This is a genomic window from Tistlia sp. (genome assembly GCF_040905785.1).
Classification (GTDB): domain Bacteria; phylum Pseudomonadota; class Alphaproteobacteria; order Kiloniellales; family DSM-21159; genus Tistlia.
The window spans coordinates 1-110233 of sequence record NZ_JBBDQW010000029.1; the positions used below are offsets into that span (position 1 = coordinate 1).

The 110233-nt window shown below is 72.4% G+C and carries 101 protein-coding genes, 2 tRNA genes and 2 pseudogenes (1 of these 105 cut by a window edge); 56 read left to right on the forward strand and 49 right to left on the reverse strand.

The window, feature by feature from the left end; genetic code table 11:
- Positions 1–190: 190 nt before the first annotated feature.
- The 6 genes from WD341_RS07090 to WD341_RS07115 form a co-directional block, all read right to left on the reverse strand.
- Positions 191–1276 (reverse strand): PA0069 family radical SAM protein, encoded by a 1086-nt coding sequence (locus tag WD341_RS07090; RefSeq protein ID WP_368424739.1) that lies wholly within the window; start codon positions 1274–1276, stop codon positions 191–193.
- Between the two features lie 64 nt (positions 1277–1340).
- On the reverse strand, positions 1341–2261 hold the full coding sequence (locus WD341_RS07095) for a DUF305 domain-containing protein (protein WP_368424740.1): 921 nt from the start codon (positions 2259–2261) through the stop codon (positions 1341–1343).
- 214 nt (positions 2262–2475) lie between these two features.
- Positions 2476–4044 (reverse strand): hypothetical protein, encoded by a 1569-nt coding sequence (locus WD341_RS07100; RefSeq protein ID WP_368424741.1) that lies wholly within the window; start codon positions 4042–4044, stop codon positions 2476–2478.
- 81 nt (positions 4045–4125) lie between these two features.
- Positions 4126–4671, reverse strand: coding sequence for a molybdenum cofactor biosynthesis protein B (gene moaB / locus WD341_RS07105; RefSeq protein ID WP_368424742.1), 546 nt, complete (start codon positions 4669–4671; stop codon positions 4126–4128).
- 50 nt (positions 4672–4721) lie between these two features.
- A complete protein-coding gene (locus WD341_RS07110) occupies positions 4722–6530 on the reverse strand; it encodes a lytic transglycosylase domain-containing protein (RefSeq protein ID WP_368424743.1) in 1809 nt (602 codons plus the stop codon).
- Positions 6531–6680: 150 nt separating this feature from the next.
- Positions 6681–7541, reverse strand: a complete 861-nt coding sequence (locus tag WD341_RS07115; protein WP_368424744.1) for a uracil-DNA glycosylase — start codon at positions 7539–7541, stop codon at positions 6681–6683.
- A 197-nt stretch (positions 7542–7738) separates the two neighbouring features.
- Between WD341_RS07115 and WD341_RS07120 the strand changes: the two genes are divergently transcribed.
- From WD341_RS07120 to WD341_RS07160, 9 genes and pseudogenes are all read left to right on the forward strand, one after another.
- Positions 7739–9391, forward strand: a complete 1653-nt coding sequence (locus WD341_RS07120; RefSeq protein ID WP_368424745.1) for an electron transfer flavoprotein-ubiquinone oxidoreductase — start codon at positions 7739–7741, stop codon at positions 9389–9391.
- A 151-nt stretch (positions 9392–9542) separates the two neighbouring features.
- A complete protein-coding gene (locus WD341_RS07125; protein WP_368424746.1) occupies positions 9543–11276 on the forward strand; it encodes a tetratricopeptide repeat protein in 1734 nt (577 codons plus the stop codon).
- 40 nt (positions 11277–11316) lie between these two features.
- Complete coding sequence (locus WD341_RS07130) at positions 11317–12189, forward strand: 4-(cytidine 5'-diphospho)-2-C-methyl-D-erythritol kinase (RefSeq protein ID WP_368424747.1); 873 nt, start codon at positions 11317–11319, stop codon at positions 12187–12189.
- Positions 12176–12274 (forward strand): annotated as a pseudogene (locus WD341_RS07135) (IS5/IS1182 family transposase); the annotation flags it as partial. The gene WD341_RS07130 and the pseudogene WD341_RS07135, both read left to right, overlap by 14 nt.
- Before the next feature lie 22 nt (positions 12275–12296).
- A tRNA-Gln gene (locus WD341_RS07140) sits at positions 12297–12370 on the forward strand.
- Positions 12371–12616: 246 nt separating this feature from the next.
- Positions 12617–13858, forward strand: coding sequence for an acyl-CoA dehydrogenase family protein (locus tag WD341_RS07145; RefSeq protein ID WP_368424748.1), 1242 nt, complete (start codon positions 12617–12619; stop codon positions 13856–13858).
- 5 nt (positions 13859–13863) lie between these two features.
- Complete coding sequence (locus WD341_RS07150) at positions 13864–14619, forward strand: SDR family NAD(P)-dependent oxidoreductase (RefSeq protein WP_368424749.1); 756 nt, start codon at positions 13864–13866, stop codon at positions 14617–14619.
- 10 nt (positions 14620–14629) lie between these two features.
- Entirely contained in the window at positions 14630–15730 is a 1101-nt protein-coding gene (locus WD341_RS07155) for a phosphotransferase (RefSeq protein WP_368424750.1), read from the forward strand.
- A gap of 13 nt (positions 15731–15743) precedes the next feature.
- Entirely contained in the window at positions 15744–16925 is a 1182-nt protein-coding gene (locus WD341_RS07160; protein ID WP_368424751.1) for an acetyl-CoA C-acyltransferase, read from the forward strand.
- Between the two features lie 4 nt (positions 16926–16929).
- On the opposite strand, the gene WD341_RS07165 is transcribed toward WD341_RS07160, so the two are convergent.
- The 4 genes from WD341_RS07165 to dctP form a co-directional block, all read right to left on the reverse strand.
- The gene (locus WD341_RS07165) at positions 16930–17364 is read right to left on the reverse strand and encodes a PaaI family thioesterase (RefSeq protein WP_368424752.1); all 435 of its coding nucleotides are present in this window, start codon (positions 17362–17364) and stop codon (positions 16930–16932) included.
- Positions 17361–18671, reverse strand: coding sequence for a TRAP transporter large permease subunit (locus tag WD341_RS07170; protein ID WP_368424753.1), 1311 nt, complete (start codon positions 18669–18671; stop codon positions 17361–17363). Before WD341_RS07170 ends, WD341_RS07165 begins: the two co-directional genes overlap by 4 nt.
- Positions 18668–19219, reverse strand: coding sequence for a TRAP transporter small permease subunit (locus WD341_RS07175; protein WP_368424754.1), 552 nt, complete (start codon positions 19217–19219; stop codon positions 18668–18670). The genes WD341_RS07170 and WD341_RS07175 overlap by 4 nt, the downstream gene beginning before the upstream one ends.
- A gap of 118 nt (positions 19220–19337) precedes the next feature.
- On the reverse strand, positions 19338–20381 hold the full coding sequence (dctP, locus tag WD341_RS07180; RefSeq protein WP_368424755.1) for a TRAP transporter substrate-binding protein DctP: 1044 nt from the start codon (positions 20379–20381) through the stop codon (positions 19338–19340).
- Between the two features lie 327 nt (positions 20382–20708).
- On the opposite strand from dctP, the gene WD341_RS07185 reads away from it, so the two are divergent.
- Entirely contained in the window at positions 20709–22382 is a 1674-nt protein-coding gene (locus WD341_RS07185) for a long-chain-fatty-acid--CoA ligase (RefSeq protein ID WP_368424756.1), read from the forward strand.
- A gap of 118 nt (positions 22383–22500) precedes the next feature.
- Positions 22501–23340, forward strand: coding sequence for an IclR family transcriptional regulator (locus tag WD341_RS07190; RefSeq protein ID WP_368424757.1), 840 nt, complete (start codon positions 22501–22503; stop codon positions 23338–23340).
- A gap of 20 nt (positions 23341–23360) precedes the next feature.
- On the opposite strand, the gene WD341_RS07195 is transcribed toward WD341_RS07190, so the two are convergent.
- The 6 genes from WD341_RS07195 to WD341_RS07220 form a co-directional block, all read right to left on the reverse strand.
- Positions 23361–24422 (reverse strand): cyclase family protein, encoded by a 1062-nt coding sequence (locus tag WD341_RS07195; RefSeq protein WP_368424758.1) that lies wholly within the window; start codon positions 24420–24422, stop codon positions 23361–23363.
- Positions 24423–24443: 21 nt separating this feature from the next.
- Positions 24444–25787, reverse strand: a complete 1344-nt coding sequence (locus WD341_RS07200; protein ID WP_368424759.1) for a flavin-containing monooxygenase — start codon at positions 25785–25787, stop codon at positions 24444–24446.
- A gap of 1 nt (position 25788) precedes the next feature.
- A complete protein-coding gene (locus WD341_RS07205) occupies positions 25789–26748 on the reverse strand; it encodes an NAD-dependent epimerase/dehydratase family protein (RefSeq protein ID WP_368424760.1) in 960 nt (319 codons plus the stop codon).
- A 115-nt stretch (positions 26749–26863) separates the two neighbouring features.
- Positions 26864–27508, reverse strand: a complete 645-nt coding sequence (locus tag WD341_RS07210; protein WP_368424761.1) for a TetR/AcrR family transcriptional regulator — start codon at positions 27506–27508, stop codon at positions 26864–26866.
- A gap of 134 nt (positions 27509–27642) precedes the next feature.
- A complete protein-coding gene (locus tag WD341_RS07215; protein WP_368424762.1) occupies positions 27643–28260 on the reverse strand; it encodes a LysE family translocator in 618 nt (205 codons plus the stop codon).
- A gap of 35 nt (positions 28261–28295) precedes the next feature.
- Positions 28296–28772, reverse strand: a complete 477-nt coding sequence (locus WD341_RS07220) for a PAS domain-containing protein (protein WP_368424763.1) — start codon at positions 28770–28772, stop codon at positions 28296–28298.
- A gap of 140 nt (positions 28773–28912) precedes the next feature.
- Between WD341_RS07220 and WD341_RS07225 the strand changes: the two genes are divergently transcribed.
- Both WD341_RS07225 and eda read left to right on the forward strand, forming a co-directional pair.
- Positions 28913–29896 (forward strand): sugar kinase, encoded by a 984-nt coding sequence (locus tag WD341_RS07225; RefSeq protein WP_368424764.1) that lies wholly within the window; start codon positions 28913–28915, stop codon positions 29894–29896.
- Positions 29893–30546: a bifunctional 4-hydroxy-2-oxoglutarate aldolase/2-dehydro-3-deoxy-phosphogluconate aldolase gene (gene eda, locus WD341_RS07230; RefSeq protein ID WP_368424765.1), complete on the forward strand. Its 654-nt coding sequence runs from the start codon at positions 29893–29895 to the stop codon at positions 30544–30546. Before WD341_RS07225 ends, eda begins: the two co-directional genes overlap by 4 nt.
- 6 nt (positions 30547–30552) lie before the next feature.
- Here the strand turns inward: eda and WD341_RS07235 are convergent, their stop codons facing one another.
- Positions 30553–31221 carry a GntR family transcriptional regulator gene (locus WD341_RS07235; RefSeq protein WP_368424766.1) on the reverse strand — a complete coding sequence of 223 codons (669 nt, stop codon included), beginning with the start codon at positions 31219–31221 and terminating at the stop codon, positions 30553–30555.
- A 134-nt stretch (positions 31222–31355) separates the two neighbouring features.
- On the opposite strand from WD341_RS07235, the gene WD341_RS07240 reads away from it, so the two are divergent.
- Both WD341_RS07240 and WD341_RS07245 read left to right on the forward strand, forming a co-directional pair.
- Positions 31356–32150 carry an SDR family NAD(P)-dependent oxidoreductase gene (locus tag WD341_RS07240; RefSeq protein ID WP_368424767.1) on the forward strand — a complete coding sequence of 265 codons (795 nt, stop codon included), beginning with the start codon at positions 31356–31358 and terminating at the stop codon, positions 32148–32150.
- Between the two features lie 7 nt (positions 32151–32157).
- A complete protein-coding gene (locus WD341_RS07245; RefSeq protein ID WP_368424768.1) occupies positions 32158–33123 on the forward strand; it encodes a D-2-hydroxyacid dehydrogenase family protein in 966 nt (321 codons plus the stop codon).
- A 7-nt stretch (positions 33124–33130) separates the two neighbouring features.
- On the opposite strand, the gene WD341_RS07250 is transcribed toward WD341_RS07245, so the two are convergent.
- Positions 33131–33913 carry an MBL fold metallo-hydrolase RNA specificity domain-containing protein gene (locus WD341_RS07250; RefSeq protein WP_368424769.1) on the reverse strand — a complete coding sequence of 261 codons (783 nt, stop codon included), beginning with the start codon at positions 33911–33913 and terminating at the stop codon, positions 33131–33133.
- 604 nt (positions 33914–34517) lie between these two features.
- Positions 34518–34736: pseudogene (locus WD341_RS07255) on the reverse strand (MBL fold metallo-hydrolase); the annotation flags it as partial.
- Between the two features lie 103 nt (positions 34737–34839).
- Here WD341_RS07255 and WD341_RS07260 point away from each other — a divergent pair.
- Positions 34840–35766 carry an LOG family protein gene (locus WD341_RS07260; protein ID WP_368424770.1) on the forward strand — a complete coding sequence of 309 codons (927 nt, stop codon included), beginning with the start codon at positions 34840–34842 and terminating at the stop codon, positions 35764–35766.
- Positions 35767–35809: 43 nt separating this feature from the next.
- Here the strand turns inward: WD341_RS07260 and WD341_RS07265 are convergent, their stop codons facing one another.
- Positions 35810–36145, reverse strand: a complete 336-nt coding sequence (locus tag WD341_RS07265; protein ID WP_368424771.1) for a hypothetical protein — start codon at positions 36143–36145, stop codon at positions 35810–35812.
- Positions 36146–36467: 322 nt separating this feature from the next.
- Between WD341_RS07265 and WD341_RS07270 the strand changes: the two genes are divergently transcribed.
- The 4 genes from WD341_RS07270 to WD341_RS07285 all read left to right on the forward strand — a co-directional run bounded on the left by WD341_RS07270 (position 36468) and on the right by WD341_RS07285 (position 40254).
- On the forward strand, positions 36468–37241 hold the full coding sequence (locus tag WD341_RS07270) for a PRC-barrel domain-containing protein (RefSeq protein WP_368424772.1): 774 nt from the start codon (positions 36468–36470) through the stop codon (positions 37239–37241).
- Between the two features lie 186 nt (positions 37242–37427).
- On the forward strand, positions 37428–38609 hold the full coding sequence (locus WD341_RS07275) for a TIGR03364 family FAD-dependent oxidoreductase (protein WP_368424773.1): 1182 nt from the start codon (positions 37428–37430) through the stop codon (positions 38607–38609).
- Positions 38606–39418, forward strand: coding sequence for a phosphonoacetaldehyde hydrolase (gene phnX / locus WD341_RS07280; RefSeq protein WP_368424774.1), 813 nt, complete (start codon positions 38606–38608; stop codon positions 39416–39418). Before WD341_RS07275 ends, phnX begins: the two co-directional genes overlap by 4 nt.
- A 122-nt stretch (positions 39419–39540) precedes the next feature.
- Positions 39541–40254, forward strand: coding sequence for a DUF6134 family protein (locus WD341_RS07285; RefSeq protein ID WP_368424775.1), 714 nt, complete (start codon positions 39541–39543; stop codon positions 40252–40254).
- Between the two features lie 34 nt (positions 40255–40288).
- Here WD341_RS07285 and WD341_RS07290 read toward each other — a convergent pair whose 3' ends face one another.
- Both WD341_RS07290 and WD341_RS07295 read right to left on the reverse strand, forming a co-directional pair.
- A complete protein-coding gene (locus tag WD341_RS07290) occupies positions 40289–41422 on the reverse strand; it encodes a TauD/TfdA family dioxygenase (protein WP_368424776.1) in 1134 nt (377 codons plus the stop codon).
- A 213-nt stretch (positions 41423–41635) separates the two neighbouring features.
- Positions 41636–42952 (reverse strand): branched-chain amino acid ABC transporter permease, encoded by a 1317-nt coding sequence (locus tag WD341_RS07295; protein WP_368424777.1) that lies wholly within the window; start codon positions 42950–42952, stop codon positions 41636–41638.
- Positions 42953–43001: 49 nt separating this feature from the next.
- Here WD341_RS07295 and WD341_RS07300 point away from each other — a divergent pair, with 49 nt between their 5' ends.
- The 6 genes from WD341_RS07300 to WD341_RS07325 all read left to right on the forward strand — a co-directional run bounded on the left by WD341_RS07300 (position 43002) and on the right by WD341_RS07325 (position 48084).
- Positions 43002–43553: a DUF924 family protein gene (locus tag WD341_RS07300; RefSeq protein ID WP_368424778.1), complete on the forward strand. Its 552-nt coding sequence runs from the start codon at positions 43002–43004 to the stop codon at positions 43551–43553.
- A 38-nt stretch (positions 43554–43591) separates the two neighbouring features.
- Positions 43592–43957 (forward strand): hypothetical protein, encoded by a 366-nt coding sequence (locus WD341_RS07305; RefSeq protein ID WP_368424779.1) that lies wholly within the window; start codon positions 43592–43594, stop codon positions 43955–43957.
- Positions 43958–44009: 52 nt separating this feature from the next.
- Positions 44010–44918, forward strand: a complete 909-nt coding sequence (locus WD341_RS07310; protein ID WP_368424780.1) for an endonuclease/exonuclease/phosphatase family protein — start codon at positions 44010–44012, stop codon at positions 44916–44918.
- 100 nt (positions 44919–45018) lie between these two features.
- Positions 45019–46362 carry a TldD/PmbA family protein gene (locus tag WD341_RS07315; RefSeq protein ID WP_368424781.1) on the forward strand — a complete coding sequence of 448 codons (1344 nt, stop codon included), beginning with the start codon at positions 45019–45021 and terminating at the stop codon, positions 46360–46362.
- Between the two features lie 28 nt (positions 46363–46390).
- On the forward strand, positions 46391–47668 hold the full coding sequence (locus WD341_RS07320) for an aconitase X (protein ID WP_368424782.1): 1278 nt from the start codon (positions 46391–46393) through the stop codon (positions 47666–47668).
- Positions 47659–48084 (forward strand): DUF126 domain-containing protein, encoded by a 426-nt coding sequence (locus tag WD341_RS07325; RefSeq protein ID WP_368424783.1) that lies wholly within the window; start codon positions 47659–47661, stop codon positions 48082–48084. Before WD341_RS07320 ends, WD341_RS07325 begins: the two co-directional genes overlap by 10 nt.
- Before the next feature lie 214 nt (positions 48085–48298).
- Here the strand turns inward: WD341_RS07325 and WD341_RS07330 are convergent, their stop codons facing one another.
- Complete coding sequence (locus WD341_RS07330) at positions 48299–50293, reverse strand: acetoacetate--CoA ligase (protein ID WP_368424784.1); 1995 nt, start codon at positions 50291–50293, stop codon at positions 48299–48301.
- Positions 50294–50433: 140 nt separating this feature from the next.
- On the opposite strand from WD341_RS07330, the gene WD341_RS07335 reads away from it, so the two are divergent.
- The 3 genes from WD341_RS07335 to WD341_RS07345 are packed head-to-tail and all read left to right on the forward strand — an operon-like array spanning position 50434 to position 53030.
- Entirely contained in the window at positions 50434–51447 is a 1014-nt protein-coding gene (locus WD341_RS07335) for a DMT family transporter (protein WP_368424785.1), read from the forward strand.
- Between the two features lie 7 nt (positions 51448–51454).
- The gene (locus WD341_RS07340; RefSeq protein ID WP_368424786.1) at positions 51455–52366 is read left to right on the forward strand and encodes a DMT family transporter; all 912 of its coding nucleotides are present in this window, start codon (positions 51455–51457) and stop codon (positions 52364–52366) included.
- 25 nt (positions 52367–52391) lie between these two features.
- Positions 52392–53030, forward strand: a complete 639-nt coding sequence (locus tag WD341_RS07345; RefSeq protein WP_368424787.1) for a glutathione S-transferase family protein — start codon at positions 52392–52394, stop codon at positions 53028–53030.
- Here WD341_RS07345 and WD341_RS07350 read toward each other — a convergent pair.
- Entirely contained in the window at positions 53027–53668 is a 642-nt protein-coding gene (locus WD341_RS07350) for a TetR/AcrR family transcriptional regulator (protein ID WP_368424788.1), read from the reverse strand. The genes WD341_RS07345 and WD341_RS07350 overlap by 4 nt on opposite strands.
- A 145-nt stretch (positions 53669–53813) precedes the next feature.
- Between WD341_RS07350 and WD341_RS07355 the strand changes: the two genes are divergently transcribed.
- The 3 genes from WD341_RS07355 (at position 53814) to WD341_RS07365 (ending at position 59833) form a co-directional block, all read left to right on the forward strand.
- Entirely contained in the window at positions 53814–55043 is a 1230-nt protein-coding gene (locus WD341_RS07355; RefSeq protein WP_368424789.1) for an efflux RND transporter periplasmic adaptor subunit, read from the forward strand.
- Positions 55044–55118: 75 nt separating this feature from the next.
- Positions 55119–58283: an efflux RND transporter permease subunit gene (locus WD341_RS07360; protein ID WP_368424790.1), complete on the forward strand. Its 3165-nt coding sequence runs from the start codon at positions 55119–55121 to the stop codon at positions 58281–58283.
- Positions 58284–58345: 62 nt separating this feature from the next.
- Entirely contained in the window at positions 58346–59833 is a 1488-nt protein-coding gene (locus WD341_RS07365) for an efflux transporter outer membrane subunit (protein ID WP_368424791.1), read from the forward strand.
- A 31-nt stretch (positions 59834–59864) separates the two neighbouring features.
- Here WD341_RS07365 and WD341_RS07370 read toward each other — a convergent pair whose 3' ends face one another.
- Both WD341_RS07370 and WD341_RS07375 read right to left on the reverse strand, forming a co-directional pair.
- A complete protein-coding gene (locus WD341_RS07370; RefSeq protein ID WP_368424792.1) occupies positions 59865–61418 on the reverse strand; it encodes a 3-hydroxyacyl-CoA dehydrogenase in 1554 nt (517 codons plus the stop codon).
- Positions 61418–62188, reverse strand: coding sequence for an enoyl-CoA hydratase-related protein (locus WD341_RS07375; protein ID WP_368424793.1), 771 nt, complete (start codon positions 62186–62188; stop codon positions 61418–61420). The genes WD341_RS07370 and WD341_RS07375 overlap by 1 nt, the downstream gene beginning before the upstream one ends.
- 190 nt (positions 62189–62378) lie before the next feature.
- On the opposite strand from WD341_RS07375, the gene WD341_RS07380 reads away from it, so the two are divergent.
- Genes WD341_RS07380 through WD341_RS07390 form a run of 3 tightly spaced genes read left to right on the forward strand, consistent with a single transcriptional unit; the run spans position 62379 to position 65604 of the window.
- Positions 62379–63542, forward strand: a complete 1164-nt coding sequence (locus WD341_RS07380) for an acyl-CoA dehydrogenase family protein (RefSeq protein WP_368424794.1) — start codon at positions 62379–62381, stop codon at positions 63540–63542.
- Complete coding sequence (locus tag WD341_RS07385; RefSeq protein ID WP_368424795.1) at positions 63539–65221, forward strand: class I adenylate-forming enzyme family protein; 1683 nt, start codon at positions 63539–63541, stop codon at positions 65219–65221. Before WD341_RS07380 ends, WD341_RS07385 begins: the two co-directional genes overlap by 4 nt.
- Complete coding sequence (locus tag WD341_RS07390) at positions 65218–65604, forward strand: VOC family protein (RefSeq protein WP_368424796.1); 387 nt, start codon at positions 65218–65220, stop codon at positions 65602–65604. Before WD341_RS07385 ends, WD341_RS07390 begins: the two co-directional genes overlap by 4 nt.
- Positions 65605–65694: 90 nt before the next feature.
- Here the strand turns inward: WD341_RS07390 and WD341_RS07395 are convergent.
- Positions 65695–65771, reverse strand: a tRNA-Arg gene (locus WD341_RS07395).
- Between the two features lie 125 nt (positions 65772–65896).
- Positions 65897–66571: an outer membrane protein gene (locus WD341_RS07400; RefSeq protein ID WP_368424797.1), complete on the reverse strand. Its 675-nt coding sequence runs from the start codon at positions 66569–66571 to the stop codon at positions 65897–65899.
- Between the two features lie 376 nt (positions 66572–66947).
- Here WD341_RS07400 and WD341_RS07405 point away from each other — a divergent pair, with 376 nt between their 5' ends.
- From WD341_RS07405 to WD341_RS07415, 3 genes are all read left to right on the forward strand, one after another.
- A complete protein-coding gene (locus WD341_RS07405; RefSeq protein WP_368424798.1) occupies positions 66948–68291 on the forward strand; it encodes a DEAD/DEAH box helicase in 1344 nt (447 codons plus the stop codon).
- Between the two features lie 109 nt (positions 68292–68400).
- On the forward strand, positions 68401–68610 hold the full coding sequence (locus WD341_RS07410) for a cold-shock protein (protein ID WP_368424799.1): 210 nt from the start codon (positions 68401–68403) through the stop codon (positions 68608–68610).
- 97 nt (positions 68611–68707) lie between these two features.
- Complete coding sequence (locus tag WD341_RS07415) at positions 68708–68968, forward strand: hypothetical protein (RefSeq protein ID WP_368424800.1); 261 nt, start codon at positions 68708–68710, stop codon at positions 68966–68968.
- 250 nt (positions 68969–69218) lie between these two features.
- Here the strand turns inward: WD341_RS07415 and pip are convergent, their stop codons facing one another.
- Positions 69219–70166 (reverse strand): prolyl aminopeptidase, encoded by a 948-nt coding sequence (gene pip / locus WD341_RS07420; protein ID WP_368424801.1) that lies wholly within the window; start codon positions 70164–70166, stop codon positions 69219–69221.
- A 177-nt stretch (positions 70167–70343) separates the two neighbouring features.
- Between pip and WD341_RS07425 the strand changes: the two genes are divergently transcribed.
- Positions 70344–71141, forward strand: a complete 798-nt coding sequence (locus WD341_RS07425) for a thermonuclease family protein (RefSeq protein ID WP_368424802.1) — start codon at positions 70344–70346, stop codon at positions 71139–71141.
- Positions 71142–71192: 51 nt separating this feature from the next.
- Here the strand turns inward: WD341_RS07425 and WD341_RS07430 are convergent, their stop codons facing one another.
- From WD341_RS07430 to WD341_RS07455, 6 genes are all read right to left on the reverse strand, one after another.
- Complete coding sequence (locus WD341_RS07430) at positions 71193–72077, reverse strand: RNA polymerase factor sigma-32 (protein ID WP_368424803.1); 885 nt, start codon at positions 72075–72077, stop codon at positions 71193–71195.
- Positions 72078–72197: 120 nt separating this feature from the next.
- Positions 72198–72998: a hypothetical protein gene (locus WD341_RS07435; protein ID WP_368424804.1), complete on the reverse strand. Its 801-nt coding sequence runs from the start codon at positions 72996–72998 to the stop codon at positions 72198–72200.
- A 288-nt stretch (positions 72999–73286) separates the two neighbouring features.
- Positions 73287–73784, reverse strand: a complete 498-nt coding sequence (locus tag WD341_RS07440; protein WP_368424805.1) for a CarD family transcriptional regulator — start codon at positions 73782–73784, stop codon at positions 73287–73289.
- A 415-nt stretch (positions 73785–74199) separates the two neighbouring features.
- Positions 74200–74538, reverse strand: a complete 339-nt coding sequence (fdxA, locus tag WD341_RS07445) for a ferredoxin FdxA (RefSeq protein WP_368424806.1) — start codon at positions 74536–74538, stop codon at positions 74200–74202.
- 62 nt (positions 74539–74600) lie between these two features.
- Positions 74601–75074, reverse strand: coding sequence for a TerB family tellurite resistance protein (locus tag WD341_RS07450; protein ID WP_368424807.1), 474 nt, complete (start codon positions 75072–75074; stop codon positions 74601–74603).
- Between the two features lie 86 nt (positions 75075–75160).
- A complete protein-coding gene (locus tag WD341_RS07455; RefSeq protein WP_368424808.1) occupies positions 75161–76819 on the reverse strand; it encodes a lysine--tRNA ligase in 1659 nt (552 codons plus the stop codon).
- A gap of 226 nt (positions 76820–77045) precedes the next feature.
- Between WD341_RS07455 and WD341_RS07460 the strand changes: the two genes are divergently transcribed.
- A complete protein-coding gene (locus WD341_RS07460; protein WP_368424809.1) occupies positions 77046–79856 on the forward strand; it encodes an ATP-dependent DNA helicase in 2811 nt (936 codons plus the stop codon).
- Positions 79857–80032: 176 nt separating this feature from the next.
- A complete protein-coding gene (locus WD341_RS07465; RefSeq protein WP_368424810.1) occupies positions 80033–80578 on the forward strand; it encodes a PAS domain-containing protein in 546 nt (181 codons plus the stop codon).
- Positions 80579–80616: 38 nt separating this feature from the next.
- Here WD341_RS07465 and WD341_RS07470 read toward each other — a convergent pair whose 3' ends face one another.
- The 3 genes from WD341_RS07470 to WD341_RS07480 form a co-directional block, all read right to left on the reverse strand.
- The gene (locus WD341_RS07470; protein ID WP_368424811.1) at positions 80617–80886 is read right to left on the reverse strand and encodes a hypothetical protein; all 270 of its coding nucleotides are present in this window, start codon (positions 80884–80886) and stop codon (positions 80617–80619) included.
- Positions 80887–80984: 98 nt separating this feature from the next.
- Positions 80985–81638, reverse strand: coding sequence for a polymer-forming cytoskeletal protein (locus WD341_RS07475; protein WP_368424812.1), 654 nt, complete (start codon positions 81636–81638; stop codon positions 80985–80987).
- A gap of 91 nt (positions 81639–81729) precedes the next feature.
- Positions 81730–82443, reverse strand: coding sequence for an EI24 domain-containing protein (locus tag WD341_RS07480; RefSeq protein WP_368424813.1), 714 nt, complete (start codon positions 82441–82443; stop codon positions 81730–81732).
- Between the two features lie 104 nt (positions 82444–82547).
- On the opposite strand from WD341_RS07480, the gene WD341_RS07485 reads away from it, so the two are divergent.
- Both WD341_RS07485 and typA read left to right on the forward strand, forming a co-directional pair.
- A complete protein-coding gene (locus WD341_RS07485; protein ID WP_368424814.1) occupies positions 82548–83540 on the forward strand; it encodes an adenosine kinase in 993 nt (330 codons plus the stop codon).
- 32 nt (positions 83541–83572) lie between these two features.
- Positions 83573–85399: a translational GTPase TypA gene (typA, locus tag WD341_RS07490; RefSeq protein WP_368424815.1), complete on the forward strand. Its 1827-nt coding sequence runs from the start codon at positions 83573–83575 to the stop codon at positions 85397–85399.
- A 201-nt stretch (positions 85400–85600) separates the two neighbouring features.
- On the opposite strand, the gene purD is transcribed toward typA, so the two are convergent.
- The gene (purD, locus tag WD341_RS07495; RefSeq protein WP_368424816.1) at positions 85601–86878 is read right to left on the reverse strand and encodes a phosphoribosylamine--glycine ligase; all 1278 of its coding nucleotides are present in this window, start codon (positions 86876–86878) and stop codon (positions 85601–85603) included.
- 93 nt (positions 86879–86971) lie between these two features.
- Here purD and xseA point away from each other — a divergent pair, with 93 nt between their 5' ends.
- The 3 genes from xseA to WD341_RS07510 all read left to right on the forward strand — a co-directional run bounded on the left by xseA (position 86972) and on the right by WD341_RS07510 (position 90503).
- A complete protein-coding gene (gene xseA, locus WD341_RS07500; RefSeq protein ID WP_368424817.1) occupies positions 86972–88462 on the forward strand; it encodes an exodeoxyribonuclease VII large subunit in 1491 nt (496 codons plus the stop codon).
- Between the two features lie 198 nt (positions 88463–88660).
- Positions 88661–89917 (forward strand): hypothetical protein, encoded by a 1257-nt coding sequence (locus WD341_RS07505; protein WP_368424818.1) that lies wholly within the window; start codon positions 88661–88663, stop codon positions 89915–89917.
- 10 nt (positions 89918–89927) lie between these two features.
- On the forward strand, positions 89928–90503 hold the full coding sequence (locus WD341_RS07510) for a hemerythrin domain-containing protein (protein WP_368424819.1): 576 nt from the start codon (positions 89928–89930) through the stop codon (positions 90501–90503).
- A gap of 78 nt (positions 90504–90581) precedes the next feature.
- On the opposite strand, the gene WD341_RS07515 is transcribed toward WD341_RS07510, so the two are convergent.
- The 6 genes from WD341_RS07515 to WD341_RS07540 all read right to left on the reverse strand — a co-directional run bounded on the left by WD341_RS07515 (position 90582) and on the right by WD341_RS07540 (position 96375).
- On the reverse strand, positions 90582–91673 hold the full coding sequence (locus WD341_RS07515; RefSeq protein WP_368424820.1) for an ABC transporter ATP-binding protein: 1092 nt from the start codon (positions 91671–91673) through the stop codon (positions 90582–90584).
- 46 nt (positions 91674–91719) lie between these two features.
- Entirely contained in the window at positions 91720–92529 is an 810-nt protein-coding gene (locus WD341_RS07520; RefSeq protein ID WP_368424821.1) for an ABC transporter permease, read from the reverse strand.
- A 95-nt stretch (positions 92530–92624) separates the two neighbouring features.
- Positions 92625–93548 carry an ABC transporter permease gene (locus WD341_RS07525; protein WP_368424822.1) on the reverse strand — a complete coding sequence of 308 codons (924 nt, stop codon included), beginning with the start codon at positions 93546–93548 and terminating at the stop codon, positions 92625–92627.
- Positions 93549–93634: 86 nt separating this feature from the next.
- Positions 93635–94726, reverse strand: coding sequence for a PotD/PotF family extracellular solute-binding protein (locus WD341_RS07530; protein ID WP_368424823.1), 1092 nt, complete (start codon positions 94724–94726; stop codon positions 93635–93637).
- A gap of 162 nt (positions 94727–94888) precedes the next feature.
- Positions 94889–95554 (reverse strand): HAD-IIIA family hydrolase, encoded by a 666-nt coding sequence (locus tag WD341_RS07535; protein ID WP_368424824.1) that lies wholly within the window; start codon positions 95552–95554, stop codon positions 94889–94891.
- Positions 95555–95586: 32 nt separating this feature from the next.
- Positions 95587–96375 (reverse strand): 3-hydroxybutyrate dehydrogenase, encoded by a 789-nt coding sequence (locus WD341_RS07540; RefSeq protein ID WP_368424825.1) that lies wholly within the window; start codon positions 96373–96375, stop codon positions 95587–95589.
- Between the two features lie 109 nt (positions 96376–96484).
- On the opposite strand from WD341_RS07540, the gene WD341_RS07545 reads away from it, so the two are divergent.
- Entirely contained in the window at positions 96485–96688 is a 204-nt protein-coding gene (locus tag WD341_RS07545) for a hypothetical protein (protein WP_368424826.1), read from the forward strand.
- A 28-nt stretch (positions 96689–96716) separates the two neighbouring features.
- Here the strand turns inward: WD341_RS07545 and WD341_RS07550 are convergent, their stop codons facing one another.
- Complete coding sequence (locus tag WD341_RS07550) at positions 96717–96899, reverse strand: DUF1192 domain-containing protein (protein WP_368424827.1); 183 nt, start codon at positions 96897–96899, stop codon at positions 96717–96719.
- Between the two features lie 120 nt (positions 96900–97019).
- Here WD341_RS07550 and WD341_RS07555 point away from each other — a divergent pair, with 120 nt between their 5' ends.
- Positions 97020–97991, forward strand: a complete 972-nt coding sequence (locus WD341_RS07555) for an NAD(P)H-quinone oxidoreductase (protein ID WP_368424828.1) — start codon at positions 97020–97022, stop codon at positions 97989–97991.
- A gap of 54 nt (positions 97992–98045) precedes the next feature.
- Here WD341_RS07555 and WD341_RS07560 read toward each other — a convergent pair whose 3' ends face one another.
- A complete protein-coding gene (locus WD341_RS07560; protein ID WP_368424829.1) occupies positions 98046–98804 on the reverse strand; it encodes an SDR family NAD(P)-dependent oxidoreductase in 759 nt (252 codons plus the stop codon).
- A 97-nt stretch (positions 98805–98901) separates the two neighbouring features.
- On the reverse strand, positions 98902–99843 hold the full coding sequence (locus tag WD341_RS07565) for a diacylglycerol kinase family protein (RefSeq protein ID WP_368424830.1): 942 nt from the start codon (positions 99841–99843) through the stop codon (positions 98902–98904).
- A 179-nt stretch (positions 99844–100022) separates the two neighbouring features.
- Between WD341_RS07565 and WD341_RS07570 the strand changes: the two genes are divergently transcribed.
- The 6 genes from WD341_RS07570 (at position 100023) to WD341_RS07595 (ending at position 106495) form a co-directional block, all read left to right on the forward strand.
- Positions 100023–100856 carry a UDP-2,3-diacylglucosamine diphosphatase gene (locus tag WD341_RS07570; RefSeq protein WP_368424831.1) on the forward strand — a complete coding sequence of 278 codons (834 nt, stop codon included), beginning with the start codon at positions 100023–100025 and terminating at the stop codon, positions 100854–100856.
- Entirely contained in the window at positions 100856–101872 is a 1017-nt protein-coding gene (locus WD341_RS07575) for a glycosyltransferase family 4 protein (RefSeq protein ID WP_368424832.1), read from the forward strand. Before WD341_RS07570 ends, WD341_RS07575 begins: the two co-directional genes overlap by 1 nt.
- A gap of 113 nt (positions 101873–101985) precedes the next feature.
- Positions 101986–103830 (forward strand): ABC transporter ATP-binding protein, encoded by a 1845-nt coding sequence (locus WD341_RS07580; protein WP_368424833.1) that lies wholly within the window; start codon positions 101986–101988, stop codon positions 103828–103830.
- Between the two features lie 5 nt (positions 103831–103835).
- Positions 103836–104615, forward strand: a complete 780-nt coding sequence (locus WD341_RS07585) for a lysophospholipid acyltransferase family protein (RefSeq protein WP_368424834.1) — start codon at positions 103836–103838, stop codon at positions 104613–104615.
- Positions 104616–104619: 4 nt separating this feature from the next.
- Complete coding sequence (lpxK, locus tag WD341_RS07590; RefSeq protein WP_368424835.1) at positions 104620–105603, forward strand: tetraacyldisaccharide 4'-kinase; 984 nt, start codon at positions 104620–104622, stop codon at positions 105601–105603.
- The gene (locus tag WD341_RS07595) at positions 105584–106495 is read left to right on the forward strand and encodes a lysophospholipid acyltransferase family protein (RefSeq protein ID WP_368424836.1); all 912 of its coding nucleotides are present in this window, start codon (positions 105584–105586) and stop codon (positions 106493–106495) included. The genes lpxK and WD341_RS07595 overlap by 20 nt, the downstream gene beginning before the upstream one ends.
- 42 nt (positions 106496–106537) lie before the next feature.
- Here the strand turns inward: WD341_RS07595 and WD341_RS07600 are convergent, their stop codons facing one another.
- Complete coding sequence (locus tag WD341_RS07600; RefSeq protein ID WP_368424837.1) at positions 106538–108343, reverse strand: gamma-glutamyltransferase family protein; 1806 nt, start codon at positions 108341–108343, stop codon at positions 106538–106540.
- Positions 108344–108570: 227 nt separating this feature from the next.
- Between WD341_RS07600 and dgcN the strand changes: the two genes are divergently transcribed.
- Together dgcN and dgcA are read left to right on the forward strand one after the other, a co-directional pair.
- Entirely contained in the window at positions 108571–109569 is a 999-nt protein-coding gene (gene dgcN, locus WD341_RS07605) for an N-acetyltransferase DgcN (RefSeq protein WP_368424838.1), read from the forward strand.
- 4 nt (positions 109570–109573) lie between these two features.
- A protein-coding gene (gene dgcA, locus WD341_RS07610; RefSeq protein ID WP_368424839.1) for an N-acetyl-D-Glu racemase DgcA crosses the window boundary here: on the forward strand, positions 109574–110233 show its 5' portion. The gene runs 321 nt beyond the window's last position; only the first 660 of its 981 coding nucleotides appear in the window; its start codon is at positions 109574–109576; its stop codon lies beyond the right edge, outside the window.

Sequence of the window (110233 nt, forward strand, 5' to 3'; positions counted from 1 at the left end):
GACCACGAGGATGCTACCGCCTCGTCGCCAGCCCCATAGCTTCTGTCGAGGGGCGCACGGGCCCGGGCCGGAAGCGCCGCTCCTGGCACCGCCCCTCGCGTCCCTCGACTGCGCCCCTGCGGGCGCGCTCGGGATTAAGCGGGGTGGGTGCTGGCGGAAACAGCGAGACGCCGGGCAGGGAAGGGCGGCGCTACAGCAGGCTCATCTGCCGCGCGTCGCCGCCCGGGCGACGGAAACGGCTGGTGTCGAGGATCCAGCGCCGCTCGTCGAAGCCGAGGCGCCGCGCCGCCAGGCGGAAGCGGCGCGCCAGGGCCTCGGCGTGGGCGCCCTCGCCCCGCATGCGCTTGCCCCACGCGCTGTCGTAGAGGCGGCCGCCGCGGCTCTGGCGGATCAGCGAGAGCACCTTCGCCTTGCGCTCCGGGTAGTGCGCCTCCAGCCATTCCTCGAACAGCGGCGCGATCTCCAGGGGCAGGCGCACCATGATGTAGGAGGCGCTGGTTGCGCCGGCCTCGCGCGCCGCGGCCAGGATGCGCTCCAGCTCCATGTCGTTGATCGCCGGGATCAGCGGCGAGGCGAGCACGGCGACCGGCACGCCGGCGGCCGCCAGGCCGCGGATCGCCTCGAGCCGGCGCGACGGCGTCGCCGCGCGCGGCTCCAGGATGCGCGCCAGGTTGCGGTCCAGGGTCGTGACCGAGAGGCAGACCTTGGCCAGGCCGGCCTTGCCGAGCGGCCCGAGCAGGTCGAGGTCGCGCAGCACGCCGGCCGACTTGGTGACGATGGCGAAGGGGTGCTGCGCCTCGGCCAGCACCTCGATGATGCGCCGGGTGATCTTCAGCTCGCGCTCGGCCGGCTGATAGGGGTCCGTGACCGCGCCGATCGCCAGCGTCGTGGGCTCGTAGGAGCGCTTCGCGAGCTCCTGGCGCAGCAGCTCCGGCGCGTCGTGCTTGGCGAAGATCCGGGTCTCGAAGTCGAGCCCGGCGGACAGGCCAAGCCAGGCGTGGGTCGGGCGCGCGAAGCAGTAGATGCAGCCGTGCTCGCAGCCGCGGTAGGGGTTGATCGAGCGCTCGAAGGGCACGTCCGGCGAGTCGTTCTTCGCCAGGATCGTCCGGCTGCTGTCCGGCAGCACCTGGGTCTCGACCCGGCTCGCCGCGAGCAGCTCCTCCTCGGCGGTCCAGCCGTCGTCGACCGATTCGTGGCTCAACGGCTCGAAGCGCCCGGCCTGGTTGCTGACCGCGCCGCGGCCCTTGCGCACCCTGATCTGCGGCAGTTCGCTCATGGCGGCGAGGATAGTCGCACGTCAGGAACAAAACAAGAATATCCGGGAACAGGCCGGGCCGCCTTTACTGGCGCGCGGGCCTCATCGGCGGCTCGGCCAGGCAGTCGAGGTAGCCGCGGTAGCCGGCCTTCAGGCTGTCGCCGATCTCGAAGACCAGGCCGGCTTCCCGGCGCTCGGCACCCTCGATCTCCTCGGCAGGCTCCGTCGGGTCGGGGGTCGCGGTCGCCCGGATGGGACCTGCGCGCAGCAGGATCTCGCCGTCCCGCGCGCCATCCCCCGGCTCAAGCAGCACGAGATTCCCGTTGACCTTGACGACGCCGGACGCCGGCGTTCCGGCGCTCGCCATGCTCATCGCCAGCACCGGCCCGCCCGCCGCCGTGTAGCGGACCGCGCAGCGCGGTCCCGACCCGATCGCCTCCCGGATCTCCGATTCGTCCATCGTGGCGGGGTCGAGCGTCGCCACCTGTGCCCCGGCGATGGCTTCCTCGGCCGGCAGTATCCGCGCGACCTCGGGCGCGCGCACCGGCTGGACCTCGTCGTCGCGCACCTGGAGGTCGTTGACCAGGTACTTCATCTCCGCGATCTCGCGCTCCTGTGCCTCGATGATCTCGTCCGCGAGCTTGCGGACGCGCGGGTCGGTGATCCGCGCGCGCTCGCTCGTGAGGATCGCGATCGAATGGTGCGGGATCATCGCCTTCATGTAGTCGACGTCGTCTACCGTCGTCTGGCTGCGCACCAGCCAGAGCGCCAGGGCAAAGACGACAACGGAGCCGCCGAAGATGGCGAGGTTGAGGGCCCGCTTCCGGTACATGCCCAGCATGAAGCCGAGCATGACCACGGACATGGTCGCGCCCATGATCAGCGCCATCCAGGCCCGGGTCTGGCTCCAGAAGACGTGCTCCAGCGCGTAGGTGTTCAGGTACATCAGGCCGTACATGACCACCGTCGAGGTGCCGATCATCGCGGCAAAGCGCCAATAGGACATCTTCCCTCGCCATCCTTCCGTCAGTGCGTGTCGCCGTCCTCGGCCGCCCGGTTCGCGGGCGTCGTGCCCGGCCGCACCCTGACGAAGGCGGCGTACCGGACCCGATTCTCACTCGCCAAGGGTGCAGCGGCTGACTTTGCCAACTCCTGCCCCGGGTCGGGGTTCCAAAGAGGGTCGGCTTCCGGGGGCAGGTCGCCGGGCTCCGTCCGGAAAGCTAATCCACCTTGGCCAGCGGGTTGGCGTAGAGGAAGCCCCAGACGAAGTCGGTCTGGAGCGCCAGGACCGCGGGCGGCTGGCGGCTGGCCGTGAACCAGCCCTGCTCCGGCACGCCGTTGGCGCTCTGGCCGTAGCCGAGGATGCTGAGGTCGTTGGTGAAGACGCCGAGCACGTCCGGGACGCCCGCCGCGCCGACGTGGGCGCGCGCATGGCAGGTGATGCAGGAGGCGGTCTGCACGAAGCCGCCCTCGATCACCGAGTTGCCGTTCAGCGTGGGGCGGCCGGTGGCGTCGGTGAAGCCGGTCTGGGAGCCCTTGAGCCGGTAGCTGCGCCAGGCGCGGTCGGCGGGCTTCGGCATTGCCGGATCGCCGGACGCCTCGGTGGCGATGCCGAGGCCGGTGAAGGCGGCCTCCAGGCCTTCCGAGATCGTGCCGCCGGGGTAGCGCCGCCCGGTCAGGTAGACTTCTGAGTCGATCGGCAGCTCGTCCTGCGCCGTGTGAGGCCGGGTGAAGTTGGTGGCGGCGCCGGCCGGCAGCGCGTCGGGGGAGGCGAAGCCGTAGGAGTCGTTGCAGCCGAGCGTGTCGCAGCGGCCGGGATTGTCGACGTGCTCGAAGGTCGCCCAGAACCAGGCGGGCAGGTCCTTGGAAGAGACGTGCAGGGAGATCAGCCAGTAGTCGCCCGGCTCGAAGATCCGGGCGTTGTTGTCGACGACGCTCGATTCGATGCGCATGGCGACGAAGGGATGCTCCGGGTCCTCGACGACGCCCAGCGCCTCGGCCCGCTGGCGCAGGATCCAGTTGCTCTTGACCATCAGCGAGGCGATCGGGAAGTCGATGGCCGCGGGCCCGGCCGCGCCCTGCGGCCGACGGTAGGGTGCGTCGGCGAGCGCCGCATTGGCCGCCGCGAAGGCGCCGGCCAGGCCCTCTCGGTGGTAGTAGCCCTGCTCGAACAGGTAGTCGAACATCGCCTCGTTGCGGAACACCAGCTCGGCCATCGACTGGCGGATCTGCAGGCCGGGGTCGAGCCGGGCGAGGTCGCTCTCGGACAGCCGCGCCAGCTCGGCGTCGAAGTGGAGATCCTGCGCCTTCGACAGCGGCTGCGCGCGCGGCAGCGGCGGCTCGCGCCCGGCGTCCAGGTGCCGGCCCGGGAAATAGGGGCAGTGGCGCGCCGGGTTGCCGGCCTCGTCGTAGCCCGGGTTGTCCAGGCTGCCCGGCGTGCAGCAGTCGGGTCCGCTTGCGCCCTCTGGGCAGAGCGGCAGGGGCTCGAGCGGCCAGGCCTGGGGATCGGCCGGCCAGCGCCGCCAGAACTCCTGCCCGACCGCCTCCAGGAAGAGCTTCCAGGCCGTCATGTCCGGGCAGGTCATGGCCGGGTTGGTGATCGCCGGGTCGGCGACCAGGCGTCCCTGCTCGGCGCGCTGGGCGCAGGCCGGGTCGTCGCGCGGGTCGGCGAGGAAATAGAGGCCGTAGTCGACGGCCTGCGGCCCGGAACCGGCGGCCAGGGCCGCGGGAGCGCCGGCCGCCACCGCCAAGGCACCAAGCAGGAGTCCTGCGAACAGCGCTCTCACCATCCCCCGCTTCTCCCCCCGACCGCGCGCCGCAAGCTGCGGGGCGTTCCCGCAAGGCTTGCAGAAGCGGCGGGCGCCGGCAAGTCAGCCGGCGGCGACCAGGTGCTCCTTGAGGCGCGGCATCAGCTCGACGAGGTTGCAGGGCCGGTAGCGGCTGTCGAGCTGCCAGCGCAGGATGTCCTGCCAGCCGTCCTTGCAGGCGCCGGGCGAGCCCGGCAGCGCGAATAGGTAGGTGCCGCCGGCGACGCCGCCGAGCGCGCGCGACTGCATCGTCGAGGTGCCGATCTTCTGGAAGGACAGCCAACGGAACAGCTCGCCGAAGCCCTCGATGCGCTTCTCCAGGACCCCCTCGAAGGCCTCGGGCGTCACGTCCCGCCCGGTGAGGCCGGTGCCGCCGGTCGAGATCACGACGTCGATCGCCGGATCGGCGATGCAGTCCTTCAGGTAGGCCTGGATCGCCGGCACCTCGTCGCGCACGATCTGGCGCCGGACGACGCGGTGGCCGTCCTCGCCGATCATCTTCTCGAGGCTGTCGCCCGAGCGGTCGTCGGCGGCGCTGCGACTGTCGGAGACGGTCAGCAGGGCGATGTTGACCGGTAGGAAGGGCTTGCTTTCGTCGAGGCGCGACATGGCTTCTGCTCCGCGGGCGGGGAGCCGGAAGTCAAGCGCAGGGCGCCGGGCTAGTCCAGCGACTCGTAGCGCGGCCAATCGCCCTGGGCGAGCGCCTTCAGCGAGGGCGACGGCTGGCCGAGACGCTTGCGGTACATCCACAGGTTGGTCAGCACGCGCTCGATGAACAGCCGGGTCTCGCGACTCGGCAGCGCCTCGATGAACAGCAGCGGATCGTGGGCCGGGTAGCCGACCTTCTCGAGTCGCCGCTGCCACTTGCGCAGGTTGCCGGGGCCGCCGTTGTAGGCGGCGGCGAGCCGGAACAGGTCCTCCCCGGCCTCGGTGTCGGCCATCAGGCGCTGCACGTACCGCTGGGCCAGCTCCATGTTGAAGCCGGGGTTGAACAGCCGCGCCTCGGTGCCCTTCGGCAGCTCGCCCTGCTGGGCGACGTAGCGCGCGGTCGCCGGCATCAGTTGCATCAGGCCCATGGCGCCGTGGCCGCTGTGGGCGCGCGTGTCGAAGGCCGACTCCTGGCGCATCAGGGCGTAGAGCAGCGCCCGGTCGACGCGGAAGCCGCTCTCGGGCTCCCAGGGCGGCAGCGGGAACAGCATGGCGTCCGCGACCTCGGGACGGATCGCGAGGCCCGAGTCGTGGGTCAGGCGGTTGGCGAGTCGCAGCGTGAAGGCCGGCAGCTGCGCCCGCTCGGCCAGGATCAGGAGCGCCTCGGCGTGCTCCGGCTGGTCCCAGCCGCCGGCACGCATCAGCTCCTCCTGGGCCAGCTCGTTCCGGCCGACCTGGATCAGGGCGGCGGCGCGCGCCAGCCGCGGCTCCTTAAGCAGGTGGCCGTAGGCCTTGGCGTCGACCTGCGGCGGCGAGTCCTCCTCGGCCAGGCCGAGCGCCTGGCGCGCGAGCTGGCCGTAGAAGGTCCGACGCTCCTGCGCCGCGCGCACCAGCAGGATCGAGACCGTGCCCGGATTGCCGAGCCGCAGGTTCGCCCGCGCCGCCCAGTAGGCGCCCGCCGCGCGGTCCCAGCTGACCGCCCGGTCGGACTTGGCGACCGCCTCGAAGTGCTCGGCCGCCGCCTCCAGGTCGTCGAGCACCCAGGCGGCGAGGCCGGCCGTCCAGTGCGCCTCCGGCAGGTGCGCGCCCGAGCGCTTGGCGGCCCCGGCGGCGAGTCGGAAGGCCTGCTTGGCGCTGCCATGATGGAACCAGCCGCCGGCGACCTGGGCCAGGCCCTGGTCTATCTCCACGGGGTCGAACAGGCGGCGGACCTCGCCGCCGGCGAGCAGCCGCTCGGCGGCGCTCAGGCGGGTCTTCATGACGTCGCGGCGGATGCGCCGCTTGAGCTGCTCGACCAGCCGGCCCTGGCTGGCGCTGCGCTTCTTGTTGGAGTGGTAGAGGTAGACCGCCTCGCCGAGGCTGGCGAGGCGCGCCTTGCCGACCTTCTCGGGAGACCGCGGCGCGGTCGCGCCGGCCGGCTTGCGCTTCATCGCCAGGGCGTACATGCGGTCGGCGCCGGGATGGTCGGGATAGGTCGCCATCCAGCTCTTCAGCTCCCGGAACTCGGAGCGGTAGGCGGTCGGGTGCATGTAGCGCTGATAGAGCACGTGGCCCATGAGGCGCCGGTCGGTCAGGCGCCCGATCAGGCGGTCGGCCGAGGTCCAGTCACCGATCTTCTGGATGCGGAAGATTTCGCGGTAGAGCCTCTCGTCCTGGGCGGAGACGACGCGCGGCACGCCGCTGGGGCCGCTCGGCGCAAAGCGCGGAATGGCAGCGGTCTCGCGACCCTGGGCCTGCGCCGCGACGCCGTCAAAAAGCGGCAGCAGCCCGGCCAGCGCCGCGAAAGCCAGTGCGCAGGTCCCTCTGCGCAGCAGGCACAAGACTGTTCTCTCGGCCAGGATAGACACCGGGCCCCCTCATCTCTGTCCACTCATTCCCCGAAAAGATTTTAGATCGAAAGCGAGGCTTCGTCAGCTTTTTGGTAAGGATTTATGAAATCCCGTCGCGATTCAGACATTTATCCTGGCTTCTTAAGACGCCAAGGGATCGAAATCGCCGCGATTAACCATTTTGAAGGCAATTATGTCACGCCACGCCAGGCGCTTCTGGGCGGGCTGGCGCAGCAGGTAGGCCGGATGCAGGGTCGCCAGCGTCGGAATCGGCGCCGGCAGTCCCTCGTGGCGGTAGCCGAACCACTGGCCGCGGACCCGCGTGATGCCGCGCGGGTCGCCCAGCAGCGCCTTGGTCGAGACGCCGCCGAGCAGCAGGATGACGCGCGGCGCGACCAGCTCGATGTGGCGCTCGACGAAGGGCAGGCAGAGCTGCACCTCGGCCGGCTCCGGCGTTCGGTTGCCGGGGGGCCGCCAGAACAGCACGTTGGTGATGTAGGCCTGCCCGCGCTCGAAGCCGGCGTAGGCGAGCATCAGGTCGAGCAGGCGGCCGGCGGCGCCGACGAAGGGCTCGCCCTGGATGTCCTCGTCGCGCCCCGGCGCCTCGCCGATCAGCATCACCCGGCTCGCCGGATCGCCGCGATGGGTGACGGTCCGGCTCGCCGTCTTCTTCAGGCCGCAGCCCTCGAAGGCCTCGATGGCGCGGTAGAGCGACGGCAGGTCGGCCGCAGCGGCCGCCGCCGCGCGCGCCGCCGCCAGGGCCGAATCGAGCGACACCGGCGCCCGGCCGTCGGGCGTCCAGACCGCGGGCGCCGACGGTCGCTCCACGGCTCCCGGGCCCGCGGCCGCGGGAGGCGCGGCGGCGGGCGCCGGCGGCTCCGGGGCGGCGAGGTCCGGCAGGGCGAAGCGGTCGGGCGCGGACTTCTCGACGGCCTCGTCGGCGCCGGCCTCGACCAGCCAGCGCAGCGCCGCCTCCAGCTCCTCTCGCGTCGGTTCCGCCAACAAGCCCTGCTCCCGGTTCGGGCGGCGCTTCGGGCGGCCGCACCTATGCCATCTGGCCCCCGAAAGCGACTGCTTTTGCCCCCTCGAAGAGGCTTCACTATACCCTTACCTTGAAGCAGGGCCGACACAAGTGCGGTCGCGGGTCCACGGGCGGCGGACCGGTCCGGCACGACGGCGCGACGCCTGGGAGGGCGAGTATGGAACGCGAGTACATGGACTACGACGTCGTCATCGTCGGCGCCGGCCCGGCCGGCCTGTCGGCGGCGATCCGGCTGCGCCAGCTGGCCCAGGAGCAGGACCGCGAGATCACGGTCTGCGTCGTCGAGAAGGGCTCCGAGGTCGGCGCCCACATCCTCTCCGGCGCGGTGCTGGAGCCGCGCGCCCTCGACGAGCTGATCCCGGACTGGAAGGACAAGGGCGCGCCGCTCGACACGCCGGTCGGCAGCGAGCGCTTCCTGCTGCTGACCGAGAAGGGCTCGACCGAGGTGCCGCTGTGGCTGCTGCCGCCGCAGACCCACAACCAGGGCAACTACATCGTCTCGCTCGGCAACGTCTGCCGCTGGCTGGCCGAGCAGGCCGAGGCGCTGGGCGCCGAGATCTACCCCGGCTTCGCCGCCGCCGAGGTGCTCTACGACGAGTCCGGCGCCGTCGCCGGCGTGGCGACCGGCGACCTCGGCGTCGCCAGGGACGGCACCCACAAGGCGGCCTACGCGCCGGGCATGGAGCTGCGCGCCAAGTACACCTTCTTCGCCGAGGGCTGCCGCGGCTCCCTGACCAAGGGCCTGGAGCGCAAGTTCGACCTGCGCGAGGGCGCCGACCCCCAGACCTACGGCCTGGGCATCAAGGAGCTCTGGGAGCTCGACCCGGCCCAGCACCGCGAGGGCCTGGTGCTGCACACCGCCGGCTGGCCGATGGACGACAGGACCTGGGGCGGCTCCTTCGTCTATCACCTGGCCGGGAACCTCGCCTACGTCGGCTACGTCGTCGGCCTGGACTACGCCAATCCGCACCTCTCGCCCTTCGAGGAGTTCCAGCGCTTCAAGCAGCACCCGGCGATCCGGCCGATGCTGGAGGGCGGCAAGCGGGTCTCCTACGGCGCGCGCGCGCTCAACGAGGGCGGCTGGCAGTCGGTGCCGAAGCTGGCCTTCCCCGGCGGCTGCCTGATCGGCTGCAGCGCCGGCTTCCTGAACGTGCCGAAGATCAAGGGCAGCCACACCGCCATGAAGACCGGCATGCTGGCCGCCGAGGCGGCCTTCGCGGCGCTGGCCGGCGGCGACGCCGGCCACGGCACCCTCGCCGCCTATCCGGAAGCCTACGAGAAGTCCTGGGTCCACGAGGAGCTGCACCGGGCGCGCAACCTGCGTCCGGCGGCGGCGCGCTTCGGCATGCGCCTCGGCATGGCGATCGGCGGCTTCGACCTCAAGCTGCTCGGCGGCAAGGCGCCCTGGACCTTCCGGCACCGCCACGGCGACCACGAGACCCTGAAGCCGGCCGACAAGATGCCGAGGATCGACTACCCCAAGCCCGACGGCGTGGTCTCCTTCGACAAGCTGTCGAGCGTCTTCCTGTCGAACACCAACCACGAGGAGGACCAGCCGGTCCACCTGCGCCTCGAGGACCCCTCGATCCCGATCGAGTACAACCTGCCGACCTACGACGAGCCGGCGCAGCGCTACTGCCCGGCGGGCGTCTACGAGGTCCTGCGCGACGAGGCCGGCGGCAACCCGCGCTTCCAGATCAACGCCCAGAATTGCGTGCACTGCAAGACCTGCGACATCAAGGACCCGCGGCAGAACATCAATTGGACCGTGCCGGAAGGCGGCGGCGGCCCCAACTATCCGAACATGTAGGCGGGTTCGTCGGCCGGCGCACCTCCCCCGCCCCCCCCCCCCGCGAGGTGAGGCGGCCGGCGGGCCTCCGGCGTTGTTCCGGCCGGCCGCGCTTGACATGATCGCCCCTCGTCCGGCCGCGCCGGGCGACCCAACCACGGGAGCTCTTCAAGTGGCCGCACAGTCCTTACCGGTTCGCCGGGCCTTCCCGGTTCGCAGGGCCCTCCCGGTTCGCCGGGCCCTGGCGGCGCTCGGCGCCGCGGCCCTGGGCCTTGTCCTGCAGGCGGCGCCCCTGCGCGCCGACGACGACGCCTCGCCCTACGGCGACTTCCTCGCCGGCGTCGTCGCGGAGCAGCTGCGCGACAACGGCGCCGCCGCCGAGTTCTACCTGAGGAGCCTGCAGAGCGACGCCGGCAACGAGGCCCTGCTCGAGCGGGCCTTCCTGCTGCTCGCGGTCGAGGGCCGCTTCGCCGACGCCGAGCCGCTCGCCCGGCAGGTCGTCGCGCGGGCGCCGCAGCACCAGCTGGCGCAGCTCGTGCTGACCGCCGCCGCGCTCAGGCGCGGCGCCGTCGAGGAGGCGCGCAGCCAGCTCGAGGAGGTCGGCCAGCGCGGCCCGGCGCGCATCGCCGAGCCGCTGATGCGGGCCTGGCTGGCCGCCGAGGCCGGCGACGCCGCGGCGGTCGAGGCGGCGCTGGAGGGCCTGACCGGCCTCGAGCGGCTCGAGAGCCGGCTCGCCGTGCACCGCGGGCTGATCCACGAGAAGCTCGGCGACCAGGCAGCCGCCGAGGCCGCCATGACGGCGGCAGCCGAGGACACCTCGGTGACCTCCTTCTGGCTGCTGCGCCTGGTCAAGAACTACTACCTGCGCCACGGCGAGCGGGAGCGGGCCGAGGCGATCGCCGAGGGCTTCGCCGCCGAGAGCGACAGCGCCAGCCTGGTCGCGCTGATGCGCGAGGGGCTCGAGGCCGAGGCGCCGCCGGCGCCGCTGGTCGCGAGCACGACCCAGGGCATCGCCACCGTCCTGTTCGACCTGGCCCAGATCCTCAGCGGCGAGGAGTCAAGCGAGGGCCCACTGTTCTACGCCCATCTCGCACTCTGGCTGGAGCCCGGCCTCGACGAGGCGCGGGTGCTGGTCGGCGAGCTGCTGCAGCGCCAGGGCCGGCCCGACGGCGCCATCCTCGCCTACGAGCAGATCGCCGTGGCCAGCCCCTACCACTGGTCGGTCGGCCTGCGCATCGCCAGCGAGCTCGAGCACCTGGAGCGCGACGAGCCGGCGATCTCGCTGCTGGAGCGTCTCGCCGCCGACCGGCCGGAGCGCTTCGAGCCCTACTACGAGCTCGGCAACCTGCACCGGGCCGACCAGCGCTTCGAGGAGGCCGCGGCGGCCTACGAGAAGGCGGTCGAGCGCCTCGGCCCGGAGCGCACGCCCTGGACGCTTTTCTACTTCCGCGGCATCGCCTACGAGCGCACCGGCCAGTGGGACAAGGCCGAGGCCGACTTCCAGAGGGCGCTCGAGCTCGAGCCCGAGCAGCCCTACGTGCTGAACTACCTCGCCTACTCCTGGATCGAGCAGGATCTCAACCTGGAGGAGGCGCGCAAGATGCTGGAGCGCGCGGTCGCGGCCAAGCCGGACGACGGCTACATCGTCGATTCCCTGGGCTGGGTGCACTACCGGCTGCACGACTACGGCAAGGCGGTCGAGACCCTGGAGCAGGCGGTCGAGCTGAAGCCCCAGGACCCGGTGATCAACGACCACCTGGGCGACGCCTACTGGCGCACCGGCCGCAAGCGGGAGGCGCGGGTGCAGTGGCGCCGCGCGCTCAGCCTGGAGCCCGAGGCCGAGGAGATCCCGAAGATCGAGCTCAAGCTCGAAGAGGGGCTGCCGGCCGAGCCCCGCAACATCTGACGCCGGCCGTGAGCGGGTTGCGGCGCTTGGCGCCCTGCCGATGACGAGCGACGCCTACCCGGCGCCGGCCAAGGTCAACCTCTGGCTCGAGGTCGTCGGCCGGCGCGCCGACGGCTACCACCTGCTCGATTCCCTGGTCGTCTTCGCCGGCGTCGGCGACTGCCTGTGGGCCGAGCCGGCCGGCACCCTGAGCCTGGCGGTCCAGGGCCCCTTCGCCGAGGGCATCCCGGCCGACGGCGGCAACCTGGTGCTGCGCGCCGCGCACCTGCTGGCCGAGGCCGTGGGCCTGCCGGCGCGCGGGCGCCTGGTCCTCGACAAGCGCCTGCCGGTCGCCGCCGGCGTCGGCGGCGGCTCCGCCGACGCGGCCGCGGCGCTGCGCGCCCTCGCCGCGCTCTGGCGGCTGGAGGCCGGGGAGGAGCTGCTGCTCGGCCTGGGGGCGGCGCTCGGCGCCGACGTGCCGGTCTGCCTCTACGGCCGCCCGGCCCTGATGGGCGGCATCGGCGAGGTCCTGAGCCCGGCGCCGGCCCTGCCCGAGGCCTGGCTGGTGCTGGTCAATCCCGGCGTCGGGCTCTCGACCGCCGCCGTCTTCCAGGCGCGCACCGGCGCCTTCGCCCCGGCCGGCGCCCTCCCCGCGGCGGCGCCGCGCGACGCCGAGGCCCTGGCCGACCTGCTGGCCGGGCGGCGCAACGACCTGGAGGCGCCGGCGCGCCGGCTCTGCCCCGAGATCGACGCCGTGCTCGGCGCCCTGGCCGCGACCCCGGGCTGCCTGCTCGGGCGCATGAGCGGCAGCGGCGCGACCTGCTTCGGCCTCTACGCGACCGCCGCCGAGGCGCGCGAGGCCGCCGCCGCGATCGCCGCCGACCGGCCCGCCTGGTGGGCCGCCGCGGCGCCGATCCTGGGCACGGCGGAATAAGCGGCCGGCGCCGCCCGGTCGTCGGCGTGGCGCCCGCGCCGCCCCTGGCGGCCCTTGCCGGACGACCGGCCGGGGGCTAACGTCGCCGGCTTCCGGGCAGGCTCTGCTGGGGCGTAGCCAAGCGGTAAGGCATCGGGTTTTGGTCCCGTGATCCCAGGTTCGAATCCTGGCGCCCCAGCCACTCTTCGAGTGTCCGCCCCGGCACCCAGCCTCCCCTCGGCTTCACCGTGGCAAGCAGCCTCCGTCCTCCCGGGTTGGCGCAACATCCTTGGCTGCCGTTCTCCCGCAAATTCCTCTTTGCGGGATTAAATTCCATCTCACTTGACCGTCTCGCTCGCGCTGTGACAGCCTCGGGCCTTGCCGCTGTCGCCGCCGGCGTGCACTGGGCGCGGGCACCGGCCGCGGGCCGCCGCAGGAGAGGAGGGTCATGTTCCAGTTCTCGGACCGCGCCCAGGAGCTCCGCGAGCGGCTGCTGGCCTTCATGGACCGGCACGTCTACCCGGCCGAGAGCCTGTGGAAGGAGCAGCACCGCGCGCTGGCCTCGCCCTGGCAGTACCCGGCGATCATGGACGAGCTGAAGGCCGAGGCGCGCGCGCAGGGCCTGTGGAACCTCTTCCTGCCGCACGAGGCGGGCCGCGCCTATGGCGGCGCCGGGCTCTCGAACCTGGACTACGCGCCGCTCTGCGAGATCATGGGGCGCTCGCCGCTCGGCCCCGAGGTCTTCAACTGCAACGCGCCCGACACCGGCAACATGGAGATCCTGGCGCTCTACGGCAGCGAGGCGCAGAAGGAGACCTGGCTGCGGCCGCTGATGGAGGGCCGGATCCGCTCCTGCTTCTCCATGACCGAGCCCGACGTCGCCTCCTCCGACGCCACCAACATCCGCTGCACGATCGTGCGCGACGGCGACTCCTACGTGGTCAGCGGGCGCAAGTGGTGGTCGTCGGGCGGCAACTCCGAGCGCTGCCGCCTGGCCATCGTCATGGGCAAGAGCGATCCCGAGGCGCCGCCCCACAAGCAGCAGTCGATGATCCTGGTGCCGCTCGACGCGCCGGGCGTGCGCATCGAGCGCGGCCTCAGCGTCTTCGGCTACGACCACGCCCCCCACGGCCACGCCGAGATCCTCTACGAGGCGGTCCGCGTGCCGCTCGGCAACCTGCTGCTGGGCGAGGGCCGCGGCTTCGAGATCGCCCAGGGCCGCCTGGGGCCGGGGCGGATCCACCACTGCATGCGGCTGGTCGGCCTTGCCGAGCGCGCGCTCGAGGCGCTGTGCCGGCGGGCCCTGGCGCGCGAGGCCTTCGGCCGGCCGCTCGCCGAGCAGGGCACGGTGCGCCGCGACATCGCCCGCTCGCGCTGCGAGATCGAGCAGGCGCGCCTGCTGACGCTGAAGGCCGCGGCCCTGATGGACAGCCTCGGCAACAAGGCGGCGCGCGGCGAGATCGCCATGATCAAGGTCGTGGCGCCGGCCATGGCCTGCAGGGTCATCGACCGGGCGATCCAGGTCCACGGCGGCGCCGGGGTCAGCGAGGACTTCTTCCTGGCCTCCGCCTACGCCAAGGCGCGGAGCCTGCGCCTCGCCGACGGCCCGGACGAGGTCCACGAGGAGACGATCACCCGGCTGGAGCTGAAGGCCTACGGCGGCAACCGCCCGCCGGCCGCGGCGGGGTGAGGGCGATGTTCGACCTCCAGGACAGGGTCGCCGTGGTCACCGGCTCGAGCCGGGGCATCGGCCGCGCCATCGCCGAGGCCTTCGCGCGCGCCGGCGCCCGCGTCGTCGTCTCCAGCCGCACCCGGGAGGCCTGCGAGCCGGTCGTCGAGGCGATCCAGGCGGCCGGCGGCACGGCCCTGGCGGTGCCCTGCCACATCGGCCGCAAGGAGCAGCTGACGACGCTGGTCGAGGCGACCCTCGCGGCCTGGGGACGCCTCGACGTGCTGGTCTGCAACGCCGCGATCAACCCGGCCTACGGACCGCTCGCCGAGCTGAGCGACGAGGCCTTCGACAAGATCATGGGGACCAACGTCCGCTCGACCGTCCAGCTCTGCAATCTGGCGCTGCCGCACATCGCCAAGGCCGGCGGCGGCTCGGTCGTCATCGTCTCCAGCATCGCCGGCCTGCGCGGCACCGGCACGCTCGGCGCCTACGGCATGTCGAAGGCCGCGGAGGCGGCCCTGGCGCGCAACCTCGCGGTCGAGTGGGGGCCGCGGGGCGTGCGCGTCAATGCTATCGCGCCCGGCCTGGTCAAGACCGACTTCGCGCGGGCGCTCTGGGAGGATCCGGTCCGGCTCGAGCGGGCCGAGACGCGGACGCCGCTGCGCCGGCTCGGCGAGCCCGAGGACATCGCCGGGGTCGCCCTGTTCCTGGCCAGCGCCGCCGGCGCCTACGTCACCGGCCAGACCATCGTCGCCGACGGCGGCGAGACCATCGCCTGACGGCGGGCCGATGAGCCGGGCGCCTGAAAACGGGCCCAGGGAGGCGGGGCACCAGGCGCCCGAGACCCGGACCTGCCCGGTCCTGCCGGCGCACCGCTTCGACGAGGCGGCGCTGGCGCGCTGGCTCGGCGGGCGGCTGCCGGGCGCGGCCGAGGGCTTCGCCCTGCGGCAGTTCCAGGGCGGCCAGTCCAACCCGACCTTCCTGCTGACCTGCCGCGGCGGGCAGCGCTACGTGCTGCGCAAGAAGCCGCCGGGCGAGCTGCTGCCCAAGGCGCACCAGGTCGAGCGCGAGTACCGCGTGATGGCGGCGCTCGCCCCGACGCCGGTGCCGGTGCCGGGGATGCGGCTGCTCTGCGAGGACCCCGGCCCGATCGGCACGGCCTTCTACGTCATGGACTACGTCGAGGGCCGGATCGCGGCGGACCCCGCCGCACCGGACCTCTCGCCCGAGCAGCGTCGGCCCAGCCGCCTGGCGATGGTCGAGACCCTCGCCAGGCTCCACGCCGTCGACTGGCGCGCGGTCGGGCTCGCGGGCTTCGGGCGGCCGGAGGGCTACGTCGAGCGCCAGGTCAGCCGCTGGTCGCGGCAGTACGAGGCCTCGCGCCAGGGCGGCGGTCTGCCGGACATGGACCGCCTGGCCGCCTGGCTGAGCGCGCGGGTGCCGGCCGAGCAGGAGACCGCCATCGCCCACGGCGACTACCGCGTCGGCAACCTGGTCCTGCACGCCGAGGAGCCGCGCATCGTCGCCGTCCTCGACTGGGAGCTCGCGACCCTCGGCCACCCGGTCGCCGACCTCGCCTACTTCTGCATGCCCTACCACCTGCCGGCGGGCGTGCCGGGCGTGCGCGGCCTCCAGGGCCTGGACCTGGCGGCGCTCGGAATCCCGGGCGAGGAGGAGATTCTCGCCGCCTACTGCGAGCACAGCGGCCGCCCGGCCCTGCCGCACTGGCGCTTCTTCCTCGCCTTCTCCCTGTTCCGGCTGGCCGCGATTCTCCAGGGGGTCGCAGCCCGCGCCGCCCTCGGCAACGCCAGCAACGCCGACGCCCGCGAGGTCGGCAGCCGCGCCGGCCTGCTCGCCGCCGCCGGCCGCCGGATCGCCGAAGGCACATAAAGGAGCCCCTGCCATGACCGAGGCCGTGATCGTCTCGACCGCCCGCACCGCGATCGGCAAGGCCTTCAAGGGCGCCTTCAACGCGACCCACGGCGCCGTCCTCGGGGGCCACGTGCTGCGCCACGCGGTGGCGCGCGCCGGGCTCGAGCCGGAGGAGGTCGAGGACGTGATCCTCGGCTGCGGCCTGCCCGAGGGCGCGACCGGCAAGAACATCGCACGCCTCTCGGCGATGCGGGCCGGCTTTCCGAGCAGCGTCGCCGGCGCCACGGTCAACCGCTTCTGCGCCTCCGGGCTGCAGGCCATCGCCATGGCCGCCCAGCGGGTGATCGTCGACGGGGTGCCGGCGATGGCCGCCGGCGGCCTGGAATCGATCAGCCTGACCCAGGCCAACCTGAACCAGACTCACCTGACAGAGGACTGGCTGATGGCCAACCGGCCGGCGCTCTGGATGCCGATGATCGAGACCGCCGACATCGTCGCGGAGCGCTACGGCGTCAGCCGCGAGACGCAGGACGCCTACGCGCTGGCCAGCCAGCAGCGCACCGCGGCGGCCCAGCAGGCCGGCCGCTTCGACGCCGAGATCGTCGCGCTGGAGACCGTGAAGCGCGTCGGCGAGGGCACCGGCGAGGCGGTCCGGCACGAGCCGGTCGTCGCCGCGCGCGACGAATGCAACCGACCGGCCACGACCCTGGAGGCCCTGGGCCAGCTGGAGCCGGTCCGCGGCCCCGGCCGCTTCGTCACCGCCGGCAACGCCAGCCAGCTTTCCGACGGCGCCTCGGCCTGCCTGGTCATGGAGGCCGGCCTGGCCGAACGGCGCGGCCTCGAGCCGCTCGGACTCTTCCGCGGCTTCAGCGTCGCCGGCTGCGAGCCGGACGAGATGGGCATCGGCCCGGTCTTCGCGGTGCCGCGGCTGCTCGCCCGGGCCGGGCTGGGCGTCGAGGACATCGACCTGTGGGAGCTGAACGAGGCCTTCGCCAGCCAGGTGCTCTACTGCCGCGACCGCCTCGGCATTCCCGACGAGCGGCTGAACGTGAACGGCGGCTCGATCTCGATCGGCCACCCCTACGGCATGACCGGCGCCCGCCTGGTCGGGCATGCCCTGCTCGAGGGCCGGCGGCGCGGCGCGCGCTACGTCGTCGTCACCCTGTGCGTCGGCGGCGGCATGGGCGCCGCCGGCCTGTTCGAGGTCGCCTGAAGGCTTACCCGTCGGATGGCGGCTGCGGTCGCTCGCTGCCCCGCCGCAGCTGGAAGGTCGCCTGGGCGATCGCCAGGACCGTGCCGTCGGGACCGGTGAGCTCGCCGCTGCAGGAATAGATGCGCCGGCCCGCCGCGCGCCGGGTGCCGACCGCGCGGATGACCCCGCCGTCGCACTGCCCGGTGAAGCTGGTCGTCAGCGACAGGGTGACGGACTTGCGCCGCCCGCCCGGGTCGTCCTCCGGCGTCCACAGGCCCGATAGGCTCATCGCCTGATCGAGCAGGGTGACGGCGACCCCGCCGTGCAGCACGCCGCTGCGGTTCAGGTGCCGCTCGTCGACCTCGAGGACGAGCACCGCGCGGCCGTCCTCCCAGGCCTCGACGCTGAAGCCGAGGGTCCGCTGGATGCCGACCGGCTCCTCCTCCGGAAAGCCGCTCAAAACAGCAGCCCCGGCAGGTAGGTCGCGATCCGCGGGAAGACCATGATGATCGCCATGGCGAGGATCATCACCAGCGCATAGGGGATCACGGAGCGGTAGATGTCGGTCATGGAGATGCTCGGCGGCACGATGCCCTTGAGGTAGAAGAGATTGAAGCCGAAGGGCGGCGTCATGTAGCCGATTTCCATGTTGATGATGAAGAGGATGCCGAACCAGATCGGGTCGAAGCCCAGGGCGACGATCACCGGCACGAAGACCGGCAGCGTGATCAGCATGATGCCGAGCGGGTCGAGCACCATTGCCATCAGGAAGATGACCAGCTGGAACAGGATGACGGTGGCCCAGGGGCCGCCCGGCAGGTCCAGGACGAGCTCGCGGATCAGGTCCTGGGCGCCCATGCCCTGGTAGGCCGAGCTGAAGGCGTGGGCGGCGAAGAGAATCCACACGATCATGCCGGTCAGCCGGAAGGTGCGCCGCGAGGCCTCGCGGATCAGCGCCCAGTCGAGCCGCCGGTGGACGGCCGCCGAGACCAGCGCGCCGGCGACGCCGAGGGCCGCGGCCTCGGTCGGGGTGGCGATGCCGCCGATGATCGAGCCGAGCACCATGACCACGATCAGCATCGGCAGCAGCACCGCGCGCAGCGCCAGCAGCCGCTCGCGCCAGGTGCCGCGCTCCGCCGGCGGCAGGGCCGGGCCCAGCTCGGGCTGCAGCCAGCAGCGGATCGCGATGTAGCCGGAGATCAGCACCAGCAGCAGCAGCCCAGGCAGGATGCCGGCGGCGAACAGCTTGCCGACCGAATCGCCGGTGATGAGCGCGTAGAGGATCATGATCACCGAGGGCGGGATCAGGATGCCGAAGCCGCCGCCGGCGTTGATGCAGCCGAGCGCCATGCGCTTGTCGTAGCCGCGCTCGAGCATCGAGGGCAGCGCGATCGTGCCCATGGTCACCACGGCCGCGCCGCTGATGCCGCACATCGCCCCGAAGAGCGCGCAGATGCCGACCGTGCCGATCGCCAGCCCGCCCCTCACGCCGCCCCACCAGAGGTGCATCATCCGGTAGAGGCTGCTGGCGACGCCGGTGCGTTCCAGGATCATCGCCATGAAGACGAACAGCGGGATGGCGAGCAGCGTGAAGCTGCCCATCGTGCTCCACATCTGGGAGGCGACGATGAAGAAGGCACCCGGCCCCCAGGTGAAGTAGAGGAAGATCACCGAGACACCGCCCAGCACGAAGACCAGCGGCAGGCCGAGCAGCAGGAAGAAGAGCAGCGCGCCGAAGAAGAGCAGCGTCAGGAGCTCGAGGCTCACAGGCCCTTCTCCTGGCCTTCCGCCTCCGGCAGCACCTCCTCGTCGGCCGGCAGCAGGCCCAGCGCCTGCAGGTCGGCGATCAGCTTCGCCAAGCCCTGCAGCAGCACCAGCAGGGCCGCGATCGGGATCAGCAGCTTGAGCGGCCAGATCGGCGGATTCCAGGCCGACATGGAGGTCTCGAGCCGCGCGGTCGACTGCCAGGCGATCGAGCTGCCGAAGTACAGCAGCGCGCCGATGAAGACGAACAGCAGCACCGAGGTCGCCACGTCGACCGCCGCCCTCGCCCGGGGCGGCAGCGCGCCGTGCAGGATGTCGACGTTGGCGTGGCCGGAATGGACCAGCAGGTAGGCGCCCGAGAGCAGCGCGTAGGCGCCGAACAGCATCTGCGCCAGCTCGCCGGTCCACACCGCCGGCCGCCCCAGCCAGTAGCGCAGCCCGACCTCGAGCAGGAGCAGGGCGAAGATCGGCAGGACCAGGTAGGCGGCGACGGCGCCGATCCGGTCGTTCAGGCGGGTGATGCCCCGGGCGAAGCGGCACAGGACGTTCATGGGACCTCGCGGGCCGGGGGGCGGGCCGGGTGCAGGCCGAAGGAGCGGCCGCCTTCCGCACAGGAGCCGGCGCCGCCCCGCCTCGACGGCGGGACGGGGGCGGCGCCGAGGCCGCTCGTCAGTCGGCGCTCTCGATGTAGCCGAGGTCGGCCATGAAGGACTTGAGATTGGCCAGCGCCTCGGCCGCCTTCTCGCCCTTCTCGGCCTCGCGCTCCCAGCTCTGGCGGGCGACCTCGGTGATCTCCTGCATCACCTCGTCGGGCAGCTGCATGACCTGGACGTCCTGGTCCCGCATGGCGTTGGCGAGCGCGATCTTCTCCTTGTACTGGTACTCGTTGGTGCGGAACCAGAACTGCTCCTCGAGCGCGTTGAGCACCGTCTCGCGGATATCCTCCGGCAGCTCGTCGAGCGCCTCCTGGTTGATCACGAAGGCATCGGTGCCGGCGATGTTGAGCGGCGGCAGGACGTGGTACTTCGCGACCTCGTAAAGGCCCATGCTGCTGGCGCCCTGGGCGGCACCCCAGTGCGCGCCGTCGACGACGCCGGTGGCGAGCGCGGGATAGAGCTCCGGCCCCGAGACGTAGGAGGCCGCGGCGCCGGCCTCGGTCAGGAACTCCTGGAGCGCGCCCGACGAGCGGATCTTGAGGCTGCGGAAGTCGGACATGGTCTCGATCTGCCGCTTCACCACCATCTCCGTCGGGTAGACCTTGTCGGTCGAGTAGTAGACGCCGTACTCGGCGGCCTCCTCGCGCAGCATCTGCTCCAGCCCGAGGCTCTTGTGGAAGTAGGCCGCCTCCCAGACCTCGCGGAAGGCGAAGGGCAGGCCCGAGGCGATCCCCGCGGTCGAGACCTTGTCGCGGATGTAGGCGGGCGAGATGGTGCCCATCTGGACGACGCCGCGGCTGACCGCGTCGAAGATGTCGGTCGCCGGGACCAGCGCGCCGGCCTCGTGCAGCTGGAGCACGAGCCGCCCGCCGGTCTGCTCCTCGAGCGTCGACTTCAGCCGCTCCAGGCTGTCGGTGTAGGAGCTCGAGGCGCTCGGCCAGTGGCTCTGCACCCGCCAGCGGATCGTGTCCTGGGCGCCGGCATCGGCCCAGCCCAGGCCCGCGGCGACGACGACGGCGGCGATCAGCGCCACCTTGTTCCTGATCGTGAAGCGCATCCGACTCCTCCCATCGTGAGACGCCGCGCGTCGGCGGCGCCCGGTTTCTTGTTCCCGGCGCCGAGGAGGGCGGCGGGCGAATTTTGCACCGCAGAAATTTGTCCCGCAGCCCATCAACGGTAGGAGACTCCCCGCAAAGGGTCAACAGCGGGCGCGGGGCAGGCGGGACGAATTCCGCCGCGCAGAATTGAATCCCGTCAAATTGACCCTTTTGGCCACGCTGTGCCAGACTTGCCCGGCGCCGGCCGCGGGCGTCGGCGGCGGCCCGGCGGCGGCGGCCCGGCACCGCTGCCGGAGCGCCGCCGAAAGGGAGGGCCGCGAGACCCGATGTTCGAGCGCCATCTCAAGGTCTGGCCCGCCGGCCTGCCCCGCCGGCTGAGCGTGCCGGAGCGGACGATCGCCGCCAATCTCGAGGCGACCGCCCGCCGTTTCGGCGAGCGCACGGCGACGATCTTCCACGGCCGCACGACGACCTATGCCGCGCTCAACGAGCAGGTCGAGCGCCTGGCCGGCTACCTGCAGAAGCGCGCAGGCGTCGCCAGGGGCGACCGCGTCCTCCTGTTCATGCAGAACAGCCCGCAGTTCATCGTCGCCTACTACGCGATCCTGCGCGCCGACGCGGTGGTCGTCCCGGTCAGCCCGATGAACCGGGCGGGCGAGCTCGAGCACCTCGTCGCCGACACCGGCGCCAGGGTCGCCTTCGCCGGGCAGGAGCTGCTCGAGGCGCTCGCCGGGCAGCTGCGCGCGGGGGCGCTCACCACCGTCGTCGCCGCGGCCTATGCCGACGCGGCCGATCCCGGCTTCGACCTGCCGCTGCCGGCGCCGCTCGACCGCCCGTCGCCGCCGGACTACGGGATGCCCGGGGTGGTCCGCTGGGCCGAGGCGCTCGCCTCGGGCGAGCGGGCCGACCCGCCGCGCGCGGGGCCCGACGACCTGGCGGTCATCCCCTACAGCTCCGGCACCACGGGGCGGCCGCGCGGCTGCATGCACACCCACCGCACGGTCATGACGACGATCGTCGGCGGCATCGCCTGGAACCCCATGAGCGAGCAGGACGTCAGCCTCGTCGCGCTGCCGCTGTTCCACGTCACCGGCATGCAGAACTCCATGAACGCGCCGATCCACGTCGGCGGCAGCCTCGTCGTCATGGTGCGCTGGGACCGCCGGGTGGCGGCGGAGCTGATCCGGCGCCACCGCGTGACCCGCTGGCGCAGCATCTCGACGATGGCGATCGACCTGGTTACGGACCCCGACGCCGGCCGCTACGACCTCAGCAGCCTGCGCGCGATCGGCGGCGGCGGCGCGGCCATGCCGGCGGGGATCGCCGACCGGCTGAAGGCGCTCACAGGCTGCGAATACGTCGAGGGCTACGGCCTGTCGGAAACCATGGCCGCGACCCACACCAACCCGATCGCCCGGCCGCGGCGCCAATGCTTGGGGGTGCCCCTGTTCGAGGTCGACAGCCGGATCCTGGAGATCGGCACCGACAGGCAGCTGGGGCCGGACCAGCCGGGCGAGCTGGTCATCGACGCGCCCCAGGTGTTCAAGGGCTACTGGAACGACCCCGAGGGCACGCGCGCCGCCTTCCTCGAGCTCGAGGGCAGGCCCTTCTTCCGCACCGGCGACATCGCCTACTACGACGAGGAGGGCTACTTCTACCTCGTCGACCGGCTGAAACGCATGATCAACTGCGCCGGCCTCAAGGTCTGGCCGGCCGAGGTCGAGACGCTGATGCACCGCCACCCGGCGATCGCGGAGGTCTGCGTCGTCGCCGCGCCGGACGAGCGCCGGGGCGAAAGCGTCAAGGCCTACGTGGCGCTGCGCGCGGAGATGAGGGGCCAGGTCGGGGAAGCCGAGATCCTGGCCTGGTGCCGCGGCGAGATGGCCGCCTACAAGTGCCCCCGCACCGTCGCCTTCCTGGACGCGCTGCCCCGCTCGCCGACCGGCAAGCTGCAGTGGAAGGAGCTGCAGGACCGCGAGCGCCGGGGCGACGCGCCGTGACCCGCGAGCGCAGCGCGACGGGGCCGGCTTGCCGCCGCACCGCTTTCCGCTTATCTGCCGGGACCGCGCCGCCGGGGGCGGTCATGGATCACAGCGCGCCAGACGAGGATCTTCGAGGGTGAGAAAGCGATCGAACTACGCGGGACCGGGCGGGGCGCTCGGCGATCCCGGCAAGCCGCTCGAGAGCGAGCGCCAATTCGTCTCGGCGCTGCACCGGGGCCTGGAGATCCTGCGTGCCTTCCGCCCGACCGACGCCGGCCTCGGCAACCTGGAGCTCGCGCAGCGCACCGGCCTGCCGACCTCCACCGTCTCGCGCCTGACCTACACCCTGAGCATGCTCGGCTACCTGGTCTACGACGAGGCGACCGGGCGCTACCGCATGGGCGTCTCGGTGCTCAGCCTGGGCTATGCCTGCCTGGGCGGCATGAAGATCCGGGAAACGGCGCGCATCTACATGCAGGAGATGGCCGACAAGGCCGGCCCCGGCGTGCTGGTGGCGCTGGGTAGCCGCGACCAGCTCAGCATGACCTACGTCGCCTGCGCGCGCTCGGGCGGCATGATCTCGCTCCAGCTCGACGTCGGCTCGCGCATCTCCCTCGCGCGCTCGGCCATGGGCCGCGCCTACCTGGCCGGCGCCAGCGAGGAGGAGCGTGGACCGCTGCTCGAGAAGATCCGCGAGCGGGTCGGCGAGGAGAGCTGGCCGCGCATGGAGGACGAGATCCTGGAGGCCGTCGAGCAGGTCCGGACCAAGGGCTTCTACACCAACCTCGGCCAGTGGCAGTCCGACGTCCACGCGGTCGCGGCGCCCTACCGCTCGCCCGAGAGCGGCTCGCCGCTGCTCGCCTTCAATTGCGGCGGGCCGGCCTATTTGCTGCCGAAGGAGCGGCTCGAGGAGGAACTCGGACCGCGGCTCGTGCAGCTGGTGGCCACCGTCTCGCGGGCCGGCGCGGCGATCTAGCCGGCAGGACTCCCGCTCCCTCAGACGGTCGCCACCGGCGACACCGGCGAGCCGACCGCGCCGGGCAGCCTGAGCGGCGGCGCGGTCAGCAGGAAGCGGTAGCGGCCGCGGGCGCGCAGCCAGTCGGCGAGCGGCGTCAGGTGCCAGAGCTCGCCGAGCGGAATGCCGGTCTTGAACAGGCAGTGCTCGTGCAGCGGCAGGCCCGAGCAGCGGGCGGCGGCGCCCGGCTCCGCCGGCAGGGCCTCGACCGCGTAGTTGTCCGCGATCAGCGCGGCGAGACCGCAGTCGGTGACCCAGTTCAGGAGCCGCGCGTCCCGGCCGTTCAGCACCGCGGCCGCCCCGTGCAGCCGTGCCGGGTCGGGCTCGCGGGCCATCTCCAGGACGATGTCGGCGAAGCCGGTGTGCAGGCAGACCATGTCGCCCCGCTCGACCTCGACGCCGTCGGCCTCGAGAATGCCCATCAGGCGGTCGTAGCCGACCAGGGTGCGCGCGTCGCCCAGGTGGGCGCGCAGGTCGATCATCGCGGCGCGCCCCTGGACGCCGTGCGCCGCCAGGTTCTCGATGCCCAGGGCGCCGGCCCGCGAGGTGCTCCGCTCGGGCATCCGCGACGGCAGCCCCGCGTCCTCCGGGTCGTCCGGCCCGACGATCTCCCGTCCGGCGCGGAAGCCGTTGTAGTAGACGCGCTCGGCGACCCCGTCGCCGTCGGCATCGAACTGCGAGCCGACGTGGCAGAGCGCGTCCCATTGGGTCGAGTACTGCAGGTGCAGGATCGCGAGGTCGTCGCAGAAGACGTCGGTCGGCTCCTCGCCGGGCGCGGCGGCCGAGGGCACGGCGTTGAAGTTGGCCCGGTCGCCGCGCAGGGTCGGCCGCAGGATCGGCGGCTTGCGGCGCGGGTTGAGGTCGCTGCCGCCCGGGTAGTCGAGCGGCAGCGACAGCGAAAAGGTCAGCCCCTCCTTGGCCTCGGCGAGCCCCTGAAGCACCTTGTCGCGATCGACGAGGTTCATCCGGCCGAGTTGGTCGTCGGCGCCGAACTCGCCCCAGTTCGAGCCTTCGGGGCGGTGCTTCCAGCGTGCCTCGGTCATGCTTCCTCCCCGGCGCCGGCCTCAGCGGCCCGCCACGCCCTTCTGCAGGTCGTTACTCATCTGGCGCGCATAGTGCCGGTAGTCGACCTCCAGCCGGTAGCGCGCGCTGTCGAGGTAGGTCCGGCGCTGCCTCTCGAGGTGGGCCTCGACCTCCTGCCGGCGGACCTCGTCGTCGGGCAGTCGGATAGCGCCGGACAGGACGCCGGCGATCCAGCGGCCCTGGATCTCGACGAGCGGGATCGTCGGGCCGATCGGCTGGACCAGGCCGGCGAAGATCAGGCCCGGATGCTCGAGGCTGAGCATGCGGCGGTAGAGGCGGCCGGCCTGTCGATCGGGGTCGAAGACCTCCGGCGACAGGAAGGGGAAGGTGATGTTGTAGCCGGTGGCGTGGACGATCGCGTCGAGCGGCTCCTCGCTGCCGTCGACAAAGGCGACGCGCTTGCCGCGCAGCTCGGCGACGTTCGGCTTCACGGTGATGTAGCCGTGTCCGACGTAGGGCAGCAGCTCCTGGCTGAGCGTCGCGTGCTCGCGCCACATCGGATGCGCCGGCCGCGGCAGCCCGAAGCGGCGCTGGTCGCCGGCGAGCAGGCGCACCAGCCAGGACATGATCCGGCGTGTTGTCGTGGTCGGCAGGTGGAGCCTCCGGGCGATGAAGCCCGAGACCTGGTCGACCGGGCGTCCCAGCAGGTACTTCGGCATGACCCAGGCGCTGCGGCGCGTCGAGAGGAAGACGTGGCGGGCGCCGCGGGCGAGGTCGACGGCGATGTCGACCGCGGAGTTGCCGATCCCGACCACCAGCACCCGCTTGTCCCGGAAGGGCTCCGCCGTGCGGTAGTGGTGCGAATGGATCTGCAGGCCGTCGAAGGTGCCCGGGAAGTCCGGCAGCCTGGGGTCGGACAGGTGGCCGTTGGCGACGACCACGGCCCGGTAGTGCCGCTCCTCGCCCGTCGAGAGGCGGACCCGGAAGCCCTCGCCGGCCGGCACGACCGCGCTCACCTCGGTGCGGAAGGTGACGCGCTCACGGATGCCGAAGCGCTCGGCGTAGGCCTCGAGATAGGCGCAGAACTGCTCGTGGGACAGGAAATCGGGCAGCGAGGGGTCGATGGGGAAGTCGCTGTAGCCGAGGTTCGGACGCGAAGTGTCGATGTGCAGCGAGGCGTAGCAGGAGCTCTGGCCGTTGTCGTTGCCGTAGCGCCACATGCCGCCGACGCTCGAGCCCTTCTCGAAGATGTCGAAGGCGAGACCCTGCTCCTTGAGCGCCTTGGCGACCGTCACGCCCGAGGAGCCGGCCCCGACGATGCAGATGGCGGCCCCGCCCTGCGTCGCGCGTGCCGGAGCGCGCCGCGAATCTTCGCCGTCGGACACCTCAGTCCTCCCGGTGGTCGAGGTAGTCGGAGACCAGGGCATCGACGTCCGGATCGGCGGCGATGCCGAGCCGCGCCGCCCGGTCCGAGACGAAGCGGCTCGGCCAGCCATCGACGATCGCCTGCATCTGGGGATCAGGCGCGTAGGTGACCTTCCCGGTCGCGCCGCGCCGCGCCGCCGCCTCGGCGAGCTCGGCGACGGTGACGGTCAGGCCCGGGAGGTTGAAGGCGCGCCTGGCCGGCAGCTCGTGGGCCGGCAGGTCGTGGACCCGAAGCAGCGCCGCGACGACCGCCCCGGCCGAGGCGACCGGCACCGCCGTTCCGGCGGCGAGGGGCGCGCTCACGTCGATGCCGGCGAAGGGCTCGCGCAGGATGCCGGCGAGGCGATCCGAGACCGCCGGCTGCGGCGTGCCGGGCCGCGTCAACACGATCGGCAGACGCAGCGACCGGCCGTCGACCCAGCCCTGGCGGGAGTACTCGGCAATCAGCAGCTCGTCGATCGCCTTGTGGATGCCGTAGGTGGTCGTGGGCGCCGGCGCGACCTCGTCGCCCACCGTCTCCGGCAACTCGCCGCCGAAGACGGCGATCGAGGAGGCGAAGACCACCGTGGGGCAGTGCTGCGCCCCGTCCAGCAGGTGCCGCAGGGCCTCGACGTTGACGATGTAGGCGCGCGCCGGATCCCGCTCCGCCTGCAGCGTCAGCTGGGAGGCGAGATGGAAGAGGCTGTCGAAGCCCCTCTCGATCAGCGACTCCAGGAAGGCCGGCTCCGCCAGGTCGCCCAGGCAGGTCTCGATCGCCAGGCCGGGGGCCGGCGGCGGCTCGAAGGCGGCGAGGTCGGCGAGACAGAGCTCGGCGATCGGCCGGCGCCGGCCATCACTTCCGGCGAGGCTGCCGGCCGCGACCAGCGCTCGGCTTAGACGGCGGCCCAGGAAGCCCCCCGCGCCCGTCACCAGCACCCTCATGATCGCCGATCCGCCGGGGATCGAGTCTTCGCCATCGACGGTCCCTCACTCGCCCAAACAATACTACTGGGTAGTTTTTTAATGGTGAGCCGCCGGGCCTGTCAACGGGGGCGATCTACGCCCGAGGGCGCAGGCCTTCGATCAGGGGTTCCACCATGGTCGCGGCCAGCCTGGCCCGCGAGGCCTCGTCGTCGCCGGGCCGCGGCCGGTACCAAAAGATCGACCACTGCAGGGCGCCGAGCAGCACCTTCGCCGTTACCGAGACGTCGACCGCGCGCAGAGAGCCGTCGGCGATCCCCGCGGCGACGGCATCCTTGAAATGCTTCTCGAAGCGGTCCCGGCTCGCGATGAGCTCGGCCATCTCCTGCCGCTGGTCGGGGGTGGTGGCGTCGAAGCGATGAACCTGCACGCCCTGCGCGACGACGGTCTCGTAGGCGTGGTGCTCGAGCATCGCCCGGGCGTGGGCGCCCAGCATAGCCTGCAGAACCTGCAGGCCGTCGCCTTGCGCCTGCAGGGCCGGCTCCAGGGCCGCGAACAGCCGGTCCATGCCTTCGCGGTGGACATCGAAGAAGAGCGCCGTCTTCGTCGCATAATAATAGTAGATGCGGCCCTTGGTGCAGCCGAGCCGGCGCGCGACGTCGTCGATGCTGGTCGCGTGGTAGCCGCGCTCCATGAAGCAGAGCGCCGCCATCTCGATGATCTCGGAGCGGCGCAGGCTGCCCTTGCGCGACTTTCCCCGCTCCTGGGCCGCCTCGCGCATCTTTCCCGTGCCTTCCCTGACCGCTCCCCTCGCGGCGGCGATGGTATCCACCGCCCGGAAGCATGGGAACCCGGGCCGGAAGGGCTCCGGCCGCCCCGGCCCGGGCTCGCTCCTACGGGGGCTTCGCCCGGCGGTCAGCGCTCCATCACGGCGACGCGCAGGCCGAGGAAGATCAGCAGGCCGCCGAACAGGCGCTCGACCGCGCTTCGGCAGCGCAGCAGCGTCGTCCTGACGATGCCGAGATCGAGCGTGCAGACGAAGCCGAGCCAGAAAGTCGCGCTGATCGCCATCATGATCGCGACCAGCAGCAGCACCGTCGGCGCCGAGGTCTGGGGCGTGATCACCAGCGTGAAGACGCCCAGGTAGAACAGCGTTCCCTTGGGGTTGAGGATATTGTTGAGGAAGCCCTGGACGAACCAGGTTCGCCCGGCCACGGCCGGCTTCGGCGTCTCCTCCAGGGGCGCGTCGCCGCCGGCCGCGAGTAGGCTCCTGACGCCCAGGTAGATCAAGTAGGCGGCGCCCGCGTATTTCAGCGCCGCGAAGGCGAGGATGCTCTGGGAGATTAGCCAGCCGACGCCGACCGCGCAGTAGGCGATGTGGACGAGGTTGCCGGCGAGCACGCCCGCCGAGGTCTTGAGGCCGGCCACGCGCCCGCCGAGCAGGGTGTTGCGCAGGACGATGACCATGTCCGGGCCGGGGCTGACCATGACCAGCACGGTGATGCCCGCGACGACGAAGATCTGATCGAGCACGCGTCCCTCCCCCAGTGGTCCGAATCAGTCTGGTCCTAGTCCGCACGGCAGGCGAGGACCAGCACCTGGCTGACCCGCCGGCCGTCCTCGGAGAGCGGCAGGAACAGCGTCTCCTCGTCGCTGTAGCCGCCGAACTCCGTGCGATAGGGACGCGGGTCGTAGAGCGGCCGGCGGCTCTCGCAGACCGCGGTGTAGCAGCCCACGGCGTCCTCGCGGTTCGGTCCGTAGTAGTGGGTCGAGATCCGCTGCCCCGTCGGGTCCTGCCGCCGCCGCCGGACCTCCTCGGTGCCGACAACCCGGTAGACGAAGTCCAGCGGATCGTGGCGCACGTCGATCAGCAGGATGCAGGAGAGAAGCGCGGGGAAGTCGACCGGGTCGATGTCCGCCCGCCGCGGCCCGATGCGGCCCCGCCGGCGCTCATCCCAGTAGCGGTACAGCCAAGCGAGCCGCGGCTCGCAGCTGTTCAGGAAGTCCGGCTCCTCGCTCCGGCCGGCCGCCGGCGATCGCCTCATGGCAGCGCTCCCGCGCGCTTGGAAGACGGAGAGCAGAATAGGGCAAGGCGGCGGAGCCACAACACCGCAATGATGCAGGCCTGCCCGGCCCCGCAACTGCGGCGACCCGCGGGGCACCCGGGCGGCGCCGAGAGCCGGCCATGGACAAGCCGGCTGCGCTGTTGCAAAGGGAAGCCATGACCTTCGACCTGCTGTGCATCGGCGAGCCGCTGGGCGAGCTCAACGCGACCCGGGGCGGCCTGCAGCTCGGCCACGGCGGCGACGTCTCGAACGTCGCCGTCGCCGCGGCCCGCCAGGGCGCCCGCACCGCGATGCTGAGCGCGCTCGGCGCCGACAGCGTCGGCGAGTCTCTGCGCGGCCTGTGGGCCGAAGAGGGCGTCGATGCCGCGCTGGTGTCGAGCGACCCGGAGGCCTCGACCGGGCTCTACCTGATCGACCACGGCGAGGAGGGCCACCGCTTCTCCTATTGGCGACAGGGCTCGGCGGCCAGCCGCCTGACGCCAGCCGCCGTGGCGGCGGGAACGCCGGCGGCGGCGGCGCTGGCCGACAGCGCCCTGGTCCACGCCTCGGGGATCAGCCAGGCCATCTCGACCGGCGCCTGCGACCTGGTCTTCGCGGCCTTCGAGCAGGCGCGCGCGGCCGGCGCCCTGATCTCCTACGACACCAACCTACGGCTCAAGCTCTGGCCGCTGCCGCGCGCCCGGGCGATCGTCCAGGCGACCGCGGCGCTGGCCGACATCCTGCTGCCCGGGCTCGAGGACGCCCGCCTGCTGACCGGCCTGGAGGAGCCCGACGCGATCGTCGACCGCTACCTGTCGCTGGGCGCTGGCATGGTCGTACTGACCCTGGGCAGGGAGGGGGCCCTGATCGCGACGCCGGAGCGCCGGCAGCGCGTGCCGGCGCCGCAAGTCGAGGCGCTCGACGCGACCGGCGCCGGCGACTGCTTCGACGGCTGCTTCCTGGCCGAGCTCAGGCGCGGCGGCGACCCCTTCGCCGCGGCGCGCTACGCGACCGTCGCCGCGGCCCTCTCGACGCGCGGCTACGGCGCGGTGCCACCGATCCCGCGGCGCGCCGAGGTCGAGCGGCAGATGGCCTCGCTGGCCGAGAGCGAGGAACGCTCGTGAGCGGCGCCTTCCTCGATCCCGGGGCGGCCGCGACCGAGGCCTGGCGCCGGCCGGGGATCGTCCCCGTGGTCACCGTCACCGAAGCCGGCCAGGCCGTGCCGCTGGCGCGCGCGCTGGCCAGCGCCGGCCTGGTCTTCGTCGAGGTCACGCTGCGCAGCGAGGCCGCGCTGGAGGCGATCCGTCGCATCGCCGGCGAGCTGCCCGAGGTCGTGGTCGGCGCCGGCACCCTGCGCCGCCCGGCGGACTTCGAGGCCGCGCTCGCGGCGGGCGCGCGCTTCCTGGTCTCCCCCGGCTGCACGGCCGCCCTGATCGAGGCCGCCCCCAGCAGCCCGGTGCCCTTCCTGCCCGGCTGCGCCACGCCCTCCGAGGCCATGACCCTGGCCGAGGCGGGCTTCCGCGTCGTCAAGTTCTTCCCGGCCGGGCCCTACGGCGGCGCAGCGACGCTGAAGGCGCTGGCGGCGCCCCTGCCCGACCTCGCCTTCGTGCCGACCGGCGGCGTCGGGCCCGGCAATCTGGCGGACTATCTCGCGCTGGACAACGTGGTTGCGGTCGGCGGCTCCTGGATGATCCGCCCGGAGTGGCTCGCGGCCGGCGACTACGGGCGCATCACCGAGGCGGCGCGCCAGGCGGCCGCCCTCGGCCGCGGCTAAGGGCGTTCAGGCCGCCGTTTCGTCGCCGGTGCGGTCCTGGCTGGCGACGTACTGCGCGACCGTCGCGTGGACGTGGCGCGACAGCAGCTCTTCCGCCGCCTCGACCTCGTCGCGCGCCAGCAGCTCTATCAGCCGGTGGTGCTCGCCGAGCGAGCGCTCGTTGAGGCCCGGCTTGTTCGAGAGGCGCGCGCGCAGCGCCTGGACGCGGAAGGCGAAGCCCTGGTAGCAGCTGGCGAAGAAGCTGTTGCCGCAGTGGTCGAAGAAGGCCTGGTGGAAGTCGGCGTCGAGCGTCCGGTAGCGCAGCCCGTCCTCGTCCGCGACCGCCCGATCCATCTCGACACCGATGGCCGCCAGCACCCCGACCAGCTGCCGGCCGCTGCGCCGGGCGGCGAGCCGCAGGGCGGCGACCTCGAGGGTGTCGCGCAGCTCCCCGAGCTCGACGACCTGCTGCGAGGTCATGTCGAAGACGAAGCTGCCGCGCTGCGGCTGGATCGACACCAGGCCTTCCATCTTGAGCTGCAGAAGCGCCTCGCGGATCGGCGTTTTGCTGACGCCGAGCTCGCTGGCGAGGGTGTTCTCCGACAGTGGGGCTCCGAGCTGGAAGTCGCCGCGCACGATGCGCGTACGGATCTCGTCGGCCGCCTGTTCCGTCAGGGACTTGGTCCGCTTCAGCATGCTCCGCCCTCGCGCTTCCGCTCGCCCTGCCCGGGCGGTGTACTCGCAGTAGGTAGCGTAGCTAGTATGGCAGATACAAGAAGCCTCGCAGGCACTCCGGCGCGAGGCCGTCATCGCTCAGGGGAGTCTTCCGCATGCCACAGCCATTCGATCTCGCCGGCCAGGTCGTTTTGATCCTCGGCGGCTCCGGCGGCATCGGCCGCGCGCTCGCCGAAGGACTCGGGAAGGCCGGCGCCCGCCTCTGCCTGTCGGGCCGCGACGCCGCCAAGCTGGACGGCGTCGTGGCGCGGCTGCGCGGGGCCGGCATGGAGGCCAGCGGACTGCTCGCCGACGCCAACGACCCGGCCGGCTTCGACCCGCTGTTCGAACGCGTGGCCGCGGACGCCGGCCGGCTCGACCTGCTGATCAACTGCCAGGGCATCAACATCATCAAGCCGGCCGCCGAGTTCACGGCCGAGGACTACGACGCGGTCCTGGACACCAACCTCAAGAGCGTGTTCTTCGCCTGCCAAGCGGCGCGCCGCCGCTTCCTCGCCCAGGACGCCGAGAGCGGCGGGCGGGAGGGCCGGCGCGGCGGCGCGATCATCAACATCGCCTCGCTGTCCGCCCACCGCGGCTGGGCGGGCGCGGTCGTCTACGGCGTCAGCAAGCACGGCATCGCCGGCCTGACCCAGGGCCTGGCCGCCGAGTGGGCCGCCGAGGGCATCCGGGTCAACGCCATCTCGCCCGGCTTCTTCATGACCGACATGAATCGCGAGCGCATGAGCCCGGCGCGCAAGGAGCTGGCGCTCGCGCGCACGCCCCTGCGCCGCTTCGGCGAGGTCGAGGAGCTGGCCGGCGCCGCGGTCTACCTGGCCTCCGACGCCGCAGGCTTCGTCACCGGCGCCGACATCGCCGTCGACGGCGGCTTCCTGGCCTCGGGTCTCTGAGGCGGGGATGCGCATCGCGATCCTGGACGACTACCAGGGCGTCGCCCTCGGGCTGGCGGACTGGCAGAGCCTCGGCGCCGAGGAGATCGCCGTCTTCCGCGACACGCTCGAGCAGCCTGCCGCGCTGGCCGAGCGGCTGGCGCGCTTCGAGGTCCTCTGCCTGATGCGCGAGCGCACGCCCTTCCCGGGAAGCCTCATCGAGGCGCTGCCGAAGCTGCAGCTGATCGTCACCAGCGGGCCGCGCAACGCCGCCATCGACGTCGCGGCGGCGAGCGCGCGCGGCATTCCGGTCTGCGGCACCGAATCGCGGGCGACGCCGACCGCCGAGCTGACCCTGCTGCTGATGCTGGCGCTGTCGCGCCGCCTGCTGCCCGAGGCGCTGTCGCTGCGCGACGGCGGCTGGCAGGTCGGGCTCGGCCGCGACCTCGAGGGGCTGCGGCTCGGACTGCTCGGGCTCGGCCGCATCGGCGGCCAGGTCGCGCGCCTGGCCCAGGGGTTCGGCATAACCGTCGCCGCCTGGTCGCAGAACCTGACGGAGGCGCGCTGCGCGGAGCTTGGCGTCCAGCGGACCGCCACCCTCACGGACCTGGTCGCCGAGGCCGACCTGGTCTCGATCCATCTGCAGCTGTCGGCGCGCACCCGCGGCCTGCTCGGCGCCGCCGAGCTGTCGGCGATGAAGCCCGACGCCGCCCTGGTCAACACCTCGCGCGGCCCGATCGTCGATACGCCGGCCCTGCTCGCCGCGCTCGAGTCCGGCCGGCTTGGCGGCGCCGCGCTCGACGTCTACGACCAGGAGCCGCTGCCCCCCGACCACCCCTTGCGCGCGCGCCGGCTGATCGACGAGGGACGGCTGCTGGCGAGCCCACACCTGGGCTATGCCACGCGCCGCACCCTCGAGCTGTTCTACCGCCAGAGCGTCGAGGCCATCGCCGCCTGGCGCGCCGGTGCGCCGATCCGCCTCCTCGCGCCCTGAGGCAAGCTCAGCCGGCCGCGGTGCGGCGCTTCAGGTCGTGCAGCAGCGCCTCGCGGGCGGCGTCGTCCGGCAGCGCCTGCAGGCGGTCGCCAAGGGTCAGCAGCAGGTCCGCGTAGTCGTTGTGCCAGTCCAGCGCCTCGGTCGCGCGCGGTGCGGCGCGCGCCTGGTCGGGGCGCAGCCGCACGCGTCCGGAGGCGACCAGCTCGACTCGCTCGTCGAGCCGCGGGACGATCACCTTGCGGCTGTCCAGGCCCGTCTCGACCAGGCGGTGCTTGAGCGCGCGCAGCGCCGCCTGCTCGCCGTGGGTCAGGAAGATCGCCTGTGCGACCGGCAGACGCGCGGCCACCCACTCGAGCAGCTCGCGCTGGTCGGCGTGGGCCGAGTAGGCGTCGATCCGCCGGATGCGCGCCTGCACCGCGATCTCCTCGCCGTGAATGCGTACCTTCCTGGCGCCGCCGAGCAGGATGTTGCCGAGCGTCCCCGGCGCCTGGTAGCCGACGAACAGCACGGTCGCGTTGCGGCGCCAGAGGTTGCTCTTCAGGTGGTGGCGGATGCGCCCGGCGTCGCACATGCCGCTCGCCGCGACGATGATCGCGCCCTCGGTGATCCGCGACAGCCGCTGGCTCTGGTCGGGCCGCGGCGTGAAGGCGAAGCCGGGGCCGCGGAAGGGCGTCGCGCCGGGCCGCAGGTCGACGAGGTCCCCGGCATAGGCCTCGAAGACCTCCGTCGCCTTGATCGCCAGCGGCGAATCCAGGAACACCCGGGCCGGCGGCAGGCGCCCACCGGCCATCAGCAGGGCGATGTCGTGGAGCAGCTCCTGGGTCCGCTCGACCGCGAAAGCCGGGGATCAGGAGGTTGCCGCCGGCCCCGAGCGCGGTGGTGATCTCCTCGCACAGCAGCTCGCGACGCGCCTCGACGCTCAGGTCCTCGCGCTCGCGGTCGCCGTAGGTGCCTTCGACAACGAGGTAGTCGAGCCCGCGCGGCGCCTCCGGCCGGTCGTGGAAGGCCTTCTCCTGCGGGCCGATGTCGCCGGAGAACAGCAGGCGCAGCAGCGCTTCGCCGCGCCCGGCGCCGGCGATCTCGAGCTCGACCGAAGCGGCGCCGAGGATATGGCCGGCGTTCCAGAAGCGCGCCCTGATCCCCGCCGCGGGCGAGAACCACTGGTCGAACGGCCGTCCGACGATGCGGCGCACCGTGCGCTCGGCGTCGGACTTGCGGTAGATCGGCTCGACCGGGCGCCGGCCGCGCCGCCGGTTGCGCTCGTTGAGCCGGGCGACCTCGCTCTCCTGGATGTAGCCGCTGTCGGGCAGCATGAAGCTCAGCAGGTCGCGCGTCGCCTCGGTCGCCAGGATCGGGCCGCGGAAGCCCTGGCGCACCAGCTTGGGCAGCAGGCCGCTGTGGTCGATGTGGGCGTGGGTCAGCACCACGAAGTCGAGCGTCGCCGGATCGAAGGGGAAGTCGCGGTAGTTGAGCTCCCGCAGGGTCTTGTTGCCCTGGAACAGGCCGCAATCGACCAGGAAGGAGACGCCGTCGCGCACCAGTCGGTAGCAGGAGCCCGTGACCACCCCCGCCGCGCCGTGGAAGCACAGCTGCACCGCGCCGGTTTCCGCCATCGCCGGTTCCCCTTCTGCCCCCTTGACCCGGCCGCTACCCTAGAACAGAAGCGGCCGCCGCGACACGACCTGGCGCAAGGGCGGCCGCCATGAAGGAGAGACCATGACGCCGGACCACCGGAAAGGCCCCTATCCCTCCGCCGAGGAGGGGGTGCGCGAATCCGAGCGCTGCGAGCCGACGCCGCAGACCCGCTCGCCGAGCTACCGCCTGGCCTTCGCCGACCAGGCCTTCCTGCTGCAGGACGAGCTGCGGCCGGTGCGCCTGCAGCTGGAGCTGATGAAGCCCGAGCTGCTACTGCAGCAGCACGGCGTGATCTCGACGGTAGTGGTCTTCGGCAGCGCCCGGATTCCCGACCCGGAGAGCGCGCAGGCCAGCCTCGAGGCCTGGGCGGCCCTCGGCCGCCAGCATCCCGACAGCCCGAAGCATGCCGCGCAGGCGGCGATCCAGCGCCGGCTCGCGGAGAAGTCCCACTGGTACGAGGTCGCGCGACGCTTCGGCCGCCTGATCTCCGAGCGCGGCGAACTGCCCGACGGCCAGCGCTTCATGGTCATCACCGGCGGCGGCGGCGGCATCATGGAGGCGGCCAACCGCGGCGCCCACGATGCCGGCGCCGAGAGCATCGGCCTCAACATCGTGCTGCCGCGCGAGCAGGAGCCGAACCCCTACGTCACGCCGGCGCTCTGCTTCCAGTTCCACTACTTCGCACTGCGCAAGATGCACTTCCTGATGCGCGCCGGGGCCGTGGCGATCTTTCCCGGCGGCTTCGGCACGCTGGACGAGCTGTTCGACGCCCTGACCCTGATCCAGTGCGGCAAGATGGATCCCCTGCCGGTGCTGCTGTTCGGGGGCGACTACTGGCGGCGGGTGCTCGACTTCGATTTTCTGGTCGCCGAGGGCACGATCGCCGAGGCCGACCGGGCGCTGGTGCGCTTCGTCGAGACGGCCGAGGAGGGACTGGCCGCGATCGAGGCCTTCTACAGCTCGCCCCGGCCGAGCCGCGAGCAGGTGTCGTCCGGGGAACAGGAGTAGGCAGGTCGCGGGACGCCGTGCCGGCGAGGCGGGGACGCGAGGGTCAGTCCTGCTCGTCCGGGTCCTGGGCGCCGCGCTCGCGCGTCGCCTGCCGGATGGCATCGCGCACGGCGAGGAGCAGCTCTCCGGACAGGCCGCTGGCGACGACCTGGGGGTGCGGCAGGGTGCTCGATGAGTGCCGTGACTCGTCGCGCGACAGCAGGCCGAGGGCGGCCGCCTCGCGGAACACATGGATCGCGGCCAGTTGCTCGCCGTCCAGGCGCAGCCGCTCGCCCCGGCACCAGATTTCCACCGCCCGGCGAATGCGCTCGGCCGTCTGGTCGGCCAGGCCGGACAATTGCTGGTCGTCGAACGGATTCGGAACCGGACAAGCGGCCAAGTTAGCTCCCCCCTTCCCCACAGCCAGCGGGATCATTGCTTAGTAAGGCCAACTCAGCAAGTCCCAAGACGCGGGCCGGGACGGAAAAGAGGTTGCAAAACCGCTATATAGAACACTTCCTGCAGGTCGGCGCGAAGGATTGGGGCAAGGGTCCGGCCCTGTTGCCAGCGAGCCGGCAGGGGCCCCTCGAACCCGGCAGCGAATTCAGTCGCCGGCCGCTTTATTGCCCCAATCCTTTACGGAACCCTTCGCGATACTGCTCGTTCTTCAGTCATCAGGCATCGGGGCTTTCCCGAGCCAAAGCGAAATACAGGAGGAAGCCATGTTACGCAGCTTGCTCACGACCACGGCGCTCGTCGCCCTGCTCGCCGGCGGCACTGCGGTCGCCCAGACAGACCAGAGCGCCGCTCCGGCAAAGGACGACGCCGCGGCGCAGTCCACGACCGACACGCAGGCCCAGACCGGAACCGATGCCGGGACCTCCGGCACGACCGACACCCAGGTCGGCAGCGATGCCATGCCGGAGACCGACACCAAGACCGGCACCGACAAGCAGGCCGGAACCGACGCTCAGACCGGCACCAGTACGAGCGACGACTCCGCGGCCGAGGCTGACACCGAGATGAAGGCCGACACCGAGATGAAGGCGGAAAGCGACGCCTCCGTCACCGACACCCAGTCGGCGGCGCGTGCCACCGGCTTCGTGACGGCGCAGGACGGCAGCGAAGTGCTCGCCACCGAGTACATCGGCCAGACCGTCTACAACAGCCAGGACGAGTCGATCGGCAAGATCAACGACCTGGTGATGGACAAGGACGGCCGTCTGACCGCAGCCATCATCGGCGTCGGTGGCTTCCTGGGCCTCGGCGAGAAGAACGTCGGCGTGCCGATCGACGCGATCGACGTGCGCACCGAAGCCGACGGCAGCATCGAGCTGACCATGCAGTCGACCCGCGAGGAGCTGGAGTCCGCGCCGCAGTTCGCCAACCTGGAAGAGCAGGTGCGCGAGCAGGAAGCCGCGCGCCAGGAGGAGGAGCGTCAGCGGACCATGGACCAGCCGGCGACCGCCCCGAGCACGACCGGCACCACGAACTGATCCGCAGCTCGCGGCAGACCAGTCCCGGATCGCTTGGCCCCGTGGCATCCGCCTGACGCCCAGGCGCTCCGGAATGCACAGCGGCCCGTGTCTCACGGGCCGCTGTTGCTTTGTCGGCTCCTCCGGAAACCGCCATTGTGCCGGCGCCACGGCATCGGCCACAAAGGGCCGACGCCGATACGAAGCGTGGAGCCTTTCCTGAGCAGGACTTACGACCTGGCCGTCGTCGGCGCCGGAATCCTCGGCCTGGGCCACGCCCTTGCCGCCGCCCGGCGCCGGCTGCGCGTCGTCGTGGTCGAGCGCGACGCCCAGGCGAACGGCGCCTCGGTCCGCAACTTCGGCTTCGTCACCGTGACCGGCCAGGAGCGCGGCACGACTTGGCGTCGCGCCTTGCGAACCCGCGACGTCTGGGCCGAGGTCGCCGGCCCTGCCGGCATCGCCGTCGAGCAGCGCGGCCTGCGCGTCGTGGTGCGCCGCCCGGAAGCGCTGGCCGTGCTCGAGGCCTACGCGGCGAGCGAGATGGGCGAGAGCTGCCGGCTGTTGAATGCCGCCGAGGCCGCCGAGGGGTTGGCCGGCCTGCCGGCCGCACAGCTGGCCGGCGGGCTGGCGTCGCCCCACGAGCTGCGCGTCGAATCGCGCAGCGCCGTGCCGCGCCTGGCCGCCTGGCTGGCCGAGGCCTGGGGCGTCGATTTCCTGCAGCCGGCGCTCGTCCGCGCGGTCGCCCCGCCGCGCCTCGAGACGACGGCGGGGCCGCTCGAGGCCGGCGCCGTCGTCGTCTGTCCCGGCGACGAGTTCCTCAGCCTCTATCCCGAGCGGATCGCCGGCTATGGCCTCTCCCGCTGCCTGCTGCAGATGCTGCGGCTGCGCCCCCGCGAGGCCGGCTTCCGCCTGCCCTGCCCGGTGATGTCTGACCTCGGGCTGGTGCGCTACGCCGGCTACACCGCGCTGCCGGAAGCGGCAGCCCTGCGCGCGCGCCTGGAGCGCGAGCAGCCCCGCCACCTGGCCGAAGGCGTGCACCTGATCGCCGTCGCCGGTGCTGACGGCACCCTGGTCGCCGGCGATTCGCACCGCTACGCGGCGACGCCCGCGCCCTTCGCCAGCGCCGAAGTCGAGGCCCTGATCCTCGACGAGCTGCAGCGGGCGACCGGCCTCGCCGAGCCCGAGGTGCTGGAGCGCTGGACCGGCACCTATGCCTGGGCGCCCGACCGGGCGGCGCTGATCGACCGGCCCGAGGCGGCGGTGCGGCTCGTCGTCGTGACCGGCGGCACCGGCGCCTCGACCGGCTTCGCGCTCGGCGAGGAGGTCGTCGCCGAGCTGTTCGACGGCGCTGCCTCCGCCGAGGCCAGCTCGCCGGAGCCTGCGGAATGAAAGCGCTGCAAGCGGTCGTCTTTGACTGGGCCGGAACCATGGTCGACTTCGGCTCGCGCGCGCCGATGGGCGCTTTCGTCGAGGCCTTCGCAGGCTTCGGGGTCGAAATCTCGATCGAGGAGGCCCGGCGGCCGATGGGGCTGCCGAAGCTCGAGCACATCCGCGCCCTGGGCGCCGAGCCGCGCATCGCCGCGGCCTGGCGGCGGGCGCGCGGCGGCCCCTTCGACGAGGCCGCGGCCCGCGCCATCTACGAAGCTTTCCTGCCGCTCAACGTCACGGCGGTCGCCGACCATGCCGCCCTGGTCCCCGGCGCCGCCGAGCTCGTCGCGGCGCTGCGGCGCCAGGGCCTGAGGATCGGCTCCACCACCGGCTATACGCGCGAGATCATGGCGCCGCTGCTGCCGCGCGCGGCCGAGCAGGGCTATGCCCCGGACAACCTGGTCTGTGCCGGCGACCTGGCGGCCGGCCGCCCGACGCCGCTGATGATGCACCGCTGCTTCGCCGACCTCGGGATCCGGCGACCCGACCTGGTCGTTAAGGTCGACGACACCGATCCCGGCATCGCGGAGGGCCTCGCGGCCGGCTGCTGGGCCGTCGGCGTCTCGCTGTCCGGCAACGGCGTCGGCCTGTCGCTCGAGGAGCTGGCCGCAGCCGACCCGGCGGAGATCGATCGCCTCAACAGGGCAGCCCGGGACGGCCTGCTCGAGGCCGGTGCCCATGCGGTCGTGGATACGGTGGCCGACCTGCTGCCGCTGCTCGAGCGGATCGACGCGCTGGCGGCGGCCGGCGCGGCCCCTCGCCGGGTCTGAACGGTCGCGCCGCCTGCCGCGGCAAGCGGACGCCGGGGCGCCTCCTTGTGCTGCCGGGTTGCGCTCGCTATTTCCGTGGCCGATCATTTCATTGGCCGACCAGGGGACCGGGGAGCGGAGCGATGCCTCACCAACCGATAACCCGCCGGGCGCTGGTCGCCGGGCTGGCGAGCGCGCCGCTGCTCGTCGCTCTTCCGGGCGGCTCGCCGCGCGCCCGGGCGGCAGTCTCGCCGGCGCTGGCCTTCGACATCCTGCGCAACGACTCGACGATCGGCGAGCACCTGATCTCGGTGGAGACGACCGCCGAAGGCCTGCAGGTCACCATCGACACCGACATCCGGGTCCGCGTGCTCGGCCTGACGCTCTACCGCTACCAGCACAGCAGCCGCGAGCAGTGGCATAGGCGAGAGGGCCAGCTTCGCCTGGAGCGCCTGAGCGCCCGCACCGACGATGACGGCACGCCCTTCACCGTCGAGGGCGAGGCGAGCCCGGCCGGCTTCCGGGTCGAGGGCAGCGCCGGCCAGCTGACCGCGCCGCCGGAAATCGTGCCGGCCAGCTACTGGACCCCCCTGGTGCTCCAGCGCGACCAGCTGCTGAGCACGAAGCGCGGCACCCTCTTCCCGATCGCGGTCGAGCGGCGCGGCAGCGAGACGCTGGGGTCGGCCGGCGAACGGGTCACGACGGAGCGCTTCTTCATCCCCGGCGACCCGGCCGTGCACCTCTGGTTCGACGACCGGCAGCGCGTGCGCCGCCTCGCCTTCGAGACGCGCGGCGAGTTCATCGACTACCGCCTGCGCCGGATGGACCCCCTCGGCCTCGACGAACGACTCTTCTGAGGTTTCGCGCCGGTAACCACGGCAGCCGCAGGCGTCACGCCGCGATCGGTTCCGGCTTCCTGGCGGCGAGAACGCGCAGGCGGCTGGCGAAGTCGCCTCGGTCGAGGTAGCAGCCGTGCAGGTGCCGGAAGCCGGAGGCGGGATCGAAGGCCTCTCGGCCATGCAGGATGCGGCGGTTGTCGAAGACCACCATCTCTCCTGGGATCAACTTCAGCGCGACGCGGTAACCGGCTTGGCGCGTGCGGTCCATGAAGGCGCGGTAGGCGCGGTAGTAGGCCGGCATGATGTCGGGCGGCATGTCGAAGACGGCCGCGATGTGCGCGTTGAAGCGGATCTCGAGAGGCTCGCCCCTCCGGTCGAGCGCGATGACCGGGGCGTGGACGCGGATGTCCGTCTCCCGGTCGTGGAACCGGAAGGGAACCGCGACCTCGCTGAGCATCCGGAAGGCTTCCGGCTCCTCCTCCCTGAGATCGCACGCTATCGCGTAGCCGTCGGCGAACAGCGAGCCGCCGCCCGTCGCCTCGTTGGCGATGCAGTGGAGGAACTGGAAGCCCGGCGGCACCTCCTGGTTCGGCAGGTCCGTGTGCAGCGGCAGGCTCAGCGCCGTGAATGCCAGGTTGTTGGGGTCCGGCCTGTTCACGACCTCGAAGGTCGGCCCGAAGTTGGTCGGACGCAGGAAGCCCACTCTCTGGGCGACCTCGACGCCTGCGCGCGGCTCGTCCGCCATCCCCTCGAGGATGGTGATGCCGTCGCGCAGGGTCTCGGTCATCCAGGCCTGAAGCGCTTGGTCGTCGCCGAGGACCTCGGCGGCTGCGTGGCGGGCGATGCCGGAGGCGGCGAGGTCGGCGCGCCAGATCCTGGGTGCGATGGCGGCGGGATCCGCCAGTGCCTCGCCGGGACGGTGCGCGGCCAGCCAGGCCAGGGGAAAGCGGCTGACGTGCCCATCTCCGGCCCAGCCGATCACGAGGAACTCCTCGGTCACGACGGCCGAGTGGGGCCTGGCATCGGGATCTACCGCCAGGAGGTCGACTATCCGTTCCTGCGTCTGGGGATGGAAGGCCGAGGGGCAGTTGTCGCGCAGCCAGAGGTAGGGGTAGGTCGCCTGGCGGCCATCGGCCCAACGCGCTTCGAGCGCGTCGACACCGAGGGCGATGTCGAGAGACGTCATGATGGATTCTCCACGCGGAGAGGGTCGAGGCTGACGGGGCCGGGGCGAGCCGGCGCTACGCCGCTAGCTGGCGGGCGGCGGCCACCAGGCCTGCGGCTTGCCATAGGGCATGCCCGGCGTGCGGCAGTCGCGGATCCTCGAGAAAGCGCGGAGGTTCATGGCGCGCATGATGAGCGCATCGGCGCCGGAGGGCAAGAAAGGCCCAGAGCACGCCTATATCCGCTCGGAGGGGTGGCGCGGACGACCGAGCAGGCCGTCGGGCCGGAACACCAGCACCAGGGTGAGCAGGCCGAAGACCGCGATGTCCTTGTAGGCGAGCGAGAGGTAGGCCGACCAGAAGGTCTCCAGCAGGCCGATCAGCAGCGCGCCGAGCAGCGCTCCGGACAGCGAGCCGATGCCGCCGACGATCGCCGCCGCCAGCGCCTTGAAGCCGATCAGGGCGCCGCTGTTGAAGCCGACGCCGCCGTAATAGAGCGTCAGCACGAGCCCGCCGAGGCCGGCGAAGAGGCCGCCGAGGGCGAAGGCCGCGCCGACCACGCGGTCCGGATCGACGCCCATCAGCGCCGCGGCCCGGCGGTCGTCGGCGGTCGCGCGCAGCTGCAGCCCGAGGCGGCTTCGGCGCAGCGCCAGGAACAGCAGCGCGCTCGCGCCCAGGGTCAGTCCCAGCACGACGACCTGCCCGAGGCTGACGCCGATCTCGACCGCACCCACCCAGAGCAGCCTGAGCCGCTGGGGCAGCGCCGGCGCCAGCCAGTTCTCGCCGGCACCCTGCAGCAGGCGCACGCCCTCGGAGAGGCAGATCGCGATGCCGATGGTCGCGATCAGCATCATCTGCGCGCTACCCTCGCGCAGCGGCTTGAGCAGCACGCGCTCCCCGGCCCAGGCGAAGAGCGCGCCGCTGCCGCCGGCCGCCAGCAGCACGACGAGCAGGCCGACGAAGGCACCGCCGGTCCGCCACCCCTCGCCCCGGTCGCCGAGCAGGGCCAGCGTCGCCAGCAGCGCGGCGAAGGCGGCGACCATGGCGATCTGGCCGAAGGCGAGGTTGATGCGCTCGACGATGCCGTAGACCAGGGAGTAGCCGAGCGCCAGCAGCCCGTAGAGGCAGCAGACCGCCAGGGCGTTGATCAGCGTCTGCAGCAGGTAGAGCAGGTCGCCGGCGAGGCCTTCGGGCCAGGCGCCGGGCGCCCGCCCCCGCGCACCCTCGGGCAGCTCGAGCCAGACCCGGAGCACCGTGAGCTGCACGGCCGAGAGCGGCCCGTCGCGGTCGGTTTCCACCGACTCGAGGACCAGGCGCCCCTGGCCGAAGCCGCTGCCGGCGAAGCGGCAGACGTGCCAGCGCTGTGCCGCGCCGGCTTCGTAGCGGATCAGGAGAGCAGGATCCTTCTCAGCCAGCGCCTCCGCGCCGAGCAGCACATGACTTTCCCCGGCGAAGGCCGCCGCCAGCCGCTGGCAGAGCTGCAGCTGCCCGGGATTCGGCCCGCAGCCGGCGAGCAGGAGCAGCAGAAGCAGGCTGGCGGCGAGGCGGCCCATGGCGCGGGAGACTTGAACACAGGCGGCCGGAAGCTGCTAGCCTGGGGGCATGAGCCGCGACGACATCGAGAGAGTTCTGGCGTTCTGGTTCGCCGAGGGCCGGCAGGCACAGTGGTTCGAGCGCGACGAGGCCTTCGACCGCGACGTTGGGACCGCGCTGAGCCCATTGCACGCGCAAGCGGCGGCCGGCGCCCTCGACGACTGGGCCCAGGATCCGCGCGGGGCGCTGGCCCTGATCATCCTGCTCGACCAGGTGCCCCGCAACCTCTACCGCGGCACGGCCCGCGCCTTCGCCACCGACGCCAAGGCCCTCGCCGTCTGCCGGGCCGCCCTGGCCGACGGCCACGACGCCGCCCTGGCCAGCGAGGACGAGAAGGCCTTCCTCTACCTGCCGCTCGAGCACAGCGAGAATCTCGCGGACCAGGAGCGCAGCGTGGCCTGCTTCGGCCGGCTCTCGAACGAGACCTACCGGCGCTATGCGGAGCTGCATCGCGACGTCGTCGCGCGCTTCGGCCGCTTTCCCCATCGCAATCCTGCGCTGGGCCGGGAAACAACCGAGGCGGAAGCGGCGTTCCTGCATGAGCCCGATTCCAGCTTCTAGCTGCCATTGCCCCACAACTTCAGGGAGTACCCGTCGCCATGACCGCCCGCTCCGTCCCCGCCGCCCCCTTGCTCGCAGGCCTCTTTCTGGCCGCTGCCACGCTGCTCTGCTCGCTCGCGCCGGCCCAGGCCCAGACCACCATGACGGCGCGCGAGGCGCTCTACAGCGACTACTACCGCGCCGTCGCCGCCTACGAGCGCTGCCGCAAGGGCAAGCTGACCAAGGAGGGCCACGCCGCCATCGCCCGCTATGTCGAGCGCCAAGGCGCCAGCGAGATCGGCACCAAGCGGCTGATCCTGATCCAGCAGGCCAAGCGCGACATCCGCGAGGCCGGCTGCGACAGCCCGCTGGCGACCAGCGCCCTGGTCCGCTTCGACGCCGAGCTGCAGCCCCAGCTCCCGTGACGCCGGCCTCGGGAGCCTCTGCCGTCCGGCAGCGCTAGCGGGGCGGGCCGTCGTGCTGCGCCTCGCGACTTTCAACCTGGAGAACCTGGACGACGGTCCCCGGGCCGAGGTGCCGCTGGCCGAGCGCCTGCCGGTGCTGCGCCCGCAGCTGGCGCGCCTGGAGGCCGACCTGCTGTGCCTGCAGGAGATCAACGCCGAGCGCCGCGGCGGCGCGCGCCGGCTCACCGCCCTCGACGCGCTGCTCGAGGACGGCCCCTACGCCGGCTACTACCGCGCGGTCAGCCTGTCGGAGAGCGGCCACGGCGCCGCCGACCGGCACAACTTGGCGATTCTGTCGCGCTGGCCGATCCGGCGCTGGCACAGCCTGCGCCACGAGCTGGTCGCGCCGCCGGAGCTCGAGGGCCGGCCGCAGAAGTGGGACCGCCCGCTGCTCTGGGCCGAGATCGCGCTGCCCGACGGCCGGCCGCTGACCCTGGTCGATCTGCACCTGCGCGCGCCGCGGGCCGTGCCCGCGGAGCAGGAGGAGTCCGAGGCAGCCGGCTGGGCTGCGGGCTTCTACCGCGCCGCCGTGCGGCGGCTCGGCCAGGCGCTGGAAGCCCGCCTGCTGGTCGAGCGCCTGCTGGCCGCCGATCCCGAGGCGCTGGTCGCGGTCTGCGGCGACTGCAATGCGACCCTGGAGGACGATGCCCTGCACCTGCTTGAGGGCGGCGCCGACGAGGCGGGCGCCGCCGTGCCGTCCGGCAGCCGTCTCGTCGCCCTGGCGCGCAGCCTGCCCGCCGACCGGCGCTTCAGCCTGCTCTACGGCGGCGAGCGGCTGCTGCTCGACCACATCCTGGCGAGCCGGCCGCTGCACGGCCTGTTCCGGGGCCTCGAGATCCACAACGAGCTGCTGAGCGCGGAGGCCGAGGACGGCGCCGGCAGCGGCCACGCCCCCCTGGTCGCGGCCTTCGCCCTCGCCTGAACCTGCCCTGGCGAGCCCGGGGTCGCAGCGCGGCACCCCGAGCCCCTATATAGCGGGGGAGCCGATCCCCCGACGACGATGGAACAAGGAGGCCTCGCGCATGGCCGCAAGCGACGACGACGGTGCCCTGCTGCAGAGGGTGCTCGACAAGGCCAGGCGCGCCGGCGCCGAGTCAGCCGACGCCCTGGTCGTGCACGCCACGGCGATCAGCCACGCCCAGCGCCTCGGGCAGGTCGAGCGGCTCGAGCGCGAGGAGGCCCACGATCTCGGCCTGCGCGTCTTCATCGGCCATCGCCAGGCGATCGTCTCCTCGACCGACTTCGCCGGCGGCGCCCTAGACGAGCTGGTCGAGCGCGCGGTGGCGATGGCGCGCGCGGTGCCCGAGGACAGCTACTGCGGCCTCGCCGACCCGGCGCAGATCGCCCGCGAGATTCCCGACCTCGACGCGCTCGATCCCGAGGAGCCCTCGACCGAGCTGCTGATCGAGCGGGCGCGGGCCTGCGAGGCGGCGGCGCGCGCCGTGCCCGGCACCACCAACTCCGAGGGCGCCGAGGCGAGCTGGTCGTCGTCGCGCATCGCGGTCGCGGCGAGCAACGGCTTCTCGGGCAGCTACGCCGGCTCGCGCCATTCGCTCGGCGTCGCCATCCTGGCCGGCGAGGGCTTGGCCATGGAACGCGACTACGACTTCAGCTCGGCGGTCTACGGCAGCGACCTGCGCGACCCCGAGGAGGTCGGCCGCAGCGCCGGCGAGAAGGCGGTCAGGCGGCTCAAGCCGCGCAAGCCGAAGACCGGCCGCGTGCCGATCGTCCTCGATCCGCGCGTCGCCAACTCGCTGCTGCGCAGCTTCGCCGGCGCGATCACCGGCACGGCGATCGCGCGCGGCACCTCCTTCCTCAAGGACAAGCGCGGCGAGCAGGTCTTCGCCAAGGGCCTGCAGGTGATCGACGACCCGCACCGCGCCCGCGGCCTGCGCTCCAAGCCCTTCGACGCCGAGGGCCTGGCGACGGGCCGCCGCGCCCTGATCGAGGACGGCGTGCTGACCGGCTGGCTGCTCGACCTCGCCTCCGCGCGCCAGCTCGGGCTGCCGCCGACCGGCAACGCCTCGCGCGGCGTCTCGGGCCCGCCGGGGCCGAGCGCCAGCAACCTCTACCTCGCCCCCGGCACGCGCTCGCCGCAGGCGCTGATCGGCGAGATCGAGGAGGGCTTCTACGTCACCGAGATGATGGGCATGGGCGCCAACGGCGTGACCGGCGACTACAGCCGCGGCGCGTCCGGCTTCTGGATCGAGAAGGGCGAGCTCGCCTATCCGGTTTCCGAGGCGACGGTCGCCGGCAATCTGAAGACCATGTTCCTGAACCTGACGCCGGCCGACGACCTGGTGCTGCGCTATGGCACCGATTCGCCAACCGTGCGGATCGACGGCATGACCGTCGCCGGCGCCTGAGCCGGGGCCCGGCGGGCCGACGACGGCCATGCTCGCGCTCTCGGCCGAGGAGCAGGCGCTCGCCCAGGGACGCGATGGGCCCGGCCCGGCGCTCGCCCTGCGCCTGCTGGCCGAGGCCGGGCGCCTGCTCGGCGCCGAGCGCCTGATCCCGGTCGCCTCGGCCCACATCGACGGCTGCCTCTATCACGGCGACGGCGGCACGGAGTTCGCCGAGCGGCTGGTCGCGGGCGGCGCCCGGGTGGCGGTGCCGAGCACCACCAACGTCGGCGCGCTCGACCTGCTGCGGCCGCAGAACGTGCGCCTGCAGGGCCACGAGCGCGCCATGGCCCTGCGCCTGATGCGCGCCCACGAGGCGCTCGGCTGCCGGCCGTCCTGGACCTGCGCGCCCTACCAGGCCGGCCACCGTCCGGCCGCCGGCAGCGACGTCGCCTGGGGCGAGTCCAACGCCGTCGCCTTCGTCAACTCGGTGCTCGGCGCCCGCACCAACCGCTACGGCGACTTCCTGGACCTGGCCTGCGCGGTCGCCGGCCGGGCGCCCGACTATGGCCTGCACCGGCCGGAGGCGCGGCGCGCGACCCTGCTGGTCGAGCTCGGCGGGCTCAATCCGGCGCTCTTCGCGGAGGAGGCCTTCTATCCCGTGCTCGGCGCCTGGTACGGCCGCGCCGTCGGCGAGGCGGTCGGGGTCGTCGCCGGCCTGCCGCCGGGGCTGGCCGCGACCCTGGCCGCCGACTTGGCCGAGGACCGCCTCAAGGCCTTCGGCGCCGCCGCCGCCTCGACCGGCTCGGTCGCCCTCTTCCACATCGCCGGCGTGACGCCCGAGGCGCCGGACACCGCGACCGCCCTCGGCGGCATGGCGCCGCGGGAGGTGCTGCGGCCCGACGCCGCCGCCCTGCTCGCGGCGCGCGACGGCCTCTCGACCGTCTCCGGCGAGAGGCTCGACGCCGTGGCGCTCGGCAGCCCGCACTTCTCGCTGGCCGAGTTCCGTGCCCTGCACGCCGCCCTGGCCGGCCGGCGGGCCGCGGTGCCGGTCTACGCCTGCACCGGCCGCCACACCCTGGCGCAGCTCGAGGCGTCCGGCCTGAGCGAGGACCTGCAGGCGAGCGGCGTGCGCCTGATCGCCGACACCTGCGTCGTGGTGACGCCGATCCTCGAGAGCTTCACCGGCGTGCTGATGACCAACTCCGGCAAGTTCGCCCACTACGCGCCGGGCAACACCGGCTACGGCGCGGTCTTCGGCAGCCTGGTCGACTGCGTCGAGAGCGCGGTCGCGGGCCGCGTGCTCCGGGACGAGCGGCTGTGGCGCTGAGCGACCGGCGGAGCCTGGCCGGCGAGAGCCTGCTGCCCGGCGGCGCCGCGGGCCGCCTGCTGGTGCTGACGGCGCCGCTGTCCTTCTGGGGCGGGGTGCAGCCGAAAAGCGGCCGGATCGTCATGGCCGGCCACCCGCAGCACGGCCGGGAGATCGGCGGCCGCCTGCTGGCGCTGCCCGGCACCGTCGGCTCCAGCTCCTCCTCCTCGGTGATGCTCGAGCTGCTGCGCGAAGGCCGGGCGCCGGCGGGCCTGCTGCTGGCCTCGGTCGATGCCATCCTGCTGCTCGGCGTCGTCGTCGCGCGCGAGCTCGGCTATCCCCCGATTCCGGCACTGCGGCTGGAGGCGGCGGCCCTGGCCGCCCTGCCGGACGGCGCCGCGGCGCGGATCGAGGAAGGTCGGCTGGTGTTGGGCTGAACCGCCCGCTGGCCGGTGATCCCACGCTTGCATGGTTCGACAAGCTCACCATGAAGCGACGGAGGCGTTCTCGCGGGCATCAGGCTGCGCTTCATGGTGAGCCTGTCGAACCACGAAGCGCGAATCGCGCCGGCCTTGCAACGAGCCCTCCGTGCCGAGCCGAAAGGAGCCATGTGTGCCCTGCCGCTTCCGCGGGGACGCGGACGCCCGCGCCCTATTCCTTCAGCTCCGCGCGGTCGCGGTAGGCCTCGAGGGCCTCGGGGTTGGCCAGGGCTTCCTGGTTCTTGATCGGGCGGCCGTGGACGACGTCGCGCACCGCCAGCTCGACGATCTTGCCGGAGCGGGTGCGCGGAATGTCCGGCACGGCCAAAATCCGGGCCGGGACGTGGCGCGGGCTGGCGCCCGAGCGGATCGTCTTCTTGATGCGCCCGGCCAGCTCCTCGTCGAGGACGGCGCCCTCGGCCAGCTTGACGAACAGCACGACGCGCACGTCGCCTTCCCAGTTCTGGCCGATGACGATCGACTCCAGCACCTCCGGCAGCTTCTCGACCTGGCGGTAGATCTCGGCGGTGCCGATCCGCACGCCGCCGGGATTGAGCACCGCGTCGGAGCGGCCGTAGATGACGAGGCCGCCGTGCTCGGTCAGCTCGACGAAGTCGCCGTGGCACCAGACCCCGGGGAAGCGCTCGAAGTAGGCGGCGCGGTAGCGCGCGCCGTCGGGATCGTTCCAGAAGTAGAGCGGCATGCAGGGGAAGGGCCTGACGCAGACCAGCTCGCCCTGCTCGCCGACCACCGGCCGGCCCTCGTCGTTCCAGACCTCGACCGCCATGCCCAGGCCGCGCGCCTGGATCTCGCCGCGCCAGACCGGCCCGATCGGGTTGCCGAGCACGAAGCAGGAGACGATGTCGGTGCCGCCCGAGATCGAGGCCAGGCAGACGTCGCGGAGGACGTCGCGGTAGACGTAGTCGAAGGACTCGGGAACCAGCGGCGAGCCGGTCGAGCAGATCACCCGCACGCTCGATAGGTCGTGGGTCTCGATCGGCTTGAGCCCGGCCTTGGCGCAGGCGTCGATGTACTTGGCCGAGGTCCCGAAGAGGGTCGCCCGCTCGGCCTGCAGGTAGTCGTAGAGGACGTTGCCGTCGGGGTGGAAGGGCGAGCCGTCGTAGAGCAGCAGCGTCGCCTCGCTGGCCAGCCCCGAGACCAGCCAGTTCCACATCATCCAGCCGCAGGTCGTGAAGTAGAAGATGCGGTCGCCGGCCTTCACGTCGCTGTGCAGGCGCTGCTCCTTGAGGTGCTGCAGCAGGGTGCCGCCGGCGCCGTGGACGATGCACTTGGGCCGGCCGGTCGTGCCCGAGGAGAACATGATGTAGAGCGGCGCGTTGAAGGGCATGCGCCGGTAGGCGATCGGGCCGGCCTCGAAGGGCTCCAGGAAGTCCGAAAGCCAGACCGCGCCCGGCACCTCCGTCGGGCCCGAGCCCTCGCCGATCAGCGGGCAGAGCACGACCTTCGAGAGGCTCGGCAGCTCGGCGGCGACGGCCGCGACCTTGGCGCGGATGTCCAGGACCTTGCCGGCGTAGTGGTAGCCGTCGCAGGCGACCAGCACCTTGGGCTCGATCTGGCCGAAGCGGTCGAGCACGCCCTGCACGCCGAAGTCGGGCGAGCAGGAGGAGAAGACCGCGCCGAGCGCGGCCGTGGCCAGCATGGCGATGACCGTCTCGGGCATGTTCGGCAGGTAGGCTGCGACCCGGTCGCCGGGCCCCACGCCCTCGGCCGCCAGCGCCTGGGCGGTGCGCGAGACGAGGCGGCGCAGCTCTTCCCAGGACAGGCGCCGCTCGACCTTGTCCTCGCTGCGGAACACGATGGCCTCGCCCGCCGCCCCGCCCGCCGCCCGACCCGCCGCCCCACCCGCCTCTGCGCGGCGCAGCAGGTTCTCGGCGAAGTTCAGCTTGGCCCCGGGGAAGAACTGCGCGCCGGGCATCCGGTCGCCGGCGACCAGCGCCGGTTCCAGCGGCCCCTCGCCGACCACGCCGCACCAGTCCCAGAGGCTGCGCCAGAAGCCTTCGAGGTCCTCGACCGACCAGGCGTGCAGGGCCTCGTAGCTCTCGAGCCGCCGGCCCGTGGCCGCCTCGACATCCTTGAGGTAGCGGGTCAGGTTGGCGGCCGCGACGCGGTCGGCCGAGGGGCGCCAGAGCGGCTGCTGATCTGTCATCGGGCGTATCACCGGAACTCGTGTCGGGACCTTCCGCGGAAGGGCGCCGCACCATAGGTCGCCGCCGCGAGCGGGTGCAAGGCAGCCTTGCGGGCCGCGGCGCTGGTCAGATGCCGCACCGCACCCTAGCCTGCTCCACGATGACAGCCGACAGCGACAAGGCCGAGCCGGCCGACAGCCCGGGCGGCGGCCCGGGCCGCCGTCCGCCCTCGCGTCGGCGCAGGCTGTCCCGGCCGAGGCTATCGAACCTGAGCGCCCCGGTGCTCGGCGCCTGCTACATGATCTTCGCCTGCCTCGGCTTCTCGATCATGAACGTGGCGATCCGCGAGGCCTCCCAGGAGGTCGACCCGCTGCAGGTCGTCTTCTTCCGCAACTTTTTCGCCATGCTGTTCATGCTGCCCTGGTTCGCGCGGGCCGGCCTGTCGGTGTTCCGCACGCCGCGCCTCGGGCTTTACGTCTGGCGCTCGGTGATCGGCCTGGTGGCGATGATGATGTGGTTCACCGCGCTCGCCCACCTGCCGCTGGCCGAGGCGGTCGCGCTGAACTTCACCGTGCCGCTTTTCGCCACGGCGGCGGCGGCGATCTTCCTCGGCGAGATCGTGCGGGCGCGGCGCTGGAGCGCGACGGCGATCGGCTTCCTCGGCGTGCTGGTGATCCTGCGGCCGGGCTTCCAGGAGCTGACCTGGCCGATGGCGCTGCCGATCGTCTCGGCCGCGGTGATGGCGGTCTCGGTCGTCATCATCAAGAAGCTGAGCCGTACCGAGGAGCCCGGCACCATCGTCTTCTTCATGAACGCGCTCTCGACCCCGCTGTCGCTGATCCCGGCGCTCTTCGTCTGGCAGTGGCCGAGCGCGACCGTGCTGGCCCTCATGACCCTGGTCGGCTTCGTCGCGGTCTTCAGCCACGTCGCCCTGACGCGCGCCTTCAAGATGGCCGACGCCAGCGCCATGCTGCCCTTCGAGTACACCAAGCTGCCCTTCATCGCGCTCTTCGCCTTCGCGCTCTACGGCGAGGTCCCCGACCTCTGGACCTGGGTCGGCGCCGGCATCATCGCCGGCTCCTCGCTCTACATCGCCCACCGCGAATCGGTCGTCGCGCGCGAGCGCCAAGCCAGCCTGGTCGCCCGCGAGTCGCCGCGCGCGAGCCAGGGCTAGCCCGCCGATGTCCGCGCGTGGCCGCTTCGCCGGGCTCGACCCGAACCTGCAGGGCGCGTCCTGGATGGTCGCCGCCGCCACGGTCTTCTCGATCAACGGCGTGCTGGTCAAGGAGCTGGCCTTCGACGGCATGTCCTTCTGGCAGATCGGCTTCGCGCGCGCCTTCTTCGCCCTGCTGCCGCTGCTGCCCTTCCTGCTGCGCGACGGTTTCGCGCCCTTCCGCACCGAGTTTCCCCTGACCCACCTGGCGCGCGCGCTGTGCGGCGCCGGAGCCATGACGGCCGGTTTCTACGCCCTGGCCAAGCTGCCGCTGGCGCTGGTCACGGCGATCGGCTTCACCTCGCCGCTCTTCACCATCGTGCTCTCGGCCCTGGCGCTGCGCGAGCGGGTGCGCTGGCGCCGCTGGAGCGCGACCCTGGTCGGCTTCCTCGGTATGCTGGTCATCGTCCGGCCGGGCAGCGCCGCGCTGGAGCCGGCGATGCTGGCCGCGGTCGGCATGGCGCTCGGCGTCGCCTGCGCGGTGGTGCTGGTCAAGCGCTTCCCCAAGAGCGAGAGCCAGACCGCCATGCTGACCTGGTTCTGCTTCGCCTCGATCCTGATCTGCGCCGGGCCGGCGCTGCACCTCTGGCAGGACCCGACGCCCCGGCAGTGGCTGCTGCTGGTCGGCGTCGGTCTGGTCGGCGTCGCCGCCCAGGCCATGATCGTCAGCGCCTACCGGACCGGCGAGATCTCCTTCGTCGCGCCCTTCGACTATTCGCGGCTGATCGGCGCCGGCCTCCTGGGCTTCCTGTTCTTCGCCGAGGTGCCCGACCTCTACACCCTGCTGGGGGCCGCCGTGATCGTCGCCTCCTCCTTCTACATCGCGCACCGCGAGACGCAGCTCGGCAGGCCCTCGCCGCCGCCGGTCGACCGGGGCTGAGGGGCCCGCCATGAGCGTCCCGGCCATGAGCGTCCCGACCCTCTATGGCGCGCCCTACAGCGTCTACGTCCGCATCGCGCGCCTCGCCCTCGAGGAGAAGGGCGTGGCCTACGCGCTGGAGCCGGTCGACATCTTCGCCGAGAGCGGGCCGCCGGCCGACTACCTGCGCCTGCAGCCCTTCGGCAAGATCCCGGCGCTGCGGCACGGCGACTTCGCGCTCTACGAGACCGACGCCATCGTGCGCTACGTCGAGGAGGTCTTCGAGGGACCGCCCCTGGCGCCCGAGGCGCCGCGCCCGCGGGCGCGCATGACCCAGGTCATGCGGATCCTCGACAACTACGGCTACCCGGCCCTGGTCTGGGGCGTCTTCGTCCGCGAGGCCGGCAGCCACAAGGATCGCGACCCGGCGCTGCTGGCCGCCGCCGTCGCCCCCGCGCGGCGCTGCCTGGCGGTGCTCGAGGACCTGCTGTCCGGCGACTTCTTCCTCGGCGACCGCCCGAGCCTGGCCGACCTGCAGGGCGCGCCGATGCTGACCTATCTCGCGCTGGCGCCGACCGGCCGGCGCCTGCTCGCCGAGCGACCGAAGCTGTCCGCCTGGCTGGAACGCATGGCGGCGCGCCCGAGCCTGGTCGCGACGCGCTTCCCGGCCGAACTGAAGGCTTAGCCGGCCTTCCCGCTCCCCAGGCCGTCGAGGAAGATCGACACGGCGACCTTCGCGCGCTTCCGCAGCGCCTCGGAGGTCGGCGTCGGCGAGCACTGCGCCAGGACGCGCAGCACCCACTGGCCCTGGAGCATCGAAAGGAAGAGGTCGGCGGCCAGCTCGGGGTCCTCGACCTCGAGCTTGCCGGCCTTGGCGGCGTCCTCCAGGTAGGCGGCCAGACTGGCGGCGAGCTGACGCGGCCCGTGGTGCAGGAAGGTCTCGATCATGTGGGGGAAGCGCCCGCCTTCGGCGCAGAAGATGCCGAGGGTGCGCACCGACTCGGGCGCGAAGACCTTGGTCAGGAAGGCGTAGGCCAGCGTCTCCAACACGCAGCGCGGATCGCTGCGCTCGTCGAACACGAGCTGCATGGAGGCGCCGAAGGCGCTGCAGCGCTCGGCGACCGCCGCCTCGAGCAGACCGTCCTTGCCGCCGAAGGCCTCGTAGAGCGTCGCGCGCGAGCCGCCCGACAGCGCGATGATGTCGTTGAGCGTCGCGGCCTCGCAGCCCTTCTCCTGGAGCACCTGCCAGGCCGCCTCGATCATCGCGCGCCGCCGCGCCTCGCCCCTGGACCTGCTCTTGCGGTTCGCCATGTCGTCGCTCATCTCGCTCCTGACGCTTCCCGAGATTACCTCTTGCACTGCAGCAATTTTGCGGTACTGTATCGTACAGTACATTTTATGGATCTCGAATGCAACAGGCTCGGCCCCCGGGGGCAGGGTCTGTTTCGGGTAGAAGGATCTGGTTCTCGTGCAGACCTCCGTCTCCGTCAAAGCTGCCGGGCCCCGGCGAGCGCCAGGGTTCGCCGCGCTGGCCGCCGCCGCGCTGCTGCTGGGCGCCTGCGAGCGGGAGGACGCCGCCAACGCCCAGCCCGCGCCGCCGCCGCCGCCGCAGGTCGGCTTCACCGTCCTGCAGCCGCAGACCGTGGCGCTGACCGCCGAGCTGCCCGGGCGCACCGTCGCCTACCGCAGCGCCGAGGTGCGCCCGCAGGTCGACGGCATCATCCAGCAGCGCCTGTTCGAGGAGGGCGCCACGGTCGAGGCCGGGCAGCCGCTCTACCAGATCGACCCGGCGGTCTACCAAGCCGCGGTCAAGGCCGCCGAGGCGGCCCTGGCGCGCGCCCAGGCGAGCTTCGAATCGAGCAGCACCCGGGTCCGGCGCTATCGCGAGCTGGTCGGCCGCAATGCCGTCAGCCAGCAGGACTACGACGACATGCTCGCCACCCAGGCCGAGGACGCGGCCGACGTCGCCAGCGCCGAGGCGCAGCTCGAGCGGGCCCGTATCGACCTGGAGTACACCGTCGTCTCGGCACCGATCAGCGGGCGCATCGGCCGCTCGGCGATCACCGAGGGCGCGCTGGTCACCGCGAACCAGGCCGATGCGCTGGCGCGAATCACGCAGCTCGACCCGATCTACGTCGACCTCACCCAGTCCAGCGGCGAGCTGATGCGCACGCGCCGCGCCATCGAGGCCGGCGCCATCTCGGTGTCGGCCGAGGGCGAGGCGCCGGTCGAGCTGATCCTCGAGGAGGGCGGCGGGACCTATGCCCATGAGGGCCGCGTGCAGTTCTCCGAGGTCCTGGTCAACGAGACGACCGGCACGGTCAGCCTGCGCGCGGTCTTCCCGAATCCGGAGCGCGAGCTGCTGCCCGGCCTGTTCGTGCGCGCCGTGATCAGCCAGGGCGAGGCGCGCGACGCCTTCCTGGTGCCGCAGCCCGCCCTGGCGCGCGGCGGCGACGGCCAAGCCTACGTCTGGGTCATCGGCGAGGACGATACCGTCACCCAGCGCCCGGTGACCGTGCGCCGCGCCGTCGGCGGCGCCTGGCTGATCGGCGAGGGGCTGGCCGCCGGCGAGCGCCTCGTCGTCGACGGCCTGCAGCGGGTCCAGCCGGACAGCAAGGTGACGCCGGTCGCCGTCGAGCCGGCCTCCGCCGGGGCGGGCCCGGCGCAGGCGGCCGGGGAGCCCGGAGCCTCCGGCTGAGCCGCCTCCGAGCCCGCCGCAACCCCGCAAACGCGCCCGCCGCCTCAGGCGCGGACGCTTCTAGGATCCGCCGTCATGGCCCGCTTCTTCATCGACCGGCCCGTCTTCGCCTGGGTCATCGCGATCATCATGATGCTGGCCGGGGGGCTGTCGATCCTGCAGTTGCCGGTCGAGCAGTACCCGGCGGTGGCGCCGCCCTCGGTGCAGATCACCGCGACCTATCCCGGCGCCTCGGCGGCGACCCTTGAGAACACGGTGACCCAGGTCATCGAGCAGCAGATGAACGGCCTCGACAATCTGCGCTACATGTCCTCGACCAGCGATTCCAGCGGCGCCGCGGAGGTCACCCTGACCTTCGACCCCGGGACCGACGCCGACATCGCCCAGGTCCAGGTCCAGAACAAGCTGCAGCTGGCGGTGCCGCAGCTGCCGCAGATCGTCCAGGAGCTCGGCATCCAGGTCACCAAGTCGAGCGGCAGCTTCCTGATGGTCCTGGGCTTCGTCTCCGAGGATCCCCAGACGGCCCAGACCGACATCGCCGACTTCGTCGCCTCGACGGTCCAGGACCCGATCAGCCGGGTCAACGGCGTCGGCAGCGTCACCCTGTTCGGCGCCCAGCACGCCATGCGCATCTGGCTCGATCCCGACAAGCTGATCAGCTACGGGCTGGCGACGACCGACGTGATCCAGGCGATCGAGGCCCAGAACGCCGAGGTCTCGGCCGGCCAGCTCGGCGGCACGCCGGCGGTCGAGGGCCAGCAGATCAACGCGACGATCATCGCCCAGACCCGCCTGGAGACGCCGGAGGAGTTCGAGCGCATCCTGGTCCGCGTCAACACCGACGGCTCGCAGGTCCGCCTCGCCGACGTCGCGCGCGTCGAGGTCGGCGCCGAATCCTACAGCACCGTCGCGCGCTACAACGGCCGGCCGGCGGCCGGAGTCGGCATCAACCTGGCGACCGGTGCCAACGCGCTGGAGACCGCCGACGCGGTCCGAACGCGCCTCGACGAGCTCGAGCCCTTCTTCCCGCCCGGCTTCAGCGTGGTCGTGCCCTACGACACGACGCCCTTCGTCAAGATCTCGATCGAGGAGGTCGTCTACACCCTGCTCGAGGCGATCGTGCTGGTCTTCTGCGTGATGTTCCTGTTCCTGCAGAACCTGCGTGCGACCCTGATCCCGACCATCGCGGTGCCGGTGATCCTGCTCGGCACCTTCGGCGTGCTGGCGGCCTTCGGCTTCACCATCAACACCCTGACCATGTTCGGCATGGTGCTGGCGATCGGCCTGCTGGTCGACGACGCCATCGTCGTGGTCGAGAACGTCGAGCGCGTGATGGCCGAGGAGGGCCTGCCGCCGAAGCAGGCGACGCGCCGCTCGATGGACCAGATCACCTCGGCCCTGGTCGGCATCGCCCTGGTGCTCTCCGCGGTCTTCGTGCCGATGGCCTTCTTCGGCGGCTCGACCGGCGCGATCTACCGCCAGTTCTCGATCACCATCGTCTCGGCCATGGCGCTGTCGGTCTTCGTCGCCCTGGTGCTGACGCCGGCGCTCTGCGCGACCATGCTGAAGCCGCCGAAGGCCGGCGGGGCACACGGTCACAGCAAGCGCGGCCCCTTCGGCCTGTTCAACCGCGGCTTCGACGCGGCCAACCGCTTCTACCAGCGCAGCGTCGGCCACGTCATCGGCCGGCGCGGCCGCTACCTGCTGATCTACCTGGTCATGGTCGGCCTGCTCGGTTTCCTGTTCCTGCGGCTGCCGACCTCTTTCCTACCGGACGAGGACCAGGGCATCATGTTCGCCCAGGTGACGACGCCGGCCAACACCACCCAGGGCCGCACCGTCGACGTCCTGAAGAAGGTCGAGGACCACTTCCTCAACGCCGAGGCCCGGAACGTCAACGGCCTGTTCACGGTCGCCGGCTTCTCCTTCAGCGGTCGCGGCCAGAACAACGGCATCGCCTTCATCAACATGAAGGACTGGTCGGAGCGCGAGGCCGCCGAGGACAGCGTCTTCGCCATCGCGGGGCGCGCGATGGGCGCCTTTTCCCAGATCCGCGAGGCGCAGATCTTCGCCTTCACGCCGCCCTCGATCATCGAGCTCGGCAACGCCACCGGCTTCGACTTCCAGCTGCTCGACCGCGGCGGCCTCGGCCACGACGCGCTGACCCAGGCGCGCAACCAGCTGCTCGGCATGGCCAGCCAGGACCAGCGCCTGGTCGGCGTCCGGCCGAACGGCCAGGCGGACACGCCACAGTTCCGGCTCGAGATCGACCAGGAGAAGGCCGGCGCCCTCGGGCTGTCGATCGCCGACATCAACGCCACGCTCTCGACCGCCTGGGGCTCCTCCTACATCGACGACTTCATCGAGAACGGCCGGGTCAAGCGGGTCTACCTGCAGGCCGACGCGCCCTACCGCATGATGCCCGACGACCTGGACTCCTGGTATGTGCGCAACGTCCACGGCGAGATGGTGCCGGTCACCGCCTTCGCCTCGACCCGCTGGACCTACGGCTCGCCGCGCCTCGAGCGCTACAACGGCATCTCCTCGATGCAGATCCTCGGCCAGCCGGCGCCCGGCGTCGCCTCGGGCGAGGCGATGGACGCCATGGAGAGCTTCGCCGGCGAGCTGCCCCAGGGCATCGGCTTCGAATGGAGCGGCCTGTCCTTCGAGGAGCGGCTGTCCGGCGGCCAGGCGCCGCTGCTCTACGCCCTGTCGCTGCTGGTCGTCTTCCTCTGCCTGGCGGCGCTCTACGAGAGCTGGTCGATCCCAATCTCTGTGATGCTGGTGGTGCCGCTCGGCGTGCTCGGCGCCGTCGTCGCGGCGCTCGGGCGCGAGCTGCCGAACGACGTCTACTTCCAGGTCGGGCTGCTGACCACGATCGGCCTGTCGGCCAAGAACGCCATCCTGATCGTCGAGTTCGCGCGCGAGCTCTACGACAAGGGCATGGATCTGATCGAGGCGACGGTCGAGGCGGCGCGCCAGCGCCTCAGGCCGATCGTCATGACCTCCATGGCCTTCTCGCTGGGCGTGCTGCCGCTGGTCCTGAGCAGCGGCGCCGGCTCCGCCAGCCGCATCGCGATCGGCACCGGCGTCTTCGGCGGCATGATCTCGGCGACCTTCCTGGCGATCTTCTTCGTGCCGCTGTTCTTCGTGCTGATCGTGCGCAACTTCTCGAGCCGGCGGCGCGGCGGGGCCGAGGAGGGGTCCGAAGGCGCAGCACCCCGCGTGCCGGCCGAATGACAGACGGCACGCGCCTCCCGCCCGCTGCCACCACCGTCGACGGACCTAAGCGAAAGAGCAAGATGCCCCACCGCCTCCTGAGCGCCTCCGCGGCGCTGCTGCTGCTCGGCGGCTGCTCGCTGATCCCCGAGATCGAGCTGCCGGAGTCGCCGGTCGAGGGCCTGTGGCCCTCCGGCCCGGCCTACCAGGCGACCGCCGCCAACGCGCCGCTGGATCCGGGCCAGCCGAGCCTGGCCGACCTCGGCTGGCGCGAGTTCTTCCGCTCGCCCGAGCTGCGCGCCCTGATCGAGCGGGCTCTCGACAACAACCGCGACCTGCGGGTCGCGGCGCTGGACGTCGAGCGGGCGCGGGCGCTCTACCGGATCAGCCGCTCGGAGCTGCTGCCGCAGGTCGAGGCCGGCGCCGGCTTCACGCGCCAGCGCACGGCCGAGGACTTCAGCCAGACCGCCGGCTCGCGGACCAACTCGCGTTTCGAGGCCAACGTCGGCACGACCGCCTTCGAGCTCGACCTGTTCGGGCGCATCCGCAGCCTCAACGAGGAGGCTCTGCAGCAGTACTTCGCCACCGAGGAAGCGCGCCGCAGCACCCGCATCGCCCTGATCGCCGAGGTCGCCAACGCCTACCTGGCGCTGCTCGCGGACCGCGAGCTGCTGGCGCTGACCGAGGCGACGCTGAAGGCCCAGCAACAGTCCTACGACCTGACCTCGGCGCGCGTCGGCCAGGGCCTCGGCAGCCAGCTCGACGTCGCGCAGGCGCGCACCGCGGTCGAGACGGCCCGCGCCAATCGCTCGCTCTACACCCGACTGGTCGCCCAGGACCGCAACGCCCTGGAGCTGCTGGTCGGGGCGCCGCTGCCCGACGACTTCGGCGCGGCGGCGCCGCCGGTGACCACCGCCGACTTCGTCACCGACGTGCCGCCGGGCTTGCCGTCCTCGCTGCTGCTGCGCCGTCCCGACGTGCGCCGGGCCGAACGCGAGCTGCTCGCTGCCAACGCCAACATCGGGGCGGCGCGCGCCGCCTTCTGGCCGACCATCAGCCTGACCGCGAGCGGCGGCCTGGCGAGCGGCGAGCTCGGGCAGCTGTTCCAGGCCGGCTCGGGCGCCTGGCTGTTCTCGCCCTCGGTCAGCCTGCCGATCTTCGACGCCGGACGTCGCGAGGCCGACCTGGAGGGCGCCCGCATCGAGCGGGAGATCGCCGTGGCCCAGTACGAGCAGTCGATCCAGGCCGGCTTCCGCGAGGTCGCCGACGCGCTCGCCGCGCGCGGCACGCTGGACGACCAGATCGCCGCCCAGCGCGACCTGGTCGGGGCGACCCAGGAGTCCTACGACCTGTCGCTGCTGCGCTACGACCAGGGCCTGGACAACTTCCTGACGACCCTGGATTCCCAGCGCGAGCTCTACCAGGCCCAGCAGGACCTGATCGCGCTCGAGCGCCAGCGCCTCGCCAACCTCGCGACGCTCTACAAGGCGCTGGGCGGCGGCACCGGCGCCACCAGCGCGGAAGTGGTCGCCGGACTCGACAGGCCGCGCGCGCTGCCGACGCTGGACTGAGCGCGCCCCTCTCCGCGGGAAGAGGAGTCGCTCAGAGCGGCCCCTCGGGCGTCGTCAGCGGCAGATCGAGCAGCGCCCGCCGGCGCAGCCACAGGCTCGGCCGGTAGCGCGGGTCGCCGGTCGCCGCCTGCAGGCCCTCGAGGATCGCCATCACCCGGCGCGGGCCGAGACGGTCGCCGAAGGCGAGGCTGCCGTGGGGATAGCCGAGGCCGAGCTCGACGGCGCGGTCGATGTCCTCGGGTCCCGCGATCCGCTGCTGGGCGATCTCGCAGCCGACGTTGACGATGCAGGCCAGGATGCGCTGGGCGACGAAGCCGGGCGAGTCGTGGATCGCCGTGACCTTGGCGCCGCCGGCGCCGAGCAGCGCCAGCGCCCGGTCGCGGCAGGCCGCCTCCGTGACCGGCGTGGTCATGACCGTGCGCCGGCCCTCGAGGCCGAACAGCAGGTCGAGGGCGACGACCCGGCGGGGGTCGAGCCGCTGGTCGACGGCGGCGCCGGTGGCGTCGCCGCCGAAGGGCGCGACCAGGCAGAGTGCGCGCGGCGACGGCCGCTCGCCGCTCTCCAGCTCGGCGCCGGCTCGGCTTAGGGTCTCGCGCAGCGGATCCAGCGCCGCCGCCGGCACCGCCCCGATCCAGACCGGCCGGTCGTCGCCCTCCGGCAGGGGCGGCTCCTCGGGCCACAGCTGGCGGCCTTCGGGATAGGCGTAGAAGCCGCGCCCGACCTTGCGGCCGTAGAGCCCGGCGGCGGTCCGCTGGGCGGTGATCTGCACCGGCCGGTAGCGCGGCTCCTCGTAGTACTGGTGGTAGATCGACTCCATGACCGCGTGGGAGACGTCGAGGCCGGTCAGGTCCATCAGGCTGAAGGGCCCCATGCGGAAGCCCGCCGCCTCGGTCATGATGCGGTCGACCTCGGCGAAGCCGCAGACGCCTTCGGAGACCAGGCGCAGGGCCTCGGTGCCGAAGGCGCGCCCGGCGTGGTTGACCAGGAAGCCCGGCGTGTCGGTGGCGCGCACCGGCCGATGGCCCAGGCGCTCGGCCAGCGCGGCCAGCCCGTCCAGCACCCAGGGCTCGGTCAGCAGGCCGCCGATCACCTCGACCAGCTTCATCAGCGGCACGGGATTGAAGAAGTGGAAGCCGGCGACCCGGCCCGGCCGCTCGGCCGCCGCGGCGAAGCCGGTGACGGAGAGCGAGGAGGTGTTGGTCGCCAGGATGCAGTCGGGGCCGACCGCGCGCTCCAGGTCGCGCAGCACGGCGTGCTTCACCTCCATGCGCTCGGCGACCGCCTCGATCACCAGGTCGCAGCCGGCGAAGCGGCCGTAGCCGCCTTCCGCCCCGGTGCCGACCGTCTCCAGGCGGCCGAGCGCGGCTGCGACCTCGGTCTCGGCGAGCTGGCCCTTCTGGGCCTTGCGCTGCAGCATGCCGGCGATGAAGACGCGCGCCTCCTCGAGCGCCTCGGGCCGCGCGTCGGCCAGGCGCACGGCGATGCCGGCCTCGAGCGCGACCTGGGCGATGCCGCGGCCCATGACCCCGGCGCCGACGACGCCGAGCGTCAGGTCGGCCCGGCCCGCCTCGAACGACCTGCTCATCAGCGGCCCTCGAAGGCGGGTTTGCGCTTCTCGATGAAGGCCCTCATGCCCTCCTTCTGGTCGGCCGTGTCGAACAGCAGCTGGAAGGCCTGGCGCTCGATCAGCAGGCCGGCCTCGAGCGACTGGTCGGCGCCGGCCAGCACCGCCTCCTTGATCTTGCGCACGGCCAGGGCCGGCTGCGCCGCGATCGCCCGGGCCAGCGCCAGGGCGCGCGCCTCGACCTCCGCGTCGGGAACGACCTCGGTGACCAGGCCCATGGCGTCGGCCTCGGCGGCGCTCAGCGGCTCGCCGGTCAGCAGGATCTTCATGGCCTTGAACTTGCCGACGGCGCGCGGCAGCCGCTGGGTGCCGCCGGCGCCGGGCATGATGCCGACGCGGATCTCCGGCTGCCCGAACTTCGCGCCCTCGCCGGCGACGATGATGTCGGCGTGCATCGCCAGCTCGCAGCCGCCGCCCAGCGCCCAGCCGTTGACCGCCGCGATCAGCGGCTTCGGGAAGTCCTTGATCGGCTGCCAGCTGCGCTCGCCGGCACGCCGCGCCATCTCGCTCGGCCCGGCCTCGGCCATCGCCTTGATGTCGGCGCCGGCGGCGAAGACGCTGGGCCCGCCGGTCAGCACGACGCAGCGCACCGTCTCGTCCTGGGCCAGGGCGGTGAAGTGGGCGGCGAGCTGCTCGCGCACCGCGGGGCTGAGGGCGTTGCGCGCCTCGGGCCGGTTCAGGCGGACCAGGGCGACGCCCTCCTCTGGTCGTTCGAGCAGCGTTTCGGTCACGGGCACTCCTCTTAATTCCGCAGTGTGGAACCTAATTCCGTTGTCTTGACCGGCATCATGGATCGTGCCACCGTCCCGGACAACCCCGTTCTCTGCGCCAGGCGCCGACCGGTCCGGTTGCGGAACGAACGACTGGGACCGGCGGACGCACCCCCGTGCCGTGCGGCTCCGGTGCGACAAGGAAGGCGCGATGGCCCTGGACGGCGAGACCCTCGAGCAGCTTCTGGCGACCGTCGACCGCTTCGTCGAGGAACGGCTGCGCCCGCTCGAGCAGCGCGTCGCCGAGGAGGACGCGATCCCGCCGGAGATCGTCGAGGAGATGCGACGGCTCGGCCTGTTCGGCCTGTCGATCCCCGAGGCCTACGGCGGTCTCGGCCTGACCCTGGTCGAGGAGGTCCAAGTCGCCTTCCGGCTCGGGCGCACCTCGCCCGCCTTCCGCTCGCTGATCGGCACCAACAACGGCATCGGCTCCCAGGGCCTGGTCATCGACGGCACCGAGGAGCAGCGCCGCCATTACCTGCCCCGGCTCGCCTCCGGCGCGCTGATCGGCTCCTTCTGCCTGACCGAGGCGAGCAGCGGCTCGGACGCCGGCTCGCTGCGCATGACGGCGCGAGCCGAGGGCGAGAACTTCCTGCTGAACGGCACCAAGCGCTACATCACCAACGCGCCGGAGGCCGACCTCTTCACGGTCTTCGCGCGCACCGACCCGGCGACGCGCGACGCCCGCGGCGTCACCGCCTTCCTCGTCGAGGCCGACACGCCCGGCCTCTCGCTGGGCGCTCACGACAAGAAGATGGGCCAGCAGGGCGCCCACACCTGCGACGTGATCTTCGAGGACGTGCGGGTGCCGGGCTCGGCGATCATCGGCGGGCCCGAGCGGCTCAACCAGGGCTTCAAGACCGCGATGAAGGTGCTCGACCGCGGCCGCCTGCACATCGCCGCGGTCTGCGTCGGCGTCGCCGAGCGGCTGATCGAGGACTCGCTGCGCTACGCCCTGGAGCGCGAGCAGTTCGGCCAGCCGATCGCCGAGTTCCAGCTGATCCAGGCGATGCTGGCCGACAGCCGGACCGAGGCCTACGCGGCGCGCTGCATGGTCGAGGAGACGGCGCGCCGCAAGGACCGGGAAGTCCCGGTCTCGACCGAGGCCGCCTGCTGCAAGCTCTACGCGACCGAGATGGTCGGGCGGGTCGCCGACCGCGCCGTGCAGATCCATGGCGGCGCCGGCTACATCGCCGACTACGGCATCGAGCGCTTCTACCGCGACGTCCGCCTGTTCCGGATCTACGAGGGCACCAGCCAGATCCAGCAGCTGGTCATCGCCCGCAACATGATCCGGGAGGCGCGCGGCCGGTGACCGGCGGCCCGGGCACGGACCCCGGAGCGCCGGGGGCGGCGCCGGCGCCCGATCCCGCGCGCTTCCCGCGCCGCATCCACGAGATCGTCGAGCGCTGGCGGGCCGAGCGCCCCGAGGCGCCCGCGCTGGCCGAGGCCGGCGGCCGGACCCTGGACTTCGCCGGCCTCGCGCGCGCCGTCGAGGCCGCCGCCGACCGGCTGCGCCGGGCCGGCGTGCGCGGCGGCGACCGGGTCGTGATCCTCAACGAGAATTCGATTCCGGCCGCCGCCTTCCTCTTCGCCTGCTCGCGGCTCGACGCCTGGGCGGTGCCGCTCAACGCCCGCCTCGCCGCGCCCGAGGTCGAGCGGCTGCTCGCGCACTGCGCGCCGCGCGCCCTGGTCTGCACCCACGGCGTCAGCGCCGAGGCCGGCGCCCACGGCGCCCGCCACGGCGCCGAGGAAGTGACCGATCCCGACTTCGGCGCGGTCCTGCTGCGCGGCGACCTGCCGGGCGAGCCGGAGCCGGTCGAGCCGGAGTCGGTCGAGCCGGAGTCGGTCGAGCCGGGCAACGCCGGGCAGGTCGCGGCGCTGCTCTACACCTCCGGCACGACCGGGCGGCCCAAGGGGGTCATGCTGACCCACCGCAACCTGCTCTACGTCGCCGTCGTCTCGGGCGCGCAGCGCGGCCTCTCGGCCGGCGACCGCGTCTACGCCGTGCTGCCGCTGAGCCACGTCTTCGGCCTGTCGAGCACCTTCCTGGGCACGCTCCAGGCCGGCGGCAGCCTGCTGCTGGTACCGCGCTTCGACCCGGCGCACCTGGTCGAGGCCCTCGCCGGGACCGGCCAGCCGCCGATCACCGTCTTCCAGGGCGTGCCGGCGATGTACGCGCGGCTGCTCGAGCACCTGGAGGGCGCCGGCCGCAGCTTGGCGGCGCCGGCGCTGCGCTACATGAGCGCCGGCGGCGCGCCGCTCGACCTCGGCTGGAAGCGGCGGATCGAGGCGCGCTTCGGCCTCCCGCTCAACAACGGCTACGGCCTGACCGAGGCCGCCCCGACGGTCGCCCAGACGCTGAGCCGGGCGCCGCGCGACGACGAGACCATCGGCCCGCCGCTGCCCGGCCTGGAGGTCCGCATCGTCGATCCCGCGACCGGCGCCCCGCTGCCCGAGGGCGCGGTCGGCGAGCTGCAGGTGCGCGGGCCCACGGTCATGAAGGGCTACTACCGCGACCCCGAGGCGAGCGCCGCGGCGGTCACCGCCGAGGGCTGGCTCAGGACCGGCGACCTCTGCCGCCAGGACCCCGACGGCTATCTCTTCCTGGTCGGCCGCGCCAAGGAGCTGATCATCCGCGGCGGCTTCAACGTCTACCCGCCCGAGGTCGAGAGCGCGCTCAACGCCCATCCACGGGTCGCGCAGGCCGGCGTCGTCGGCCGCCGCCTCGCGGGCGACGAGCAGGTCGTCGCCTTCGTCGAGCTGGCGCCCGGCCCGGACCCGGCGCCGGACGAGGCCGCCCTCAAGGCCTTCCTGCGCGAGCGCCTGGCGCCCTACAAGCGCCCGCAGCGCATCTTCGTCCTCGACGCCCTGCCGGCCAGCGCCACCGGCAAGCTCCAGAAGCACCGCCTGGCGGAGATGGCGGAGAGCTTGTGCGCGCAGGGGGAAACCGTCCGCCCGGGAGCGACGGAAAGAGAAGGAGAGACCTCATGAGGATCGTGGTGACGAGCCTGCTCGTGGACGACCAGGAGAAGGCGCTGCACTTCTACCGGGACGTGCTCGGCTTCCAACCCAAGATGGACGTGCCGATGGGCGAGTACCGCTGGCTGACGCTGGTCTCTCCGGACGAGCCGGAGGGCGTCCAGCTCCTGCTCGAGCCGGATGCGCACCCGGCGGCGAAGCCCTTCAAGGCGGCCCTCCTCGCCGACGGCATTCCCTGCACCTCCTTCGCCGTCGAGGACGTGCAGGCGGAGCACGCGCGGCTGCGCGGCCTCGGCGTCGTCTTCACCCAGCCGCCGGTCGCCCTGGGCCCGGTCACCACGGCGATCTTCGAGGACACCTGCGGCAACCTCGTCCAGATCGCGCAGCAGCACTGAGCGGCGGCCGCGCAGAGCGGGCAGGAGGCGCTGCCTTGCTGCGGGGGTCGAGCAGGCGACCAATGTGTCCGGGCCGGACAAGAGAAGAATTGGCGTCCCCGACAGGATTCGAACCTGTGACCTACGGATTAGGAATCCGTTGCTCTATCCTGCTGAGCTACGGGGACCCCGGGCGGGTAGGCAGATAGCAGAAAGCGGTGTCCGCCGCCAGCCGCTGCGGGGGCCCTGCCATTGCCCCTGGAGGGGCCGGTCGGGGCCCCGAACCAGGGGAGGGGGCGCAACCGCGGGCATCCTAGAAGCGCCAGGCCAGGGCGGCGCGCAGGGTGTGGGCGGTCAGCGCGACCTCGGCCTCGTAGGAGGGGAAGAAGGGGCCGGGCGGCGACGCGATGTCGTAGCGCTTCCGGCCGTAGTCGTCGTAGAGGTACTCGAGGCGCAGCAGGAGGTTGTCGCCAACCGCCCGCTCGAAGCCGGCGCCCAGGGTCCAGCCGAGGTGGGTCGCGCCGTCGTGGCCGAAGCCCGGGTCGGTGTCGTCGAGCGAGACGCCGCCGACCGCCAGGCCGCCGGCGACGAACAGCAGGCTGCGCTCGAAGGCGACGCCGAGGCGGCCGCGCAGGCGCAGGGTCCAGTCGAGGTCGACGGCCGAGTAGCCGTTGGCGCCGGCCGAGTCGGACTCGAAGCCGGCGCCGGTCAGGCCGCCCTCGGCCTCCAGGCCCAGCACGATCCGCTCGATCTGGTGGCTGTAGCCGGCCAGGAGGCCGCCCTGGAGGCCGTCGGCGCCGTGGCCGAAGCCGAACTGCGGGTCGTCGGGCTCGACGTAATCGACGTCGCCCCACAGGTAGCCGAGGTGGGCGCCGGCATAGGGACCCGACCAGTCGTGGGCCGGCGCCGCACCCTGGGCCCCGGCCGCCGCCGGCGCCAGCAGCACCGCCGCCGTTGCCAGGCATCCGAGCAATTCGCGCGCGCGCATGTCCGCCCCCCTTTTGCGTCGGTCCCCGAGCCCCCATTCTAGGAAAGCGGGAGGGCGCGCGGCAAGCGGTGCCGCCCCCTGCGTCGTCCTCTGCGTCGCCCTCTGCCCTGCGGATAGTCCTTGACGCAGTGCACAATAACCCCTATCTCAGCCTCAGATTTGTTCGCGAAAGCGCGAGAGCGGCGCGCGCCGCCGGAGGCGGTCGGGAGTTTCCGACAGGCCATCCGGGTATGCCAAGGCAGCAGCACCGCATTCCCGAGTAAGTCTCACGACCACCCTCTTTCGGCCGCTTTCGCGCGTGGCCGTCGGATCACAGGGCTGCCCCGCCCCCCTCGCCATCGAGCGAACGGCCGGCCGCCCCGAGGATCTTTTTATCTTGAATACCTCTCCTTTCGCGGCGCTCGGCCTGGCCGGCGCGCCCCTGGCTGCCCTTGCCAAGCTCGGCTTCGAGACCCCGACCCCGATCCAGACCAAGGCGATCCCGCTGGTCCTGGACGGCGGCGACCTGATCGGCGTCGCCCAGACCGGCACCGGCAAGACCGGCGCCTTCGGCCTGCCGCTGATCCAGATGCTGGCCGCCGGCCGCGGCGCCGGCAAGAGTCCCCGGGCGCTGATCCTGGCGCCGACCCGCGAGCTCGCGGTGCAGATCAACGAGAGCCTGGGCGGCTTCGCCCAGGGCATGCCGCTGCGCAGCGCCCTGATCATCGGCGGCGTGTCCCGCGGCGGCCAGGTCCAGCGCGTGCGGCGCGGCGTCGACATCGTGATCGGCACGCCCGGCCGGGTCGTCGACCTGATGCAGGGCGGCGAGCTGCGCCTGGACGCGATCACCCACTTCATTCTCGACGAGGCCGACCGCATGCTCGACCTCGGCTTCATCGGCGACATCCGCAAGGTCGCGGCACGCCTGCCGGCACAGCGCCAGTCGCTGCTGTTCTCGGCGACCATGCCGAAGGCCGTCGAGCTGCTCGCCAACTCGCTGCTGCGCCAGCCGCGCCGCGTCGAGGCCAGCCCGGGCACCAGCGCCCCGGTCAAGATCGAGCAGCAGGTCTACTTCGTGCCGATGTCCAAGAAGCGCGACCTGCTGAGCGACCTGCTCGGCGACCCGGCGATTTCGCGCGTCATCGTCTTCACCCGCACCAAGCACGGCGCCGACCGCGTCGTGAAGCACCTGGAGCAGAAGGGCGTCGAGGCCGACGCCATTCACGGCAACAAGAGCCAGAACGCCCGGCAGCGCGCGCTCTCGCGCTTCCGCGACGGCCATGCCCGGGTGCTGGTCGCCACCGACATCGCGGCGCGCGGCATCGACGTCCAGGGCATCACCCACGTCGTCAACTTCGACCTGCCGAACGAGCCGGAGAGCTACGTGCACCGGATCGGCCGCACGGCCCGCGCCGGCGCCGCCGGCATCGCGGTGTCCTTCTGCGACGGCTCGGAGCGCGGCTACCTCAAGGACATCGAGCGGCTGACCGGTCAGCGCCTGAGAGTCGCCAACGACGTCGATCCGCGCGACCTGCCCGACGAGCCGAGCGCCGTGCGCGGCGGCCAGAACCGCAGCCGCGGCAATGGCGGCGGCGGGGGCGGCGGCGGGGGCGGCGGCGGCGGCCGCGGCTATGCCGCCGGGCCGCGGCCCCAGGGCAAGCCCGACCACGGCAAGCCGGGCCAGGCGGCCCGTCGCCGCGGCGGACGCCGCCCGGGCGGCCCGTCGCGCCACGCCGCCTGAGGCAGGCGGCCTTTCGACCACGCCAGAGAGACGCTATGAGTCTTGCGCGGCCTTCGGGCCCGCAGGACCATGACGTGAGACGACCACCAGAAAGACGAGGAGACCCGCCATGCCAAACGGCACCGTGAAATGGTTCGACGCCACCAAGGGCTTCGGCTTCATCGAGCCGGAAGCCGGCGACAAGGACGTCTTCGTTCACATCAGCGCCGTCGAGCAGGCCGGCCTGCGCAGCCTGAACGACGGCCAGAAGGTCGAGTACGAGCTGGAGACCGACAACCAGCGCGGCCGGACCTCGGCCGTCAACCTGAAGGCCCTCTGAGCCGGCCGGAGCGGGCAGGGCTTCAGCCCCGCCGTTCCGCGACCGACGCAACCAAGAGCTTGTCCGGGGCCGAGGCCCTGGGCAAGCTTTTGCCGTTATGGGCCGATCCTACCAAGCCCGCGCCACCGCCGGCGCCTTCCCGTCCTACAGCCGGGCCGAGGCGCAGGCCGACCTTGCGCTCCATGTCCTGAGCGTCTGCGGCGCCCTGGCCGGCGGCCTCTGGCTGCTGCTCGGACCGGGCCGCGCGCAGGACCTCGAGACCTGGCTGTGCCTGCTGGTCTACGCCCTGGCGCTGCTCGGCGGGCTGCTCGCCTCGGCGGCCTGCTCTACTCCGCCGGCACGCCCTTCCACGCGATGAGCCGGCTGCCCTTCCACAACGCGATCCGGCACGGCTTCGTGCTGGTCGCCGCGGCGCTGCACTTCCTGGCGGTGAGCCTGGAGGTCGCGCTCGCCTGAAGTGGGTGCGCGGGACCTCGGCCGGCGCTCAGTCGAGCGGCGTGACGAGGCTGCCGACCGGCAGGTGGTGACTTCCCCCGGACGATCAGGCGCGACAATCGCGCGCCGTCCAACCGCGGACTGGCGCAACGACTTGTATCGGCTTGTGTCCTTCAGGCGCCCTTCATCCGCTCGGTCGCCGCGACGAGGGCGCGGCGGATGCCGGGTTCCATCGCTGAATGCCCGGCGTCGGGCACGATCTGGTAGTCGGCCTCGGGCCAGGCCGAGTGAAGGTCGGCGGCGCTGACCGGCGGGCAGACGCAGTCGTAGCGGCCCTGGACGATGACCCCCGGGATCCGCCGGATGCGCCCGATCTGCTCGAGCAGCGCGTTCGGCGGCAGGAAGATGCCGTTGCGGAAATAGTGCGCCTCGAGCCGGGCCAGGCCGAGCGCCATGCGGTCCTCGCCGAAGGCGGCCACCGTCTCGGGGCTAGGCAGCAATGTCGAGCAGGCGCCCTCGTAGACGCTCCAGGCGCGTGCCGCCGGCAGGTGGACGTGGCGATCGGGATCCATCAGCCGGCGGTAGTAGGCCTCGAGCAGGTCGCCGCGCTCGGCCTCCGGGATCGCGCCGGCGAAGGCCGCCCAAGCCTCCGGGAAAAACTGCCGCATGCCGTAGAGGAACCACTCGAGCTCGGCCTCGCGGCACAGGAAGATGCCGCGCAGGATCAGTGCGCTGACCCGCTCCGGGTGCGCCTGCGCGTAGGCCAGCGACAGGGTCGAGCCCCAGGAGCCGCCGAAGACGTGCCAGCGCTCGATGTCCAGGCGCAGGCGCAGGCGCTCGATGTCGGCGATCAGCGCCTGGGTGGTGTTGCCCACGGTTTCGCCGAGCGGCAGCGAGCGTCCGGCGCCGCGCTGGTCGTGGATGACGATCCTGTAGTGGCGCGGATCGAAGAACCGGCGGTGGTCGGGGGCCGCTCCCGCCCCCGGCCCGCCGTGAAGGAACAGCACCGGCTGGCCGTCGGGACGGCCCGACTGCTCCCAGTAGAGATCGTGGGGCGGATCGGCCGCCAGGCGGCCGGTCTCGTAGGGATCGATCGGCGGAAAGAGATCGCGGGCGGCCATCGGTCCTCCGGTACGGCTCGAACGGGGGCGCAGGGGCCGATGCCCGGGGCGGCCCCTCCCCGAAGCGGCACGCCCGGCCGCCCTTATAGCCCGGCCGCTACGGACGGTCAGCCCCCACCCGCATGACTCCGCAAAGGGCACTCCCGCGACCCGGCCGGCGGGTGGTAGAATCGGCGGATGTCCCGGCCGGCTGCGACCCTGCTGCTGCTGTTCGCGCTCTGGGCGGCGCCCGCGGTGCCGGAGGCGCCGGCGCAGGAGTTGCCGGCCGCCTTCGTGCCGGGCGAGCCTGTCCGACCGGTCGAGGTCCTGGACGGCGATACCCTGCGCCTGGCCGACGGCCGGGAGCTCCGGCTCGCCGTGATCGCCGCCCCCAAGCCGCCCCTCGACGGCGAGGAAGAGGCGCCCTGGCCGCTGGCGGAGGCGGCGCGCGCGGGACTGGCCGCCCGCGCGCTCGGACACGACTGGGAGCTGGTGCCGGCCGGCACGGTCCGTGACCGCTACGGCCGGCTGCTCGGCCACCTGGTCGATGGCGCCGGCCGCTGGCTCAACGCCGAGCTGGTCGGTGCCGGCCTGGCGCGGGTCGTCACCCGGCCCGACCTGCGGCTCGGCGCCGGGCCGCTGTTCGAGGCCGAAGGGCGGGCGCGGGCGCAGCGCCTGGGACTGTGGCGGGACTTCGCCTACCGCATCCTGCCGGCCGAGGAGGCGCGCTTCGGCCTCAATCGCTTCGCCCTGGTCGAGGGCCGCGTGCTGGCGGTGGCGGCGGTGCGCGGCCGCAGCTACCTCAACTTCGGCGAGGACTGGCGGGAGGATTTCACCGTGAGCCTGGATCCGGCGGCGCGCCGGCTGTTCGCCCACGAGGGCCTCGATCCCGCCGCCTACGAGGGTCGCCGGGTACGGGTGCGGGGGTGGGTGATACCGGTCAACGGGCCGATGATCGAGGTCAGCCACCCCGAGCAGATCGAGTTGATCGAGTGATGCCGGGCGCAGACTCGCCCCCAAGGAAGACCGCGCGCCAAGCGACTCGGCTCAGCCCTCGAGCAGAAGGTCGCCCGGCACCTGGGAATGCTCGCAGATCGCCTTGCGCAGCTTGCCGAGGGCGCGATGCTCGAGCTGGCGCACGCGTTCCTTGCTGACTCCGAGTCGGCGGCCGAGCTCTTCGAGGGTCGCGCCCTCGTCGGCCAGGCGGCGCGCTTCGATGATCGTTCGCTCGCGTCCGTCGAGCCGGCCCAGGGCCTCGCTCAGCCAGCGGCTGCGCACCGCGCCGTCGTGGCTCAGGACGACGTGCTCCTCGGGCGAGGGCCGCTCGTCGGACAGGAAGTCCTGCCACTCGTCGTCCCCCTCTTCGCCGACGCCGGCGTTGAGCGACTGGTCGCTTGCCGAGAGCCGCGCCTCCATGGCTTCGACCTCGGAGATGTCGACGCGCAGGGCCTCGGCGATCTTGCGCCGTCCCTCGCGGGTCATCCGCTCGCCGCCGGCCTCCACGATCTGAGCACGCAGCCGGCGGAGATTGAAGAAGAGCGACTTCTGCGCGGCGGTCGTCCCGGTGCGCACGATCGACCAGTTGCGCAGGATGAAGTCCTGAATCGCCGAGCGGATCCACCAGGTGGCGTAGGTCGAGAAGCGAATCTCGCGCTCCGGCTCGAAGCGCGCCGCGGCCTGCATCAGGCCGACCGACCCCTCCTGGACGAGGTCGCTCATCGGCAGGCCGTAGTGGCGAAACTTGGCGGCGACCGCGACGACCAGCCGCATGTAGCTGCGGATCAGCAGATGCAGCGCCCGCTCGTCGCCCTGCTCGCGCCACGCCCGGGCCAGCTCGAACTCCCGCTCGCGCGACAGCAGCGGCTCGCCCATCGAGCGGCGAATGAAACCGGCATTGGCGCGTTGGGCTTCGGCGGTCTCGATCAGAGCCATCGGCACGCTCCTCGCTGGGGATCCCGTAGATACTACGGCGCAGAGGGGCTTGCGGTTCACGCCGGAAGCGCCGCGAAGGCGGCGGAATCCATCACGCTCTCGTGAGCGGGGCCGGCGCGGTCAGGCCTCGAGGCTGTCGAGCAGCTCGCCGGCGGGCGACAGGCAGGCGGCCAGCAGCGGGCCGCCGAAGCCGCAGCCGGCGTCCAGGGTCAAGGTGAAGGGCCCCTCGACCAGGCCGGGATGGCTGCGGTCGAAGCCGCGCACGACCCGTCGGTAGCCGCCGTAGGGCTTGTCGAGTGCGCCGAAGCCGGCACCGCCCCACCAGAAGGAGTCGCGCTGTGCCTCAAGCGGCCGGCTCGGGTCGAGCCCGGCATTGACGAACAGCAGGCCGCCGTCGTCGGTGAAGGCGGCGCGGCGCAGCGCGGCGAAGACGTCGAAGTGGCCGCCGCGCGCCTGGATGGCCGCGCGCAGCTGCTGGGTCCAGCGGGTGATGCCGACGACGCCGGTCGCCGCCTGCCGGCGCGCCTCCTCGAGCGAGCCGCCGTAGGCCTGCAGGGTCGCGCCGACGCCGTTGTCGAGCATCCATGAAAGCACCGCCTTTGGATCGGTGGCGAACTGCAGCTGCAGCAGCTTCTGCCACATCTCCTCCTGGCCGCCGCGCAGCAGCGCGACGTGCGCCGCCTCGGCCGGCTCGATCGCCATGACCGCGCGGCGGAACAGCAACACCTCGTCGAGGGTCTCGGCGACGCCGCCGCCATGCCCGAGCAGGTTGCCCAGGTAGACCAGCCGGTCGCCCGGCTCGAGCCGCGGCCACAGCAGGTCGTGCAGGCGGCGCAGGCGCTCGGCCTCGCCGTGCACGGAGGCGACGGCCCAGACCCGGCGTGGCCGCGGCAGGGTGGCGAAGATCGGGCGGTCGCTCATGCGGGCGGCTGTCGCGGCTCCTGGTCGGCGTGCAACGCTGGTCGGCGGGGGACCCGGCGGCAGGGCACCGGCTCCGGGACAACATGATCGGAAGCCGGGGGGTTCCGCGCAAGCTTTCCCGGCAGGGGAAAGCGGCCTGACGGGGACCGGCGGTTAAGACTGGCTACGGATTCCGGCGAGCGGAAGAGGCTCCGGCGTCGCATCCCGCCCGGAACGGCAAAGGGCGCGAGCCGCCGGAGCGGTCGCGCCCTTGTGCCTGGTCCCGCCGGCTCTCCGGCGGAGAGGTTGTCAGGCGGCCTTGAGGAGCTTCTCGAGCTTCTCGGCGGCCGCGGCCTCGTCGATCTTCTCGACTGCCGCGAGCTCGCGCGCCAGCCGGTCGAGCGCCGCCTGGTACATCTGCCGCTCGGAATAGGACTGCTCCGGCTGGTCGTCGCCGCGATGGAGGTCGCGCACCACCTCGGCGATCGAAACCGGATCGCCGGAGTTGATCTTGGCTTCGTACTCCTGGGCGCGCCGCGACCACATGGTCCGCTTGGCGCGGCTGCGGCCCTTCAGCGTGGTCAGGGCGGTATCCATCATCTTGCGCGAAGACAGCCGGCGCAGCCCGGAGTTGTGCGCCTTCTCCACCGGAACCCGCAGGATCATCCGGTCCTTCTCGAACTTGATGATGATCAGCTCGACGGTGACTTCGGCGATCCGCTGGGTTTCGATGCCAGTGATCTTGCCGACGCCATGGGTCGGGTAGACGACGTAATCACCTGTTGAGAAATCGAGCTTCTTCGACATGGGTGTTTTCGGACTCCGTTGCTCTGTGCGGTCTGCCCGGACGAGTGGACTGTCCGAGCCCGGCGGCGGTCGGCCGCCGCTGGACCGAGCGACACGAAAACAACGGAGCGCCAGTGGTGGTACACGGTGCTCTGTAGTAACGTGCCGGTCGGCGAGAACGGACGGCGACGCCCAACGATGCAAGACGACGCTCTTACGGGTGCTTGGGCACCACAATTTGCATTACCAATATACTACATAATGCGGTGCAGCACAACACGCAGGGCTCATAGGGGCCATGCGTCGCAGGCACCCCGATTCGCGTCCTGTCTCCTGTCGTCTCCCGGCCCCGGCCGCCGTCACCCGCGCGTCCGCAAAGGCGACGGGTGGGAGGCGTGGCCCGCGGCCCCGCCCGGGCGGCCGGCTCGCCTTCCCGTCAGGAGCCCTGACCCGGATTCGCGCTAAAATACTTGTCGTACTTGTTGGCTTCGTCCTTGAACTCCTCGGCGTCGGCCGGCGGCGTGCCCTTCCGGTTGATGTTCGGCCAGTTGTCCGAATAGTCCTTGTTGAGCTCCAGCCATTTGTCGGCTTCGGGATCGCTGTCGGGCAGAATCGCCTCGGGCGGGCACTCGGGCTCGCAGACGCCGCAGTCGATGCACTCGTCCGGATGGATGACGAGCATGTTCTCGCCCTCGTAGAAGCAGTCGACCGGACAGACTTCGACGCAGTCCATGTACTTGCACTTGATGCAGGCTTCGGTAACCACGTACGTCATCGAGCAATCTCCTGTGCGACCGCTCACCGGGTCCCGAAGCCGGGCCGATGGCGGCGGCGATCCTAGTCTTCCACTCCGAGCCGCGAGAGCACGCGCTTGCGGACCGCGCCGCTCTCCTGGTCGCTGACGTAGAGCAGGCCGGCGACGCGGCGCATCAGGCTGGCCTCGTGATCGTGCAGCTCGCCGTCGGCGTAGACGACCTCCCACAGATCCTCGATCAGGGCAAGCCGCCCATCGTGATCCAAGCCGTCCTTGAGCTGCCGCGCCATGCCGTAGATCTCGACGTGCTCCGAGGCCGCTTCGGAGGCGCGGGCGACCATCGCGACGGCCTCCGCCTGCGGCAGGCCGAAGCGCTGGGCCAGGGAGGCCGCGATCGCCTGCCGCTCGCCGGCGTCGATGCTGCCGTCCATGATCGCCGCCTCGGCGAGCAGGGCCGCCGCGGCCCGGTGCAGGTCGCTCTCGGACCCACCGGCTCCGCCGGCGGCGCCGGCCCGGTCGGGGCGGTCGGAGAGAAGGGCTTTCAGTCGGTCTAGCATCGGTCCTGTGCTGTCTGGCTTCGGCGGGGACGGGTCCGCGCGGGATCGGGTGGCGGGTCTCGGGCCGGGCGGGGTCGGGGTGGCCGTCAGGCCTGCATTTGGGGAGCCGTCACCGATCCTGCCAGGGCGCTCGCCAGATCGCCGGCCAGGGCGCGACCGATCAGGGCGCGACTCTCCGGCAGGCCGTAGAGCGCGAAGAAGGAGCCCAGGCGCGGCCCCTGCTCCTGGCCGAGCAGGATCTCGTAGCAGGCCTTGAACCAGTCGCGCAGGCTCGCAAAGGCCGCCGCATGGCGCTTGCCGATCTCGTAGACCGTGTTCTGGATGGTCTCGGGATCGGCCCCCACCGGCAGCAGCTCGAGCTCGTGCAACAGGTCCTTCAGCGCCGCCGCCTCGGCCTCGCTCGCCTCGCGGTAGACCTTGGCCGGCTTCACGAAGTCGCGGTAGTAGGCGATCGCATAGCCGACCAGCCTGTCGAGCAACGGATCGCTCTCCGGCGTCGCCTCGGGCGCGTAACGGCTGATGAAGCCCCAGAGCGCCGCCTTGTCCTCGGCGTTGGCGGTGCCGACGAGGTTGAGCAGCAGCGAGAAGGAAAGGTCGGTCTTCTCCTCGGGCAGCCGCCCCGGCGGCGCGCCGTCGTGAATGTGCCAGGCCGGGTTCTCGAGACGGCGCGCCGGCTCCTCGACCGCCAGCGTCTTCAGGTGCTTGAGGTAGTCGTCGACGGCCCGCGGGATGACGTCGAAGTAGAGCCGCTTGGCCGCGCGGGGCTTCTGGTACATGAACAGCGAGAGGCTCTCCGGCGGGCCGTAGGTCAGCCACTCGTCGACCGACAGGCCGTTGCCCTTGGACTTGGAGATCTTTCGCCCCTCCTCGTCGAGGAACAGCTCGTAGTGGAAGCCTTCGGGCGGCCGGCTGCCGAGGATCGAGCAGATCCGCGCCGCCAGCTTCACCGACTCGATGAGGTCCTTGCCCGACATCTCGTAGTCGACGCCGAGGGCGTGCCAGCGCATGCCCCAGTCCGGCTTCCACTGCAGCTTGCAGTGGCCGCCGGTCACCGGCAGCTCGGTGCGGGTGCCGTCCTCGTCCTCGAAGAGGATCGTCCCGGCCGCCGCGTCGCGCTCCAGGATCGGCACCTGCAGGACCCGGCCGGTGGTCGGCGAAATCGGCAGGAAGGGGCTGTAGCTCTGCTGCCGCTCCTCGCGGAAGGTCGGCAGCATGACCTCCATGATCTCGTCGTAGCGGCGCAGCACCTCGAGCAGGGCCGCGTCGAAGCGGCCCGAGCGGTACCAGTCGGTCGAGGACTGGAACTCGTACTCGAAGCCGAAGGAATCCAGGAAGCGCCGCAGCATGGCGTTGTTGTGGTGGCCGAAGGACTCGAACTCGCCGAAGGGATCGGGCACCCGGGTCAGGGGCTCGTGCAGGTGCCGGGCGACCTGCTCGCGGTTGGGGATGTTGTCGGGCACCTTGCGCAGCCCGTCCATGTCGTCCGAGAAGCAGAACAGCCGGGTCGGAATGTCGCTCAGGCGCTGGAAGGCCTGGCGCACCATGGTCGTGCGCACGACCTCGCCGAAGGTGCCGATGTGGGGCAGGCCGGAGGGCCCGTAGCCGGTCTCGAACAGCAGGTAGCCCTTGGCCGGCGTCTTGCCGCCAGTGCGCTCGAGCAGCTTGCGCGCCTCCTCGAACGGCCAAGCCCGCGCCTCGAGCGCCAGGCTGCGCTCGTCTCGATCTTCCGGTCGATCTTCCGGCATCTGCTCCGCTTCCTCGGGACCTCGTCGGGGACGCGCGAAGCTAGGCAGCCGGCGGCGGCGCGTCAACGCGCCACGGGCGGCGGCCGGCGGGCGGGTGCCCTGCGCGTGCCGCAGCCATCCGCGCCGGGCCGGCACGAAGACCCCGAAGACTGGCGCGGCGACGCGGCTCCTGGCGTGACTCGACCGCCTCCCTATACTGCGGCGCGATGAGCGGGAGCGGAACGCCTTGACCAGCGACAGCGACGCCGCGGGCGGCCTCGTGCCGGCCCGGGCCGGGGCCGGCGGAGGTCCGGCGCCGGGCGCGGGGCCGCCACCGGAGCCGGTCGATGCCGGCCGCGGCCAGGCGCTCTGGCTGAGCAGCGACGGCGAGATCGAGATCCTCGATCCGCGCCGAGTGGCCGAGCGTGCCGCCGCCGAGCCGCCGCTGCTCTGCCACGCACCGGCGACGGCGCGGCGGCTCGGGCTGGAGCGTCTCGCCGGCTACGACCTGCTCGAGCTCTTCGCCTTCGTGCGGCCGGCCGCCTTCTGCGCGCCGACGCCCCGCGGCCTGGCGCTGGCCCTCGGCCTGGCGCCGCCGCAGGGGCTCGAGGAGCGGGCGCTGACCCTCGGGCTCGCCGCCAGCGCCCTGCTGCGCGAGATGGCGGCGCGCGGCTTCGAGGATCCCTCCGCCCGCGGCATCGCCTTCACCATGACGCGGGGCGGCTGGCTCTGGGGTCCGCCGCTGCTGCGCGCGCTCGGCGCCGCCCCCGCCGAGGCGGAGGCCCCGCGCGCCGGCCAGGGCTACGCGGTCTGGGAGCGCATGGGCGAGTGGAACGAGCACGCGCCGCCGGCGCAGCCCTCGGCCCACCCGGTCGAGCCGGCAGCGGCCCGGCGCCGGCTCGCCGAGCTGGTCGGCGAGGACGCCGAGATGCGGCCCCAGCAGGCCGACTACGCCGAGGCGATCGCCCGCGCCTTCGCGCCGCGCGAGCGCGAGGGCGCGCCCAACCTGGTGCTCGCCGAGGCGGGCACGGGCGTCGGCAAGACGCTCGGCTACATCGCGCCGGCCAGCCTGTGGGCCGAGCAGAACGAGGGCGCGGTCTGGCTGTCGACCTACACCCGCAACCTGCAGCGCCAGATCGACGACGAGCTGGCCCGGCTCTACCCGCAGCCGGCCGAGAAGCGGCGCCTGGTCGTGGTCCGTAAGGGGCGGGAGAACTACCTGTGCCTGCTGAACTACGCCGAGCAGGCGCGCGCCGTGGCACTGAAGGGCGGCGAGACCGCCATCGGCCTCGGCCTGATGGCGCGCTGGGCGGGCGCCACGCGCGACGGCGACATGGTCGGCGGCGACTTCCCGGGCTGGCTCGCCGACCTGATCGGGCGCGGCCGCTCGCTCGGCCTGACCGACCGGCGCGGCGAATGCGTCTTCTCGGCCTGCGAGTTCTACCGCAAGTGCTTCATCGAGAAGTCGGTGCGGCGGGCCAAGCAGGCGCGGCTGGTCGTCGCCAATCACGCGCTGGTCCTGATCCAGGCCGCGCTCGGCGGCGACGAGGACGGGCAGGTGCCGCAGCAGCTGGTCTTCGACGAGGGCCACCACCTGTTCGACGCCGCCGACAACGCCTTCGCCGCGCACCTGAGCGGCCGGGAGGCGACGGAGCTGCGGCGCTGGCTGCTCGGCGCCGAGGCCCGGCGCAGCGCCTCGGCCAGCCGCCTGCACGGCCTGAAGCGCCGGCTCGAGGATCTGGCGGCCGGCGACGCCAAGCTCGAGGAGGGGCTGGACCAGGCGCTGCGCGCGGCCCGGGCGCTGCCGGGCGAAGGCTGGGCCCAGCGCCTCGCCGGCGAGGGCGCCCAGGGACCGGCCGAGGCCTTCCTGGTCAAGGTCCGCCAGCAGGTCCTGGCGCGCGCGCAGAAGGCCGGCGAGGGCTACTCCCTGGAGTGCGAGACCGAGCCGCCGGTCGAGGGCCTGCTCGAGGCGGCCGGCCTGCTCGACGAGGCCCTGCAGCGCCTGCAGGCGCCGCTGGCGGCACTTCGCAAGCGCCTGCTCGCCAAGCTCGACCAGGAGGCCGAGTCCCTCGACAGCGAGACCCGGCGGCGCATCGAGGGCGCGGCGCGCAGCCTGGAGAAGCGCGCGCTGCTGCCGCTCGGCGCCTGGCGCGACATGCTGGCCAGCCTGGCCGAGGAGACGCCGCCGGCCTTCGTCGACTGGTTCGCGGTCGAGCGCATCGAGGGCCGCGAGATCGACGTCGGCTTCCGTCGCCACTGGCTCGACCCCGGCGAACCGCTGGCGCGCACCGTCCTGGCCCGGGTCCAGGGCGCCGTCGTGACCTCGGCGACCCTGACCGACCGCAGCGAGGACCCGGAGGCCGACTGGCGCACCGCCGAGCAGCGCAGCGGCGTTCCCTACCTGGCCGGGCCGGCGCTGCGCGTGCGCGTCGAGTCGCCCTTCGACTACCCGGCGCTGACCCGGGTCTTCGTGGTCACCGACGTCCGCAAGGACGACATGGCCCAGGTCGCCGCGGCCTTCCGCGAGCTGTTCCTGGCCGCCGGCGGCGGCGGCCTCGGCCTGTTCACCGCGATCTCGCGGCTGAAGGCGGTCCACGCCCGGATCGCCGCGCCGCTCGCCGCACAGGGCCTCGACCTCTACGCCCAGCACCTCGACGGCCTCGACGTCGCGACCCTGGTCGAGATCTTCCGCGCCGAGCCCGATTCCTGCCTGCTCGGCACCGACGCCGTGCGCGACGGCGTCGACGTGCCGGGCCGCGCCCTGCGCCTGATCGTCTTCGACCGCGTGCCCTGGCCGCGCCCCAGCCTGATCCACAAGGCACGGCGCGCCGGCGCCGGCGGGCGCGGCTACGACGACCGCCTGACCCGCATGAAGCTGCGCCAGGCCTTCGGCCGGCTGGTGCGGCGCGCCGACGACCGCGGTGTCTTCGTCCTGCTCGACCCGATGATGCCGACGCGCCTGGCCAGCGCCTTCCCGTCCGGCGTCCCGGTCGTGCGCCTCGGCCTCGCCGAGGCTATCGCCGAGACCGCCGCCTTCCTGCGGCCGCGCCGCGACTAACCGAGCCAAGGTCGGCAGGGGGTCGTCCGGAAAGGCGCGAAGGCCGTCAACGGAATCTCAACTGCGCCCGCGCTAGAATCGGCGGCCGCCGCAGGACCCCGGGATCCCGGGGCCGTTTCGCGCATTGACGCGGGACAAGCGGGCCTATGGGCGCCGACAGCGAGGAGAGCGACAGAGTGACCGATGGCAGAATGCGCGTGATGGGCGGCAGCCCGTCGGCGCGTGCCGCGGTCTCGCCGCTGCCGACGCCGCGCGGCGAGGTGCGGTTCGAGGCGAGCGCGCCGGAAGGCTGGCTGCTGGAGGCGCTCGGCTACTGGCGCCGCCAGCGCGGCGGGCGGCGCTGGCCCCGGCGTGCCGACATCGACCCCATCGACATTCCGGCCCTGCTGCCCGGCATCATCCTGCTCGACCTCGTCGGCGCGCCGCCGCGCTTCCGCAAGCGCCTGGTCGGCTCGGCGATCGTCGAGAAGGAAGGCGGCGACACGACCGGACGCTGGCTCGACGAATGCGTCAATCCCTCGATCCGCGAGGAGGTCCTGCGCCAGCACCGGGAGGCGGCCGAGGCGCCCGAGGGCAACTGCTACAGGGTCGCCTTCACCGGTGCCGACGGTAAGCTCTACAGCTACCAGCGGCTGCTGCTGCCGCTGTCGGGCGACGGGCAGCGCGTCGATATGCTGTTCGGCGGCGCCCGCTTCCTGCCGCCGGTCGCCGCACGGCGCTGACTCTTGAGCCCGCACGCTTGCCGGCCAAGGCCCGCCGCTCAGAGGCCGGTCAGGCAGTTGTCGACCGGCAGGCGGCGCGAGGCCGGGCTGCGCGCCTCGAGATGCACGACCGAGAGGCCGAGCGGCCGCTGCGAGCCGCCCTCGCGCTGGTGGTAGAGGTAGAAGTCGACGACGCAGCCGGTCGAGCGATACTGCCAGACCTCGGCCGGCGGCTCGCTGCGCCGCTGGGCCGGGGGCCCGAAGGCCTGCAGCAGCGCGTCGTCGCTGGCGCCGACGAGCTGCTCGGCCTGGTAGCGGCCGGCCCCCATCGCGTCGGCGTCGCCAGGACGTCCCGGCGAGCAGCCCGCAAGGGCCGCCAGGAGGATCCCCAGGCCGATTGCGTGCGCGCGCCGGATCATCGCACTCCTTAGTTGGCGGCGACCTCTGGCTTGGCCGTCGCCTGCTCCTTGTCGGACTCCCGCGGCGTCGTGCCCACCGGCGAGCCGAGCGGCGCGGAGTCGACCGCCTTGGGGCCGCTCGGCTTGGCCGAGTCGGCGCTGTTCAACTCCTCGATCGTGCCGCGCACGCGCCCGCCGCGCTGGATCTCCATCTCGGCGAAGCGCAGCGTGCCCTCGATCAGGCCGCTGCCGTGCAGGCTCAGAACCTCGCGCACCGTCAGCTCGCCCTCGAAGGTGCCGCTGATCTCGGCGCGGTCGACGATCGCGCGGCCCTTGAACAGGCCGCTCTCGGCGACCACCAGATCCTGCGCGCCGCTCAGGTCGGCCTCGACCTGGCCCTCGACGACCAGCTTCTCGCAGGCGGTGATCTCGCCGGACAGGCGGATGCCCTTGCCGACGGTCAGCTTCTTGCCTTCGGTTTCCTCGGTATGCTTGCTGGGCACGGATCGGCTCTCCTGTGTCGGCCGTCGCAGGGGCTCGCGGATCGGCGGCGTCGGCTGGCGCTCGAGCACGGCCGCCGCGTCGGGGCGGCTGCTGCGCACGGCGCCGGCTTCCCGCGTCGTGGTCTCGGCAGGGCTGTCGTTTCGGTCGTCCCCGGAACCGCTCTTGCGTCGTCCGAACATCGATTGTCATCCCTTCTCTGGTCGAATACTTCGAAAGCCGACCGCGCCGCCAGAGCTTTCCGGTCTTCGCCGGACATTTTACGAGCCGTGCTCAGCCCCGTCTACGCAGCTTCTCGAAGCGGTGCAGCATGAAGGCCGTCGCCACGATCGGCGTGACGATGTTGACCAGTGGCAGCGTCAATAATAAGGCAACGACGACCCCGCTTGCAAAGGTCGAACCGCCGTGCCGCTTTCTCAGCGTGCGGGATTCCTCCGGCAGGAGGCGGCGCGCTGCCACCAGTTCGAAGTATTCGCGACCGAACAGGTAGCCGTTCAATCCATAATAGAGCAGGAGGTTGGCCGGCGCCAAGAAGATCAGCAGCAAGTAGAGCGGTAGGATCAGGAGGTTGAGCCCGACGGTGACGGCCGCGAAGCGCAGGCCGTCGCCGATCTGCTCCAGCAGCGGCGGCTCGCGCGCCGGCGGCAGGCCGGGATAGTGGCGGGCCTCGACCGCGCGGCAGACGTCGTCGAGCAGGAACGACAGGGTCGTCGCGACGATCGCCGGGAACAGGAAGAAGCTGACCAGGATCAGGGCGCTGATCCAGGCGAGGCCGAACAGCAGCTCGACGACCCACAGCAGCAGGCCCTCGACGCCCAGCCCCTTGACCCAGGCGACGACGGAGTCGCCCGCCCAGGACAGGCCGAGGCCGGCCAGGACCCAGAGCGCGACGAAGGTCAGCAGGGAAAAGAACAGGGCCCGCCAGAGCACGCCGCGCGCGGCGGGGTCCGACAGCTGGCCGAAGGCCCTGGCGAGATCCGAGAGCATCGGGCAAAGCCATAGCGCGCCGCTTGCTGCAACGCAAAAGATGAAATCTTCATGCCAAGCTGCTATAGGGCCCGCCAATTCCGAAACAGCAGCGGAGAGAGCCCATGCAGCCGGGCAGCCTGGATGTCGTCGGCATCGGCAACGCCATCGTCGACGTCCTGACCCACGCCGAGGAGTCCTTCCTCGGCGCACAGTCGCTCGAGAAGGGCTCGATGACCCTGATCGACACGGCGCGTGCCGAGGCGCTCTACGCCGCCATGGGGCCGGCCGTCGAGAGCTCCGGCGGCTCGGCCGCCAACACCATGGCCGGCCTCGCCTCGCTGGGCGCCAGCGGCGGCTTCATCGGCAAGGTCCGCGACGATCAGCTCGGCGGCATCTTCCGCCACGACATCACCACGGGCGGGACGCTCTACCGCGTCGCGCCGGCGACCGAGGGCGAGCCGACCGCGCGCTGCCTGATCTTCGTGACGCCCGACGCCCAGCGCACCATGGCGACCTACCTCGGCACCTCGATCACCTTCGGGCCCGAGGACCTCGACCTGGAGCTGGTGCGCGCCGGCCGGGTGCTCTACCTCGAGGGCTACCTGTGGGACGCGCCACCGGCGAAGGAGGCCTTCCTGAAGGCCGCCGAGGCGGCGCGCGGCGTCGGCGCCAAGATCGCGCTCAGCCTGTCCGACGCCTTCTGCGTCGAACGCCACCGCGAGTCCTTCCGCGAGCTGGTCGACGGTCACGTCGACATCCTCTTCGCCAACGAGACCGAGATCCGGGCGCTCTACGAGACCGACGACTTCGACGCGGCAGCCGCGGCGGTGCGCGGCCACTGCGAGGTCGCGGCGCTGACCCGCAGCGAGCGGGGCTCGCTGGTGCTGGCGGACGGCGAGGCCCATCCGGTCGATGCCATGAGCCTCGGCCCCCTGGTCGATTCCACCGGGGCCGGCGACGCCTACGCCGCCGGCTTCCTCTACGGCTACAGCCGCAAGCTCGACCCGGCGACCTGCGGGCGCTACGGGTCCCTGGCAGCGGGCGAAGTCATCACCCATATGGGTCCACGACCCGAGCGTTCGCTCGCCGAGCTGGCCCGAGACAGGCTCGGCTGACCGCCGCCGGCCCCCAGACCGAAGGAAAATCCATGCGCGCCGATCTGCGCAACCTGGCGATCATCGCCCACGTCGACCACGGCAAGACCACCCTGGTCGACCAGCTGCTCCGGCAGTCCGGTGCCCTGCGCGCCAACCAGCAGATGGCCGAGCGCGCCATGGACTCCAACGACCTGGAGCGCGAGCGCGGCATCACCATCCTGGCCAAGTGCACCTCCGTCGAGTGGAAGGGCGTGCGGCTCAACATCGTCGACACGCCCGGCCACGCCGACTTCGGCGGCGAGGTCGAGCGCATCCTCTCGATGGTCGACGGCGTGCTGCTGCTCGTCGACGCCGCCGAGGGGCCGATGCCGCAGACCAAGTTCGTCACCATGAAGGCCCTGGCCCACGGCCTGAAGCCGATCGTGGTGATCAACAAGGCCGACAAGGCCGAGGCCCGGCCCTACGAGGTCCAGGACGAGGTCTTCGACCTGTTCGGCGCCCTCGACGCCAGCGACGAGCAGCTCGACTTCCCGACGCTCTTCGCCTCGGCCAAGCAGGGCTGGGCGATCGCCGAGCCGGACGCGCCGCGCGAGAACATGGACGCGCTGTTCGACATGATCGTCGCGCGGGTGCCGGCGCCGGCGACCGAGGAAGGGCCGTTCCGGATGCTGGCGACGACCCTGGAGGCCGATCCCTTCCTGGGCCGCATCCTGACCGGGCGCATCCTCTCCGGCACGGCGCGCATGAACTCGACGGTCAAGTCGATGAACCGCCACGGCAAGGAGCTGGAGCGCGCGCGCCTGACCAAGCTGCTGGCCTTCCGCGGCCTCGAGCGGGTCGCCGTCGAGGAAGCCTCGGCCGGCGACATCGTCGCCATCGCCGGGCTCGCGCATACCACGGTCGCCGACACCATCTGCGACCTCTCGGCCGATGCCGCGATTCCCTCGCAGCCGATCGACCCGCCGACCCTGGCCATGACCTTCCAGGTCAACGACTCGCCCTTCGCCGGCCGCGAGGGCGACAAGGTGACCAGCCGCATGATCCGCGCCCGCCTGCTGCGCGAGGCCGAGGGCAACGTCGCGATCCGCATCTCCGAGACCGCCGACAAGGACGCCTTCGAGGTCGCCGGCCGCGGCGAGCTGCAGCTCGGCGTGCTGATCGAGAACATGCGCCGCGAGGGCTACGAGCTGTCGATCAGCCGGCCGCGGGTGCTGTTCAAGACCGAGAACGGCCAGCGCCTGGAGCCGATCGAGGAGGTCCAGGTCGACGTCGACGAGGAGTTCACCGGCGTCGTCGTCGAGAAGATGAGCCAGCGCAAGGCGGAGCTGCAGGAGATGCGGCCCTCGGGCGGCGGCAAGCAGCGGCTGGTGTTCCACGCGCCGGCGCGCGGCCTGATCGGCTACCACGGCGAGTTCCTGACCGACACCCGCGGCACCGGCATCATGTTCCGGCTGTTCCACGCCTACGCGCCCTACAAGGGCCCGATCCCGGGGCGGCGCAACGGCGTGCTGATCTCCAATGCGACGGGCGACGTGGTGGCCTACGCCCTGTGGAACCTCGAGGAGCGCGGCCAGATCTTCGTCGAGCCGGGCACGCCGGTCTACGAGGGCATGATCATCGGCGAGCACAGCCGCGGCAACGACCTGGAGGTCAATCCGCTGAAGGCCAAGCAGCTGACCAACATGCGTGCCTCCGGCAAGGACGAGGCGGTGCGCCTGACGCCGCCGCGGCGCTTCGCCCTGGAGCAGGCCCTGGCCTACATCGAGGACGAGGAGCTGGTCGAGGTCACGCCGACCTCGATCCGCCTGCGCAAGCGCCTGCTCGACCCGCACGACCGCAAGAAGGAGCTGCGCCGCCGCGACGCCGAGGCCGGCTGAGCCGCTTGGCGGCTCCGCCGGGCGCTCCCACGCCCTTCGACAGGCTCAGGGCGAAGCGGGCTTTTGGCCTGGATCCCGAACTGGCATCGTCCCGAGCGCAGGGCGAAGCATGCATTCGCCCTGAATTCCGCTTCGTCCCGAGCCTGTCGAGGGACGTGACGGCGCCGGCGAGGGACGTGACGGCGCCGACCCGGCCCGCTCCTACCCCTCCAGGGCGCGCCAGCCGATGTCGTGGCGGCAGAAGCCCTCCGCCCAGTCGATCCGCTCGACGGCCTGGTAGGCGCGCGAGCGGGCCTCGGCCAGCGTCGCGCCGAGCGCGGCGACCGAGAGCACGCGGCCGCCGCTGGCGGTCAGGGCGCCGCCCGCCGAGCGCGCGGTGCCGGCGTGGAAGATCGTCACCGCCTCGACCTGCGCCGCCTGCTCGAGGCCGCGGATCTCGCTGCCCGTCGCGTACGATCCCGGATAGCCCTTCGTGGCCAGCACGACGACCAGCGCCGGCGCCTCGTGCCAGCGCAGGTCGAAGGCGCCGAGCTGGCCGTCGGCGGCGGCGACCAGCGCCGGCAGCAGGTCGCTCCTGAGGCGCAGCAGCAGCGCCTGGCACTCGGGATCGCCGAAGCGGACGTTGTGCTCCAGCAGCTTCGGCGCGCCGTCGGGCGAGATCATCAGGCCGGCGAAGAGCACGCCCTTGAAGGGCGTGCCCTCGGCCTTCATGGCGGCGACCGTCGGCTCGACGATCTCGGCCATGACCCGGGCCTGCAGCGCCGGCGTCAGGGCCGGCGCCGGCGAGTAGGCGCCCATGCCGCCGGTGTTCGGCCCGCGGTCGCCGTCGAAGGCGCGCTTGTGGTCCTGGGCCGAGGCCAGGGGCAGGGCCCGCTCGCCGTCGCAGAGCGCGAAGAAGGAGACCTCCTCGCCCGCCAGAAAGGCCTCGACGACGACCTCCTCGCCGGCCGTGCCGAAGCGGCCGGCGACCAGCGCCTCCTCGATCGCGCGCTCGGCCTCCTCCAGGGTCTCGGCGACGGTGACGCCCTTGCCGGCGGCCAGGCCGTCGGCCTTGACCACGAGCGGCGCCCCCAGCTCGCGGGCGAAGACCTTGGCGGCCTGGGGATCGACGAAGCGGCCGTAGCGCGCGGTCGGGATGCCGTGGCGTGCGCAGAGGTCCTTCATGAAGCCCTTGGAGCCCTCCAGGCGGGCCGCCGCAGCGCTCGGCCCGAAGGCCCGGATGCCCTCGGACTCCAGGCGGTCGACCAGGCCGAGCACCAGCGGCCCCTCGGGCCCGACGACGACCAGGTCGGGGCGCTGCTCGCACGCGAAGGCGACCAGGCCGTCGACGTCGTCGGCGGCGATGGCGAGGCACTCGGCCTCCTCGGCGATGCCGGCGTTGCCCGGCGCGCACCACAGCTTCTCGCAGAGCGGCGAGCCGGCGATCGCCCAGCACAGCGCATGCTCGCGTCCTCCGCTCCCGACCACCAGGATTCTCATCCGGACCCTCTCCGCTCCTGCCTGTCAGCTCCTCCCGACGCCGCGGCTTTGCCCGGCGCGGCGGCTCTTGTAGCATAGGCCCCCAGCAGACCCATGACCGATCTCGACCTCCCCCTCCCCGACGCCGGCCCCGGCAACCTGCCCGAGCTCTCGGTCTCCGAGGTCAGCCGGGCGATCAAGCGCACGCTCGAGGACCGCTTCGAGCGGGTGCGCGTGCGCGGCGAGATCTCGGGCTTCAAGCGGGCCGCCTCGGGCCACCTCTACCTTTGCCTGAAGGACGCGGAGGCGGCGCTCGACGCGGTCTGCTGGAAGGGCACGGCGGGACGCCTGCAGCTGCGTCCCGAGGACGGCATGGAGGTCATCGCCACCGGGCGCATCACGACCTTCCCGGGCCGCTCCAAGTACCAGCTGGTCATCGACAGCCTGGAGCTGGCCGGCGAGGGCGCGCTGCTGAAGCTGCTCGACGACCGGCGCCGCAAGCTGGCCGAGGAGGGCCTGTTCGACGCCGAGCGCAAGCGGCCCCTGCCCTACCTGCCGAGCGTCATCGGCGTCGTCACCTCGCCGACCGGCGCGGTGATCCGGGACATCCTGCACCGCCTCGCCGACCGCTTCCCGCGCCACGTCCTGGTCTGGCCGGTATTGGTCCAGGGTGAGGGCGCCGCCGAGCAGATCGCCAGGGCGATCCGCGGCTTCAACGCGCTTGCCGCCGACGGCGCCGTGCCGCGCCCGGACCTGCTGATCGTGGCGCGCGGCGGCGGCTCGCTGGAGGACCTCTGGGCCTTCAACGAGGAAGTCGTGGTGCGCGCCGCCGCCGAATCGGCGATCCCGCTGATCTCGGCGGTCGGGCACGAGACCGACACGACCCTGATCGACTTCGCCTCGGACCGCCGGGCGCCGACGCCGACCGCGGCCGCCGAGATCGCGGTGCCGGTGCGCGGCGAGCTGGTCGCGACCCTGCTCGAGCTGGAGCACCGCAAGCTCGGCGCGGCGCAGCGCCTGATGACCGAGCGCCGCACCGCGGTCGAGAGCCTGGGCCGCGGCCTGCCCGACCCGGTGCGCCTGCTCGGCGAGAAGAGCCAGGCCCTGGACGAGCGGAGCGAGCGCCTCGCCCTCGCCTGGCGCGGCTTCCTGCAGCAGCGCGCCGCGCGGGCGAGCGAGCTGGGCGCGCACCTGCCGCATCCGCGCCAGCAGATCGCCTTCGCCCAGCGCGGCATCGGCGAGCTGGCGGCGCGCCTCGCCGGCCTCGGCCCGCGGATGACGCTCCCGGCGCGCCGCGCGCTGGCCGAAGTCGAGGCCGGGCGCCGCCTGCCGCTCTGCGCCAAGCGGATGACCGAGAAGGCCGGCGACGCGCTGGAGGCCTGGAGCGCGCGCCTGGAGACGGTCTCCTACGAGAAGACCCTGATACGCGGCTTCGCCGTGGTTCGCGACGCTAGCGGCCACGTCGTCGCGCGCGCCGACCAGGTCTCGCCCGGCGAGGCCCTGGAGATCCAGTTCGCAGATGCCCGCAGGGACGTCGTCGCCGGGGGCGGCGCGCCCCGGCGCAAGGCGACTCCGCCGGCGCCCAAGCAGCCCGACCTCTTCTAGCCTGCGGCGCCCGCACGCCGGGCTCGGCCTTGCGGCACCTTGCCCCCGAGGAGAGCCGCGCGAGACCTTCGTCTTGTCTTGGACGACAGTCGTTATAAGAAGTGAATACTTCCGAGTCGACCGGACAAGCAAGGAACCATCGCCGACCGATTCCGTTTGGCGACTCACGAACGACCCCCCGGAATCAGGAGAGCACCGATGGTTTTCAACCCCCTTCAGGAGAAGGGCATCCCCCTCGAGAAGCAGCTGCGCAACTGGAGCGAGCTGAACGTCAAGCCCTATGACAAGGAAACGGTTCACCCCTACAGCCGCTGCCGCGGCATCGCCGCCAACGGCGTCGAGGTCGAGGCGATGATGTTCTCGCACCAGATGGCGCGCAACACCATCGACCCGAAGATCAAGCAGCAGCTGGCCATGGTGCGGCGCGTCGAGGCGCAGCAGCAGAAGGCGATCAACTGGCTGATCCCCGGCGACGAATCGACGCTCGAGGTGACGATCGGCTACGAGCAGGTGGCGGTCGACCTGACCTCCTGCATCGCCAAGCTGGAGCCCGATCCCTACCTGCGCCAGGTCTACGAGTTCGGCCTGCTCGAGGACTTCGACCACCTCTACCGCTACGCCAACCTCTACGACCTGCTCGACGGCAGGCGCGCCGAGAAGCTGGTCGGCGAGCTGACGGAGATCATGCCGGGCCGGCCGACGATCTTCGAGCACCGCCACCCGCACGACGAGATCCGCCGGCCGATGACGGCGCTGGCCGCCGACCCGCAGTCGATCCTCAACGCCATGATGGTGATGTCTGCCGAGCAGCAGACGATGAACTTCTACAACACCATCGGCAATCGCTTCCAGGAGCCGCTGGCCCGCGGCCTCTACCTCGAGATCGCCGAAATCGAGGAGCAGCACGTCAGCCACTACGAGTCGATCCTCGACCCCAGCTGCACCTGGATCGAGAACCTGCTCCTGCACGAGCTCACCGAGTGCTGGATGTACTACTCCTTCATGGAGGAGGAGCCGGATCCGCGGGTCAAGGCGCTCTACGAGACCCACCTGGCGATGGAGATCGAGCATCTCCAGATCGCCGCCGAGCTGATGCGCACGGTCGAGAAGCGCGATCCGGAGCAGCTGCTGCCGAAGTCGCTGAAGCCGAACCTGACGTTCAAGGAGAACAAGGCCTACGTCCGCGAGGTGCTGGCCAAGCAGGTCGACCTGACCGCCGACGGCGCCGACTTCGTCCCGATCACCGACCTGCCCTCCGGCCACCGCTACTTCGACTACCAGCGCGCGGTGAACGGCGATCAGGTGCCGAGCGAGCAGGTCATCGAGGAGATGCGTGGCAAGGGCCGCGAGTACCGGCTGGAGACCGAGGGCCCGCACCCGGTCGAGGCGCTGCGTCTCGATGAGGACGGGCGCAAGGGCTCCAAGCTGGCCTATCACGAGGTCGCGGCGGAATAGGAGGATGGCGATGAGCCCGAGCAAGACGTCCCACGAGGCCTCGCAGTCGGACCCGATCTCGCCTGCCGCCGCGCTGATGGCGGGCAAGAAGGTGGCGCCCGACGCGACGCTGCTGCTGGAGCAGGAGCACCGCGAGGTCGAGGGCTACTTCGCCGCCTACGAGGCGGCGTCGGACAAGAAGGTCAAGCTGCGCCTGATCGAGCGCATCTGCCTCGACCTCCAGGCGCACACGACCCTGGAGAAGGAGATCCTCTACCCGGTCGCCCGCGAGGCGACCGGCGAGGACGCGCTCCTCGACCACGCCGAGGAGGAGCACGCCGAGGCCAAGGAGATGGTCACCGAGCTGCTCGCCGCCGCCAAGGCGGGCAAGACGCCGGACCAGCTGGTGACCAAGCTGCGCAAGGCGGTCGAGGAGCATGTCGAGGAGGAGGAGCAGAAGCTCTTTCCGGAGCTGCGCGAGGCCGACCTCGACCTCTACGCCCTCGGACGGCGCCTCGCGGCGCGGCGGCCCGAGGTCTTCGGCAAGCTGACCGGCAAGCCGGTGCCGCCGCAGCCGGAGTTCAAGGACTACGACGGCCGGATGTAGCGCCGGCGGGACGGCCGGGGCGGCAGGATCGCCCCGGCTACCCCCTTGCTCTGCGCCGCCACGGCCCGGCGCTCGCCGCTATTCCCCCAGCACCAGGAAGTCCTGTGGGTTCCAGGCGGCCCAGAGGGTTTCGCCCTTGACGAAGTAGGGTTCGGCGGCGCGGTCCGCGTTCTGCACCGTGGCGTTCAGGGCCGGCCCGTCCTCGAGCTCCAGGAAGACGTAGGAGACGTCGCCGTAGTAGGCGACCTGCGCCACCGTGCCGCGCCGGGCGACGCTGCCCGCCGGCGGCGCCGCGCGCGTCAGCTCGACCTTCTCCGGGCGCACCGCGATGCCGATCGCCTCGCCGCTGGCCGGCGTCCCCGGCTCAGCCGGCAGCTCGATGCGGCCGAGCCCCTCGACCTCGACGGCGAGGACGGTGCCGTCGTTGGCCGCGACCCGGCCCTCGAAGAGATTCATCTTGCCGATGAAGTCGGCGACGAAGCGGCCGCTGGGGTACTCGTAGAGCGTCTGCGGGTCGGCGACCTGGCGGACGTGGCCGTCCTGCATGACGGCGATGCGGTCGGCCATCGACAGGGCCTCGTCCTGGTCGTGGGTGACGATCACGAAGGTGATGCCGACGCTGTGCTGCAGGCGCACCAGCTCCAGCTGCATGGCCTCGCGCAGCTTGGCGTCGAGCGCCGAGAGCGGCTCGTCGAGCAGCAGCACCTTCGGCCGCTTGACCAGGGCCCGGGCCAGGGCGACGCGCTGGCGCTGGCCGCCCGAGAGCTGGTCCGGCCTGCGCGCGCCGTAGTCCTCGAGCTGAACCATGGCCAGCGCCTCCCTGACCCGCGGCGCGATCTCGCCGCGCGCCGTGCCGACCACCTTGAGGCCGTAGGCGACGTTGTCGAAGACCGTCATGTGGGGGAAGACGGCGTAGGACTGGAAGACCATGTTGACCGGCCGGCGGTTGGGCTGGACGCCGGTCATGTCCTGGCCGTCGATCAGGATGCGCCCCTCGCTCGGCTGCTCGAAGCCGGCGAGCATGCGCAGCAGGGTGGTCTTGCCGCAGCCCGAGGGACCGAGCAGGGCGAAGAACTCGCCGGCGCGGATCTCGAGATCGACCGAGTCGACCGCCGCGACCGCGCCGAAGCGCTTGGTCACACCTTGGATCGAGATGATGGCCTCGGACATCGGCGGGCTCTCTTCCTGGCGATCGCGCGGGGTGGGGCCGGCCCGCTCAGGCGGGCTTGGTCGGGGTCTGCAGGCGCATGGCGACGACGGTGGCGACGACGGTGATGACGATCAGGACGGTCGAGGCGGCGTTGACCTCCGGCGTCACCGAGAAGCGCACCATGGAGAAGATCTTGACCGGCAGGGTGATGGTGTCCGGGCCGGCGGTGAAGAAGGTGATGACGAAGTCGTCGAGCGACAGGGTGAAGGCGATCAGGGCGCCGGCGATCAGGCCCGGCTTCAGGTGCGGCACGACGATGTCGATCAGGGTGCGCCACTCGGTCGCGCCGAGATCCTTGGCGGCGTCCTCGAGCTCGCGGTTGAAGCCGGCGAGGCGCGCTCGGACGATGACCGCCACGAAGGGGAAGGAGAAGGCGACGTGGGCGATCGTGATGTTGGTCAGGCTGAGCGGCCAGGGCAGGTTGTTGGGCCAGCCGATCCAGGCGAAGAAGGCCATCATCGCGACCCCCATGCAGATCTCGGGGATCACGATCGGCAGCGCCACGGCGCCCTCGTAGAGCGGCCGGCCCGGGAAGCGGAAGCGCCAGAGCAGCAGCGCCGTCAGCGTTCCCAGGACGACGCTGAGCAGGGTGCTCGCCACCGCGATGGTCAGCGAATTGGCGAAGGCCGTCAGCAGGCTGTCGTTGCTGGCCGCCTTGACGTACCAGTCGGTGGTGAAGCTGACCCAGACGATGTTGCGCCGCGAGGAGTTGAAGCTGTAGGCGACCAGCACGACGATCGGCGCGTAAAGGAACAGGAAGGTCAGCGCGAGGATCAGGCGCATCCACCAGCGCCGGCCGTAGTCGAGTGGCCCCATCGCGGAATCGCGGCGGAGTCCGAGGCGCAAGGCCCGTGCGAGGCGGCCGATACGAAGGGGCTGGACGGCCGGGGTCGAGCGGTCGGCCATGGCGCTCAGGCGTCCAGCGCGCCGGCGCCGCGGCGCCCGGCGACCAGCGCGCGCAGGGCGAGCGCGAAGAAGGTCGCGTACATCAGCAGGAAGGACAGCGCCGCGCCGAAGGGCCAGTCGTTGGCGCTCTTGAACTGCCGCTCGATGACGTTGCCGATCATCTGGCTGTCGGTGCCGCCCAGCAGGTCGGGGATGAAGAAGGCGCCGAGCGCCGGGATGAAGACGATGACGATGCCCGAGAGCGCGCCCTGCCAGGTCAGCGGGAAGACCACCGAGCGGAAGGTCCGCCAGTGCCCGGCGCCCAGGTCCAGGCTGGCCTCCAGATAGGCGCGGTCGAGCTTCTCGATGTTGGCGTAGAGCGGCAGCACCATGAAGGGGAAGAAGGCGTAGACGATGCCGGCGACGACGGCGACGTTGTTGTAGAGCAGGTTCATCGGCACGAAGCGCTCGCCGAGCAGGTTGAGTTCGCCCAGGCCGATCAGCGCGAGCAGCCAGTTGGCCAGGTTCCACAGGTCCTCGTAGGCGAAGTTGACGTAGCCGCGGCTCCGGAAGACGGCGATCAGCGCGTAGGTGCGGATCAGGATGTTGATCCAGAACGGCAGGATGACCAGCAGCAGCAGCCAGGGCTTGGCCCGCTCGGAGGCGAAGGCGATGGCGAAGGCGACCGGGTAGCCGACGAGGAGGCAGATCAGGGTCGCGGCGCCGGCGAGCAGGAGCGACTTCCAGAGGATCTGGAGATAGATCGGCTCGAGCGCGCGCAGGTAGTTGTCGAGCGTGAAGGTCAGCTCGGTGTCGATGATGCCGCGCTTCTCCGAGAAGGAGTAGCCCCAGACCAGGGTCAGCGGCACCAGGAAGAAGCAGACGAGCCAGAAGCTGGGCGGCAGCGAGAAGGCCCAGAAGACCAGGGGATGCTTGCGCCAGTTTTCCATCGAGCCGCCGGCTGCGCCCTATCGGGAAGGCTGGTCGGGGCGGGCCGCTCGCGGCCCGCCCCCCCCCCCCCCCGCGAATCGGGCCGTCAGCCTGCCATGACTCGGGTCCAGGCCTCCTCGTAGAGCCGCTGCGCGTCCTCGCCCAGGTAGATCTGCGGCTCGCAGCGCGCGATCGTCTCGTCGGTCGGGAAGATCGCCGGATTGTCGTTGTACTCGGGGCCGAGCAGCTCGCGCGCCGCCTGGTTGGCCGTCGCGTACTGGATGTAGTCGGCGATCGCCGCGCCCGGCTCGGGCGCCAGGATGTAGTTGATGAAGGCGTGGGCGTTGTCCGGGTGCGGCGCGTCCTTCGGAATGCACAGCGTGTCCTGCCAGAGCAGAGAGCCCTCGTCCGGCACGACGTAGCTGACGTCGGGGTCCTCGGCCATGATCTGCAGGATGTCGCCGTTCCACTCGACGGTCAGGTCGACCTCGCCGGAGAGCAGCAGGTCCTGGCCGTTGTCCTCCGCGAAGACCTTGACGTTCGGCTTCTGGCGGATCAGCAGCTCCTCGGCCGCCTTGATCTCCGCGGGATCGGTCGTGTTCATCGAGTACCCGAGATACTTGGCGGCCATGCCGAGCATCGTGCGGCTCTCGCTGAGCAGGGCGATGCGGCCGGCGTGGGCGTCGCTCTCGAGCACCGCGCTCCAGCTGCTCGGCACGCCGTCGACCGCCGACTTGCGGTAGCCGATGCCCATGGTGCCCCACATGTAGGGCATCGAGTACTCGCGGCCCGGGTCGAAGGCGGCGTCCCGGAAGGCCGGAGCGACATTGCTGAAGTTCGGGATCTTCGAGTGATCGAGCTTCTGCAGCAGGCCCGCGAGGATCAGGCGCTCGCAGTAGTCGTTGGTCGGCACGATCACGTCGAAGCCGGGATTGCCCTCCTTGAAGCGGGCGAAGAGCTCGTCGTTGTCGGCGAAGAGACTCATCGAGACGTCGATGCCGGAGACCTCCTTGAAGTCTTCCAGCGTCGTCTCGCCGATGTAGGTGTCCCAGTTGTAGAAGTTGACCTTCGGCTCCTCCTGGGCCTTCGCCCCCTTGGGCAGGCCCGCGAAGGTGAGGCCGACGGCGGCGGCACCGGTCAGGAACCGGCGGCGCGACAGCGCCTCGATGAGCGTTCGTCCGGGGTGCTGGCGACGCATGTCAATCTCCCTGCTGCCTGGAATGGAGGTGGTCGGTCCTTGTTCTCCCCGCCCGTGCGGCTCCCCACCGCCGGACGCGGGCTTGCCGCCATTGTTCTCGACCGGCCACCTTCTGCGCAAGTCCGTTGCGGTGCAACGACCTGCGAGCGGCCGGTGCGCCCGTCAGCCCCCGCCGTAGCCGAGCGGAAGCCGCTCCGCGGCCCCGATCAGGTCGTCGGCCGTCAGCACCCGGAAGCCGGGCGCGGCGAGGTCCAGCGCCCGGGCGCGCTCGCCGGCCGCCGCGCCGTGACCGGTCAGGACGTGCAGGCCGCCGGCCAGGCCGGCGCGGCGGCCGGCCTCGAGGTCGAGCGCCCGGTCGCCGACGATCCAGCCCGCCGCCGGCTCGAGCGCCAGCAGCGCGCCGGCGCGCAGGAGCATGCCGGGATTCGGCTTGCGCGCCGGATGGTCGGGGTGGCGGTAGCGGCCGAGGCCCTCGGGGTGGTGCGGACAGGCCAGGACCAGGTCGAAGGGCTCGGGTGCGCCGGCCGCGGCGAGCTGGCGCTCGATCTCGGCCTGGGTTGCCGCGAAGGCCGGCCAGCCGTAGCGGCCGCGGCCGACGCCCGACTGGTTGCTGACCAGCACCACGGCCCAGCCGGCGGCGCGCGCCGCGCGGCACAGCGCGGCGGCGCCGGGCGCGACCCGCACCTCGGCCGGCCGGTGCAGGTAGCCGACCTCCTCGACGACGACGCCGTCGCGGTCCAGGAACAGCGCCCGCCCCGACGCCGGCCGCGAGCCGGGCTCACGGAGCCGGCGGCGCTCGCACCACAGGCCGTCGGGCTGCTCGCCCATCCGCCGCGCCCGCTCCCCGCCGCCGGCGGCGCCTACTGGGCGGTCCAGCCGCCGTCGATCGGCAGCGCGGCGCCGGTGATGCGCTCGGCGGCCGGCGAGCAGAGGAAGACCGCGAAGGCGCCGATCTGCTCGGGCGTCACCGGCTCGCCGCTCGGCATCTTCTCGCCGATCAGCTTCTCCCGGGCGGCCGCCGCGGTCAGGCTCTCGCGCTCGGCCAGGGCGTCGATCTGCTTCTGGACCAGGGGCGTCAGCACCCAGCCCGGGCAGATCGCGTTGGCGGTGATGCCGTCGCGCGCGGTCTCCAGGGCCGTCACCTTGGTCAGGCCGACGATGCCGTGCTTGGCCGCGACGTAGGCCGATTTCTGCACCGAGGCGACCAGGCCGTGCGCCGAGGCGACGTTGAGAATGCGGCCCCAGCCGCGGCGCTTCATCGCCGGCAGGGCATGGTGGGTGGTGTGGAAGGCGCTCGAGAGGTTGATCGCGATCACCGCGTCCCAGCGCTCGGCCGGGAAGTCCTCGAGGTTGGCGGTATGCTGGATGCCGGCATTGTTGACCAGGATGTCGACCGCGCCGAACTCGGCCTCGGCCTTCTTCATCATGGTTTCGATCGCCGCCGGCCGGCTCATGTCGGCGCCGTCGTAGACGACCTTGACTCCGTGCTCCTCGGCCAGGCCGGTCTTGAGCCGGGCGATCGCGGCCTCCTCGCCGAAGCCGTTGAGGACGATGTCGGCGCCCTGGGCGGCCAGGGCGCGCGCGATGGCTTCGCCGATGCCGCTGGTCGAGCCGGTGACCAGGGCGGTCTTGCCGGAAAGGTCGGTCATGCTATGGATCCCTGCGAGTGGAGGAAGGGGTGCGGAGGACGGCCCTCCAATCTGGCGCCTTCGCGACGAAGCCGCCAGGGGCACGCCCTGCAGGAAACACCAAGGACCGATGGACACCTGGCTCGCCTGGACGATCGTGATCTGCGGCTGGCTGCTGCCCCTGCTCGACGTGGCGGCCTCGCGCCGCAGCGGGTCCTGGGCGCCGCCGCCCGGCGGCCGCTGCCCCTTCGGGCCGCGCGTCGGCTGGCTCGTCGTCGTGCTGCTCGGCGGCCCGCTCGGCTGGCTGCTGTACAGGAAACGGCGACCCGCCTGACGCGCGGCGCGCCAGCCTCGGGGTAGCCCTAGAGCTTGAACAGCGCGGCGGCGGCGGACTTGTAGTCGGTCTTGCCGGCGATCTTGGCGCGCACGCGCTCGGCCTCGGTCTCCAGCTCGGCGAGATAGTCCGCGAGCTCCTCGACGCCCATCAGGTCGAGGTCCTTGGGCTTGGCGATCGCCTTGCGCGGCTCCAGGTCCAACGGGTCCATGGCGCAGTCCTCCCTCGCGCTGCAATGGCCTTCCATATTAGACAGCCGGCAGCAGAACGAAAGGAGCGAGCCTTGGCCCAGTCCCCGCACCAGTCCCCGCCCAAGTCCCCACCGGAGAGCATGACCGCCATCGAGATCCTCGGGCCGGGCGGGCCCGAGGTCCTGAAGCCCGCCACGCGGCCGGTGCCGCGCCCGGGGCGCGGCGAGGTCCTGCTGCGCGTCGCCGCCGCCGGCGTCAACCGGCCCGACGTGCTGCAGCGCAAGGGCGGCTACGCGCCGCCGCCCGGCGCCTCGGACATTCCCGGCCTGGAGCTCGCCGGCGAGGTCGTGGCGCTCGGCGAGGGCGTCGAGACCTGGCAGGTCGGCGACGCGGTCTGCGCGCTGGTCGCCGGCGGCGGCTATGCCGAGTACGCCGTCGCGCCGGCCGCCCAGTGCCTGCCGGTGCCGCGCGGTCTGACCCCGGTCGAGGCGGCGGCCCTGCCGGAGACCTTCTTCACGGTCTGGAGCAACGTCTTCGACCGCGGCGGCCTGAGGCAGGGCGAGCGCTTCCTGGTGCACGGCGGCTCCAGCGGCATCGGCACCACGGCGATCCAGCTTGCCGTCGCCTTCGGCGCCCGCGTCTTCGCGACCGCCGGCAGCGCCGAGAAGTGCGCGGCCTGCGAGGCGCTGGGCGCCGAGCGCGCGATCAACTACCGCGAGGAGGACTTCGTCGAGGTCGTCGAGCAGGCGGCCGGCGGCTGCGACCTGATCCTCGACATGGTCGGCGGCGCCTACATCCCGCGCGACGTCGCGCTGCTGTCGCCCGACGGCCGCCTGGTCTTCATCGCCTTCCTCGGCGGCCCCAAGGTCGAGCTCAACTTCTCCCAGGTCATGGTCAAGCGCCTGACCCTGACCGGCTCGACGCTGCGGCCGCGCGACGTCGCCTTCAAGGCGGCGATCGCCGCCAGCCTGCAGGCCCGCGTCTGGCCGCTGCTGGAGGCCGGCACGGTCAAGCCGGTGATCCACCGCACCTTCCCGCTGGCCGAGGCGGCGGCCGCCCACGCCCTGATGGAATCGAGCGCCCACATCGGCAAGATCGTGCTGACGACCTGAGGGCGGCTTGAACGCCGGCCGCGCGGCCGGCGCTTGGGCATCCGCCCGAACTCGCTACTGCATGCGCATGCCGCCGTCGAGGCGGATGGTGTCGTTGCTCAGCATGACGTTGCCGACGATGGTCATGACGATCTGGGCGAACTCGGCCGGCGTGCCGAAGCGCTTGGGGAAGGGCGTCTGCTGGGCCAGGGTGTCCTGGACCTCCTGGGGCATGTTGAGCAGCAGCGGCGTGCCGATCAGGCCCGGCGCGACGGTCATGACGCGCACCCCGAAGCGCGCCAGCTCGCGCGCCGCCGGGGTCATCATGCCGATGATGCCGGCCTTGGAGGCGGCGTAGGCGGCTTGCCCGACCTGGCCCTCGAAGGCGGCGATCGAGGCGGTCGAGACGATGACGCCGCGCTCGCCATCCTCGTTGAGCGGCTCGGCCGCGGTCATCTCGGCGGCGGCGAGGCGCAGCAGGTTGAAGCTGCCGATCAGGTTGACCTCGACGACCTTCCGGAAGGCCTCGAGGGGCATGGCGCCCTCCTTGCCGACGATCCGCTTGGCCGGTGCGATGCCGGCGCAGTTGACCAGCACCCGGCAGGGTCCGTGGGCCTTGGCGGCCTCGGCGACGGCGGCCTCGGCGGCGGCGGCGTCCGAGACGTCGCAGGCCAGGCCGAGGCCGCCGATCTCGCCGGCGACCGCCTTGGCGGCCTCGCCGTTGAGGTCGAGCAGCGCGACTTTGGCGCCGGCGGCCGCGAGCGCGCGCCCGACCTCGGCGCCCATGCCCGATCCGCCGCCCGTGACGATCGCACCCAAGCCCTTGACGTCCATCTTCCCGGTCTCCTCGCTGTCGGAATGGCCGGCGCGATATAGCAGAGGTGCCGGGGGCGGGCCAGCGGCCGGCAGGCCACGGGCGTCAGGCTGGGCATCAAGCCGGCGGAAACACCAGGTCGAGGGCGTCCGGAAGCACGCGGATCACGCCCGGCAGGGAGGCGACGATGTCGCCGTCGCCCTGGATCGGATCCTCGACCGGCCCCTGGATCGCGATGCGGCGGCCGGTGACGACGCGGTAGTCGGGCAGGCGCGGCAGCAGGCCCAGCAGCATGGCCAGGGCGTAGCGGGCTGCATGGAGGCGCCCGGGCCGCTCGAACAGGCAGACCTCCAGGCTCGGCGCCTCGAGCCCGGCGGCCGGCGCCAGCACGTAGCGGCCGCCGTAGAAGTGCGCGTTGCAGGCGACCGCCGAGGCGGCGGCGTAGATCTCCTCGTCGATCGCCACGCGGTAGCGCGGGAAGTCGTAGACGGCGAGCTGGCGCAGGGTCTGGACGACATAGGCGAGCTTGCCCAGGCGCTTCTTGAGCCGCCCGTCGACCCGGGCGACGACCCGGGCGTCGAAGCCGACGCCGGCCATCAGGCAGAAGGCGCGGCCGTTCGCCTCGCCCAGCGCCACCGGTCGGGCGACGCCCTCCAGGATCGCCCGGGCGACCGCCGCGGGCCGGGTCGACAGCCCGATCTCCGCGGCCAGCACGTTGGCGGTGCCGAGCGGCAGGATCGCCAGCGGCAGGCCGCGGCCGCCGGCCCGGTTGGCCAGCAGGCCGTTGATCGCCTCGTTGACCGTGCCGTCTCCGCCGGCGACGACCAGCCGGTCGCAGGCGCCGCGGCCGAGCGCCGCCGCGAAGTCCTCGGCATCGCCGCGCCGGCCGGTCTCCAGCACCTCAAGCTCGGCGCCCGCCGCTGCCAGCCGTTCCAGGACGGACTCGTAGCGCCGGCGGCGGGCGCCGCCGGCGGTCGGGTTGTGGATGATGCTCAGGCGGTTCGGCCGCTCGGCGGCGCCGCTGTCGAGCAGGTCGGGGTGGGCAACGTTCCGGTCCATACCGGATGAATACTTGGGGTAGGAAGCATTGCGGTTATGTTTCTACTATATGAATATTTAATTGTTCTAGAGATCGCCGATGGTGCGGCGCGACTGGTCTTGATAGGGCTGCCACTGGAGAGTCCTGAGTCGCTTCCCCGGCCGCCTCGGCCGGATCGCGACGGCGACGGGAAGGCTGCATGCAGGCGACGATCCAGCAGGGACGCTACAGGGCTATCTTCCTGTCCGACATCCACCTCGGCACGCGCGGCTGCAAGGCCGAGTTCCTGCTGGACTTCCTGCGCCTCAACGAGGCCGAGACGATCTACCTGGTCGGCGACATCTTCGACGGCTGGCGCCTGAAGAAGTCCTGGTACTGGCCCCAGGCGCACAACGACGTCGTCCAGAAGCTGCTGCGCAAGGCGCGCAAGGGGGCCCGGCTGATCTACGTGCCGGGCAACCACGACGAGGTGCTGCGCGGCTACACCGGCCAGCACTTCGGCGGCGTCGAGGTGGTGTCGGAGGCGATCCACGAGACCGCCGACGGCCGCCGCATGCTGGTGCTGCACGGCGACGCCTTCGACGGCATCGTCAAGTACGCACGCTGGCTCGCCCTGCTCGGCGACTCGGCCTATAACCTGGCGCTGGCGCTGAACCACTGGTTCAACCTCGCGCGCCGCCGCCTCGGCTTCGGCTACTGGTCGATGTCGGCCTGGCTCAAAGGCCGGGTCAAGAACGCCGTCCAGTTCATCGACCGCTACGAGGAGGCGGTCGCCGAGGAAGCGCGGCGGCGCGGCGTCGACGGCGTCATCTGCGGCCACATCCACAAGGCCGAGCAGCGCCGGATCGGCGAGATCCTCTACATCAACGACGGCGACTGGGTGGAGAGCTGCACCGCGCTGGTCGAGCACTTCGACGGCCGCTTCGAGATCCTCTACTGGGCCGAGCTGCGCAACTTCTCGATGCTGCGCGCGGGCGGCGACGAGGCGGGCGGCGACGAGCTGGGCGGCGACGAGCTGGGCGCCGCCGCCTGATGCGCATCCTGCTCGCCACCGACGCCTGGACGCCGCAGATCAACGGCGTCGTGCGCACCCTCGGCCGGGTCGGCGAGGAGCTGAGGGCGCTGGGCCACACGGTCGAGGTGATCGAGCCCGGCCGCTTCCGGACCATCGCCTGCCCGACCTACCCTGAGATCCGCCTGGCGGTCAGGCCCCGGGCCGGCGCGCGCCGCCTCCTCGATGCCTTCCGGCCGGAGGCCGTGCACATCGCCACCGAAGGCCCGATCGGCTGGGCGGTGCGCAGCCTCTGCCTCGGCCGCGGCCTGCCCTTCACGACCAGCTACCACACCCGCTTTCCCGAGTACCTGGCGGCGCGGATACCGGTGCCGCTGGCGCTCGGCTACGCCGTGATGCGCCGCTTCCACCGGCCCTCGAAGGGGGTGATGGTGGCGACGCCGACGCTGCTGGGCGAGCTCGAAGGCCGCGGCTTCTCCAACCTCAAGGCCTGGTCGCGCGGCGTCGACACCGAGCTCTTCAAGCCGCGCAACGATCCCGCTCTCGACCTGCCCCGCCCGGTCTACCTCTACGTCGGCCGGGTCTCGGTCGAGAAGAACCTGGAGGCCTTCCTGCGCCTCGACCTCACGCCCGGCACCAAGCTGGTGGTCGGCGACGGCCCGCAGCTCGCCGAGCTGCGGCGGCGCTTTCCCGAGACCCGCTTCGCCGGCGCCAGGCAGGGCGAGGAGCTGGCCCGCCACTACGCCTCGGCCGACGTCTTCGTCTTCCCGAGCCGCACCGACACCTTCGGGCTGGTCATGCTGGAAGCCCTGGCCAGCGGCCTGCCGGTCGCCGCCTTCCCGGTCCCCGGCCCGCTTGACGTAGTCGACGGCCACGGCATCGGGATGCTCGACGAGGACCTCGCCTACGCTGCCGGGCGCGCCCTGGCGATCCCGCCGGAGCGCTGCCGGGCCCACGCCCTGAAGCACTCCTGGCGCGCCTGCGCCGAGCAGTTCCTGGGCAACCTGCACCCGATCGCCGGTCCCCCGCCGGCCTGAGACCACTCCCTGCGGCAGCGCGCCCGAGCGCCCTTTGCTTGGTTCTCCGGGAGCCGCCATGCTAGACGACGCCCTCGCGTGCGAAGGCGCGCAGCAGAGGGTATGCCGGACTCGTGGGCGAGAAGCGCAAGGCCAAGGTGCAGTGGGACGAGTCGACCAAGGCGCTGGTCGGCCGCCTCTGGCGCGAGCACATCCACCGCTACCGCGGGCGGATCGCCGTGGCGGTCGTCTTCATGGCCCTGGTCGCGGCCTGCACCGGCGCCATGGCGCAGCTGATGGAGCCGATCATCAGCCATGTCTTCTCCGAGCAGGACTCCGACCTGCTCTGGGGCATCGCCGGCGCGGCGCTGGTCGTCTTCACGGTGCGCGGCTTCGCGGCCTACGGCGAGGCGGTGCTGATGAGCCAGGTCGGCTTCCGCGTCGTCGCCGACCTGCGCCAGCGCCTCTACGACCGCCTGATCCGCGCCGACGTCGCCTTCTTCAACGTCATGCCCCCGGGCCAGCTCGGCTCGCGCTTCGTCAACGACGTCCAGCAGCTGCAGAACACCGTCTCCAACGTCTTCACCGGCCTCGGCCGCGACCTGCTGACCGCCCTCGCCCTGGTCGCCGTGATGTTCTACCAGAACTGGGTGCTGGCGCTGATCGCCTTCCTCGCCTTCCCGACGGCGATCCTGCCGGTGCTGCGCATCGGCAGGCGCATGCGCCGCGTCTCGGGCAGCACCCAGCACCAGGTCGGCCTGCTCTCGATCCTGCTCGACGAGACCTTCCACGGCGCCCGCCACGTCAAGGCCTACGGCATGGAGGGCTACGAGTCGGACCGCGCCCGCGAGCGCATCGACGAGGTCTACGCCCTGCAGGTCCGGGGCAGCCGGGTGCGCAACGTGACCCAGCCGCTGCTCGAGGTGCTGGGCGGCCTGGCGGTGATCGGCGTCATCCTCTACGGCGGCAACATGGTGATCGCCGGGACCCAGGGCCCCGGCTCCTTCGCCGCCTTCATCACCGCCGTGCTGCTCGCCTTCGAGCCGGCCAAGCGGGTCGCCAAGCTCAACAACAACCTGCAGGAAGGCCTGGCGGCGGCGCAACGGGTCTTCGAGCTGATCGACTACCAGCCCCAGGTCGTCGACCGCCACGGCGCCGAGGCGCTCGAGCTCGAGGGCGGGTCGGTGCGGCTGGAGGGCGTCGGCTTCGCCTACGAGGGCACCTCGGAGGCCGCGCTCGACGGCCTCGACCTGGAGGCCCGCGCCGGCCAGACCGTGGCGCTGGTCGGACCCTCGGGCGCCGGCAAGTCGACCGTGCTCAACCTGATCCCGCGCTTCTACGACGTAACGGCGGGCCGGGTCCTGGTCGACGGCCAGGACGTGCGCGACGTGACCCTCACCTCCCTGCGCGAGGCCGTCGCCTACGTCAGCCAGGAGGTCATGCTGTTCGACGATACGGTGCGCGCCAACATCGCCTACGGCCGCCAGGACGCGGGCGAGGAGGCGCTGGTCGAGGCCGCGCGGGCCGCCGGCGCCGACGGCTTCATCCGCGAGCTGCCCCAGGGCTACGACACCCAGGTCGGGCCGCGCGGCAGCAAGCTCTCCGGCGGCCAGCGCCAGCGCATCGCGATCGCCCGGGCGATGCTGAAGGACGCCCCGATCCTGCTGCTCGACGAGGCAACCTCGGCGCTGGACAGCGAGAGCGAGCGCCACGTCCAGCAGGCGCTCGCCCGCCTCAAGCAGGGCCGCACCACCCTGGTCATCGCGCACCGCCTGTCGACCGTGGTCGACGCCGACCTGATCTACGTGCTGGAGCGCGGACGCGTCGTCGAGAGCGGCAGCCACGCCGACCTGCTCGCCAGGAACGGCGCCTACGCCCGGCTCTACGCCCTGCAGTTCGCCGACGAGTCCCAGCCGGGATCCCAGCCAGGACCGGTACCGCCGGCGGCGCGGAGCTCGGTCGCCGCCACCGGCGGCTAGCGGCCATGGCGGCAGCCAAGCGCCTCGTGCGTTCCGACGTCGGCCGCCGGCTGCTGGCCGCGGCGATCGCCGCCTACATCCGGCTGGTCCACGCGACGACCCGCTGGGAGCGCGAGATGCCGGCCTCGACCCGCGCGCTGCTCGAGGGCGGCAGCCCCTGCGTCGTCGCCTTCTGGCACGGCCGCATGCTGGCCATGCGCGGTGCCTGGACCGACCGGCCGGAGCGCCTGCACCTGCTGATCTCCGGGCACCGCGACGGCCGCCTGATCTCGACGGCGCTGGAGCGGCTCGGCTTTCCCTCGGTCTCGGGCTCGAGCCGCCGCGGCGGCGCCGCCGCGCTGCGCGCCATGGGCCGCGAGCTGGCCCAGGGCGCCTGCGTCGGCATCACGCCGGACGGCCCCAAGGGGCCGCGCATGCGGGTCAAGGCCGGCGCGATCAAGGCCGCCCAGCTGGCCGGCGTGCCGATCGTGCCGGTCAGCGCCTCGGCCCGTCCGGCGCGCCTGCTCGGCTCCTGGGACCGCTTCCTGGTGCTGCTGCCCTTCGGTCGCGCCCGCGTCCTCTGGGGCGAGCCGCTGGCCGTGCCGCGCCGCGCCGGCGAAGCCGAGCTGCAGGCCCTGGCCGGCGAGCTCGAGCGCCGCCTGATCGCGCTCACCGAGCAGGCCGACCGCGCCCTCGGCCGCGCGCCGGTCGCCCCCGACCCGAGGCCCGCGCCGGGCACCAGCCAAGCCAAGGGCGCCGCCGGCGCGGCGCCCGGCCGCGACGCGCCGCCGGCGCCGGCCGACTAGCCTGATGCGCGCGCCCGCCTTCTGGTCGCGACGCGGCCTCGCCTCGAGCCTGCTGCTGCCGGCCGCCCTGCTCTGGGACCTCGGCGGCTGGCTGCGCTGGCGGCTGGTGCGCCCGGAGCGACTGCCGATCCCGGTCGTCTGCGTCGGCAACCTGACCGCCGGCGGCGCCGGCAAGACGCCGACCGTGCTGGCCCTGGCCGCGCTGCTCAAGGAGCGGGGCCTCGCCGTCCACGCCCTCAGCCGCGGCTACGGCGGGTGCGAGGCCGGGCCGCTGCGCGTCGACCCCGCGCGCCACGAGGCGGCGGCGGTCGGCGACGAGCCGCTGCTGCTGGCCCGCGCCTGCCCGACCTGGGTGGCGCGCGACCGCGCCGCCGGCGCACGTGCCGCCGTCGCCGGCGGCGCCGAAGTGCTGCTGCTCGACGACGGCCTGCAGAACCCCGCGCTGCACAAGGACCTGGTGCTGGCGGTCGTCGATGCGGCGGTCGGCTTCGGCAACGGCCGGGTGATGCCGGCCGGGCCGCTGCGCGAGAACCTGGCGCGGGGCCTCGGACGGGCCGACGCGCTGCTGGCCATCGGCCACGGCGAGGCGCTGCCGCCGGGGCTCGCGGCGACCGGCAAGCCGCTGCTGCGCGCCGACCTGCGCCCCGAGGATCCCGGCGCCTGGCGCGGCCGGCGCCTGCTCGCCTTCGCCGGGATCGGCCGGCCCGCCAAGTTCTTCGAGACGCTGCGCGGGCTCGGCGCCGAGCTCGCCGGCACCCGCGCCTTCGCCGACCACCACGCCTACGGCGCCGCCGAGGCCGAGGCCCTGCTCGCCGAGGCGGCAGGGCTCGGCGCCGAGCTGGTCACCACGGAAAAGGACCGTCTGCGCCTGCCGCCGCGGCTGGCCGAGTCGACTCGGGTCTTGCCTGTGCACCTCGGATGGCGCGACAAGCGGGGGATCGAAGACCTGCTGGACCGGATCCTGGCCGATGGCCGTGCGCAACCGTGACAAGTTCCTGACCAAGTACCTGCGCTATCCGCTCGAGGCGGCGCTCGCCTTCCTGTTCCTGGGCCTGTTCAAGATCCTGCCGCTCGACCGGGCCTCGGCGCTCGGCGGCTGGCTCGGCCGCAGCGTCGGGCCGCGCCTCGCCCTCTCGAAGCGCGCTTACCGGAACCTCGAGCTGGTCTTCCCCGAGATGCCGCAGGCCCGGCGCCGGGAGATCGTCCGGGCGATGTGGGACAACCTGGGGCGCACCGCCGCCGAGTACCCCCACCTCGACAGGATCAGCGACCCGGCCGAGGGTCGCGTCGAGATCCTCGGCGCGGAGCTGGTCAAGGGTCCGGCCGCTGAGGGCCGCCCGGTCATCGTCGCGGGCATGCACCAGGCCAACTTCGAGGTCTCGGTGGTGACCGCCGGCGCCCAGGGCATCCCGATGGTCGGCATCAGCCGCGGCGCCAACAACCCGCTGGTCCAGAAGGTCGCCGAGCGGATGCGCGGAGTCACCCCGGGCAAGCGCGTGCCCAAGGGCGCCCAGGGCGCGCGCGCCCTGATGGCCGAGCTGCAGAAGGGCTCGGTGATCGGCGTGCTCAACGACCAGAAGTTCAACGAGGGCTTCGAGGCGCGCTTCCTCGGCCTGCCGGCGATGACCGCCGACGGACCGGCCCAGCTGGCGCTGCGCTTCAAGTGCCCGATCGTGCCCTCGCGCCTGGAGCGCCTGGGCGGCGCGCGCTTCCGCATGACCATCGAGCCGCAGCCGGACTTCGAGGCGACCGGCAACAAGCGCGCCGACGCCCAGGCCCTGACCCAGGCGATCAACGACCGCTTCGAGGCCTGGGTGCGCGAGCGGCCCGAGGACTGGCTCTGGCTGCACCGCCGCTTCCCGAAGCGCTTCTACCGCTAGGCGGGCAGCCGGCGCGGCCGGCGCGGGTCGTTCCGAGCCGCGCTAGCGGGCGATGGCATAGCCCTGCATGAAGCGCGGGTTGGCGGCGGCCTTGAGCAGGCCGTCGCGCTCGCGCGCCACCGCCGAGACGCGCCCGAGCGACCAGTCGTCCTTGACCGAGATGCGGTGGCCGCGCGCCCGCAACGCCTCGATCGTCGCCTCGGGGAAGCGGCCTTCCAGGCTAAGGCTGCCGAGGTCGGCATTGCGCGGCCAGAAGGAGCTCGGCATGTGGTCGGTCTGGAACGCCGGGTGGTCGATCGCCTGCTGCAGGTTGAGGCCGTGGCAGGCATGGCGCAGGAAGACCGCGAGCGCCCACTGGTCCTGGTAGTCGCCGCCCGGCGTGCCGAAAACCATGTAGGGCTCGTCGCCGCGCAGCACGAGGTTGACCGACAGCGTCGAGCGCGGCCGCTTGCCCGGCGCCAGGCTCGAGGGCCTGCCCTCCTCGAGCCAGAACATCTGGCCGCGGCTGTTCAGGCAGAAGCCGAGCTCGGGAACCACCGGGCTGGACTGCAGCCAGCCGCCGGAGGGCGTCGCGCCGACCATGTTGCCCCAGCGGTCGATGACGTCGATGTGGCAGGTGTCGCCCCGGGTCGTGCCGGCCGCGCCGGTTTCGCCGGTCTGGACGGTCGGCTCGCCGCCGCCCAGGGAGTCGAACTCCTCGCCGCCGATCCGCTCCGCCAGCAGGCCCTCCAGGTTGGCCTCGAAGCCCGCGATCTGCCCGGGCCGCAGCTCGTGCGACGCCCGCTCGCCGATCAGCGCGCGGCGGGCGTCGTTGTAGTCGTCGGAGAGCAGCCGCTCCATCGGCACGTCGACGAAATCGGGATCGCCGTAGTAGGCCTCGCGGTCGGCGAAGGCGAGCTTGGCCGCCTCGGTGACCAGGTGCACGAACTCGGGGCCGGCGGGATCGAGCGCCGGGAGGTCGAACTGCTTCAAGAGAGCGAGTTGCTGCAGGAACACCGGCCCCTGGCTCCAGGGGCCGCCCTTGCAGAGCGTGTAGCCGTGGAAGTCGTAGGTCAGGGGCGCCTCGTAGCCGGCCTGCCAACCGGCCAGGTCCGCGGCGCTCAGGACGCCGCGGTGGCGCCTGCCGGAGGAATCCATCAGCGGCTCGGCGCGGCAGAAGCGCTCCAGCGCCTCGGCGACGAAGCCCTGGGACCAGGCCTGGCGCATCCCCTCGATCTGCGCCTCGCGGTTGCCGCCCGCGGCCTCGCCGGCCTTGACCAGCCGCTCGTAGGTCGCCGCCAGGGCCGGGTTGCGGAACAGCCTGCCGGCCGTCGGCAGCCGGTCGCCCGGCAGGTAGACCGCGGCCGAGCTCGGCCATTCCTCGCGGAACAGCCTCTCGACCCGCTCGATGGTGGCGCGGATCATCGGCACCAGCGGGTAGCCGTCGCGGGCGTAGCCGATGGCGTACTTCAGGACCTCGCGCGGCGGCAGGCTGCCGTAGTCGCGCAGCAGCTGCATCCAGGCGTCGAAGGCGCCGGGCACGACGGTCGCCAGGAGGCCGGCGCCCGGCACCATCTCCAGGCCCTCGGCACGGTAGTGCGCGACCGTGGCGCCGGCTGGGGCCACGCCCTGGCCGCAGAGGATGCGCACCTCGCCCTCGCCGGCGCCGCGCAGCACGATCGGCACCTCGCCGCCCAGGCCGTTCAGGTGCGGCTCGACGACCTGCAGGGTGAAGCCGCCGGCGACCGCCGCGTCGAAGGCGTTGCCGCCGCGCTCCAGCACCGCCATGGCGACCGCCGAGGCCAGCCAGTGGGTCGAGGCGACGGCGCCGAAGCTGCCGCGCAGCTCGGGGCGGGTGGTGAAGCTCATGGGGGGAGGTCCTTCCTGTCCGGGCCGCGGGCCTGTCCGGTCTGTCGCCTCCGGTCTGGGCCGGGGCGCCTCGGTCGGCCGACTATAGCGGCCGGTCGCGGCCCGGCAATCGCACCCGGCGCAGGGCAGGGGCGATACCGACCGAGCCTTTCTCGCCGCGCGCCCCGTGGCGCAGCGCGCGCTCTCTTGCTATGAAACGGCTTCCCTATCCCAAACCGCGAGCGACCATGGCGATCCAGCACCCCTACCTGATGTTCCTCGGCGACGCGCCGGACCAGCTCGCCGCCAAGACCGCCGCCGGCGTCGCCCACTGGCGCCCGGAGTGGTGCGTCGGCCAGCTGCGCCTGCCCGACTGCCATGCCGACCTCGGCCTCAAGGACATGACCATTGCCGAGGCCAAGGCCGCCGGCGTGAAGTCGGTGATCGTCGGCGTCGCCAACCGCGGCGGCCGCATCTCCGAGGCCTGGACCGCGGTCCTGACCGAGGCCCTGGAGTCCGGCATGGACCTGGCCTCGGGCCTGCACAGGAAGCTGGTCGACGTGCCGGCGCTGCGCGACACCGCCAGGGCTACCGGGCGGCAGCTCTTCGACGTGCGCCACCCGACCCGCGATTTCGAGGTCGCCAACGGCCGCAAGCGGCCTGGCAAGCGCCTGCTGACCGTCGGCACCGACTGCTCGGTCGGCAAGATGTACACCTCCCTGGCGCTCGAGGCGGAGATGCGCCGGCGCGGCATGAAGGCGGATTTCCGGGCGACCGGCCAGACCGGCATCTTCATCGCCGGCGACGGCGTCTCGATCGACGCGGTCGTCGCCGACTTCATCTCGGGCGCCGTCGAGTGGCTGACCCCGGCTCACGACGAGGACCACTGGGACCTGGTCGAGGGGCAGGGCTCGCTGTTTCATGCCTCCTTCGCCGGCGTCACCATCGGCCTAATCCATGGCGCCCAGCCCGACGCCCTGGTGCTCTGCCACGAGCCGACCCGCCCGCACATGCGCGGCCTGCCCGAGTACAGCCTGCCGTCGCTCGAGCTCTGCATGGCGCGCAACCTCGAGGCCGCGCAGCTGACCAACCCGGCGGCGCGCTTCGTCGGCATCGCCGTCAACACCTCCGGCCTGAAGGCCGAGGAGGCCGACGCCTACCTGGAGAAGGTCTCCAAGGCGCAGGGCCTGCCCGCCGTCGACCCCGTTCGCCACGGCGTCGCCGCCCTGGTCGACAACCTGGAGTGAGCGCGTGAAGCTGACAGCAGAAGCCGAATCCTGGCCGATCGCCGGCACCTTCACGATCAGCCGGGGCAGCCGCACCCGGGCCGAGCCGGTGGTGGTCACGCTGACCGACGGTCAGCACAGCGGTCGCGGCGAGTGCGTGCCCTACGCCCGCTACGGCGAAACGGTGGAGTCCGTGCTCGGCCAGATCGAGAGCCAGCGCGGCGCGCTCGAGGGCGACCAGCTCGACCGCGAGGGCCTGCAGGCGGCGCTGCCGGCCGGCGCCGCGCGCAACGCCCTCGACTGCGCCTTCTGGGATCTGGAGGCCAAGCGCAGCGGGCAGCCGGTCTGGCGGCTCGCCGGCCTGCCGGCGCCGGCACCGGTGACCACCGCCTATACCCTCTCGCTCGATACGCCGGAGCGGATGGGCCGCCAGGCCGCCGCCAACGCGACGCGGCCCCTGCTCAAGCTCAAGCTGACCGGCCCGGAGGATCTCGAGCGCGTCCGCGCCGTGCGCGCCAACGCCCTGGCCGCGACCATCGTGGTCGACGCCAACGAGGGTTGGACCGTCGAGCACTACAACGAGCTGGCGCCGGCCCTGAGGGACCTGGGCGTGGCCATGATCGAGCAACCCTTCACCGCCACCCAGGACGAGGTGCTGCACGACCTCGACCGCCCGGTGCCGCTC

What these genes read in the sequence shown, in the direction of transcription:
- WD341_RS07175 (WP_368424754.1), bottom strand. Translation starts at nt 19,219, where the DNA reads ATGAACGTCCTGTGCCGCTTCGCCCGGGGCATCACCCGCCTGAACGAC.
- xseA (WP_368424817.1), top strand. Translation starts at nt 86,972, where the DNA reads ATGACCGATCTCGACCTCCCCCTCCCCGACGCCGGCCCCGGCAACCTG.
- WD341_RS07145 (WP_368424748.1), top strand. Translation starts at nt 12,617, where the DNA reads ATGTTCCAGTTCTCGGACCGCGCCCAGGAGCTCCGCGAGCGGCTGCTG.
- WD341_RS07400 (WP_368424797.1), bottom strand. Translation starts at nt 66,571, where the DNA reads ATGCGCGCGCGCGAATTGCTCGGATGCCTGGCAACGGCGGCGGTGCTG.
- WD341_RS07160 (WP_368424751.1), top strand. Translation starts at nt 15,744, where the DNA reads ATGACCGAGGCCGTGATCGTCTCGACCGCCCGCACCGCGATCGGCAAG.
- purD (WP_368424816.1), bottom strand. Translation starts at nt 86,878, where the DNA reads ATGAGAATCCTGGTGGTCGGGAGCGGAGGACGCGAGCATGCGCTGTGC.
- WD341_RS07510 (WP_368424819.1), top strand. Translation starts at nt 89,928, where the DNA reads ATGAGCCCGAGCAAGACGTCCCACGAGGCCTCGCAGTCGGACCCGATC.
- WD341_RS07450 (WP_368424807.1), bottom strand. Translation starts at nt 75,074, where the DNA reads ATGCTAGACCGACTGAAAGCCCTTCTCTCCGACCGCCCCGACCGGGCC.
- WD341_RS07205 (WP_368424760.1), bottom strand. Translation starts at nt 26,748, where the DNA reads ATGAGGGTGCTGGTGACGGGCGCGGGGGGCTTCCTGGGCCGCCGTCTA.
- WD341_RS07475 (WP_368424812.1), bottom strand. Translation starts at nt 81,638, where the DNA reads ATGTTCGGACGACGCAAGAGCGGTTCCGGGGACGACCGAAACGACAGC.
- WD341_RS07600 (WP_368424837.1), bottom strand. Translation starts at nt 108,343, where the DNA reads ATGAGCTTCACCACCCGCCCCGAGCTGCGCGGCAGCTTCGGCGCCGTC.
- WD341_RS07185 (WP_368424756.1), top strand. Translation starts at nt 20,709, where the DNA reads ATGTTCGAGCGCCATCTCAAGGTCTGGCCCGCCGGCCTGCCCCGCCGG.
- WD341_RS07530 (WP_368424823.1), bottom strand. Translation starts at nt 94,726, where the DNA reads ATGCGTCGCCAGCACCCCGGACGAACGCTCATCGAGGCGCTGTCGCGC.
- WD341_RS07520 (WP_368424821.1), bottom strand. Translation starts at nt 92,529, where the DNA reads ATGGGGCCACTCGACTACGGCCGGCGCTGGTGGATGCGCCTGATCCTC.
- dctP (WP_368424755.1), bottom strand. Translation starts at nt 20,381, where the DNA reads ATGCGCTTCACGATCAGGAACAAGGTGGCGCTGATCGCCGCCGTCGTC.
- WD341_RS07315 (WP_368424781.1), top strand. Translation starts at nt 45,019, where the DNA reads ATGGCCGCAAGCGACGACGACGGTGCCCTGCTGCAGAGGGTGCTCGAC.
- WD341_RS07240 (WP_368424767.1), top strand. Translation starts at nt 31,356, where the DNA reads ATGCCACAGCCATTCGATCTCGCCGGCCAGGTCGTTTTGATCCTCGGC.
- WD341_RS07270 (WP_368424772.1), top strand. Translation starts at nt 36,468, where the DNA reads ATGTTACGCAGCTTGCTCACGACCACGGCGCTCGTCGCCCTGCTCGCC.
- WD341_RS07305 (WP_368424779.1), top strand. Translation starts at nt 43,592, where the DNA reads ATGACCGCCCGCTCCGTCCCCGCCGCCCCCTTGCTCGCAGGCCTCTTT.
- WD341_RS07290 (WP_368424776.1), bottom strand. Translation starts at nt 41,422, where the DNA reads ATGACGTCTCTCGACATCGCCCTCGGTGTCGACGCGCTCGAAGCGCGT.
- WD341_RS07575 (WP_368424832.1), top strand. Translation starts at nt 100,856, where the DNA reads ATGCGCATCCTGCTCGCCACCGACGCCTGGACGCCGCAGATCAACGGC.
- WD341_RS07595 (WP_368424836.1), top strand. Translation starts at nt 105,584, where the DNA reads ATGGCCGTGCGCAACCGTGACAAGTTCCTGACCAAGTACCTGCGCTAT.
- WD341_RS07550 (WP_368424827.1), bottom strand. Translation starts at nt 96,899, where the DNA reads ATGGACCCGTTGGACCTGGAGCCGCGCAAGGCGATCGCCAAGCCCAAG.
- WD341_RS07235 (WP_368424766.1), bottom strand. Translation starts at nt 31,221, where the DNA reads ATGCTGAAGCGGACCAAGTCCCTGACGGAACAGGCGGCCGACGAGATC.
- WD341_RS07350 (WP_368424788.1), bottom strand. Translation starts at nt 53,668, where the DNA reads ATGAGCGACGACATGGCGAACCGCAAGAGCAGGTCCAGGGGCGAGGCG.
- moaB (WP_368424742.1), bottom strand. Translation starts at nt 4,671, where the DNA reads ATGTCGCGCCTCGACGAAAGCAAGCCCTTCCTACCGGTCAACATCGCC.
- WD341_RS07330 (WP_368424784.1), bottom strand. Translation starts at nt 50,293, where the DNA reads ATGACAGATCAGCAGCCGCTCTGGCGCCCCTCGGCCGACCGCGTCGCG.
- WD341_RS07415 (WP_368424800.1), top strand. Translation starts at nt 68,708, where the DNA reads ATGGGCCGATCCTACCAAGCCCGCGCCACCGCCGGCGCCTTCCCGTCC.
- WD341_RS07210 (WP_368424761.1), bottom strand. Translation starts at nt 27,508, where the DNA reads ATGCGCGAGGCGGCCCAGGAGCGGGGAAAGTCGCGCAAGGGCAGCCTG.
- WD341_RS07410 (WP_368424799.1), top strand. Translation starts at nt 68,401, where the DNA reads ATGCCAAACGGCACCGTGAAATGGTTCGACGCCACCAAGGGCTTCGGC.
- fdxA (WP_368424806.1), bottom strand. Translation starts at nt 74,538, where the DNA reads ATGACGTACGTGGTTACCGAAGCCTGCATCAAGTGCAAGTACATGGAC.
- WD341_RS07370 (WP_368424792.1), bottom strand. Translation starts at nt 61,418, where the DNA reads ATGAGCAGGTCGTTCGAGGCGGGCCGGGCCGACCTGACGCTCGGCGTC.
- WD341_RS07245 (WP_368424768.1), top strand. Translation starts at nt 32,158, where the DNA reads ATGCGCATCGCGATCCTGGACGACTACCAGGGCGTCGCCCTCGGGCTG.
- WD341_RS07585 (WP_368424834.1), top strand. Translation starts at nt 103,836, where the DNA reads ATGGCGGCAGCCAAGCGCCTCGTGCGTTCCGACGTCGGCCGCCGGCTG.
- WD341_RS07300 (WP_368424778.1), top strand. Translation starts at nt 43,002, where the DNA reads ATGAGCCGCGACGACATCGAGAGAGTTCTGGCGTTCTGGTTCGCCGAG.
- WD341_RS07090 (WP_368424739.1), bottom strand. Translation starts at nt 1,276, where the DNA reads ATGAGCGAACTGCCGCAGATCAGGGTGCGCAAGGGCCGCGGCGCGGTC.
- WD341_RS07515 (WP_368424820.1), bottom strand. Translation starts at nt 91,673, where the DNA reads ATGTCCGAGGCCATCATCTCGATCCAAGGTGTGACCAAGCGCTTCGGC.
- WD341_RS07285 (WP_368424775.1), top strand. Translation starts at nt 39,541, where the DNA reads ATGCCTCACCAACCGATAACCCGCCGGGCGCTGGTCGCCGGGCTGGCG.
- WD341_RS07130 (WP_368424747.1), top strand. Translation starts at nt 11,317, where the DNA reads ATGACGAGCGACGCCTACCCGGCGCCGGCCAAGGTCAACCTCTGGCTC.
- WD341_RS07435 (WP_368424804.1), bottom strand. Translation starts at nt 72,998, where the DNA reads ATGAGCGACCGCCCGATCTTCGCCACCCTGCCGCGGCCACGCCGGGTC.
- WD341_RS07150 (WP_368424749.1), top strand. Translation starts at nt 13,864, where the DNA reads ATGTTCGACCTCCAGGACAGGGTCGCCGTGGTCACCGGCTCGAGCCGG.
- WD341_RS07480 (WP_368424813.1), bottom strand. Translation starts at nt 82,443, where the DNA reads ATGCTCTCGGATCTCGCCAGGGCCTTCGGCCAGCTGTCGGACCCCGCC.
- WD341_RS07565 (WP_368424830.1), bottom strand. Translation starts at nt 99,843, where the DNA reads ATGGACCGGAACGTTGCCCACCCCGACCTGCTCGACAGCGGCGCCGCC.
- WD341_RS07295 (WP_368424777.1), bottom strand. Translation starts at nt 42,952, where the DNA reads ATGGGCCGCCTCGCCGCCAGCCTGCTTCTGCTGCTCCTGCTCGCCGGC.
- WD341_RS07260 (WP_368424770.1), top strand. Translation starts at nt 34,840, where the DNA reads ATGACGCCGGACCACCGGAAAGGCCCCTATCCCTCCGCCGAGGAGGGG.
- WD341_RS07555 (WP_368424828.1), top strand. Translation starts at nt 97,020, where the DNA reads ATGACCGCCATCGAGATCCTCGGGCCGGGCGGGCCCGAGGTCCTGAAG.
- phnX (WP_368424774.1), top strand. Translation starts at nt 38,606, where the DNA reads ATGAAAGCGCTGCAAGCGGTCGTCTTTGACTGGGCCGGAACCATGGTC.
- WD341_RS07120 (WP_368424745.1), top strand. Translation starts at nt 7,739, where the DNA reads ATGGAACGCGAGTACATGGACTACGACGTCGTCATCGTCGGCGCCGGC.
- WD341_RS07390 (WP_368424796.1), top strand. Translation starts at nt 65,218, where the DNA reads ATGAGGATCGTGGTGACGAGCCTGCTCGTGGACGACCAGGAGAAGGCG.
- WD341_RS07360 (WP_368424790.1), top strand. Translation starts at nt 55,119, where the DNA reads ATGGCCCGCTTCTTCATCGACCGGCCCGTCTTCGCCTGGGTCATCGCG.
- WD341_RS07155 (WP_368424750.1), top strand. Translation starts at nt 14,630, where the DNA reads ATGAGCCGGGCGCCTGAAAACGGGCCCAGGGAGGCGGGGCACCAGGCG.
- WD341_RS07440 (WP_368424805.1), bottom strand. Translation starts at nt 73,784, where the DNA reads ATGTCGAAGAAGCTCGATTTCTCAACAGGTGATTACGTCGTCTACCCG.
- WD341_RS07470 (WP_368424811.1), bottom strand. Translation starts at nt 80,886, where the DNA reads ATGGGGGCCGGCCGCTACCAGGCCGAGCAGCTCGTCGGCGCCAGCGAC.
- typA (WP_368424815.1), top strand. Translation starts at nt 83,573, where the DNA reads ATGCGCGCCGATCTGCGCAACCTGGCGATCATCGCCCACGTCGACCAC.
- WD341_RS07345 (WP_368424787.1), top strand. Translation starts at nt 52,392, where the DNA reads ATGAGCGTCCCGACCCTCTATGGCGCGCCCTACAGCGTCTACGTCCGC.
- WD341_RS07540 (WP_368424825.1), bottom strand. Translation starts at nt 96,375, where the DNA reads ATGACCGACCTTTCCGGCAAGACCGCCCTGGTCACCGGCTCGACCAGC.
- dgcN (WP_368424838.1), top strand. Translation starts at nt 108,571, where the DNA reads ATGGCGATCCAGCACCCCTACCTGATGTTCCTCGGCGACGCGCCGGAC.
- WD341_RS07430 (WP_368424803.1), bottom strand. Translation starts at nt 72,077, where the DNA reads ATGGCTCTGATCGAGACCGCCGAAGCCCAACGCGCCAATGCCGGTTTC.
- WD341_RS07095 (WP_368424740.1), bottom strand. Translation starts at nt 2,261, where the DNA reads ATGTCCTATTGGCGCTTTGCCGCGATGATCGGCACCTCGACGGTGGTC.
- WD341_RS07570 (WP_368424831.1), top strand. Translation starts at nt 100,023, where the DNA reads ATGCAGGCGACGATCCAGCAGGGACGCTACAGGGCTATCTTCCTGTCC.
- WD341_RS07195 (WP_368424758.1), bottom strand. Translation starts at nt 24,422, where the DNA reads ATGACCGAGGCACGCTGGAAGCACCGCCCCGAAGGCTCGAACTGGGGC.
- WD341_RS07320 (WP_368424782.1), top strand. Translation starts at nt 46,391, where the DNA reads ATGCTCGCGCTCTCGGCCGAGGAGCAGGCGCTCGCCCAGGGACGCGAT.
- WD341_RS07455 (WP_368424808.1), bottom strand. Translation starts at nt 76,819, where the DNA reads ATGCCGGAAGATCGACCGGAAGATCGAGACGAGCGCAGCCTGGCGCTC.
- WD341_RS07380 (WP_368424794.1), top strand. Translation starts at nt 62,379, where the DNA reads ATGGCCCTGGACGGCGAGACCCTCGAGCAGCTTCTGGCGACCGTCGAC.
- WD341_RS07225 (WP_368424764.1), top strand. Translation starts at nt 28,913, where the DNA reads ATGGACAAGCCGGCTGCGCTGTTGCAAAGGGAAGCCATGACCTTCGAC.
- WD341_RS07220 (WP_368424763.1), bottom strand. Translation starts at nt 28,772, where the DNA reads ATGAGGCGATCGCCGGCGGCCGGCCGGAGCGAGGAGCCGGACTTCCTG.
- WD341_RS07100 (WP_368424741.1), bottom strand. Translation starts at nt 4,044, where the DNA reads ATGGTGAGAGCGCTGTTCGCAGGACTCCTGCTTGGTGCCTTGGCGGTG.
- lpxK (WP_368424835.1), top strand. Translation starts at nt 104,620, where the DNA reads ATGCGCGCGCCCGCCTTCTGGTCGCGACGCGGCCTCGCCTCGAGCCTG.
- WD341_RS07505 (WP_368424818.1), top strand. Translation starts at nt 88,661, where the DNA reads ATGGTTTTCAACCCCCTTCAGGAGAAGGGCATCCCCCTCGAGAAGCAG.
- WD341_RS07340 (WP_368424786.1), top strand. Translation starts at nt 51,455, where the DNA reads ATGTCCGCGCGTGGCCGCTTCGCCGGGCTCGACCCGAACCTGCAGGGC.
- pip (WP_368424801.1), bottom strand. Translation starts at nt 70,166, where the DNA reads ATGGCCGCCCGCGATCTCTTTCCGCCGATCGATCCCTACGAGACCGGC.
- WD341_RS07335 (WP_368424785.1), top strand. Translation starts at nt 50,434, where the DNA reads ATGACAGCCGACAGCGACAAGGCCGAGCCGGCCGACAGCCCGGGCGGC.
- WD341_RS07485 (WP_368424814.1), top strand. Translation starts at nt 82,548, where the DNA reads ATGCAGCCGGGCAGCCTGGATGTCGTCGGCATCGGCAACGCCATCGTC.
- WD341_RS07560 (WP_368424829.1), bottom strand. Translation starts at nt 98,804, where the DNA reads ATGGACGTCAAGGGCTTGGGTGCGATCGTCACGGGCGGCGGATCGGGC.
- WD341_RS07365 (WP_368424791.1), top strand. Translation starts at nt 58,346, where the DNA reads ATGCCCCACCGCCTCCTGAGCGCCTCCGCGGCGCTGCTGCTGCTCGGC.
- WD341_RS07545 (WP_368424826.1), top strand. Translation starts at nt 96,485, where the DNA reads ATGGACACCTGGCTCGCCTGGACGATCGTGATCTGCGGCTGGCTGCTG.
- WD341_RS07425 (WP_368424802.1), top strand. Translation starts at nt 70,344, where the DNA reads ATGTCCCGGCCGGCTGCGACCCTGCTGCTGCTGTTCGCGCTCTGGGCG.
- WD341_RS07535 (WP_368424824.1), bottom strand. Translation starts at nt 95,554, where the DNA reads ATGGGCGAGCAGCCCGACGGCCTGTGGTGCGAGCGCCGCCGGCTCCGT.
- WD341_RS07250 (WP_368424769.1), bottom strand. Translation starts at nt 33,913, where the DNA reads ATGGCCGGTGGGCGCCTGCCGCCGGCCCGGGTGTTCCTGGATTCGCCG.
- WD341_RS07525 (WP_368424822.1), bottom strand. Translation starts at nt 93,548, where the DNA reads ATGGAAAACTGGCGCAAGCATCCCCTGGTCTTCTGGGCCTTCTCGCTG.